Origin of the sequence: Paenibacillus sp. FSL P4-0113 (genome assembly GCF_038009305.1) — a bacterium.
In the GTDB taxonomy this organism is placed as follows: domain Bacteria; phylum Bacillota; class Bacilli; order Paenibacillales; family Paenibacillaceae; genus Paenibacillus; species Paenibacillus polymyxa_D.
This window is the reverse complement of record NZ_JBBPAZ010000001.1, coordinates 1846614-1961956: the sequence shown is the minus strand read 5'-3', so window position 1 is coordinate 1961956 and position 115343 is coordinate 1846614. Positions and strand designations below refer to the sequence as shown.

At 42.9% G+C, this 115343-nt stretch carries 91 protein-coding genes and 3 pseudogenes (2 of these 94 cut by a window edge); 71 read left to right on the top strand and 23 right to left on the bottom strand.

The window, feature by feature from the left end; translation table 11 throughout:
- On the bottom strand, positions 1–1277 hold the 5' portion of the coding sequence (locus MKX46_RS08210) for an MFS transporter (RefSeq protein ID WP_341071123.1). Its footprint begins 25 nt before the window's first position; 1277 of the gene's 1302 nt are visible here — the first part of the coding sequence; its start codon is at positions 1275–1277; its stop codon lies beyond the left edge, outside the window.
- Between the two features lie 279 nt (positions 1278–1556).
- Here MKX46_RS08210 and MKX46_RS08205 point away from each other — a divergent pair, with 279 nt between their 5' ends.
- From MKX46_RS08205 to MKX46_RS08195, 3 genes are all read left to right on the top strand, one after another.
- Entirely contained in the window at positions 1557–2408 is an 852-nt protein-coding gene (locus tag MKX46_RS08205) for an amino acid ABC transporter substrate-binding protein (RefSeq protein ID WP_341071122.1), read from the top strand.
- 73 nt (positions 2409–2481) lie between these two features.
- Positions 2482–3150, top strand: coding sequence for an amino acid ABC transporter permease (locus MKX46_RS08200; RefSeq protein WP_165178660.1), 669 nt, complete (start codon positions 2482–2484; stop codon positions 3148–3150).
- A 14-nt stretch (positions 3151–3164) separates the two neighbouring features.
- Complete coding sequence (locus MKX46_RS08195) at positions 3165–3917, top strand: amino acid ABC transporter ATP-binding protein (protein WP_341071121.1); 753 nt, start codon at positions 3165–3167, stop codon at positions 3915–3917.
- 119 nt (positions 3918–4036) lie between these two features.
- Here MKX46_RS08195 and MKX46_RS08190 read toward each other — a convergent pair whose 3' ends face one another.
- The 3 genes from MKX46_RS08190 to MKX46_RS08180 all read right to left on the bottom strand — a co-directional run bounded on the left by MKX46_RS08190 (position 4037) and on the right by MKX46_RS08180 (position 8191).
- Positions 4037–5191, bottom strand: coding sequence for an MFS transporter (locus tag MKX46_RS08190; protein WP_341071120.1), 1155 nt, complete (start codon positions 5189–5191; stop codon positions 4037–4039).
- A gap of 260 nt (positions 5192–5451) precedes the next feature.
- Positions 5452–6732 (bottom strand): AAA family ATPase, encoded by a 1281-nt coding sequence (locus MKX46_RS08185; protein ID WP_307347649.1) that lies wholly within the window; start codon positions 6730–6732, stop codon positions 5452–5454.
- 1 nt (position 6733) lies between these two features.
- Positions 6734–8191 carry an RtcB family protein gene (locus tag MKX46_RS08180; protein WP_029515647.1) on the bottom strand — a complete coding sequence of 486 codons (1458 nt, stop codon included), beginning with the start codon at positions 8189–8191 and terminating at the stop codon, positions 6734–6736.
- Between the two features lie 546 nt (positions 8192–8737).
- On the opposite strand from MKX46_RS08180, the gene MKX46_RS08175 reads away from it, so the two are divergent.
- The 5 genes and pseudogenes from MKX46_RS08175 (at position 8738) to lpdD (ending at position 19580) form a co-directional block, all read left to right on the top strand.
- Positions 8738–9067: an ArsR/SmtB family transcription factor gene (locus MKX46_RS08175; protein WP_013311437.1), complete on the top strand. Its 330-nt coding sequence runs from the start codon at positions 8738–8740 to the stop codon at positions 9065–9067.
- Between the two features lie 29 nt (positions 9068–9096).
- Positions 9097–10878, top strand: a complete 1782-nt coding sequence (locus MKX46_RS08170; protein ID WP_341071119.1) for a SulP family inorganic anion transporter — start codon at positions 9097–9099, stop codon at positions 10876–10878.
- Between the two features lie 508 nt (positions 10879–11386).
- Positions 11387–13011: pseudogene (locus MKX46_RS08165) on the top strand (S8 family serine peptidase).
- A 524-nt stretch (positions 13012–13535) separates the two neighbouring features.
- Positions 13536–19049, top strand: coding sequence for a S8 family serine peptidase (locus MKX46_RS08160; RefSeq protein ID WP_341071118.1), 5514 nt, complete (start codon positions 13536–13538; stop codon positions 19047–19049).
- Positions 19050–19229: 180 nt separating this feature from the next.
- On the top strand, positions 19230–19580 hold the full coding sequence (gene lpdD / locus MKX46_RS08155; protein WP_341039809.1) for a prenylated flavin chaperone LpdD: 351 nt from the start codon (positions 19230–19232) through the stop codon (positions 19578–19580).
- An 8-nt stretch (positions 19581–19588) separates the two neighbouring features.
- Here lpdD and MKX46_RS08150 read toward each other — a convergent pair whose 3' ends face one another.
- Complete coding sequence (locus tag MKX46_RS08150; RefSeq protein WP_029515643.1) at positions 19589–20176, bottom strand: hypothetical protein; 588 nt, start codon at positions 20174–20176, stop codon at positions 19589–19591.
- Positions 20177–20399: 223 nt separating this feature from the next.
- On the opposite strand from MKX46_RS08150, the gene MKX46_RS08145 reads away from it, so the two are divergent.
- Positions 20400–20771 carry a DUF4190 domain-containing protein gene (locus MKX46_RS08145; RefSeq protein WP_029515642.1) on the top strand — a complete coding sequence of 124 codons (372 nt, stop codon included), beginning with the start codon at positions 20400–20402 and terminating at the stop codon, positions 20769–20771.
- Between the two features lie 93 nt (positions 20772–20864).
- Complete coding sequence (locus tag MKX46_RS08140; RefSeq protein WP_049816899.1) at positions 20865–21068, top strand: hypothetical protein; 204 nt, start codon at positions 20865–20867, stop codon at positions 21066–21068.
- 190 nt (positions 21069–21258) lie between these two features.
- On the opposite strand, the gene MKX46_RS08135 is transcribed toward MKX46_RS08140, so the two are convergent.
- Both MKX46_RS08135 and fabV read right to left on the bottom strand, forming a co-directional pair.
- Positions 21259–21411, bottom strand: a complete 153-nt coding sequence (locus MKX46_RS08135) for a DUF1540 domain-containing protein (RefSeq protein ID WP_013311427.1) — start codon at positions 21409–21411, stop codon at positions 21259–21261.
- Between the two features lie 295 nt (positions 21412–21706).
- The gene (gene fabV / locus MKX46_RS08130) at positions 21707–22894 is read right to left on the bottom strand and encodes an enoyl-ACP reductase FabV (RefSeq protein WP_069012514.1); all 1188 of its coding nucleotides are present in this window, start codon (positions 22892–22894) and stop codon (positions 21707–21709) included.
- 189 nt (positions 22895–23083) lie between these two features.
- On the opposite strand from fabV, the gene MKX46_RS08125 reads away from it, so the two are divergent.
- The 5 genes from MKX46_RS08125 (at position 23084) to MKX46_RS08105 (ending at position 34034) form a co-directional block, all read left to right on the top strand.
- Complete coding sequence (locus MKX46_RS08125) at positions 23084–29836, top strand: WIAG-tail domain (RefSeq protein WP_341071117.1); 6753 nt, start codon at positions 23084–23086, stop codon at positions 29834–29836.
- 157 nt (positions 29837–29993) lie between these two features.
- Positions 29994–30491 carry a hypothetical protein gene (locus MKX46_RS08120; RefSeq protein ID WP_340932893.1) on the top strand — a complete coding sequence of 166 codons (498 nt, stop codon included), beginning with the start codon at positions 29994–29996 and terminating at the stop codon, positions 30489–30491.
- 168 nt (positions 30492–30659) lie between these two features.
- Positions 30660–31370: a response regulator transcription factor gene (locus MKX46_RS08115; RefSeq protein ID WP_039272977.1), complete on the top strand. Its 711-nt coding sequence runs from the start codon at positions 30660–30662 to the stop codon at positions 31368–31370.
- A 2-nt stretch (positions 31371–31372) separates the two neighbouring features.
- Positions 31373–32752, top strand: a complete 1380-nt coding sequence (locus tag MKX46_RS08110) for a HAMP domain-containing sensor histidine kinase (RefSeq protein WP_341071116.1) — start codon at positions 31373–31375, stop codon at positions 32750–32752.
- 214 nt (positions 32753–32966) lie between these two features.
- On the top strand, positions 32967–34034 hold the full coding sequence (locus MKX46_RS08105; protein WP_029515635.1) for an ABC transporter ATP-binding protein: 1068 nt from the start codon (positions 32967–32969) through the stop codon (positions 34032–34034).
- Between the two features lie 147 nt (positions 34035–34181).
- Here the strand turns inward: MKX46_RS08105 and MKX46_RS08100 are convergent, their stop codons facing one another.
- Positions 34182–35465 carry a pectate lyase family protein gene (locus MKX46_RS08100; RefSeq protein WP_029515634.1) on the bottom strand — a complete coding sequence of 428 codons (1284 nt, stop codon included), beginning with the start codon at positions 35463–35465 and terminating at the stop codon, positions 34182–34184.
- A 380-nt stretch (positions 35466–35845) separates the two neighbouring features.
- Here MKX46_RS08100 and MKX46_RS08095 point away from each other — a divergent pair, with 380 nt between their 5' ends.
- Positions 35846–36583 carry a cyclase family protein gene (locus MKX46_RS08095; RefSeq protein WP_069012518.1) on the top strand — a complete coding sequence of 246 codons (738 nt, stop codon included), beginning with the start codon at positions 35846–35848 and terminating at the stop codon, positions 36581–36583.
- A gap of 161 nt (positions 36584–36744) precedes the next feature.
- Here MKX46_RS08095 and MKX46_RS08090 read toward each other — a convergent pair whose 3' ends face one another.
- Positions 36745–37158 (bottom strand): DUF4183 domain-containing protein, encoded by a 414-nt coding sequence (locus tag MKX46_RS08090; protein ID WP_013311418.1) that lies wholly within the window; start codon positions 37156–37158, stop codon positions 36745–36747.
- Positions 37159–37604: 446 nt separating this feature from the next.
- On the opposite strand from MKX46_RS08090, the gene MKX46_RS08085 reads away from it, so the two are divergent.
- Positions 37605–38246, top strand: coding sequence for a DUF4183 domain-containing protein (locus tag MKX46_RS08085; protein WP_080658569.1), 642 nt, complete (start codon positions 37605–37607; stop codon positions 38244–38246).
- Here MKX46_RS08085 and MKX46_RS08080 read toward each other — a convergent pair.
- Entirely contained in the window at positions 38224–38403 is a 180-nt protein-coding gene (locus MKX46_RS08080) for an oxidoreductase (protein WP_238437886.1), read from the bottom strand. The genes MKX46_RS08085 and MKX46_RS08080 overlap by 23 nt on opposite strands.
- 282 nt (positions 38404–38685) lie before the next feature.
- On the opposite strand from MKX46_RS08080, the gene MKX46_RS08075 reads away from it, so the two are divergent.
- Complete coding sequence (locus tag MKX46_RS08075; RefSeq protein WP_029515631.1) at positions 38686–39270, top strand: TetR/AcrR family transcriptional regulator; 585 nt, start codon at positions 38686–38688, stop codon at positions 39268–39270.
- A gap of 74 nt (positions 39271–39344) precedes the next feature.
- Positions 39345–39926, top strand: a complete 582-nt coding sequence (locus tag MKX46_RS08070) for an NAD(P)H-dependent oxidoreductase (RefSeq protein WP_029515630.1) — start codon at positions 39345–39347, stop codon at positions 39924–39926.
- A gap of 145 nt (positions 39927–40071) precedes the next feature.
- Here the strand turns inward: MKX46_RS08070 and MKX46_RS08065 are convergent, their stop codons facing one another.
- Positions 40072–40401, bottom strand: a complete 330-nt coding sequence (locus tag MKX46_RS08065; RefSeq protein WP_029515629.1) for a hypothetical protein — start codon at positions 40399–40401, stop codon at positions 40072–40074.
- A gap of 215 nt (positions 40402–40616) precedes the next feature.
- Entirely contained in the window at positions 40617–41810 is a 1194-nt protein-coding gene (locus MKX46_RS08060) for a glycoside hydrolase family 5 protein (RefSeq protein ID WP_029515628.1), read from the bottom strand.
- A 378-nt stretch (positions 41811–42188) separates the two neighbouring features.
- Here MKX46_RS08060 and MKX46_RS08055 point away from each other — a divergent pair, with 378 nt between their 5' ends.
- From MKX46_RS08055 to MKX46_RS07995, 13 genes are all read left to right on the top strand, one after another.
- The gene (locus tag MKX46_RS08055; RefSeq protein ID WP_029515627.1) at positions 42189–43211 is read left to right on the top strand and encodes a substrate-binding domain-containing protein; all 1023 of its coding nucleotides are present in this window, start codon (positions 42189–42191) and stop codon (positions 43209–43211) included.
- 321 nt (positions 43212–43532) lie between these two features.
- Complete coding sequence (locus MKX46_RS08050) at positions 43533–44783, top strand: PTS ascorbate transporter subunit IIC (RefSeq protein WP_029515625.1); 1251 nt, start codon at positions 43533–43535, stop codon at positions 44781–44783.
- 74 nt (positions 44784–44857) lie between these two features.
- Positions 44858–45199 (top strand): cupin domain-containing protein, encoded by a 342-nt coding sequence (locus MKX46_RS08045; protein WP_029515624.1) that lies wholly within the window; start codon positions 44858–44860, stop codon positions 45197–45199.
- 118 nt (positions 45200–45317) lie between these two features.
- Positions 45318–45761 (top strand): HEAT repeat domain-containing protein, encoded by a 444-nt coding sequence (locus tag MKX46_RS08040; protein WP_029515623.1) that lies wholly within the window; start codon positions 45318–45320, stop codon positions 45759–45761.
- Positions 45762–45929: 168 nt separating this feature from the next.
- On the top strand, positions 45930–46919 hold the full coding sequence (locus MKX46_RS08035; protein ID WP_209949785.1) for a Gfo/Idh/MocA family protein: 990 nt from the start codon (positions 45930–45932) through the stop codon (positions 46917–46919).
- 300 nt (positions 46920–47219) lie between these two features.
- On the top strand, positions 47220–48980 hold the full coding sequence (locus MKX46_RS08030; RefSeq protein ID WP_341071115.1) for a cache domain-containing sensor histidine kinase: 1761 nt from the start codon (positions 47220–47222) through the stop codon (positions 48978–48980).
- Positions 48981–48982: 2 nt separating this feature from the next.
- The gene (locus MKX46_RS08025; protein ID WP_165149581.1) at positions 48983–49783 is read left to right on the top strand and encodes a response regulator transcription factor; all 801 of its coding nucleotides are present in this window, start codon (positions 48983–48985) and stop codon (positions 49781–49783) included.
- A 136-nt stretch (positions 49784–49919) separates the two neighbouring features.
- On the top strand, positions 49920–51263 hold the full coding sequence (locus MKX46_RS08020; RefSeq protein ID WP_341071114.1) for an extracellular solute-binding protein: 1344 nt from the start codon (positions 49920–49922) through the stop codon (positions 51261–51263).
- 26 nt (positions 51264–51289) lie between these two features.
- On the top strand, positions 51290–52171 hold the full coding sequence (locus MKX46_RS08015; RefSeq protein WP_341071113.1) for a carbohydrate ABC transporter permease: 882 nt from the start codon (positions 51290–51292) through the stop codon (positions 52169–52171).
- Positions 52172–52226: 55 nt separating this feature from the next.
- The gene (locus tag MKX46_RS08010) at positions 52227–53108 is read left to right on the top strand and encodes a carbohydrate ABC transporter permease (protein WP_029515617.1); all 882 of its coding nucleotides are present in this window, start codon (positions 52227–52229) and stop codon (positions 53106–53108) included.
- Positions 53109–53645: 537 nt separating this feature from the next.
- The gene (locus MKX46_RS08005) at positions 53646–54608 is read left to right on the top strand and encodes a helix-turn-helix transcriptional regulator (RefSeq protein ID WP_340956454.1); all 963 of its coding nucleotides are present in this window, start codon (positions 53646–53648) and stop codon (positions 54606–54608) included.
- 109 nt (positions 54609–54717) lie between these two features.
- The gene (locus MKX46_RS08000; RefSeq protein ID WP_341071112.1) at positions 54718–55344 is read left to right on the top strand and encodes a type 1 glutamine amidotransferase family protein; all 627 of its coding nucleotides are present in this window, start codon (positions 54718–54720) and stop codon (positions 55342–55344) included.
- A gap of 51 nt (positions 55345–55395) precedes the next feature.
- Positions 55396–55920, top strand: a complete 525-nt coding sequence (locus MKX46_RS07995; RefSeq protein WP_340932868.1) for a VOC family protein — start codon at positions 55396–55398, stop codon at positions 55918–55920.
- 134 nt (positions 55921–56054) lie between these two features.
- Here the strand turns inward: MKX46_RS07995 and MKX46_RS07990 are convergent, their stop codons facing one another.
- From MKX46_RS07990 to MKX46_RS07970, 5 genes and pseudogenes are all read right to left on the bottom strand, one after another.
- Entirely contained in the window at positions 56055–56414 is a 360-nt protein-coding gene (locus tag MKX46_RS07990; RefSeq protein WP_029515604.1) for a putative zinc-binding protein, read from the bottom strand.
- Between the two features lie 267 nt (positions 56415–56681).
- The gene (locus MKX46_RS07985) at positions 56682–57221 is read right to left on the bottom strand and encodes a hypothetical protein (protein WP_341071111.1); all 540 of its coding nucleotides are present in this window, start codon (positions 57219–57221) and stop codon (positions 56682–56684) included.
- A gap of 506 nt (positions 57222–57727) precedes the next feature.
- Positions 57728–58015, bottom strand: a complete 288-nt coding sequence (locus MKX46_RS07980; RefSeq protein WP_340932865.1) for a hypothetical protein — start codon at positions 58013–58015, stop codon at positions 57728–57730.
- A gap of 439 nt (positions 58016–58454) precedes the next feature.
- A complete protein-coding gene (locus MKX46_RS07975) occupies positions 58455–58859 on the bottom strand; it encodes a hypothetical protein (RefSeq protein ID WP_199767821.1) in 405 nt (134 codons plus the stop codon).
- Positions 58860–58871: 12 nt separating this feature from the next.
- A pseudogene (locus MKX46_RS07970) lies at positions 58872–62040 on the bottom strand (contractile injection system protein, VgrG/Pvc8 family).
- 424 nt (positions 62041–62464) lie between these two features.
- On the opposite strand from MKX46_RS07970, the gene MKX46_RS07965 reads away from it, so the two are divergent.
- The 3 genes from MKX46_RS07965 (at position 62465) to MKX46_RS07955 (ending at position 63954) form a co-directional block, all read left to right on the top strand.
- Complete coding sequence (locus MKX46_RS07965) at positions 62465–63031, top strand: GNAT family N-acetyltransferase (protein WP_341071110.1); 567 nt, start codon at positions 62465–62467, stop codon at positions 63029–63031.
- A gap of 403 nt (positions 63032–63434) precedes the next feature.
- Positions 63435–63752, top strand: a complete 318-nt coding sequence (locus MKX46_RS07960) for a hypothetical protein (protein WP_341071928.1) — start codon at positions 63435–63437, stop codon at positions 63750–63752.
- 1 nt (position 63753) lies between these two features.
- A complete protein-coding gene (locus MKX46_RS07955) occupies positions 63754–63954 on the top strand; it encodes a hypothetical protein (protein ID WP_340956438.1) in 201 nt (66 codons plus the stop codon).
- A gap of 137 nt (positions 63955–64091) precedes the next feature.
- Here the strand turns inward: MKX46_RS07955 and MKX46_RS07950 are convergent.
- A pseudogene (locus tag MKX46_RS07950) lies at positions 64092–64343 on the bottom strand (phenolic acid decarboxylase); the annotation flags it as partial.
- Between the two features lie 200 nt (positions 64344–64543).
- Between MKX46_RS07950 and MKX46_RS07945 the strand changes: the two are divergent.
- From MKX46_RS07945 to MKX46_RS07810, 28 genes are all read left to right on the top strand, one after another.
- Positions 64544–66784 (top strand): right-handed parallel beta-helix repeat-containing protein, encoded by a 2241-nt coding sequence (locus tag MKX46_RS07945; RefSeq protein ID WP_341071109.1) that lies wholly within the window; start codon positions 64544–64546, stop codon positions 66782–66784.
- A 653-nt stretch (positions 66785–67437) separates the two neighbouring features.
- Entirely contained in the window at positions 67438–69354 is a 1917-nt protein-coding gene (locus tag MKX46_RS07940; protein WP_341071108.1) for a hypothetical protein, read from the top strand.
- A gap of 1104 nt (positions 69355–70458) precedes the next feature.
- On the top strand, positions 70459–71541 hold the full coding sequence (locus MKX46_RS07935) for an ABC-three component system protein (protein WP_341071107.1): 1083 nt from the start codon (positions 70459–70461) through the stop codon (positions 71539–71541).
- Positions 71541–72029 (top strand): ABC-three component system middle component 2, encoded by a 489-nt coding sequence (locus MKX46_RS07930; protein ID WP_341071106.1) that lies wholly within the window; start codon positions 71541–71543, stop codon positions 72027–72029. Before MKX46_RS07935 ends, MKX46_RS07930 begins: the two co-directional genes overlap by 1 nt.
- Complete coding sequence (locus MKX46_RS07925) at positions 72026–73903, top strand: hypothetical protein (protein ID WP_341071105.1); 1878 nt, start codon at positions 72026–72028, stop codon at positions 73901–73903. Before MKX46_RS07930 ends, MKX46_RS07925 begins: the two co-directional genes overlap by 4 nt.
- Positions 73904–74210: 307 nt before the next feature.
- On the top strand, positions 74211–75491 hold the full coding sequence (locus MKX46_RS07920; RefSeq protein WP_341071104.1) for a hypothetical protein: 1281 nt from the start codon (positions 74211–74213) through the stop codon (positions 75489–75491).
- Between the two features lie 308 nt (positions 75492–75799).
- A complete protein-coding gene (locus MKX46_RS07915) occupies positions 75800–79195 on the top strand; it encodes an RNA dependent RNA polymerase (RefSeq protein ID WP_341071102.1) in 3396 nt (1131 codons plus the stop codon).
- Between the two features lie 104 nt (positions 79196–79299).
- On the top strand, positions 79300–80445 hold the full coding sequence (locus MKX46_RS07910; RefSeq protein WP_341071101.1) for a ParB/RepB/Spo0J family partition protein: 1146 nt from the start codon (positions 79300–79302) through the stop codon (positions 80443–80445).
- Between the two features lie 96 nt (positions 80446–80541).
- Entirely contained in the window at positions 80542–80712 is a 171-nt protein-coding gene (locus MKX46_RS07905) for a hypothetical protein (protein ID WP_341071100.1), read from the top strand.
- Positions 80713–80726: 14 nt separating this feature from the next.
- Positions 80727–82742, top strand: a complete 2016-nt coding sequence (locus tag MKX46_RS07900) for a hypothetical protein (RefSeq protein WP_341071099.1) — start codon at positions 80727–80729, stop codon at positions 82740–82742.
- 905 nt (positions 82743–83647) lie between these two features.
- Positions 83648–84919, top strand: coding sequence for a site-specific DNA-methyltransferase (locus MKX46_RS07895; protein WP_341071098.1), 1272 nt, complete (start codon positions 83648–83650; stop codon positions 84917–84919).
- A gap of 18 nt (positions 84920–84937) precedes the next feature.
- Entirely contained in the window at positions 84938–85099 is a 162-nt protein-coding gene (locus MKX46_RS07890) for a hypothetical protein (protein WP_167438494.1), read from the top strand.
- Positions 85100–85261: 162 nt separating this feature from the next.
- Positions 85262–85915: a hypothetical protein gene (locus tag MKX46_RS07885; protein WP_341071097.1), complete on the top strand. Its 654-nt coding sequence runs from the start codon at positions 85262–85264 to the stop codon at positions 85913–85915.
- A gap of 61 nt (positions 85916–85976) precedes the next feature.
- The gene (locus tag MKX46_RS07880) at positions 85977–86714 is read left to right on the top strand and encodes a transposase (RefSeq protein ID WP_341071095.1); all 738 of its coding nucleotides are present in this window, start codon (positions 85977–85979) and stop codon (positions 86712–86714) included.
- A 166-nt stretch (positions 86715–86880) separates the two neighbouring features.
- Entirely contained in the window at positions 86881–87726 is an 846-nt protein-coding gene (locus MKX46_RS07875) for a tyrosine-type recombinase/integrase (RefSeq protein WP_341071094.1), read from the top strand.
- A 175-nt stretch (positions 87727–87901) separates the two neighbouring features.
- Entirely contained in the window at positions 87902–89452 is a 1551-nt protein-coding gene (gene terL, locus MKX46_RS07870; protein ID WP_341071093.1) for a phage terminase large subunit, read from the top strand.
- Between the two features lie 146 nt (positions 89453–89598).
- Positions 89599–90447: a copper amine oxidase N-terminal domain-containing protein gene (locus tag MKX46_RS07865; RefSeq protein WP_341071092.1), complete on the top strand. Its 849-nt coding sequence runs from the start codon at positions 89599–89601 to the stop codon at positions 90445–90447.
- A 130-nt stretch (positions 90448–90577) separates the two neighbouring features.
- Positions 90578–90865: a hypothetical protein gene (locus MKX46_RS07860; protein WP_336078129.1), complete on the top strand. Its 288-nt coding sequence runs from the start codon at positions 90578–90580 to the stop codon at positions 90863–90865.
- A 133-nt stretch (positions 90866–90998) separates the two neighbouring features.
- Positions 90999–92306 (top strand): phage portal protein, encoded by a 1308-nt coding sequence (locus tag MKX46_RS07855; RefSeq protein ID WP_341071091.1) that lies wholly within the window; start codon positions 90999–91001, stop codon positions 92304–92306.
- Entirely contained in the window at positions 92296–92682 is a 387-nt protein-coding gene (locus MKX46_RS07850; RefSeq protein ID WP_341071090.1) for a hypothetical protein, read from the top strand. The genes MKX46_RS07855 and MKX46_RS07850 overlap by 11 nt, the downstream gene beginning before the upstream one ends.
- Positions 92683–93081: 399 nt before the next feature.
- Positions 93082–93696 (top strand): DUF4355 domain-containing protein, encoded by a 615-nt coding sequence (locus MKX46_RS07845; RefSeq protein WP_341071089.1) that lies wholly within the window; start codon positions 93082–93084, stop codon positions 93694–93696.
- A gap of 31 nt (positions 93697–93727) precedes the next feature.
- The gene (locus MKX46_RS07840) at positions 93728–94558 is read left to right on the top strand and encodes a phage major capsid protein (protein ID WP_341071088.1); all 831 of its coding nucleotides are present in this window, start codon (positions 93728–93730) and stop codon (positions 94556–94558) included.
- A 97-nt stretch (positions 94559–94655) separates the two neighbouring features.
- Positions 94656–94874: a hypothetical protein gene (locus MKX46_RS07835; protein ID WP_341071087.1), complete on the top strand. Its 219-nt coding sequence runs from the start codon at positions 94656–94658 to the stop codon at positions 94872–94874.
- On the top strand, positions 94867–95178 hold the full coding sequence (locus MKX46_RS07830) for a phage head-tail connector protein (protein WP_341071086.1): 312 nt from the start codon (positions 94867–94869) through the stop codon (positions 95176–95178). The genes MKX46_RS07835 and MKX46_RS07830 overlap by 8 nt, the downstream gene beginning before the upstream one ends.
- Positions 95178–95468 (top strand): hypothetical protein, encoded by a 291-nt coding sequence (locus MKX46_RS07825; protein WP_341071085.1) that lies wholly within the window; start codon positions 95178–95180, stop codon positions 95466–95468. Before MKX46_RS07830 ends, MKX46_RS07825 begins: the two co-directional genes overlap by 1 nt.
- A complete protein-coding gene (locus tag MKX46_RS07820; RefSeq protein ID WP_341071084.1) occupies positions 95465–96616 on the top strand; it encodes an Ig-like domain-containing protein in 1152 nt (383 codons plus the stop codon). Before MKX46_RS07825 ends, MKX46_RS07820 begins: the two co-directional genes overlap by 4 nt.
- A 62-nt stretch (positions 96617–96678) precedes the next feature.
- The gene (locus MKX46_RS07815) at positions 96679–96810 is read left to right on the top strand and encodes an SHOCT domain-containing protein (RefSeq protein WP_341071083.1); all 132 of its coding nucleotides are present in this window, start codon (positions 96679–96681) and stop codon (positions 96808–96810) included.
- Between the two features lie 84 nt (positions 96811–96894).
- On the top strand, positions 96895–98514 hold the full coding sequence (locus MKX46_RS07810) for a recombinase family protein (protein WP_341071082.1): 1620 nt from the start codon (positions 96895–96897) through the stop codon (positions 98512–98514).
- A gap of 66 nt (positions 98515–98580) precedes the next feature.
- Here the strand turns inward: MKX46_RS07810 and MKX46_RS07805 are convergent, their stop codons facing one another.
- The 5 genes from MKX46_RS07805 to MKX46_RS07785 form a co-directional block, all read right to left on the bottom strand.
- On the bottom strand, positions 98581–98865 hold the full coding sequence (locus MKX46_RS07805) for a hypothetical protein (protein ID WP_318627467.1): 285 nt from the start codon (positions 98863–98865) through the stop codon (positions 98581–98583).
- A gap of 196 nt (positions 98866–99061) precedes the next feature.
- Positions 99062–99610 (bottom strand): T6SS immunity protein Tdi1 domain-containing protein, encoded by a 549-nt coding sequence (locus MKX46_RS07800; protein ID WP_235307344.1) that lies wholly within the window; start codon positions 99608–99610, stop codon positions 99062–99064.
- Positions 99611–99625: 15 nt separating this feature from the next.
- A complete protein-coding gene (locus tag MKX46_RS07795) occupies positions 99626–102706 on the bottom strand; it encodes a polymorphic toxin type 15 domain-containing protein (protein ID WP_341071081.1) in 3081 nt (1026 codons plus the stop codon).
- Between the two features lie 2442 nt (positions 102707–105148).
- Positions 105149–105814 carry a copper amine oxidase N-terminal domain-containing protein gene (locus MKX46_RS07790; RefSeq protein ID WP_341071080.1) on the bottom strand — a complete coding sequence of 222 codons (666 nt, stop codon included), beginning with the start codon at positions 105812–105814 and terminating at the stop codon, positions 105149–105151.
- Between the two features lie 6 nt (positions 105815–105820).
- On the bottom strand, positions 105821–106021 hold the full coding sequence (locus MKX46_RS07785) for a hypothetical protein (RefSeq protein WP_341071079.1): 201 nt from the start codon (positions 106019–106021) through the stop codon (positions 105821–105823).
- 372 nt (positions 106022–106393) lie between these two features.
- On the opposite strand from MKX46_RS07785, the gene MKX46_RS07780 reads away from it, so the two are divergent.
- The 8 genes from MKX46_RS07780 to MKX46_RS07745 all read left to right on the top strand — a co-directional run.
- Positions 106394–107266: an AraC family transcriptional regulator gene (locus MKX46_RS07780; protein WP_341071078.1), complete on the top strand. Its 873-nt coding sequence runs from the start codon at positions 106394–106396 to the stop codon at positions 107264–107266.
- Between the two features lie 355 nt (positions 107267–107621).
- A complete protein-coding gene (locus MKX46_RS07775) occupies positions 107622–107927 on the top strand; it encodes a hypothetical protein (protein ID WP_080902336.1) in 306 nt (101 codons plus the stop codon).
- Positions 107928–108329: 402 nt separating this feature from the next.
- Complete coding sequence (locus MKX46_RS07770; protein ID WP_341071077.1) at positions 108330–109724, top strand: TldD/PmbA family protein; 1395 nt, start codon at positions 108330–108332, stop codon at positions 109722–109724.
- Positions 109725–109727: 3 nt separating this feature from the next.
- Positions 109728–111071, top strand: a complete 1344-nt coding sequence (locus MKX46_RS07765; RefSeq protein WP_341071076.1) for a TldD/PmbA family protein — start codon at positions 109728–109730, stop codon at positions 111069–111071.
- A gap of 216 nt (positions 111072–111287) precedes the next feature.
- Positions 111288–112679 carry a threonine synthase gene (thrC, locus tag MKX46_RS07760; RefSeq protein ID WP_208332658.1) on the top strand — a complete coding sequence of 464 codons (1392 nt, stop codon included), beginning with the start codon at positions 111288–111290 and terminating at the stop codon, positions 112677–112679.
- 381 nt (positions 112680–113060) lie between these two features.
- Positions 113061–114437 carry an NADP-specific glutamate dehydrogenase gene (gene gdhA / locus MKX46_RS07755; RefSeq protein WP_025718156.1) on the top strand — a complete coding sequence of 459 codons (1377 nt, stop codon included), beginning with the start codon at positions 113061–113063 and terminating at the stop codon, positions 114435–114437.
- Positions 114438–114680: 243 nt separating this feature from the next.
- A complete protein-coding gene (locus tag MKX46_RS07750) occupies positions 114681–115073 on the top strand; it encodes a MarR family winged helix-turn-helix transcriptional regulator (protein WP_029515555.1) in 393 nt (130 codons plus the stop codon).
- Between the two features lie 51 nt (positions 115074–115124).
- Positions 115125–115343 carry the 5' end (the start) of a nitroreductase family protein gene (locus MKX46_RS07745; protein ID WP_069010473.1) on the top strand. Its footprint extends 435 nt past the window's final position, so 219 of the gene's 654 nt are visible here — the first part of the coding sequence; it begins with the start codon at positions 115125–115127; its stop codon lies off the right edge, out of view.

Genomic DNA, 115343 nt, shown 5'->3' with positions numbered 1-115343 from the left:
ACACTCAGAACGCCCAGCACGATACACATGCCGATGGTTGCAAACATGCCAATGGTGAACATACCACCAAGCTTGTCCGCCACAGCACCTACTGCCAGATAGCCGACAGGGAGCAGGGCAAAGGAAAACATTAGATCCAGACTAGCTACACGTCCAAAAGACTCGGCTGGGACTAATTCCTGAAGGCTCGTCTCCCAGATAATCGCAAATATCATAATGCCAAACCCTTCGAGCATCATGCTCATAATCAGTCCTGGCATCCAGGTGACTACAGATAACAGTAGTAAAGCAAGACCGCTGACAAAAGCTCCTAAGTAAGCGAGCAGGCCGCGATGCTTCCAATGCTTGCGTGATCCATACACAAAGGCCCCCAACATGGCGCCAATACCGCTACTTGCCATCGCAATGCCATATACGATTGGATTGTAGCCATGATGAACCTTGAACAGCCATGGAATGAGTACAGCGATAATGCCTGAATAACAAATATTAATGAATGAAAAGGCAAGAATCGTAATCCATAGCCAAGGATGGCTTTTGAGAATGGTAAACCCTGCGATAAAATCCTTGAGAAAATGCTGTCCCCCCTGATCTTGCTGTTCTGGATCTACCTGACCTTTGCCGATGATGGAGGCCAAATGAGCGCTCAGCATCCAAAAACAGGCAAAAGATATCAGATAAGCGATAGAATCCAGCCCAAAGCCGATACCTGGTGAGGAAAAAGATACAATGAAGCCTCCTAACGGAGGACCAAGTAGACGGACGGCTTGTATGCTAATCTGACTAAGCGCATTGGCTGCATTGCGTATGTCCGGTGTGAACACCTGTGCACGTAAGGCAGAATAAGCGGGATTAAAGATACCGTCCATCAATCCGTACAACGCTAGGCCAACGAATAGAAACGGCAATTTCATCCCGCCCGTAAACATCAGCATCGCCGCAATGAACATCAGCCCAAACCGGGCGATATTCGTAAACAGAAGGAGACGGATTCGGTCAATTCTGTCCACAATCATTCCTGCGAAAGGCAGAATAAGTACATTAGGCAGCATATAAACCGTCATCGCCAGTCCCATGATAGTAGTCGAGCCTGTTAGGGAATAGATAACCAGTGGCAAAATGACCGTGGTGACTGAGCTCCCCAACATTGCGATCCAATGTCCAAGCCACAACAAGGTGAACGCTTTGGATTGTTTTAAAGGTGAAGTGAAGGTAGCCCAGGCCGAGGGACTGCCTTCAGGTGAAGTAGAGGATAAGGTTGAATTTTGGGTATCCATGATCACACTCCGGTACATATTTCTAAACTGCATATTAAAACCTATTATACGAAATCTCTAACGTAAGGGTACAGAAAAAGTTGCTGTGAGGGGAGTTATAATGAATAGCCTGCCAATGAAAGAGTCAACCTAGAATAACTATAGGCTGCAAAAGTAAATAGCTTACCTTTTGCATAGGGATTATTGGATAAAAGCATTGACGCGTGAAAATGAATGATGTACTATTCAATGACCAGCCGTGTGCTAGGTTATCAAGAAAAGGGAAAGAGTGTGGATACCATGAAAAAATTTAGTTTTTTGCCGATTGTACTCATCGTGATGGCATTGCTGGTTTCGGCATGCGGTAACAACGATAAAGGCGCCAGTACCAATAATGCATCTACCGGAGAAAACGGATCTAATAATGGAAAAGCAGATACCACCGCTACAGCTACTCTTGAATCTGTAAAAGCAAGTGGCAAGCTGAGAATTGGCACGGAAGGCACCTATGCTCCGTTTACCTATCATGATGCTGCTGGTAAACTGACAGGCTTCGATGTCGATATTGCGACCGAAGTGAGTAAACGTTTGGGGGTACAACCGGAGTTTATCGAAACGCAATGGGACGGCATATTCGCAGGGTTGAACTCCAAGCGGTTTGACACGGTATTCAATGAAGTGTCCATTATAGATGAGCGCAAACAAAAATATGATTTTTCCGATCCGTACATTGTCTCCAAGGCAGTTCTGATCGTAAGCGAAGACAATACAGACATCCATAAATTTGCTGATCTAAAAGGGAAAAAGGCTGGGCAGTCCCTGACCAGCAACCTGACTCAAATCGCGAAAAGTAACGGTGCGGAAATTGTGGCGACAGAGGGATTCAACCAAGCCATTGACCTCCTCACTTCCAAACGGGTGGATGCGACCGTCAATGATGGATTATCCTATCTTGATCTGAAAAAGCAAAAGCCTGACGCACCCATCAAAAAGGTGGACGAATCTTCAGATGCTTCACACAGCGCAGCTGTATTCAATAAAGGCAGCGAAGATTTGATCAAGGAAGTAAACAAAGCGCTGGCAGATATGAAGGCTGACGGTACGTACCTGAAAATCTCCGAGAAATATTTTGGAGCCGACGTATCCAAATAATCAATGAAGACCAAACGTTCGCCAAGTTGAACCGAATCTTCTCAAACCTATCTTTTCAAAGGATGTCTGTACAATGGATGATCGCCAAATACAAATCATTATGGATTCATTATTGCCTCTGCTAAAAGCAGGGGTTTCTTTTACGATTCCGCTCACGCTTATCTCCTTTGCTCTTGGACTCGTGCTGGCGCTGATTACAGCGTTGGCCCGGCTGTCCAAATGGAGAATACTCAAGCTGATTTTTGGCTTCTATGTATGGGTGATTCGAGGAACTCCTTTGCTGGTGCAATTGTATATTATTTTCTATGGTTTACCTTCCGTAGGTATTACACTGGACCCGTTTATTGCTTCAGTGATCGGCTTTACCCTCAGCGTAGGGGCTTATAGCTCTGAAATTATGCGTGCGGCTATCATATCCATTCAGGAAGGCCAATGGGAGGCGGGGTACTCCCTGGGGATGACGCGCTGGCAAGTATTGCGTCGTATCGTGCTCCCGCAAGCATCCCGTGTGTCCGTACCTCCGTTGGCTAATTCATTCATCAGCTTGGTGAAGGATACCTCACTTGCTGCGACCATCACCTATGTGGAAATGTTCAGAACGGCTAACCAGATTGTAGCTACCACATACGAACCGCTATTGGTGTATACCGAGGCGGGGGTTATTTACCTGCTATTTAGCACCATATTGACTGTGCTGCAAAATTACCTGGAGAAGCGACTAGGCCGTTTTTCCGTCAGATAAAGGAGATTGTACCGGTGATCCAAATTCGGAATATACACAAATCGTTCGGCTCGCTGGAAGTGCTTAAGGGTGTTGACGTGACGTTGGGTAAGGGGAAAGTGCTTGTTATCATCGGTCCTTCCGGTTCTGGTAAAACAACGCTTTTACGCTGCTTGAATTTGCTGGAGGTTCCTGACCAAGGAGAGATCCAAGTAGGGGATATTGCACTGAATTTTGCGAAAGGAACGAAGCTCCGGCAAGAAAACATTTTGGCACTGCGCAAGCGGACAGGGATGGTATTTCAATCCTACAACCTCTTCCCGCATATGACAGCAGTACAAAATGTGATGGAGGGACAAGTCACGGTTCAGAAAAAGAGCAAGGACGAGGCGCGCAAACGTGCATTGGAATTGCTTAAAAAAGTGGGGTTGGCTGATAAAGCGGAATCCTATCCGCATCAGTTGTCGGGAGGACAGCAGCAACGTGTCGGTATTGCCCGGGCAATGGCGGTCGAACCTGAGGTACTATTGTTCGACGAGCCGACCTCCGCGCTTGACCCCGAGTTGGTAGGCGAAGTGCTCAAGGTTATAAAACAGCTGGCTGCCGAAGGGATGACGATGGTCATTGTTACCCATGAAATGAAGTTTGCAGCCGAGGTCGCGGACCATGTGATTTTGATGGATCAGGGCATAATCGTTGAGCAGGGTACGCCGCATGAGGTCTTGGAGCAGCCCACCAGTCCACGGGCTATTCAGTTTTTGAATCGTCTAAGCGGGGAAGCAGAATAAAGAGAATTACAGTATTTATTAAAATAAGCGTTTAGACTGAATAAAAGGCAGCTACAGCCGGGCATTGAAAAATAAAGCCTCGCACCCGTAGCTGCCTTTTGCTCATCAGTTGTCCTCTTTTATTTCAATTTTAATGTAAACAAAAAAGTAATCAATAGAATACAACAGCCTACTATGAATGGAGCGAACAGATTTGCATCCAATAAAAATCCCGCTAGAGTAGGGCCTAAAATATTCCCAACACTCATATAGGCATTATTCATACCAGCTACATATCCTTGCTCATTCCCGGCCATCTTCGATAATTGTGTATTAAGGGCTGGACGAAGCATAGCTGTGGCAAAGAAAATAAGAGAAGTGACAATGAAGATACTCCAGAAATCTTTGGCTAAGAGAAATAAAATATAAGCAACCGAGGTGAAAAGAAGCGATCCTTTGATCACCCTTTGTTCACCAAACTGATTGATTATTTTAGCAACAACTAATGCTTGCATACCGACTCCGATCACAGCACCTGCGGTCAGAATGACAGCAATATTTTGCGGCGAGAATTGGAAGCGGTTCGTTACATATAAACCAAGAACAGATTCAAAATTAGCGAGTCCAAAGGTCATCACCAGGACAAGTACAAAGAGCATTGTATATTTTGACTTCAATGATCTCGCGTATTGTTTGTAAATAGATTCCTTCTGAATCATTCTTGCCCGCGCTGCTTTCATTTGCTCTTTTGATAAACTTTCTGGCAAACAAAACACCGAAAAAATAACAGCAGCTATAGCAGCACCTGTTGCTGTATACAGCGGGACTCTCGTTCCATATCCTGCAAGAAGACCACCCAGTCCAGGTCCAATAACAAATCCGAATGACATGGCTGCGGCGAGCAGGCTGTTCCCTTTGGCGCGTTCTTCGGTTGTTGTAATATCCGCTACATATGCCATCATCGGTGGAACAATCAGGGCTGCTGCCATTCCTTCCAGAAGTCTTGAGGTATACAGCATCCATAGCTCATCTCCAATAGCAAAGATAAATTTAGCTATAGCAAAAACAATAACACCTACGACGATAAAAACTTTTCTCCCATATCGATCAGACAGCTGTCCGGTCAGGGGAGAGAGCAGGAATTGCGTTATGCCATAGGCTGCTACCAATAAACCGATTGCTCGCCCACTGGCACCAAATTCAATGATCAATTCCGGCAGAATAGGGGTAATTAAACCAACGCCCACCATAACGATGAAGATATTAATCATTAGAATTCCAAGTATTCTTTTCATGCAAAAAACCTCCTTATCCATTGGTTTCTGGATAGGAGGTAGACATACGAACGAGAAGATACACTGCTCCCGTCATAGAAGCAATGCTCTTACCGTTAATGCCCCAAGCCTACACTAATCCTATCCAGAAAATTCGTAAGATTACGATTTTTTCTATGGTGGAATAGGATTAGTAGATCATTGGCTTAAGGTCACCCTTTCGATACTTTATTGTATATCAACGTAACATAAATTTCTTGATAAGGCAATGAGTGGATAACTCAAAAGAATCCAACGCGTCCTTCGGCCACATTTTTCAACCAGTCCTGCTTGCGGCTCTTATCGAGCTCGCCTCGCATACCTTTAATAATCAGCTCAATATCGGCTTTTCCTTGCTCATGCCACTCCAGAGCAGCGCTGACATACAGTTCTCCGAGCTGTGCCAGCGAAAACCCGTCAGTCATGGCTGCTGCCTTCTGCGTACCTGTTTCCCCTGCGAAAACAAGGAAGTTGCGCAGCTTGAGATACGCCAGTCGCAGCGCTTCGTCAGGCAAACTAATTTCATAGGCACGGTCGAAACGCCCTGCCCGGTTCATCAGACCTGGGTCGATTTTCTCGGGATAATTGGTCGTTCCGATCAGGAAGATGCCCTCCTTGGATGTAGCACCGTCGAGGGTATTCAGGAAAAAAGAACGCACCTCCTGAGGCATGGAATCAATGTCCTCAATGACCAGCACCATCGGAGCCAGGCGAGTAGCCGCCTCGAACACCTCTTTGACCGATTCACTGGTTGTATACTCCGTAATTTGCCAGTAGGCTGCCGGACCCGGTACACTGCTGGCAATTGATTTTACAAGTGTTGTTTTACCATTGCCCGGATGGCCGTATAGCAGAATGCCGCGCTTGTAAGGAATGTTATAAGTCTGATAGAAGGTACGATCCGCTTCAAAAAACTGATCAAGTGATCGGAAAATATCCCGTTTGATTTCCGCTTTCAAAATCACGTCATCTCGCGTAATTGCGCGGGTTATCGGCTCTGCCTGCCGAGAAAGTCCACGGCTTGTGTCGGTAAACACGGTGACACGCTTCATATTCTGCTTACGTTCACGACCGCGTACTCCCGCGAGGAAGCCTTGCAGCTCCTGGTCGCCTATCGCAAATACGTAATCTTCATTGTACACGCCATTATCACGGAAAAAGGGAACTCGCGCCAGCGCGATGCCCCACTTGGGATAGGCGAATACATTATTACGCATCGACAGATGCACGCCGTATTCAGGAGTCGGCCCGTCATCGTCATACTGGATGGTGCGTTCCTCCAAACGATCGAAGACCCGTGCCACATGCTCCAGGTCGGGACTGCCTGAACGAATATCCTCCTCCAGCAGATCCCAATACTCAATATTGGGATCATCGCTGGCATACAGCACGTATTTTACGCCATAGCGGTTATAGAGTGCTTCACTGATACCGTCGATCAGACGGGCATAAGCGGCATAACCGGTAATGCGTCCATCTGTACGTTCATCAAATTCATAAATAGCTGGGATGTCTATACTCAAATTATTTGGCTCCTTTCAGGGCAGCTAGCGGCTTGCATTTGGCTACAACTGCTGCGAGTCCTGCCCCGGTGACACTTTCGATAATATCATCTACATTTTTGTAGGCTTGCGGAGATTCGTCGATAATGCTTTCCAGTGATGCCTGATTGACCACAATTTCGTCGTCTGTCCCTACACCCAGGGCCCCTGCAAAATCGTCCACACTGACGAGTCGTTTGGTCGCAGAACGCGAACGAATACGGCCTGCTCCATGGCAAATGGAGTGGAAGTTATCCTGACCGCCCGGTAAGCCTACCATAATATAAGAGGCTGTTCCCATAGAGCCGGGAATCAGGGCCGGATGCCCTGTCGCCTGATAAGGCCGCGGATTGTCGGGGTGTCCTGCTGGAAGAGCACGCGTAGCACCTTTACGATGCACAAACACACTACCGTGATCCGGATGGGATTCCTCCCAAGCATAATTGTGCATTAGATCGTACAAAGTACGCAACTCGCACTTTGTACCAAAGACATCGCGAAAGGCTTCACGCACGGAGTATGCGATGAGATGTCGGTTCACCACGGCATAATTCAGCGCCGAATACATCATATCGACATAATGTGCAGCTTCGGGATGGTCCAGCGGTGCGAATACCAGTCTCGGGTCAGAGGTACCGAGTCCGAGACGGCTCATCGTCTTGGCAATGGCAGATGAACTAGCCTGGCTGACTGCTCCACCCCAAGCCCGCGATCCAGAATGAATCATCACAGCCACCTGACCGTCGAACATCCCCCAAGCTTCAGCTGTTTCACGGTTTTCCTCCGCGATTTCAATCGCCTGAATTTCGACGAAATGATTGCCTCCACCCAGTGTGCCGAGCTGTCGGTGAGCCCGGTGCCATGTACGGTCTTCGACAAGATTCAGCACCTCCTCGTCAAAGGAGAACTTACTGTGCTCTACATGGGTGAGTGAGGTGGATTTCTTAGGAGTGTAGCTGTCCGGAATATATTTGTTGGGTAAGCCGTGTAGACCCTTGCGTACAATATGCTCCAGTCGGATATCCGAATAATGCCCGCGTTGGTGGGCTTCCATGGGCAAATATTTGTCGATGGTTTTGACCAGCTTACGGCGCAGCTTGGTTTCCTTCAAAGCATCCTTGTGCAGATTGGTCAGGTGTACGCGCATGCCGCAGCCAATATCACTGCCGACGATGGAGGGAGATACGTAACCATCCTCCATTCCCCATACAGCAGTCGTACCGATGCAGGTTCCGACGCCTACATGTACATCTGGTGTGTATCCCATATAGCGGATACCTGGAATTTGTAAATTGTTATTAGCCATCTCGAACACTTTGTAATCCAGTGAGGAGAAAAGTTGCTGAGAAGCATAGACGGTTAGATCACCTGCCGGAAGCTTCATCAGATGGCTGTATGGTCCTTCATGCAAGGATGAGTCGGTTGTATGTTGTATATTCATATAAATGGGTAGTTCCCTTCTTCAAGTAAATTCATAAATACTTGCATAAAAAGATTTAAAAAACAAAAAAAGCCGCAGACTTGTCGTCTACGGCTTCTTGCACCGAAAGTGTTATTACATTTTATGATCAACACATCATAAATACGTAAAATAACTTGTTCTTCCAATAGCATAAAAAAATAAAAAAGCCTGGCTAATCACGCCGTCAGACAGCGTGATATCACCCATCATGTCGCCCGAACGGGGCCGATGAGACGAAAACTCAAATATGTGGTTGTATCATGCTGCCTGTCTGTCGTTATCATGTAAAGCACGGTCATGTCTGTCGGCCCCCTTTTCTTAAAGTTAATTGCTATGTTAATGGAAACCTGTGGAAGCTGTCAACCCCTGAAAGGTAGAAGTGTGGAAAAATGTGACTTTACTCATGGTGAAGTGTGAGTAACATCATAGTTCAATTGGCCCGAAGCTGTTATTGTACTAAATATTCAAATATTCAGATATTGTTGATCGTTTATAGGACAATTCTGTGAGGGGGACGGAGCAGGCATGGAAGGAGATCTCCAGAAATTTAAGGCCGACTTTTTCAAAGCATTGGCTCACCCTCTGCGCATCCGCATTTTGGAGGTGCTGAGTGAAGGGGAACGAAATGTGAACGAGCTGCAGACTGCGCTCGGTTCTGAAGGTTCTGCCGTATCGCAGCAATTGGCCGTTTTACGAGCCAAAAATTTGGTGAACAGCTTCAAGGAAGGTACATCGGTTGTGTATTCACTACGTGATCCGCTTTTGACGGAGCTGCTTGCGGTAGCGCGGCGGATTTTTGACAATCATTTGGTCGAAGCTATCTCGTTGCTGGAGGGTATACGTAACGAGAAGTAATGCTATTACAGAAAAGAAGGGTTACAGGAATGAAGTGGATAGGAAGGTTCGAAGGCTATAACGCAGGGGCTTTGCGAAAGGATCTCATTTCCGGAAGTATTGTAGCGATTGTGGCGATTCCACTCGGTATGGCGTTTGCCATTGCATCAGGAGTAAAGCCGGAGTATGGGCTGTATACGACCATTGTTGCGGGAATTTTGGTTTCGCTGCTGGGAGGATCCAAATTCCAGATCGGAGGACCTACAGGCGCGTTTATTCCGATTTTGCTAGCTATTGTCATGCAATACGGTTATGAGAACTTACTCATAGCCGGTTTTATGGCGGGCATTATGCTCATTTTAATGGGTGTACTCAGGCTGGGGGCATTGATCAAGTTTATTCCCAAGCCAGTAACGATTGGCTTTACGGCCGGAATTGCCGTGACGATATTCAGTGGTCAGATTGCTAACTTTCTCGGCTTGCGCGGGGTAGAGAGGCATGAAACTTTTCTGCCTTCCATGGCAGAGCTCATCCATCGACTTCCTTCACTGAATGTGTATAGTATCCTGACGGCTTGTATCTGTCTTGCCGCGCTTATTTTGGTGCCTAAAAAATGGCCCAAGATACCCGGCTCACTGGTTGGTCTACTCTTGTCAACGCTGGTGGCAGCTTTACTTTTTCCAGGGCAGGTGGCTACGATTGGCTCTGCGTATGGCGCAATTCCAGCATCTTTGCCTGAGCTACATATTCCTGCGGTGACGTGGGATTTGATCGTGAAACTCTTGCCGCCAGCACTTGTTATTGCAATGCTGGGAGCTATTGAATCTCTGCTTTCAGCGGTGGTAGCTGACGGTATGACGGGGGCCCGGCATAGCAGCAATCGTGAACTGGTTGGACAAGGGATTGCTAATTTGCTGACACCGCTGTTCGGCGGTATTCCTGCGACAGGTGCAATTGCCCGCACCGCCACAAATATCCGTAATGGTGCTGTTTCTCCTATGTCAGGCATCGTACATGGGTTCGTGGTGCTCCTCATTCTGGTGCTTTTTGCACCTTACGCATCTAACATTCCGTTGGCCAGTATGGCTCCGGTGCTGATGGTAGTAGCGTGGAATATGAGTGAGCGCAAGCATTTTGCGCACATTCTCAAAACGCGGACAGCGGATTCTATTGTGCTGGTTGTCACCTTTTTGCTAACGGTTTTTACGACGCTGACAACGGCTGTGGAGGTAGGCCTGATTCTAGCGGTTGTATTGTTTGTTAAACGTATGAGCAGTACACTTTCAGTAGACAAGGTACTCCCTGATCCTTCTGTAAAACATGAAAAAGTAGGCGCCCATATGGTCACAGATCAGCATGATTGTCCACAAGTGGCTATTTACAATGTGGAAGGCCCTCTATTTTTCGGTGCAGCCTCGGTATTGGAAAACTCAGGTGTGGGAGGCCGGACGGATCACCTACAAGGGATTTTGTTGTTACGTATGGGAAAGGTTCCTTTTATGGATATGACGGGAGAAGGTAACTTTACTGCATTAATTCAGAAATACCGGAAGTCTGGCGGGACGGTGCTTGTTTCCGGACTCCAGCCTCAACCGCTGGCATTACTACAGAAAACCGGATGCTACGACATGATCGGACAAAAGCATTTTTTTGAGCATACAGGAGAGGCCCTTACGGCTGCCCTTGCTCTGGTGAATCAGGATCAGTGCAGTGGATGCAGGCAAATGGCTTTTCGGGAATGTAAGAGTCTATGTCGCAGACCTCAGCAAAGCAAATCTTCCTTTCCAGATGGAGCCGTTTCGGTTCCCATACCTGTAAATAGCAGCAGATAAAATTTGTTGCTGAATGCCGAAAAATCTCTTCTAATCTCCGAAACCAAGTGCACAATGAAGACTTGCATTTGCTTCGAAAATGGAAGAGATTTTTCTTTTCTTCAAGAAAAAAAGGAATAAAATTCAAAAAAATGCCTGAATATCTGATTTTATGACACTATACTAGATTCAAAAGATACCATATGTTTCATTCTTTTGTTTTAAATTGTATTTTAATACTTGCACATTAACCTCCTCGATTACTTCTAAATTTCTTATCCTACCTTTCTCTTCATTTTTTTCACTTATCATTTTCAAACTTGTCCACCTGTTTCTAACCGATGCTTTTTTTTACGGTCTGCACCAAGGGTTGTTCACCTCAGAATGATGATCTATGGATTTCACCCCGGCGGAATCTATATTTTTTAAAGGAGGTGAGTACCAGAGGCTATTTTGTGAGCTTTTGACGTAGCTGTCCGGAAGGTTGTTCTTGAGAATTAAAAAACCAAGTAAAGGGAGATGGAAAGTATTGATTAAGTCGAAAAATATCAAAAAGACGCTGTCGGTCAGTTTTACCGCTCTTCTTGCCTTTTCTCTAATTTCCCCGGTATATGGGGATTCCAGCACAACCACCTCAGAGGAGGATCAACCATTTCCGCCAAGGTTTCAGCCAAGCTGAACCAACAATTCAGTGCCAGTGAGTATGTCACCTATCTGGTTAAATTGAAGGATCAGGTGGATACGGAGTCCGTTGCCAAGCATGCTTTCCAAAAGGCCTCTGCAGAGCAGATTTCACCCGCTGCTGCTAAGCTTTCTGTACGTACAACAGTTGTGAACTCTCTCATGGATACAGCAGAAAAAACGCAACAATCCGTGGAAGAATACTTAAAGAAAGAAGTTAATAACGGAAGCGTCAAAAAGTACAAGAGTTACTTTATCGTGAACGCTTTTGCGGTCACCAGCACCAAAGAGGTCATGGATAATCTGGCCACACTTCCTGAGATCGACAAAATTTTACCGGATGAAAAGCGGGAACTGCAAAAGGTAGAAATAGATAAGGATGCCCAGCCTGTGGTTGAGGAATCTACAGCTGACCAAGTGGTTGCAGATCAGGCCGCTGTAGATACGGCTGTGACGGAAGAGAATGCGCAAAAATCGGTGGAAGAATCCGTATATAAGGATGCGGTAACGCCAAGCCGTGTCGAGTGGAATATCTCTAAAATCAAAGCACCACAGGTTTGGGCCAAAGGCATTGACGGCAAAGGCATTGTTGTCGCCAATCTGGATACAGGCGTTGAATATACTCACCCGGCGTTGAAAAGAAAATGGCGTGGTCTGAATGCTTCCGGTCAGGTCGTGAATCCAGAACTGAGCTGGTATGATGCGGTTGATGGAGCATCGCTGCCAACTGATTCAAATGGACATGGTACACATACGATGGGTACAAGCGTTGGCTCGGACAGCAACGGTACGAATGAAATCGGTGTTGCTCCTGGCGCCAAATGGATTGCGGTTCGAGTATTCAATCCAGATACCACCGACTCCATCTTACTGGACGGTGGACAATGGATTCTTGCTCCTGTAGATAAAAACGGTAAAAAGCACCCTGAGCTTGCACCGGATGTGGTGAATAACTCTTGGGGCGGTGGACCTGGCCTGGATGAATGGTATCGTCCAGTCACCAAGGCGTGGAGAGCGGCTCAGATTTTCCCTGAGTTCTCCGCAGGCAACACAACACTGTCCAATCCGGGCGGACCTGGGTCTGTAGCCAATCCGGCAAATCTGCCGGAGGCTTATGCGACAGGAGCCACGGACGTTAACAACAAGCTAGCCAGCTTCTCGCTGCGCGGTCCTTCTCCTTATGGCGAAGTGAAGCCTGAAATTTCGGCTCCTGGTGTAAACATCCGTTCTTCTGTACCGGGCGGAGTGTATGAGGGGGGATGGAACGGTACCTCCATGGCAGGCCCGCATACTGCCGGATTAGCAGCATTACTGCTTCAGGCCAAACCATCTTTGACCGTGGACCAACTGGAGGATGTTATTTCAAAAACAGCAACTCCGCTGACAGACAGCCAGTATCGGACTTCACCGAACAATGGTTACGGATATGGTCTGATCGACGCGCTTGCTGCGGTGAACTCCGTACTTAAGTAAAAATAATCAGACAGGATTAAGAAAGTCTTCCGAAAATCCCTTTGAGCGGCTCGTACAGAGATTGCATACACCTGCTAACCGTGTAATGCACTAATTACGTAGCCGCTAAAAAGGGGTTTTCGTACATAAAAGAATATAAAAGTCATAGAATTTCAAGAAAAATGCAAAAAAATGACTTGTATATCTGTTTTGATAACTTTATACTATTCCATAATATATGATTATATATCAATTTTTAATATAAAATGTAATGATATAACATGTTTTTCTTCGAAGTTCTCCTGCTTTTTCTCCTTGGTTTCTACTGAATTTCATCGCTCTTCTATTGGGATTGTAAACTCACCTATGAAGTACTGCCATCTATGAACAGCCAAATATTTTTGTGCCTCTATATTCTATGAAGGAGGTGGTCGCCAACCACATCATGTTGCGCAACCCGTGTGTTTGATGTGCAAGGCATGAGGTCTTACTCTGTACAGGTTATTTCAGAAACATTAAACCTAGTAAAAGGAGTGGAAAAGTAATTGATTAAACCTAAACGATTCAAGAAACCACTGTCTATCGGACTATCTTTACTAATGGCCTTTTCCTTTGTTCAACCTGCTTTGGCGAATAACACACCGGATGGCTCCAAGCTGGAGCTGAAATCAGCCTCTCACAAGGTCACGACCGCGAAGGTATCTCCGAAACTGACCAAACAGTTTGAGGAGAATAACTATGTTACCTATCTGGTCAAATTAAAAGAACAGGTAGACACCAACAAGGTTTCCAAAAATGCTCTCCAAAAGGCCTCACTTGAGAAAATAACACCCTCCGCTGCCAAAATGGCTGCACGCAGCCATGTGATCAGCTCTCTGCGTGAAACCGCTTCAAGAACCCAATATGGGCTTGAAAATTACTTGGACAAGCAATCAGAGAGCGGCGGAGTGAAGGAATATAAAAGCTATTTTATTGTCAATGCATTGGCTGTAACAAGCACCAAGGAGGTGCTGGATCATATTTCGAAACTACCTGAGGTCGATAAAGTCTTACCGAATGAAACGCGTTATCTGCAAAAGGTGACAGTTGACAAGCAAGCAGAGGGAGCAAATGCCAAAACGGCTGAAACAGCTGCAACAGCGACAGCAGCAACGGCGAAGTCTGCATCGGTAGAGAAAGCTGTAGAGCTGGAGAAGGACGATGGCAAAACATCGGCTAAGCCTGGCAATGCAGGTAAGAACGCTGTAGACCCATCTACGGTGGAATGGAACATATCCCATATTAACGCACCACAAGTGTGGGAAAAAGGAATCGACGGAACCGGAATCGTGGTTGCCAATCTGGATACAGGTGTAGATTATACACATCCGGCCCTTCATCGCAAATGGCGGGGTCTGGACGCGGCAGGCAATGTCGTGAATCCCGAGCTGAGCTGGTACGATCCGCATAGTCACGCAACGCTTCCGGTCGATCAGGAAGACGATTCCCATGGTACACATACAATGGGTACCATGGTCGGCTCTGAGGAAAACGGAACGAACCGAGTGGGCGTTGCCCCTGGCGCGAAGTGGATTGCGGTTCGGATTTTTAATCCGGAAACGACGGATGCAATTATACTGGATGGCGGTCAATGGCTGCTTGCGCCAAAAGATGCCCAAGGAAATCTTCATCCCGAGCTTGCTCCAGACGTAGTGAACAACTCGTGGGGAGGCGGACCGGGTCTTGATGAATGGTTCCGGCCTGTGGTTCAGGCATGGCGGGATGCTCAAATTTTCCCCGAATTCTCTGCAGGTAACACCTCTCTTTCCAATCCGGGCGGACCTGCCTCAGTAGCCAATCCGGCGAACTATCCGGAATCCTTCGCTACTGGAGCCACGGATAGCAATGATAATCTGGCCAGCTTCTCATTGTTAGGACCCTCACCCTATGGTGAAGTGAAGCCCGAAGTTTCCGCGCCGGGTGTTAATATCCGGTCATCTGTTGCTGGTGGCGCCTATAAAGGCGGATATAACGGTACTTCTATGGCGGGACCTCATGTTGCGGCCCTTGCAGCGCTGTTGCTGCAAGCGAATCATTCGCTTACCGTAGATCAACTTGAGGAAATTTTGATGAATACGGCTACACCACGAACGGACAGCACATATCCTACTTCACCAAACAATGGCTACGGACATGGTGTCATTAATGCGCTGGATGCGGTCGGTTCGGTCATGCAGGGTCTGGGCTCCGTGTCTGGTAAAGTTGTAACGGGTGGCGACGATCTGGAAGCATCTGTTCTCGAGCATACACCGCCCGCTGCGGCATTCGAGGGTATTGATATACCTCTGACTGCTCATGTAACGGATGATGTCGGCGTGACAGCCGTTGAGGCATTTGCCAAAACAGCGGGTACGTCAAATTATGTATATATTCCGTTGGAACGGACCTCCGGCGACAGCAAAGATGGTACATATCAAGCATCCATCCCGACTTTTTTGGTGGATAGCGCTGGTCTGGAATACTATATTCGTGTAAATGATTACGGTAATAACGGATTTGAAACTGAAGTATATAAGGTGAAAATCTCTAAAGGGGTAAAACCAGGCTACACACAAGACTTTGAAAAAGACATTGCCGGTATTAATATCGGTGGACAGGGCAGTGTTTGGAAATGGGGAACTCCAACAAGCGGCCCTAAAAGCGCACATTCGGGTACAAAGGTCATCGCGACCAATCTCGAAGGCCAATATCAGACCAACTCCAACAGTTATTTTATGGCCCCTCCGATTGATCTGACCGAGAGCTCAAAAGGGGCACTGGTTAGCTTCAAGCATTGGTACGATCTTGAAAACAATTCTGATTTCGGCAAAGTGTACGTAGCAACCACAAACAATCAGAATGCGTTTGAGCAGGTATTATCATTTACCGGCGCCAGCAACGGCTGGAAAACACAATATCTTGATTTGCGGGCATTCGCGGGTCAAAAGGTATACCTCCTGTTCAACTTTACTAGTGACAATACGGTTGTGAAAGATGGCTGGTATATTGACGATCTGTCGATTCAGGAGCCAGACACCGTTGCACCTGCTGCGCCGAGCAATTTGACTGCTGAAGCAGATACTGTAGGCAACGTCACACTGGCCTGGAATGCTTCCTCCGATGAAGATGTGAAGCAGTATAAGGTGTATCGTTCTACCCAATCAGGCAAAAATTATACTTCCATCGGTACAACCTCAGCACTGACACTCACAGATACCATCACGGTCGGTGGAGCGACCTATCATTATGCAGTGGCGGCTGAGGATTATAGTGGTAATGAAGGAATCAAGTCGAATGAGGCTTCTCTGAGAGTAGACGTGCCGGATACGCTGTATAGCGATCATTTTGACGGCAGCTCGGATAATGGCTGGACTCATTCTGGTACTAAGGATGAGTGGGAACGCGGCATTCCCAAGGAAGTAGGACCAGAGAGCGCAGCGTCCAGACCCAATGTGTGGGCAACCGATCTGGATAGCAATTATGAGAACGGAGCTGAATTTTCGCTGGTTTCACCAAAAATTAATTTGCAAGCTGTACGCAACGCAACACTGACCTTCAATCACTGGTTTGAAATTGAGGCTGGCTATGATTACGGTTATGTGGAAGTGTCCAAAAACAATGGTGACACGTGGAGCGAGCTGGGCAAATTCTCTCACAATACGAACGGGAAAAAGTGGGCTCCAGTTTATTACAATCTGGATAGCTACGCCGGCAATGAAATCCAAATTCGCTTCCGTTTGAAATCGGATAACAGTGTGAACAAGAACGGCTGGTATATTGACGATTTCCGTGTGCTTGGCATTCCAGCTACGACAGTGACTAAGGACATCGTACCTGAGTCGAATATCAAGCTGGAAAAAGCGGAAGAACAGTTCCCGCTGTACAAAATTACAAGTACTGAAAAGAGTGAATTCCAGGAGAAAGTGAAGCCGGCAGAAACAACGGTGGAACGTGGACGTGTCGGTCTCGACAGTCTTCCAGCCAGCGCTACGGTTACGGTATTGGAAACCGGACGTTCGGTAAAAACGGATCCGACCACGGGCAAATACAGCTTCACCCATGTAGCCGGCGACTATACGCTGAAGGCTGAAGCCTACGGTTACGTTCCTCAAACGAAAGCAGTCACGATTGAGAATAACAAAGTCATCAGAGCAAACTTTAGTCTTCAGGCCATACCTCACGGTACGATTCACGGGGTCATTACCGACAAGCAATCCGGTGAACCGATCCAAAAAGCGAAAGTGTTGGTGGTGGAGGATGCACGCATTGCTCCGGTAGAAACGAATGAGGCTGGAGAATTTACGCTGGACGTGCTGGAAGGAACATACACGTTGTCCATTGCAGCCGAAAATTATTATAGCGACAGTGTATCCGTTACTGCTCCTCCGAACGGTAGTGTGGAAGCGAATGTCATGTTGAAACCTTTTATCGGGTTCCAAGGAGGCATTGCTTACGATGACGGGACAGGAGAAAATGCTAGAGCCTTTAACGCGGCAGGCAATTCATGGGCAGTCAGAATGACACCTGAGTCGGAAGTGACTCAAGTGACAGGAGCATCGCTTTTGTTCTGGAACTCTGCCTTCCCGAATCCGGGAGGAACGGCATTCCAATATTCTGTCTATGACGCCTCCGGTGCCGCAGGAGCACCTGGACGATTGTTGGCTGGTCCATTCGACGGGACTGCCGTACGGGATGAGACACAATGGACGACGGTACAGCTCCCAGAGCCGGTGACGGTTCAAGGTGACTTCTACATCGTATATACACAGTCTGCTGTAGGCACACAGTCGCCGGGTCTTGCTACAGATGAAAGCAGTCCCAATGCGCTTCGAAGTTGGCAAGGTGTAAGCGGCACATGGAGCCAATCACCTGAGGAGGAGGGTAACTACATGATCCGGGCTATCGTCAGATATCCGGTGAATGCTCCAACGATTACGACTCCTACGAAGGCTACCTATACGCAGGAAGAGACGATTACCGTAACAGGAACTTCTCCGGCAGAAGGAGCCGATATTCAGCTCTTTAACGGTAAGGAGCTGGCTGGCACAACGAAGGTGAAGGATCGCCAGTTCAGTTTGTCGGTTGATCTTCAACCAGGTGCTAATCCGCTAAGTGTCCAAGCAGCGGTATACGGCAAAATAACGGATCGTTCCGAACCGGTGGTCGTGACACTTGACCAGACTAAACCGGGTCTGATCCTGACTTCGCCAGATGAAGGAGCCCGTACGAATGCGGGTGTCGTGAGCGTCACCGGTACGGTGTATGACGAATTCCTCACCGATTTGACGATTAACGGCGAGCCAGCCGAATTTGGAAGTGACGGCACCTTTAACAAGCGATTGCTTATCAACGAAGGTGAAAATCAAATTACGGTGACGGCCAAGGATCTTGCCGAAAACGAAACAACCGTTACGCGCTCGGTGTATGTCGATACAGCTCTGCCGAAGCTTGAAAACATTAACCCTGCTGAGGATGTGCGTATTACTCCAGGGCAGTCAGTACGGGTATCTTTTGACAGTGCATCCGGTTTGGAGGCGTCCTTCCATGTGGAGCTGCCTTTCAACCTGTCCACTTTGGGCCGCAACGATATTCCATTAAATGAGACTTCGTCAGGCCACTATGAAGGTACTTATTTCACTTCATCTTCTCTGAACCTGGAAGGCGGAGTCATCGTGATCCGGGTAAGGGATGCAGCGGGAAATGAAGTGGAGACGGAGGCGCCGGGAAGATTGTATGTAACCAATGGTGGGGGACAGAACCCTGATCCGAATCCACCTACATCCAATGAGAAGCCAGTAGCCATTATTCAGGCTAATGAATCCGCTAAGAAGAACAAAAATGTACAATTTAACGCCAAAGCTTCCCGTGATGTAGACGGTGAGATCGTCAGTTACAGCTGGAATTTTGGGGATGGTGATACGGCGGTCGGTTCCAAGGTGAAGCATAAATTCACCACAGCTGGAACGTATACCGTGGAGCTAACGGTGACGGATAATGACGGCGCAAGCGGTAAGACTGTGCATACGATCACGATCCGTTAACACCCAGTAGGAAATGGAATGCTTGTTTTAGAATAACAATGAAGGCCCACAGCAAGCTACGGTTTATAGGCTGCTGTGGGCCATTTTTAAATTGTCGAACTGTTCAAGAAGCGATACAATGAGTAGAACTCTATAAAGTGAATCGTTTCACAATAATATTTTTTAGCAGGAGAGGATCCTATGATTCATTTGCAAAAAGAAAGCGGACGTATCCGTCTTGTACTGGATGCCTATTTTATGGGGGAAGATATCGTTGTACTCATTTCTGGCGGTGATCAGCCCCATTTGGGAACGATTACAGCAGGGGCCAGACTCGAGCCGATTCAAACTGTGCAATTGCAAAATCACAAGGAGTTTTATATTACCGAAGAAATTGCAGTTCGCTTACGAAAAGAGTTTGCGGGCAATTTTGCCATTTGCTGCGGGACACATTTGGACCATGCATCCAAGGACGAAATCCGAGTGCTGACAGATATGGCCATACAACTGGGAAAAGAGCTCATTGGAGAACTCAAGCAGGCACGCTTGTAGAGACTTTTTTAAGTGAACTCCCGAAAGAGCAGATTGCGATAGGGGTACTTACTAAAGGAATACTTAAAAAGCAATGCAAAGCCATCGTCCTCAATTTGTACGGATTTCAGCGCAGAGGATGGAATCAAACTACGGATCATGACATGAACTGCACGCTGGTCTTGTCTGTTGATCGCTTTGGCTAAGGCAGAAGCAAAACATGGATTACGTGCCAATTCGCGATACAGCGGAAAAACGGCTTTTGCGATGGCGCGATGAACTCTCGGCTCAAATGTAAACTGCACAGTCCCCGGTGGAATCGTTGTTCCATTCGTATAATAGAGCATCGGTGGCTGAGCTAAAAAGGAAATAAAGTAGCCGATGCCGTTCGTGCCTAAGCCTTGTTTGGCGGCAAATGGAGCTACTGAGCAGAGAAGGGATTTCATCCGATCCAAATTCGCCTGAACGACAGCTCGTGACCATTGGACGGCAAAAGCACGTCGGGTTGCAATAGCTTTGTAAAATGGCAGCATAGCAGTGGATATTATCCTAAGTGTGTTTGCATTTAAACGTTTGTGAGGCGAGCGCTTTCTGTGGGATGTTGCACGATATAGCATAGCTCCGACCTCCTTGGCAGGATGCTCTCATGGAGCACAATTGATCTGTAACAGGTAAAATACTGTATGCCCAGTTACCTCAAAAAGTGCTAATATCGCTATGTTTCTTCTTTTTAACGTTCTAATTTAAAAATTCGAAATAAGTACTGTCCTGATTTGTAAGATTGTGGTACCCTAGAACTTATATAATTGCTATTTTTCGTATTGGAGTTGAATTTAACAGATGAGTGATTTGTACAAGGAGCCTCGATCTTCCGATCCTTTTCAGGAGACGAACGATTATAACGCCCCATTTAACCCGCCCCCAGTAGTTCCACCTACCAATAGTAAAGCTGTTGCCTCGATGGTGCTCGGGATTTTATCTGTTGTCATTCCCTATCTTGGGTTGATTATCGGAATTGTGGGTATTATTTTGTCCAGTCTTTCCCTGAAGGAAATTAATCGTCATGGCGAGCAAGGCAGAGGTATGGCCATTGCTGGACTGGTATGTAGTATTATCGGTACACTGATTTATACACTGATCATCATTTTTATAGTTATTGTTTTTATTGTAGCGGCCTCCAGTGGCGATCCGGATATTTTTTCAGACATTTAATGAATTGAAGAATGCTTGAGTCAGACAAACCATTCACGATTTGACTATTGGATGCTATGATAAAAGGAGTCCAATGAAGGAGAGTGAAGCCGTATGGCACGTACTCAAACACAAAAAGCGCTAAGCAAGGCAAAACGCGCTGGAATCTATTGCGCGGCACAGAGCCGCAAAACAAATGACCATTATGGCGAGATTTCACAGCACATACGAATGAAGCCGACCAAGCAGGAACAATTACAAAAGGTCAAGCACAAGAAGCGAATCGTTCAGAGCGACGCTTCTTTTTTTTGTCTTTAGAGAGAACAGCAGTGTCCTTTTCAGCGTGGATTTATAAAGTAGCAGAGAAATGATTGTATACAAGCGAAAAGCGCCTTTCTGTACCGAAAAAGGACTTGATAATAATTATCATTCTTGTTAGAATATCATAAGAAAGAAGGAACCCGGGCATGGGCTCCTTCATTATAAAGCTAGGCTTGAAATCAAAGATTTACTTGGCTTCGAAGGTTTTGCAGTCTGTTTCTTCGGATTTGTGAGTGTCTTCAGGTCTGTTGCTTACGATGTAAATGGAGCTAGCGCTGCATTTATTCTCTTGGGCCCAGTACGTACAAGAGTTGACTTCACACAGAACGTCTTTTGCCATGTTGTACACCTCCTTATATGGGTGTGATGGGCTGAGCAAATAGTATCACGGTCAGTCAAGGTAGGACTTGTCCAACTGTGCTTACCCTCTTGTTAGGAAGAGGGATTTTGCTATGCCTACCTGTACAATATCAAATGAAATTTAAAATTGCAATGTTAGCATCATTTGCAGTTCAAAGCGGACATAAGTGTCCCTTTTAATTAAAAACAAAAGCTGTCCTCCATGCAGAACGAAATGTTTCTCTGCTGGAGAACAGCTTTTTTTGTTTTTTGACATAATGACGATATTAAAAGACTTAGCGCACGTTAGGAATATTTACGATGGGATCAATGTCAGCATCATAGTCTACATCCTCGAACTCAAAGCCAAACAGTTGGAAAAATTCGCGACGATATCCTTCAAGATCGGACAATTCGTAGATATTGTTGGTCGTCAGCGCCTCCCATATTTTTGCAACTTCTGCCTGCACGTCTTCACGTAGTTCCCAATCATCAATACGAATACGTCCTTCTTCATCTACAGGAGTTTCTGGTGCGTACAGACGCTCAGCAAACAGGCGGTAGCTCTGTTCTACGCACCCTTCATGCAGCCCTTTTTCCTTCATTACCTTATATAAAGCAGAAATATACAGAGGAACGACAGGGATAGCGGAGCTAGATTGGGTAACGAGTCCTTTGGTGACTGCGACGAAGGCGCGTCCGCCTGTAACTTTCAGCTGATCGTTCAGCTGATGTGCTGTCTCCTCCAGATGATCCTTTGCACTTCCGATACTGCCTTCTCTGTAGATGGCTTGCGTAATATCCGAACCAATATACGAAAAGGAGAAGGTCGTTGCAGTATCAGCCAATACACCGCCTTCACGCAAGGCGTCAATCCACAATTTCCAGTCCTCACCACCCATAACCTCTACAGTTGCTTGTACTTCTTCTTCTGTTGCGGGTTCGAGCGTCACGCTGCTGACTTCCCCGGTGTGGAAGTTAACGGTCTTGTTTGTGTAAGGCTTACCAATAGGTTTGAGTACGGAATTAAACGTTTCGCCTGTGTGGGGATTTGTACGGCGACCTGAAGCGACACTGTAAACCACCAGATCGACTTGTCCCAGTTCTTCGCGAATGGCTTCCACCGTTTTGGTCTTGACCTCATCCGAGAAGGCATCGCCTGTCACGCTTAAGGATTTAAGCCCAGCTTCCTGAGCAGCTTTTTCAAATGCAGCAGAATTGTACCAGCCTGCCGATGCTGTACGTGTTGCCGTAGCATTGCTAGGACGATACACGCCAATTGTATTGGCACGCGCACCGAAGGCGGCAGTAATGCGAGAAGCCAATCCATATCCGGCAGATGCCCCGATTACAAGTACATTACGGGGGCCTTGGATAGCAGGACGGGCCTGTACATAGTCAATTTGCTCCTGAACATGTTGGGCACAGCCCACCGGATGAGCAGTGGTGCAGATAAAGCCACGTGTTCTTGGTTTGATAATCATGTTATTGTAATTCCTCTCTTCTTGTAGCGATCTTCACCCTTACTATTTTAACTTTTAACTATTTTTTTTCAAACGTGGATTTTAGTAAGTATCCTTTTTACCCAAAAGTGAATCTCTGTACAGGGTGGCAAGTGCCTAAGGGTCTGCATATGATGCTGTAACGATAAACATGAGAAGGGAGAGAGCTGCTTGAAGAACAAGAGCCGAAAAACCAACAGAAACAAAAAGCCGCTCTATCGTGTAATTGACCCGGATATGAATGAGTTAAGTATGATACAACGCTCAAAACCACTGCCTGCGGAGAGGGAGACAGAAGCAAGACTTCATCAAGTTGCTTCTCCGCCTCCCCCAACTACAGAGGAGTCGGAGCTAAAGACAGTTGTCGAGCCTGAAGTCGAGGCTCTGCACGAGAAAGAAATTGAGGTTGCAGATGTAGAGGAGACTCCAGCTTTGATGGAAGAACCCCCACTGCCAGAGCTAGAGCCAGAGCCAGAGATAGAGCTAGAGCCGGAACCAGAACCTGATCCAATTGATGTGGAAGAAATTTTGAACAATAAGAAGGCTCCGCATGTAAACAATGCTTTCATCTATACAGACGATTTGAGTGATTTCGCTGTGACAGGTGAAAAGATCGCTCCCGCTTCCATAGATTCCAGCAAGCTGAAACAAGAGAGTATCCAAACGGAATTTCTAGCAGATTATGCTGTTCATACAATTAAAATAGCTGACGGTGCTGTGACTGCTTCGAAGATTGCTCCCGACTCCATTACGGTCGAGCATCTGTCAGACGCATCAGTGGCAGGCAGTAAATTGCAGGATCGCTCTATTAGTGGTGAAAAACTTCGTGATGGCAGCATCACTCCAGAAAAGCTGGCGGATAAAATTATCAGCGGCGATCATATTGCCAATGGCTCGATTGAAAGCCGTCATTTCAAGCAATGGATCGTGTCTTCAGATATGCTTCAAGATCAGTCGGTCACCTCCGATAAAATTCGCAGCGGTACGATTCAATCGAACAATTTGGCGAATGAAGCTGTTGATAGCTCCAAGCTGGGCGATCAGTCTGTGACCACCTCCAAATTGCGGGATGGGGCTGTGGATGGAACTAAAATCCAGGCAGGCAGCATTGAGAGCGCGCACCTGACCGAGCATGCCGTTCATGCAAGGCATTTGGCCCCCGGTTCGATTAATCGCAAGCAGCTATCCGACGGAATTGTGGGCAGGGAACAATTGGAGGAAGGTGTTGTCAGCGGGCGTCATCTGGAGTCTGAGGCAGTCACCAGTACGCACATTCAGGCAGGAGCGATTGAAAGAAAGCATCTGGGTCCTGGCTCCATCGGGGAAGAGCAGCTTGGAACGGGCCAAGTAACAGCCCGGCATATCGCGGATCGGAGTATTCAATCCAATAAACTGGCAGATCAGTCTGTAGGCTCATTGCAGATTGTTGATCAATCCGTCACTTCATCCAAAATATCGGATCAGAGCATTCTCCCACACAAAATTGCCGATGAGGCAGTACTTACCAGACATATTGCAACAGCAGCCATACAAGGACCTCAGATTTCTCCAGAGGCAGTTTCTTCCGTGCATCTTCAATCCGAAATTATTCGGAAAGATCATATTGCACCAGAGGCGGTTACGGAGCAACATTTGCATTCCGGGGCTGTGACAAGCGAGAAAATAGGGAAGGGTGCAGTTCTGGATTACCATGTGGCGAATCAGGCTATCAAGGAAAATCACATCGCTTCGAGCGCTATTAAGTCTGACAAAATCGCTGACGAGGCGGTTATAGAAACTAAAATTGGTACAGGGGCGGTAACCGGAAATAAAGTTGCGTCTCAAGCCATTACCCACGTACACATTGCAACGGGAGTAATCCGTGAAAACCACCTTGCCGACAACAGTGTGGGCGGAAAGGCGTTACAGGCTCAATCGGTGGATTCAACCCATTTGGCCCAGAGCTCTGTACAGAGCAAGCATCTTGGGGAAGAAAGTGTCGGAACCGCGGCGTTGCAAGAACAGTCCGTTACCGCAGACATACTAGGCGAAGGCGCTGTTCATACCGCGCATTTGGCCAGTGGTGCGGTATACTCCCACCATTTACAGGATCATGCCGTTACTTCGTTGAAACTATCGCCGGAAAGTGTGGCTACGGATAAAATTAATGATTTGGCGATTACTGCGCCTAAGCTAGCTGAGGGCAGTGTCACTTCCTCCAAGCTGTCTGCTCGTTCGGTGCAGCCATGGCATATTACGGATAAAGCAGTACTGAGCAACCATCTGGCTGTTGAAGCAGTGGAGGCGAATCATCTGGCGCCGGAATCCGTCACCTCCAACCATTTGCAGTCTGCTTCGGTCCAAACCAAACATCTCGCCCCAGATAGTGTGTCCGGCCATGCACTTCAGTCGGAAAGCGTCACTTCCGAGAAGTTAGCGGCTCGGGCTGTGCAGGCTTCCAACCTGGCGGAAAACAGCGTGGGACCCGGGCATTTGGCTGCACAGGCCGTACAAACCAGACATTTGGCCGCAGGATCAGTAGAGGACACGATATTAGCCCAGAATGCTGTGAAGTCTGAGCATCTTGCAGCAGAATCCATCCAATCCGAGCATTTGCAAAGCGGGATCATTCAGGGAGAGCATATTGCATTGCAGGCTATAGCGACTCAAGCCATACAGGATGAAGCGGTTACCTCTGCCAAACTATCAGAGGAAAGTGTAACCTCCACCAAGTTGTCACCCCATGCAGTGCAGTCCGGGCATATTATGGATGAAGCTGTACAAAGCAACCATTTGGCCGTGGCGGTTGTGGACTCGACCCATCTGGCATCTGGAGCAATCACCTCGGTGCACCTACAGGCCTCCTCGGTGCTAACGAGACATTTGGCTCCGGATAGTGTGTCCGGTCGTGCACTTCAAGCGGAAAGTGTAACCTCGGAAAAGCTGGCAGCCCGCTCGGTACAAGGAATGAACCTTGCAGAAGGCAGTATCGGCCCTTCACATCTATCTGTGCAGTCCGTACACACGCGGCATTTGGCAGCTGGAGCGGTACAGGATAGAGTGCTGGCAGAGGGAGCGGTGAAGTCCGTGCACATTGCCCCGGAATCGATCCAACCACACCATCTGCATACTGAAATCATTCAGGGCGAGCATATTGCATCCCAGGCCATTTCGACCGATGCTTTACAAGATGAGTCTGTGACATCTGACAAACTGGCAGATGAGGGCGTGACTGCCGCCAAGCTGTCGGCCCATTCCGTACAGTCGTGGCACATTACAGACGAAGCAGTGCAAGGAAATCATTTGGCAGCAGAATCCATCCAGTCGAACCATCTGGCACCGGAAAGTGTCACTTCAGCCCACTTGCAGTCTTCGTCAGTGCTCACGAGCCATCTGGCCCCGGATAGTGTGTCCGGCCGTGCGCTACAAGCGGAAAGCGTCACCTCGGAAAAGCTGGCAGCCCACTCGGTGCAAGGAACGAATCTTGCGGAAGACAGCGTCGGCCCGTCACATTTGTCTGCACAGTCGGTACACGCCCGGCATTTGGCAACTGGCGCAGTACAGGATACAACGCTGGCAAAGGGAGCAGTGAAGTCGGTACACATTACCGCGGGGTCAATCCAGCCACATCACCTGCACACAGGAAGCATTCAGGGCGAGCATATCGCATCCCAGGCCATATCGACCGATGCTTTGCAGGATGCGTCTGTTACCTCCGATAAATTGGTGGATGAGGGTGTGACTTCCGCCAAGCTGGCGGTCAACTCGGTACAGCCGTGGCACATTACAGACGAAGCAGTGCAAGGAAATCATTTGGCAGCAGAATCCATCCAGTCAAGCCATCTGGCTTCCGAATCCGTTACCTCTCGCCATTTGCAGGCTTCCTCAGTGCTTACGAGTCATCTGGCGCCAGATAGTGTATCCGGTCGTGCACTACAGGCGGAAAGCGTCACCTCGGAAAAGCTGGCAGCGCGCTCGGTACAAGGGACGAATCTTGCGGAAGGCAGCATCGGACCGTCACATCTGTCTGCACATTCCGTACACAGCCGGCATCTGGTAGCCGGAGCGGTACAGGATAGAGCGTTGGCAGAGGGAGCAGTGAAATCCGTGCATATCGCTCCAGAATCAATCCAATCACACCATTTGCACCCTGGAACCATTCAGGGCGAGCATCTGGTATCTCAGTCGATATCGACTGATGTTTTACAGGATGAGTCTGTGACATCTGATAAATTGGCCGATGAGGGTGTGACTGCCACTAAGTTGTCGGCTCACTCGGTACAGCCGTGGCACATTACAGATGAAGCAGTGCAAGCTAATCATTTGGCAGAAGAGGCCGTTCAATCGAGTCATCTGGCGCCGGAATCTGTCACCTCAGCCCACTTACAGTCTTCGGTGATACTTGCGAGTCATTTGGCGCCGGATAGTGTATCCGGTCTTGCGCTACAAGCGGAAAGCGTCACTTCGGAAAAGCTGGCAGCACGCTCGGTACAAGGGACGAATCTTGCGGAAGACAGCGTCGGTCCTTCGCATTTATCTGCACAGTCGGTACACACTCAGCATTTGGCAGTCGGCGCTGTGCAGGATACAGCGCTAGCTGAGGGGGCAGTGAAGTCAGTACACATTGCCCCGGAATCCATCCAGCCGCATCACCTGCACCCTGGAACTATTCAGAGCGAGCATCTGGCATCCCTGTCGATATCGACCGATGTATTACAGGATGAGTCCGTTACGTCTGATAAATTAGCGAATGAGGGTGTGACTGCTGCCAAACTGTCGACTCACTCGGTACAACCGTGGCACATTGCGGACGAAGCAGTGCAAGCCAATCATTTGGCAGAAGAGACCATCCAGTCGAGCCATCTGTCACCGGAATCTGTCACTTCAGCCCACTTGCAGTCTTCGGTGGTACTTGCGAGCCATCTGGCCCCGGATAGTGTGTCTAGCCGTGCGTTACAAGCAGAAAGCGTCACCTCGGAAAAGCTGGCGGCACGCTCGGTGCAAGCGACGAATCTCGCGGAAGGAAGCGTCGGCCCTTCACAATTGTCTGAGCATGCCGTACACCCCCGGCATTTGGCACCTGGTGCAGTACAGGACAGAGCGCTGGCAGAAGGGGCAGTGAAATCCGTGCATATCGCTTCGGAGTCCGTCCAGTCGCATCATCTGCAAATGGGAACCATTCAGGGTGTGCATATCGCCTCACAAGCAATACCGACCGATGCTTTGCAGAATGAGTCCGTTACGTCCGACAAACTGGCGGATGAGGGCGTGACTGCCGCCAAGCTGTCTGCTCACTCAGTCCAGCCATGGCACATTACAGACGAAGCGGTGCAAGCCAATCATTTGGCAGAAGAGGCCGTCCAGTCGAGCCATCTGGCTCCTGAATCCGTCACCTCTGATCATTTGCAGGCTTCCTCGGTATTTGCGAGACATCTGGCCCAGGACAGTGTGTCAGGTCGTGCGCTTCAAGCAGAAAGCATCACCTCGGAAAAACTGGCGGCACGCTCGGTGCACGCGACGAATCTCGCGGAAGGAAGTGTTGGTCCTTCACAGCTGTCTGAGCATGCCGTACACCCTCGGCATTTGGCACCCGGTGTTGTACAGGACAGAGCGCTGGCAGAGGGGGCGGTGAAGTCCGTGCATATCGCACCGGAGTCTATTCAACCGCACCATCTGCACCTTGGAACTATTCAAGGTGTGCATATCGCCTCACAAGCAATATCGACCGATGCTTTGCAGAATGAGTCCGTTACGTCCGACAAACTAGCGGATGATGGCGTAACTGCCGCTAAAATATCTCCTCATTCGGTCCAGCCGTGGCACATTACAGACGAAGCGGTGCAAGCCAATCATTTGGCAGAAGAGGCCGTCCAGTCGAGCCACCTGGCTCCTGAATCGGTCACCTCTGATCATTTGCAGGCTTCGGCAGTGATGACTCGGCATATTGCGCCGGGGAGTATATCGGTTCACGCGCTCCAGGCAGGCAGCGTGAACGCTGAGAAGCTTGCACTTCGGGCGGTGCGTGCTTCGAATTTGGCAGAAGCCAGCATAAACTCCGTGCATTTAACGGAGCATGCCGTACACGCTCAGCATTTGGCCGAGGGGGCGATCCAAGGGTCCGCACTGGCAGAAGGCGTGGTGCAGTCCAGGCATATCGCGCTGGATTCAGTCCAGTCGGAGCATCTGCAAGCAGGGGCTATTCAACCACAGCATGTAGGCTGGCAGGCGGTGGTTGAGGATGCTATACAAGAAGGAGCGGTAACATCCAGCAAGCTGGCAGATGGAACGGTACAGTCCCGTCATGTGGCTGAGGAGGCTATTGAGAGCCACCACATTGGAGAGGAAGTTATTGATTCGCATCACCTAAAGGCAGGCTCAGTGACACGGGCTCAGCTGTCCACAGATATTCATCTCTCGGGACTTTTGCCAGAGGAAGGTATCAGTGGCGACAGACTTCAGGCAAACAGTATATCTCGAAACCATCTGCAAGCTCAGGCCGTCGACAGCGAGGTGCTGAGCCCGGGAGCTGTGGGAGCAGAGCATCTGCAGGCCGCTGCGGTACAAAGCCATCATGTGGCAGAGCAGAGCATTGAAGGCCATCATCTGGTGGAAGGCACTGTAGGCTCACGTGAGTTGGAGCTGAACGCAGTGAAGCCGGAGCATTTGAGCATCACTCCGGTTCGTACGTGTGCGAATCAGCCCGCATTGCAGCAGTTCGGCAGAGCGCCGTTTCTTTTGAAAGGCAGTGAAGGAGAGACGGAAGTGACCATTGTATTCGGGGAGCCTTTTGTAAACCCGGACTACACATTAGTAGCGATGACGAACCACCCTCTCTTTCATGCGACGCTGAAATCTCAGACGCCGAATGGAGCAGTGATCGTCGTAACCAAGTGGAACGAAACCGCGCATAACTACGGTATTATTTCCTGGATCGCCATTGGCTAGTGAAGACGGTTATTGTAAAACTCATAGCGTGCAGACTCATGTATTTTCTAAATACAGAGCTGCACGCTTTTTCATATACTTTTCACACATTTGCTCCACAATTATGCCGAATTCTCCTGATAAGCTAAAGATACTTTAAAGGAGAGGTGATTCAATCATGAAAAAATGGACTAAAAATGCAGCAGCCGTATTGACCGTAGTAAGTGTACTGGGAGGAGCAAGCAGCGCATTCGCCGCTACAGCAACAACGACTCCAGCGAGCACTGCACCAGTAACCAAAGCTCCTGCGGTTATGACACCAGCTACCAAAACACCGGCAAAAGCACCTGTGACGAAAACACCTGTGGTAAAAACACCGGTTAAAAAAGCTGTAACAGCTCATAAAACAACAACCAAAGCGAAGAAAGCCCCTGCCAAAAAATCCGTTGCGAAAAAAGTGGCAAGCCACAAAACAAAAGCAGTGAAGGGGCAGCACCGTACAGTTAAACATCATGCCAAAAAACATAATGTTGTTAAACACAAAGCAACATCTCATAAAACTCGTACACATCATGTCGTAGCTAAAAAAGTGACCCACAAAACTCCAGTTAAAAAAGCAGTCCCAGCAAAAACAACTCCAAAAACAGCAGCCAAAGTAGTAACAACCAAGAAATAAGTTTGATGCGTAGTTAGCACTCAGCTCACCTGGCATATACAGCAGCGATTCATGATAAGAAAGACGGGACCGGGAACGGTATACCCGTCTTTTGTCTATTCTGCTAGGCTTCTGTTAAGCTTAAAGAGAGGATGGAAGCATCCAGAACAACGGCAAGGGGTTAAGGCCATGACAAAAATAGTAGTAGTGGATGACGATGTGTTCATTCTGCAATTAATATCTGAATATTTGAAAAAAGAATCCTACGAGGTGACTTCCTTTTCCAGCGGTAAAACACTGGTAGAGCATATCCGTATGAACCGTCCGGATTGTCTCGTTCTTGATATTATGATGCCTGGCATTGATGGGCTTTCTCTACTGACTCAGCTTCGTGAGTTTACGGAAATGCCGATCATTATGATCTCTGCCCGTGGAGAAGAGAACGACCGTATTCACGGGCTGGAGCTGGGCTGCAGCGATTTTTTGACCAAGCCCTTTAATCCAAGGGAGTTGGTAGGAAGGGTCAAAGCGATGCTGAGACTGAGCAAGGCCGGAATGTCTGCATCGGACGATAGGCAAGCGGCAGAAAACGCAGATCTATGCCATGCGGGCAATCTGTGTATTTTTGCTGACTTTCGTAAAGTCACAGTGGACGGACAAGAGCTGAATTTAACCTCACGTGAATTCGATCTGTTGCTGTTTCTTGCGAATCATCTGGAAAGACCTTTTGGCAGGGAACATCTGATTCAGCAGGTGTGGAGCTATGATTTTATAGGTGATGTGAGAGTCGTGGATGATCTGGTCAAACGGATTCGTAAAAAGTTAGCTGAATATCACTCTACGCTCGTCATTAACACCGTATGGGGTTTCGGATATAAAGCAACGGTTCAGGAGTTGTAATCATGCGTACGATGAGAGCTAAAATACTGCTTTCCCTGTCCATCGCCATGCTTATTACCGTCTGTATTACGGTGGTTTTATTCGTTAGGCTTATCGACGACATTCTGGTGAATCAAGCCAAATCCAAACTTCATGAGCAGGCACGCAAAGCCGTCCATATTATGAGCGATGGAGGCTTTGATCGACTGGATAATGCTGAATTTAACTATGTTATCAAGGGCGTGCTTTTATCTACCGATTACTTTATTTTAAGCACGGATAACCACATCATCGACTCAAGCGTTTCTGGAATGGAAGGCAAAAAGATCGAACATTTGCTTTTGATCCGCCAGGGATTTTTTGCATCGGTTCATCCGTCTGCCCAGGATCTGACCGCTACACATGAAGGGGTGGCTGTGCTTCAAGGTAAAAAGGTACTGTTTACGAATGAAGAATTGCCCGGACAACCTTTTCGTATTTTTGTATACTCACCTTTATCTTCTTTGAGAGCCCTGTATGTACCGTTAATGAGAACCACATTACTGTCTATCATCGCGGGTTTTTTAGTGATTCTCGTCATTGGTCTGATGGTGGTCTCACGTCTGGTGCGTCCGCTCAAACGATTGAAGGAGGCGGTTGGCAACTATGAGCCGAATCAGCCGCAGGATAGTGATTTTCCGCAGGCGGATAAAAGTGAGATTGGCGAGCTGATCGGCACCTTTCACTCCATGTCCGCCCGTATTCAGCAGCACCATCACGGTCAAATTGAATTTCTACAAAATGTATCTCACGAGCTAAGGACACCGTTAATGTCGATTCAAGGCTATGTATATGCCATACAGGATCAAGTGGTATCCCAGGACGAGGGACTGAGTATCATCAAAGTGCAGTCCCAGCGGTTAATTGACATGGTGGAAAAGCTGCTGCAGCTATCGAGGCTGGAGGCGCTGAATGAAGAGTGGCCTGTCTCTCTGGTTGATCTTAGAAGCATGGCGGAGGATGCTGTTCATCTATTGATGCCGGTGGCTGCTGAACGTTCTATCTCGCTCCGAGTGGAGGGAGAGGGTCTGCATGTGGCCGTTCCGGCCGAGCAATTGTTCCGCATGATATTGAATTTGCTGCAAAATGCAGTTCGGCATACCTCTACGGAGGTTGTCATTCATTTGGAGACAGGGACAACACCGGAGGTTGTATGGGTTATGCATGTGGATGATGATGGGGAAGGGCTGACCGAACAAGAGGCAACCGAGGTGTTCGGAAGATTCTATGCGGGCTCGAATGGTGTCACAGGTCTTGGATTGGCTATTTGTCGTCAAATTGCTACCCGGTTGAATGGAGAACTACTCTGCACACGTTCGCCATTGGGTGGAGCACGCTTCAGCTATATCCAGCGCATGTTATAAATGAGTACAAAAATGGTTAAAAATGATCGTTTTTTCGGAGAAACATTTCATTTATCTAACATCGAATGGAAGTTTTTCGGTGATATTTGAGATATAGCTTGACTGGTAGGTACTAAACTGAGTAAAATTAATCGTATATACCTTGACTCATGGACGTCGTTTTTTTAGATAGTGGTCAATAATAGTGATGAATAATAAATGAAAGAGTGATGAGATGAACCGCCTTTTGGAAGTGAAGGACTTAACGATATCTTTCAAGACCCGCCAGGGACTAGTGCAGGCCATTCGTGGCGTAAACTTTCATGTCAATAAAGGAGAGACGCTGGCGATTGTGGGCGAATCCGGCTCAGGTAAAAGCGTAACCTCACAAGCTGTTATGAAGTTGATTCCGACCCCTCCGGGCATTTATCAAAAGGGTCAAATTATGTTTGACGGACAAGAGCTGATTAATAAAACGGAAAAGCAGATGCAAAAAATTCGTGGTAAGGAAATTGGCCTGATTTCTCAGGACCCAATGACTTCGCTTAACCCGACGATGAAAGTGGGCAAGCAGATCACGGAAGTGCTTTTCAAGCATGAAAAAATATCCAAGGATGCTGCTCGCAAGCGGGGTATTGAGTTGCTGAATCTAGTAGGTATTCCACATCCTGAACAGCGTTTTAACCAATATCCGCATGAATTTAGTGGTGGTATGCGTCAACGTGTCGTCATTGCGATGGCATTGGCTGCTAATCCGAAACTTCTGATTGCCGATGAGCCGACGACTGCGTTGGACGTAACGATTCAAGCTCAAATTTTGGAGCTGATGAAGGATCTTCAGAAAAAGATCGATACTTCCATCATCTTTATTACTCATGACCTCGGTGTTGTGGCGAAGATGGCTGATCGCGTTGCTGTTATGTACGCAGGACAAATCGTGGAAACAGGTACGGTTAATGAAATTTTCTACAACCCGAAACATCCATATACATGGGGCCTTCTCGCCTCTATGCCAAGTTTGGACAGCCATGGTCAGAAGCTGGCAGCTATCCCGGGAACACCTCCGGATCTGCTTCACCCACCTGTAGGGGATGCTTTTGCAGCCCGCAGTTCTTATGCTATGAAAATTGACTTTGAGAAAGAGCCTCCACTCTTTCAATTATCCGATACGCACTTTGTGAAATCATGGTTGCTGCATCCAGATGCGCCAGCGGTTGAGCCACCAGATGCGGTAAAGGCTAAGCTTCGCAAGCTGGATAACGCATTTGAAAAGCCGGTTTTGGTAGAACAATACGGTAGTTAATGTGCGCTATAATTTGTAATTAAACAAATGAAAAATAAAAAAAGGGCTGTTCTCTCCGTGTGGAATCATTCTACGGAGGAAACAGCCTTTTTGGTGTAAAATCGCAGGTTGTATGCGTCTGCGGTTATTTGTGTTAATGGGCAGTGTTTACAGCTTACCAGAGCCAGCTTGGGAAGTGACTTCTGCCTTCACACTGGCGGATGGGGAAATTTTATCGTTCAGCGATGGTTTCCAGCCTACAGAGGAGCTAAGACCCGCACTGGAGCCTGCATTAACAGCTTGTCCATTCAGGATTGTGCCCGTATCTGACAGGGCAGTTCCACCAAAGACAGTCACGATTTTAGCTGCAGATAAACCGGCAACGTCAATAACATTGTTTTCGGCGAAGATTTTGGAGGATTTACCTGCGCCCCATATATACAGTGAAGGATATTCGGAGCGTTTTACATCACCTGTATAGTAATTGTTGTACAGATGGACTTGTCCATACCGCACGCGTGGTGTGCGTTGTACCGTGTTTTCATAATAATTGTGATGCAGGGTTACACGTAAAGTCCCTTCATCTGCTGTTTTACTGTCGCTGTTGCCAATAATCGATGATTTATCATGATCGTAAAAATGATTGTAAGAAACCGTAACCAGATCGCCCTGGTTAATCACATCGAGAAGCCCATCATGATGCTGGTATTCTTGACCGTAAAAGGAGCCGTTTTGGCTATCTGGGTGAGATCCATCATTGAAGGTATTGTGGTCTACCCATACATGTGTGGCGCCGTTAATTGTAATGCTGTCATATTCCGAATTCCAATTGCCTGTGCTGCCGTCCGTTGGGTCCCATTGAGGAAAATAATCGTAGGCATCCTGGAACTCAATATTACGGATAATGACATTATCTGTCCCTTTTTTTAGTTGAAGGTTCGCGCCGTTAATGACGGCATTGCTACCCTGACCGACAATCGTTGTATTAGAAGGAATCTCAATGACGACACGACTGGCCTGATTTTTTTGTGAAGCCTCACGTGCCTTTTCCAATGTGCCGGACGGAGCCTTTTTACCCCAAGTGGATGGGTCATAAGCTTTGAGGTAGGCGTCAAAATCATATTTAGAGTCCTTGTAATCGTTCAATCCCAACGGCTTGTTATTGTCATCGACGTTGGCGTTGATCGTGCCTTTGACATAAATGATTTTAGGCGTACTATTGCTGTTTTTGCCCAAAGCATCGACTAATTGCTTGCGATTCGTTACGGTGAAAATATTAGAAGAAGAGGCTGCAGCTCCGCCTGTTGTGCCTGTAGAAAAGGCTGCCCAACCGTTTTTGTTACCAAGCGTTTCTTTACCAATATCGCTGGCTGCATGAGCAGGTGAACCAAGAGGGGACAGGGTAGTGAATAGCAGAGCTGCTGCAATTCCGAGTGAAAATCTCTTTTTCATAAAATACCTCCGTATATTGGATGAATAGAGTAGACAAACGAAGGGAGTCCCGGGTGCTCCTGTGGTTTCTACATTTTCTATCATACTTCGTGTTCCAGTATTTGTTAATATAATAAAAGTTACATACTAAAATTTTTGTCGAATTTTTTATATAATTCAATAGACCCCTACTTTTTCCAATCAAGACGTATATGTAATAATGAAAACGTTAACAATCACACGGAATAGGAAATGTATATATGAATATATGGAATTGTTTTTGTGTTTTTTCTCAAAATGTTAACGATTTCAATCTATACATTCTGGAAGGTCGATTTATAGATTTTTGCAGAATCCTCAGGTAAAATGGCTTGTAATAAAGCTGAGGAGGAATGGGCATCATGGCAGAGCATTTAGCAGATATCTTGAAGTTGTTGAAGCAAAAAGACTGGGTAGATTTGTCCCACGCTTTTTATCCTGAAATCCCTCATTTTCCAGTATTCGATAATGTTCAGGTGGATACCCTGTTTACCCACGACGATGGCTTTTTTGTAAAACAATACTGCTTTCCAGGTCAGTATGGGACTCATATTGACGCACCCGTTCATTTTGTGAAGGGCAAACGTTACTTGCATGAGCTTTCGTTGAAGGAGCTGGTTTTGCCGCTCGTTGTCATTGACCGTTCAGCAGCCGTTGAAGCCAATTCTGACTATGAACTTACGGTTGCGGATATTTTGGACTTTGAGAAAGAGCATGGACGCATTGCTGATCAGTCCTTTGTCGCTTTTCGCAGTGATTGGAGCAAACGTTGGCCTGATTCAGATGCCTTCTCGAACAAGGATGACGCCGGAGATGCACACTGTCCGGGCTGGTCGCTAGAGGCGCTACGCTTTTTGGTAGAAGAACGGAATGTGGCTGCCATTGGACATGAAACGCTAGATACGGATTCTTCTGTAGCTTATCGCAAAGCTGGCAAGCTGGTAGGGGAATATTACATATTGGAGCAGGATCGGTATCAAGTTGAGGTGCTGACGAATTTGGACAAGTTGCCCCCGACGGGGGCGGTCATATATAATATCGTTCCGAGCATTCAAGATTCCCCCGGATTTCCAGTGCGCTCCTTTGCTATTTTGCCTTAATCATACAGTACCCAGTCATTTGAAAACGATTGTATATTCATCTTGAGCTTAAAAGACCGATTCAGATATCGACATCTGAATCGGTCTTTTCTAGCTTATACGGGGAATGTACAGCCTGAATGACCGTTCAGTCCATCTTTGAATCAACATGATGAAACATCTTAAGTGATAATCGTTACGGTAGGGGCAGAGATGGTGGGCTGAGTTGATATGGTGGAGGTTGTGCCGCTAAAATCAGATATTTCTATGACAGCGGGGACACCTGGTGTAATATCTACAGAGGCAATGACCAGACTTGCCGTGGTCAGGGTGAATAAGGAGCTCTGCTGAATAACTCCATTAATATAATAATTAGCAGAATCAGTAGCCGTTAATGTTGGTAAAGCAACAACGGGAGCGTCGGCGTCATCTACGAAGCTTGCAGCAGGAATAGTTGTTGTTGTTGCTCCGATCATCCCGGCTGTAATTGTTGCAAAAAAACGAGTCACGGCTGGGGTTACAGTCGTGCTTATGGCACCACCAGTTGCTACGGGAGCAGTAGCTACTGCTGTGTACACAGGTTTTATGATGGGCATAGTTTTCATCTCCTTTCTTTACTGGTATGAGCCATTCGGTGGCTCTTAATCAATAAATGATTTCTCAACCTATTCGGAAACGGCATATTAACCTTTCTATTAATAATAGGGTGAATGGAGAAGGCCTATTTTGCTACAAATACAGATGGAAGCGAATACTTGGAATCGGCATCCTACAAATGCCTAAAACCCTAAAGAGGGATATGCATACAATACATAAATAAGCATGTGAGAAGGAGGTGTATACGACTGGTATGAGGAGACGCGATTCATCACTAAGAAGGCAAGGAAAAAGAACCGTACATTGCAAGATCAACAAACGTAAAAAGTGTAAAACAAGTTATTCACTCAAAGGTAGAACAAAAACGGGGTTCCATACCAAAAAGCATCCAAAGCTAATCATGCAACGGAGATGTAGAAATACTCCTACCAAGCGGAGGCGGAGAATGGGCAAGACGGGAAAGCCGGGTGTTCCAGGTTCGGCAGGAGCACAGGGTATTCCTGGTTTGACAGGGAAGCAAGGCGAAGCCGGGTTAACAGGGGTACAAGGTATTCCAGGTTTAGCAGGAGCACAAGGCATACCGGGAACTGCGGGAACACCGGGAGTCCAAGGAATACCAGGAATACAGGGTCCAGCAGGAACACGGGGAGCGCCAGGTCCGGCTGGCGTCCAAGGTAGTTCAGGTGCAACAGGTGCACCCGGCCCTACTGGAGCACAGGGCATAGCGGGCCCAACCGGAGCCCAAGGAATAACAGGCCCAACCGGTCCGGCAGCTGACATTTCAAATATTGAAATTATACCCATAGCCGAGCGATATTTTTATTTTGCACCTGCTACAATTGAGTCTTCAATCACGATTATGGCGGATCAATTTTCTGTAGATGGTGTACAGGAGCCCTTTCAGCGGTTTAATGTCGGAAGCAACAGTTATGCCAATCTATACATTAATGGAATGATACAAGAAAGCACATTGTATAGACTGACACCTGAATCGCTGACGATTCGCCTTAACGAAGGGGAGGCAATTTCCTCCGGCACACCTATTATTGTGGAAATTGTTCAATTTAGTGTGCGAGCCAGTGGATGATACTGTTCGCGGTGAGGCAACCCAGAGGCAGATACAGCTGTTTTTGGGGCAACGAGCCTTTGCGTCCGACATGCCAAAGCTGAAGACCGGCCTTGGAGCTTTGGTTATGGATGGCGTGCACGACTTTTTGCAGCGGGGAAATGTGCTCGTCGCTCATATGCCAAGACTGCCTGAGTCTTTTCCCTGCTGGGTGACTGCATGCACCTTAAGCATAATGAGTCCCGCCTGCCCGAGCGCCCGTTTTATTCGATTACATATCTATTTTATATGAATAAAATGTGGCGATACACGTATCATTAATTGTATTTATGATCATTCACTTATAAAAACATGGTATTTAGGTTTAATACAATATATTTCAAATGAAAGTATGAAGATAGAATGAGCCTGCATAAAAATATAATTTGCATTTTAGTTAGTTATCACTTACTATAATTTTATGAACAAGAAAACACATATAGACAGCAAAAAGAAAGATATTCTGCAGGCAGCGATGTGCTTATTTGCAACCAAAGGAATTGACGGGATTTCAGTCAAAGAAATTGGAGAGGCTGCCGGTGTGACGGATGCCGCGATTTATAAGCATTTTAAGAGCAAAGATGCGATGGCCTTGGAAGTATTTGGGCAGTATTGCAATAGCTACACCACCTTAATTGACTTCTATCGCAAGCAGAGTGGGAACTTCGTTAGTCGTTTCCATCAACTGGTGGATGAAGTGCTGAATATGCATGATGAGGACCAGTATGGTTTGCTTCTACTATCCCAGCATCATGAGCTGTATGTTGAAGCAAGCCAGAGCCAGAATGTGCGTCAGCCGCTGGAGGCGTTGACTGAATTCATCGAACAGGGGATTCAACAAGGTGAACTGCCGAAGCAGGATGCTCAGCTATCCGGTGTGCTCATCATTGGAGCTATTACACGCTTGTCCGTATCCAGCCTGGAAGGTGAACTTCCACAGCAGTTGGTTCCATTTGCAACAGAGGTCAAACAACGTTTAACAGCTTTATTAAGTAAAGGTCAGTAGTGACCTTTTCTTTTTAAATATAAAGTTAGTGTTTTCTAACTAAAATCATAATGTGAAGATAGGAAGTGGCTTATATGTCTAAAAAAATATTGGTGATTCAAGGGAATCCAGTCGCTGGCAGTTATGGAGAAGCGTTGGCTCAATCCTATGTAAAAGGAGCGAAGGCTGCAGGAGCAGAGGTTCGTTTGTTGCAGTTATCCGCGTTGGATTTTAACCCAAATCTATTAGGTGGATATCGTAATAAATTGCCGCTGGAACCTGATTTGATCCAAGCACAGGAGTCGATTAAATGGGCAGAACATCTTGTTTTTGTCTTTCCAATCTGGTGGGGCAGCTTGCCTGCATTAATGAAAGGCTTCATTGACCGTACCATTATGCCGGGGTTTGCGTTTAAGTATCAAAAAGGAAAATCCTTGCCTGACAAGCTTCTAAAAGGAAGAACAGCTCGCCTCATTACAACGATGGACGGTCCGCACTGGTACTACCGATTTTTCCAGGGACAGCCTGGGCATCGGATGATGAAGGATTCCACGCTGCATCTATGTGGTGTCAAACCAGTGCGTTCTACGACCATTGATCTTATGAATAAGTTATCGGATCAGCAGCGCAACGATTGGCTGAGCAAGGTGGAGCAGCTAGGTCGAAGCATGAGCTAGGTGTTCCCCTGACCCAAACCCATTGGCCTACAGGTAAACCATAGCGGTATCTGAGCATAATCGACCTGCGAGAAGGAAAAAGACCGCAATGGGAGCAACTAGCTCGCATTGCGGTGTTCGGAATAGCTTATGTTTGCAATCAACGTTAAATAAATATCGATGCAACGATTAAAATAAATCCGATCGCTAGACCTGCAGGGCCCCAATAATGCATAGGGATAAAAAACAGACTGTGCTGGGTTCCCATTCGATAGCGTTGTCCCGTTTCCATATCAACTAGCACTTTGTCCGAGTCGGAGTTGAGTGCTTTCCCCAAATACCAGATAATAACTCCCGACACAATGAACACAAAAGCCATTGGCAGCCGGGAATCTATGGAGTCAAGCCCTAGAGCGGATACTAAACTACCGACAATAACAAATAAAATCCCTGGAATAATAATATTTAAAATACCAAAACCCTTCCAAATAATCACATGAATACTTCCTTTCTAAATTAAAATCCAACATATGTATTTATCGGTTGAAAGAGAGATTTAGTTTACAAAATGACCCATTCAATGGGGAATTTACAATGTGTAAAACTGGAAGAACAAAAAAAGCCGTTTCTCCACATCTTCATAGCCCAGCATAATCTGGCCTGAAGGAGGAAAATCGGCTTTTTTAATTAAGTGAAGTTGAAGGCCTGTGCCTATTCGGCTGCTGCTTCCGCTTGCTGGGCTACGGAAACAACAGGCTTCATAATTCGACCCAGCATATCTTGCTTCGGACGATTCCAGGTAGTCCAGTCATCCAGCAGCAGACCGCCTGTGTCGCCGCTATTCGGATTCAGGGACCAGTACGTAAAGTACAGGTTGTTGGCACCAATATAGTCTACGAGTGCATTTTGCCATTTCCCCTCAGGAGTAGACAAATCAACATTACGACCGCCGAATTCACCGACCAGTACCGGAGCTATGTTTTGCTTGCTGATGTAGCCCCAGGTTTGATCCCAGATCGCAGGCAGGTTGGACGGGAAGGCCGGGTCGTTGAACCATGGCTGCGAAGACACACCGGGGCCGTAATCGTGTGGAGAATATACGACACGGTTCGGTACGTCCAGAACGACAGGATAGTTGGCTACACCTGTCAGGTTGCCACCCCACCAGTATTGGCTATTGTTGCCTTGTACATTGTGGTCTACACCTTCTACGAGAATCAGCCAATTCGGATTCACGGACAGAATCGCATTCCCTGCACGTTGTGCCGCCAGACGCCAGTCTGTGGAGGCATTGCCTGTACCCCAGCTTGCTTGACCGTGTGGCTCGTTGTGCAAATCCGCACCAATGACGGTGGGGTTGTTTTTATAACGGTCAGCCAACATTTTCCAGTCGCTAATCCAGCGAGACTCAGGGTACTGGGATGTGTACCACAGCTCGGATTGCCCGCCTGAGCCTGGACGGTGACGGTCAAGGATAATCTGAATACCGCGTTGTCCAGCTTTTTCGATCAGCTTGTCCATAATTTGAATCGGGTTTAATCCGACCAGATCAGGGTTTTTGTGATAATCAATACTGTCTGGACGGGAACTGGAATCGAACAACTGATTGCTGTAAGGCAGACGAATCAGATTGTAGCCTTCTTTCTTCACCTGATCCAGCATGTCGTCCATTGAGCGGCTCCACAGTCCATGCAAGGTGTAATTAGGAGTTTCCAGACCGAACCAGTTCAGGCCGTTAAATGCCGCTTCTTTCCCGGATTCGTCTACAATCTTGTTTCCTTGGGTGTGATAATATCCTTTCACACTGGCTGCATCTGCAGAAGCGGGTGTATAGCCATACAGTGTGAAGCCCATTACGAGGGAGGCAATGACGAAAAATGTTTTTTTTAATCCTTTTTTCTTCATAATTCTGCTTCCTCCTTTATTTAAAAGAATTTGTAACCGATTACATTTTTATTTTATGTTCAAATCTTCCATCAAACAAGTTCATAAAATTCGTATATTTCTAAGATTTCGTTCGAAATCAATAGATTTATAACAACGGATTATCAAGCTAAGTAGGAAAGTTCCTCTTGTAAAAGATTCGTGAAGGAGTTTCCACCCCGTATTTTTGGCCGCGCTTGTATATGAGGTAGAGGCACGCTCTAACTCTTCATTTATTATATTTTCCTGCTGTAAAAGAAGGTATATAATAAAGTGAAATTCACTTTACATACAGGTTGCAGAATATATATATTTGAAAATTAACATGCCTGACATGCAGAAAAAGAAAGGAGGGTAATTATGGTAACAACGATGAAGGAAGTTGCAGAACGTGCCGGGGTGTCGAAGAGTACAGTTTCGCAGTTTCTGCAAAAGAGATACAACTATATGAGTGAAAACACCAAGAAGAAGATCGAGCAAGCGATTGAGGATCTCAGTTATATACCCAATGAGGTGGCACGTAGTCTCAAGCAGAAGAAGACCTTCATTGTGGGGGTTATTTCTTCAACCATTTTATCGAGATTTACAACAGAAGTCGTGCGTGCCATTGAAGATGAATGCCAACTGGAAAATGTCCAGGTCATTGTCTGCAATACCGATGATGATTCGCTAAAAGAGAAAAAGTATGTCCAGTCGATGATTGCTCGGCAAGTGGATGGACTTATCATTTTCCCGACGGAAGAGAACAAGAAATTATATGTTTCCCTTGTCAAAAATGGCTATCCCTTCGTGTTTGTGGACCGAAAAATCGATGAACTCAGCGTAGATACGGTGCTACTGAATAATGAAAAGGCCAGCGAGCTTGCGGTTGAAGCACTCATTGAGCATGGTCATAACAACATTGGGATTATCACGTTCCCCTTAGGCAAAAAAGCGATCACCACACGAAGTGAGCGACTGTCAGGTTACCGAAATACGCTGGGTAAACATGACATACCCGTGAATGAAAACTATATCAAAAGCGGCAGGTTGGATGAAATGCCTAATCTGATTGGACAACTATTCCACATGGAGAACCCGCCCACCGCAATCATTGCTACGAATGACATGATTTTGGAGCAGGTGCTGATCTTTGCCAAAAATAATCATCTGACCATACCTAATGACTTTTCCTTGATTGGCATAGATGATGTATCCTTTGCGTCTTTTTATAATCCGCCGATCACAACCGTTTCCCAGCCGAGTTTTGAAATGGGGAAAAGGAGTGCCAGGCTACTGCTGGAGAAAATTGATCAAAAAGAACAGGATCATGAGGAGCTGTCAGAAATCATCCGTATGAATCCGGTCATCAACCACAGAGAATCGGTCCTAAAGCTGAACTGAATGTTTGAATAAGTCCTTTTCTTTTTTTTGAAAACGTTTTTATGAATTCTATTGTAAAAAGAAAATAAAGAGCTATAATGATCTTATGATTCGAGTCATGAATACCCTTTCATTTATGGTTGTCCTGAATTTAGTGATGATGGTGATTGAAGAGAGGGGAGGAATGGAGCTTAAGCGAATAATGTATGGAGTAATTTGTGATTTAATTCACAAGGAAATGATTCTGCTTCTTTTTACATTCCCGGAAGGGAAATTTTTTTCGAGTATTACTAAATCGATTTAGTAAGAATGGAAAATAATAAAAGAAAGTCGGAGATCACTATGGAAATGTTTATGAGCATTATCAGGGAGCCATCCATCATTATCGCGATTGTGACATTACTCGGCCTTATATTCCAGAGGAAGAAAGTATCAGAAATCATTACGGGAACTACCCTTTCTTTCATGGGCTTCACCATGATCAAGGTCGGCGGCGGCATTTTAGGAGGCGTTCTCACTAACTTCAGCCAAATTTTTTCTTATGCGTTCAACCTTAAAGGTGTCGTACCCAGCAATGAAGCCATTATGGCACTGACCATTGATCAGATCGGGGCGGATGCTGCGCTCATTCTGCTCTTTTCCATGATCCTTAACATCGTGCTTGCACGTCTGACCAAGTTCAAGTACATTTATTTGTCTCTTCACTTGATTTTGTTTATGAGCTTTGCCGCTACAGCCGTTATGAAAGGTCTAGGTCTCAGTTCGCTGACTACGATCATCGTCGGTTCATTGGTCATTGGGAGCTATATGGCGGTGTTTCCTTACCTACTCCGGAATGCTAGCAAAAACATTATTAAATCGGATGATTATACGATTGCTCATGCTTCCATGACCTCTTACATTCTGGGCACCTATTTAGGGAAAGTGTTCGGTAACCGTGAAAATGACACCGAAAATGTAAAAATTAATGACCGCATCAGTTTTTTGCGCGACCCCAATGTTGCAACGACCTTGACGATGCTTGTGCTTTTGCTGGTATCCGGACTGGTTGCTGGTTCTGATTATGTCAGCAAATTATCGGATGGCAAAGAATATATCGTCTTTATCCTCGAACAGTCAGCTATTTTTGCTGCCGGCTTGTATATCGCAAAAGCAGGTGTTAAGCTGTTCACAACTGAAATTGTACCCGCTTTCAAAGGATTCTCCCAAGTGTTCGCACCTGGAGCAATCCCTGGTGTGGATGTTCTGGTACTGTTCGATAAATCACCCAATTCCGCGTTGGTAGGCTTCTTGGTCAGCTTCTTCACAGGCGTTGCCTGCGTCTTTCTTTTCCCGTTTGTCGGATTGCCTGTCATTGTGCCAGGGATCATGGCCTGCTTCCTCGCTGGTGGTGCAGCCGCGATATTCGGCAATTCCAGCGGTGGTTTTAGAGGAGCTGTTATTTCCAGTTGTCTTAATGGATTCTTGCTCTGTCTGCTGCCAGCTCTCACCTTGCCGCTCTTTTCTTTTTTGGGTGCCGAAGGGGTAACGTTCGCCGATCCCGACTTTACTACCCTTTCCGGAGTACTTTGGCTTATTTTTCGCTGGTTTTAAACTAAACCGATTTATGAATTTTTTCAAAATAACTCATCTAAATCAATTGTGCTTAAAAAGAGGAGGAATGATCCATGTTTTTTAATGACCAAGATATTCAAATTGATATCGTTGACAGTAATACCACCCGGAAAGTGCTGGCCCACAGCGACCAGCTTATGTATGTCAAAGTGATGTTTGCCAAAGCCCAAACAGGGGAAATCCTGTTGCATAAGCATGTCCATGAACAAGTCACTTATGTAATAAAGGGAAGTTTTAAGTTCATGATTGATGATGGCGAAACCAAGGAAGTCCAGACCGTCAAAGAAGGAGACAGCATCCATTTTCCATCCGATACTCTTCATGGCTGTATCCCACTGGAGGATGGCGGCATTCTGCTAGATGCATTTACACCAGCACGTGCAGATTTCCTGTAACGTCCGATCATTTCATTTTTATCTTTTTTAGAAGAAGACCGGCAAGTATGTTATATTTAACAAACGGCAATCGTGATGAACAGTAATATAGTGATTTTTAGAAAAGGATGAGACAATTTTGGAAAACAACGAAACTCAGCAGGAATTTGCAGAAGTATATGAGCAGCTTAAAGTAGCTGCAAACCGAACCTCCGATTGGAAAACACGCCTAGCTGCGGTAAATGATCTGGGTGCATGGAAGAACCAGCAGACGATTGACTTGCTGACACACCGTTTGAATCATGATACGGTATATGCCGTTCAGGAAGCCGCTTACCGCAGACTTCAGGAATGGGGCGAGAATGTACAGCCGCCTGTGCGCAAAGAGGGTGAGCTTGTTAAGGGCCTGACGAAGATTCTGGTGCGGATTAAAAAAAGCTTGCCAGCCGACCATACCTACAACGATTTTCGCGAGAAGCTGCACAAGATGAGAGTCGATATTTATGACATCTATGAAGGCGACAAGGGCGCTGAATTTGACCAGTGGCTGGAGCAAAAATGGGCTTCATTATCCACAAGGTAATTTCTGAACCCTGTAATTGTATGTATTTTAAGGATGGTTGCAGGTGATACAGACAGAGCCTTAACAAGGATAAGGGATTATCTTTGTTAAGGTTTTTTTGTATATATACTTCGGCAATAGGGTACGATGGGATCGGATTATTTTAGTGTGTACATGGGAGGGACTAACATGAGCAAGGCGAAGCTGTGTTTTATCGGGGCTGGCTTTCACGCTTCAACGAATATATATCCTGCTGTTATTGGGGCAGGTGCTGAAATTCAGGCGATTGCGACTAGAGATTTAAGCAGATCGAAGACAGCACTTCAGCGGTTTGGAAGTAGTGGCACACCTTATGACAATTACAAGGCTATGCTGGAGCAGGAAGACTGTGATGGAGTTGTCGTGATAGCACAAGCGGCAGATCATCCTTCGCTCGTACTAGACTGCATTAAGGCTGGAAAACATGTCTTTGTAGACAAGCCACTGGGTTGGAATGCCGAGGAAGCGGCCCAAATTGCAGATGCGGCAGAAGCAGCAGGCGTTGTGCTGATGGTCGGTTTCATGAAGCGCTACGCACCTGTATACATAAAGTTAAAAGAATGGATTGAGGGTGGCTCGCTTGGAGCCGCACGCTCATTTCAGGCAAAATTTCTCGTGGACAGTACCCAGTTTTGTAAAACTGGCGAAGACTTCATGAAGCTGGCGGCGGTTCATATGGTCGACCTGGTACGTTATTTGTTCGGGGAAGTGGTACAGGTTACCGGATTTGCGAACGATAACGGTGAGTGTATTTCCCATACGATTGCCTTGAAATTTGAAAATGGTGTAGTGGGCAGCCTATACTTCGCAGGTATGACAGCATGGACACGCGAGAGTGAAGGTATTACGGTAACCTTTGACCACGGTTTTGCGAACGCGGATGAGGTGAATACACTGATCATTCACAAGTCGGAGAGTCATACAGAGCTTCCTTGGAAATCCCTTGCGGAAAATGATACGGTTCTGACACCATCAGCTTCCGCGATGTCGGGCGGATACCGTGATTTGTACTTGCGCGGTTTTGTCGGTGAAATCGCACATTTCATAAACTGCTGCCAAGAAGGACGTACGCCTGATTCAAGTGGACGGGACAACGTGAAAACGATGGAGCTGTGCGACCGCATTTTGGCTGCCCTCTAATAGGATATCTATTTTATATCCAAGCTTCGGAGCCTGGACGGTACCTTAGTTTGGGTGATTTTAAAGAAGCTTCGGTTTAACTGGTCAGTAGATGGCTCCTGCATGTGTCGGGAGTCATTTTTTTTAATAAGTATCGTTATTACGTGTTATTGTCGAACATAATGATTCCAGAGATTGCTGTCCATTTTGATATAATCTCTGCTGAAAATATGCCAACAAAGGAGAATGATGCGCTAGAATAGAAAATAGAAAGCGTTCTCATTATCTACTTTTCTGCGATGGCTCAGGGGGAGATGGCATATGCGTTTAAGGTACCAACCATTAAACACATTACGTAATCAGATTTTTATCGGATTTATACTGGTGATGCTTATTATGATGAGTGTAGCGGGGGCGTTCATTTATCTCAATGTGTCTCACCTGTTAAAAGACAGTGCCGAGCGACATATTGGTCAAACTGCGGTACAAGCAAGCGGTAGGCTGGATGCATTAATCGGCCAGATGGACAGTTTGACGGAGCAGGTCGCGAATCACCCGTCTGTTCAGCATATTTTGCTGGAGGAGCGCAACGGGGGCAAGGTGAATTTTGGACAGCGTCAATCCCTACTGCAAGTAATGCATAGCTATCAGGCATATATGCCGAGTGTCGGCTCACTGGAACTGTATACTGCTGAAGGGAAGATGTTGTTTCCGATTAGAGAGGGCAGTCTGGAGGAACGTATTGGACAGGCAGACATCCGTGAGGCGAATCAGATGAAAGGAAGACTGGTCTGGATCGGGATTGATCCCGAAGATTCCCGGTCACTGCTGGCAATTCGGCAGGTGAGCCTGGTGGATCGCTGGTTCTCACGTGGAGGGTACCTGATTACCCGTATGGAGCGAAGTTATTTTGGACTGAATGGTGCGTCAGCAGTCAATGAAGAAGCGGATGAAACCATGTTGCTTGTAGATCGTCAAGGCCAGCTGCTGTCGGGTGAACCAATGAACCAGACGGATTTGTCAGGTGTACTGCACAGCAAAACACAGACGGTTCATATTGGGGAACGGGAATATGTGAAGGCGGTTCAGCAGTCGGAGCGGACGGGCTGGTCGCTGCTGATCCTGATTCCGGTTAGCGTCGTCACAGACGGAATTACGGTTTTACGGACTACGCTTATCATTTCCGCGTGCCTTGGTGCCGTGCTATTTCTGTTCATGTCCTTTATGTTGTCTACGTTGATTACAAGACCGATAGGTCACTTGATTCAGGCGATGCGTCGTTCACGGGAAGGGGCATTGGCCCTGAATCCAGAACCGGCAGCAGCCGTCGAGTTGCGAGAATTGAACGCAGAGTACAATACGATGATTGTCGATATCAATGAATTGATCCATGTCATTTACGAGAAGGAGGTTTTACAAAGCCAGACCGAGCTTAAAGCTCTGCAGGCGCAGATCAATCCGCATTTCCTTTTTAATACGCTGGATGCTTTCAACTGGTCGCTACAGGAGAAGGGAGAGGAGGAGCTTGCCGGGCTGATGGTGTCCATGTCGCGGCTGTTTCGTTATGTTATCGAACCGGCTCACCATGACTCTTGGGTGACCCTCGGGGAAGAAATGGCGCAAATCCGTCGTTATCTGGAACTGATGGAGATGCGTCTGGGGGAGCGTCTGAGCTGGCAAATTCATATGCCTTCAGAGGCAGCCAGAATTCCGCTTCCTAAACTGCTGATCCAGCCTATTCTAGAGAATGCTATTTTGCATGGTGTGGAAAATCGCATCGGCAACGGCCGTGTTGAAATCAGTGTCACTCCTTCGACCAGACCGGGGTGGACCAGGATCGCGGTCATAGATAACGGACCTGGAATGACAATGGAAGAACTTGCAGCTGTGCGTACAGCGTTGATGGGGGGAGCAGCCTGCGAGAGCAAGGGAACCGGTATGGGACTGGTTAATGTGCAGCGCAGGCTCGCTCTCTATTATGACAGCGCATCTTATCCAACGGACGGTGTGCTGATACATAGTGCTGAGCAGGAAGGAACGGTGGTCGCTTTTGAAATTCCTGATGAATATGGAGGGCGGTAGGAATGAGTGTTTCATCCAAAACCATTGTCATTGTAGACGATGAACAGCGAACACGTCAGGGGATACACCAGACACTGGAGCAATGGGCAGCCGGGAAATACCGGATTGTGACATTCGGTAATGGTTTGGAAGCACTAAATATACTGCGTGCAGAGACGGTTCATCTGTTGATTACGGATGTCCGGTTGCCGGAATTCAGTGGGCTGGATTTAATCCGCTCTCTGGAACGGGATTCACGACGACCAGCGACCATTGTCATCTCAGGCTATGCGGAGTTTGATTATGTCCAGCAGGCTCTTCGTCTGGGAGCCGTCAATTATTTGCTCAAACCGATTGATAAACAAGAGCTGCTGAATGCGGTCAATGAAGCGCTTCGGCTGGAAGAGGAGCGGCAGCGATACGAGAAGCTGGACAAGCTGGCTGACCCTGTTCTCCTAGAGCTTGATCTCCAGGCGGCTACCCTTAGTGATCCGGTACGACGTGCCTTCACCTTTATGGCGGAGCATCTTCACGAATCCATTACGATGGCGCAGACTGCCGCGCATTCACACCTGAATGCGAGCTATTTTAGTGTTTTATTCAAGGAGCAAAGTGGTTTGTCCTTCAGCGAATATCTGCATCGGCTGCGGATGCAACGGGCCAAGGAGCTACTGCTGCATACCCAATTGACGATTGCCCAAATCGGCGAACGATCAGGCTACCGAACAGATAAATATTTTATTAAAGTATTCAAAGCGACCGAGGGGATAAGTCCCAGCCGCTACAGGCAGCAGATGCGTACAGGGCCGGAGAATATCGACTGACAGTAGGCAGATCAAACCCAATAAAAGTGGAATTATACCCAATGAGCGTACCCTGTTGAAAGCAGGAATAGAGTGCTAAACTTACAAATGATAACGGTTACAAAAAAATATAAATACAACAAACGGAGGTCTAACGATGTCCAACGAGTATGGTTTACGTAAGCGCTCACATCAAAAATGGTTTGCTGGGTTGACCCTGCTGCTGTCATTCATGCTGGTGTTATCCGGTTGCGGTGTTGGTAAAGATGGTCAAGGCGGTTCCAGTGGAGACGGGGGAAAGGTTACACTCAAAATGATGCACCTGTGGCCCGAGGGAAGTTCGGCACAGCAGAGCAAGCTAGTGACTCAGATTATAGATCAATACCAAAAGGATCATCCGAATGTCGTCATTCAGCAGGAAGTGCTGGAAAATGAACAATATAAAAACAAACTCAAAGTGCTGTCAGCTTCCAATGAATTGCCGGATATCGGCATCACCTGGGCAGCAGGCTTTATGGAGCCTTACGTTAAAGGTGGATTATTTACGCCGATGGATGACCTGCTGCAAGGTTCCAAGCTGAAGGACAAATTCGTACCGGGAACGACCGAAGCTTATGCGCTGAATGGCAAAACGTATGCGCTTCCGATTGAATTAAATATTACACCCATTTATTACAACAAAGCCATATTCCAAAAATACAATTTGAAGGTACCTGCGACATTTGACGAATTTAAGCAGGTTGTGAAAACACTTACGGATCATGGAGTAGCACCGATTGCATTGGGCAATAAAGACCGCTGGACCGGCTCGCTCTGGTATATGTATTTGGCGGACCGTATAGCAGGTAACGAAACGCTGAAAAAAGCGATTGACGGCTCAGGATCGTTCGATGACCCTGGTTTAATTCAGGCGGCCTCCGAAGTTCAGACGCTTGTGGATATGAATGCCTTTAACAAAGGATTTAACGGCTTGTCCAATGATGAGGGAAAATCCGAATTTATGAACAACAAAGCGGCTATGTATTTAATGGCTACTTGGGAATTGCCGAATTTTACGACCAATCCCGCAATCCCGCAAGCATTTAAAGATCAAATTGGCTTCTTTAAATTTCCGATGGTTGCAGGCGGTAAGGGCAACGAGAACAGTTGGGTAGGAGGTCCGGGAGTAGGTTTGTTTGTTTCTGAGAATTCCAAGGTGAAAGAAGAGGCCAAAGCGTTCGTTGAATACTTTTTAGTCAAATGGGGAGAACAATCGGTCACACAGGCGGGCGTTATTCCGGCGACGAAAGTGGACACCTCCAAAGAAAAATTGCCCAAGCTGTATGTCGATTTGCTGAACGGACTGAATCAAGCCAGCAGTATTACGTTGTTCGCCGATGTACAGATGAAGCCGAATGCAGCGCAGGTACATTTGAATATGATTCAGGCGTTGTTTGGTAAAGCGGTGACACCGCAACAATTTGCCGACCAGCATAAGGCTGCCATCGAGAAAGGAAATTGAAATTGACCACCTAAGGAGGTCCAACCGTGGAAAAGGTCATGTCCAATAAGCTTGTCATTGCTCTCTATGTATTGCCTTCTCTGCTGCTGTTATTAGCCGTAATATATGTACCCATCGTACTGACCGGCTATTACGGCCTGAATCAGTGGAATGGAATCGGTTCTATGACTTTTGTGGGGCTGGACAATTATCAACATTTGCTCACAGACAGTGCATTCTGGCAAAGTGCCTGGCATTCGCTGCTGCTGGCCTTGTTTTCAGGCATCAGTCTGATCGGTTATCTGGTCATTGCGATGATTTTGTCAGGAAAAATCAAGGGAGCGAATCTGCTGCGGAAAATTTATCTGATTCCCATGCTGTTGTCATCTGTAGCGATCGCACAGCTGTGGCTCAAAATGTATCATCCAACAAACGGAGTGTTCAATTCCATACTGGCGTCGGTCGGAGTTCACAACCCGCCTGAATGGTTAGCTAATCCGTCCTTGGTGCTGTTTGCTTTGTTCATCCCGATTATTTGGCAATATGCAGGCTTTTATATCTTGATCTATTATGCCGGGCTGAAAAACATTCCCGAAACGCTGATGGAGGCTGCCCGGATTGACGGGGCCAGTGCCTGGCAGATTGCGACTCGTATCAAATTGCCCCTGTTGCGCGAGGTGATTAACGTTACGATCATATTGTCCATTGTCGGCTCGCTCAAATATTTTGACCTCATCTACGTCATGACGGATGGTGGGCCGAATGGAGCCAGTGAAGTGATGGCTTCGTACATGTACCACCAGGCATTCCGCAGCTTTGATTTTGGATACGGTAGCGCTACAGCCTTTGCCCTGTTGCTCATCTGTCTGATCGCTACGTGGCTGATCCGCAAGGTTACGGCTCCTAGTGACACCATCCAGTATTCATAATACGGTCATGCAAATAGATGAGGGTAACAAAGGACAGGAAGAGGGAGGAACGGATATGAAAACCCAGGCAGCCGCCAACTATCCGCTTGGAGTCGCTACCCGCGGCAAAATGTTAAACCGGGTCGGTTATGCCGCTTTGTATATCATTTTAATCATCTTGGCGGTGACGCAGCTTTTACCGCTGGTGTGGCTGATGCTGTTCTCACTTAAAAATAATCAGGAAGTGTTTAACCTTCCGCCGTTTGCACTCCCGTCCCAGCCACATTGGGAGAACTATATGAATGTGTGGACCAGCGGCAATATCGGGCGGTATTTCTTCAATAGTGTGTGGATTACGGTCATATCCGTGGCGTTAACGGTGCTGCTCGCCAGCTTTGTAACGTTTGCCATTACGCGTATGCGGTGGAAAGGAAGCCAGCTGGTTCTCGGGCTCTTTATGGTCGGACTGATGATTCCAGTCCATTCCACCTTGATTCCGTTGTTCAGTATGTTTCTCAAACTGCATTTAACAGACACTTCACTCTCTATCATCCTGTCGTATGTTGCTTTTAATCTGCCGACAACGATGATGATCTTGCTGGGATTCTATTACGCCCTGCCCCGTGAAGTGGAAGAAGCGGCCGTTATGGACGGATGTTCCGTCAACCGAATGTTCTTCCGGATTGTGCTGCCCATGACAACCCCCGTTATGGCAACGACGTCTATTATTAATATGATCTATAACTGGAATGAGTTTATTTTCGTGAATACGTTTATTAGTTCGGACGAAAACAAAACACTGACCGTTGGTGTTCAAAACTTTATCGGACAATATACGACCGACTGGGGAGCTATCGGAGCAACGCTGATGATCAGCATTTTGCCCATTTTGCTCGTGTTCCTCATCATGAGTGACCGGATTGTGGAAGGGATCGCAGCCGGGTCGGTTAAGGGGTAAAACAAATTCCCCTGGTTAGAAGAGCACCCCCTAGTGTAGACATTGGATCAAACCTCTTGGTTTGTCCGATGAATGCTAGGGGGGCTTTTTTGCGTGAGTTTAGTTTGAGTTGAGGATGATGCCATGACCCTTAATTCAAACGTATACAAGCCTAGCATGCAGCGTACGGACATACGCGTAACCATTACGTGAAATAAACTTCTCAGCGATTGTCCCTGATCATTCAACTGACGAATCACAATAGGCTCCTGCTTCATACCCTGTTCGATTAAGGCAACTCTTTATTCTGCGGAGAATATGCCCCTGATATATACATAGGCATAATCGTTAACGATACTTGTTATTTGAAATTGTAACTGTAACTGTGAGTCAAATTAGATTTATTTTACAGAATGACCCATTTACTATGTGTAAATCTGGAATTGGAAGATATGAGAGGGACGTATAAAATGGAAAAAAGCATATAATAGGTGGTAAGAGGAGTATAAAGAGATATTTATAAAAGATTGAGTTTAATGAGAGAGGAGGGTTCATGTTATGCCAAAAAATGATAATATGCTGGCCATTCTATGGATGTTGAATTCGGGTGTAAAAATGACCGCAAAACAAATATCCGAAAAGTTAGAAATAAATATAAGGACAGTTTATCGGTATATTGATGCTTTATGCGCCAGTGGAGTGCCTATAATATCCGACACGGGCCATAATGGCGGGTATAGCTTGCTGAATAATTTTATTAGAGCACCTTTACTATTTGATATGGAGGAGAAAAAGGCACTCCTTCATGCTGCTGTTTTTGCAAAAGAAGCTGGATACCCTTTGAGTGAGGCATTAAGCAGTGCGACATCAAAATTGAAAATGTATTCGAATCAAGAGCAGGAAAGTATACTTAGCCGTCATTTAGCCGGATTTGAAGTGATAAATCGCATGGGAGAACCTTCTCTTCAGCCGATATTGGCAGAATTGGAGCAGGCTGTAGCCAACGAATTCTCTGTAGAAATGGATTATCGCACAAGCCATGAAGAACAACCCAAGAATAGGGTGATAGACCCCTATGGAATGGTTTACTGGAACAGTAAATGGTATACTGTTGCTTTTTGTCACCTACGGAATGAGATCCGTAGCTTTCGGGCAGATCGGATTCTACAAATCAAGCGTACTCCAATCCTATTTAAGCGTCCTGAGGCTTTTTCGGCTCGTGAATTTTTTATGCAAAATCTGTTGCCTGATTTAGTAGGCAAGGACGGTTTAATTTCTTTAATGATCGAAGGCAGGTCGGAGGCATTGGATGACTTATGTCTGCATTGGTTTTTGGGGCATCATCTGAAAGAGCGCACATCCAATCAAGCCATCTTTTTGCTTGAGGAAAAATCACTTCATACATATGTCCCTTATTTGCTCCTAACCTACGGGAAATCTATTCAAGTCATCGAACCACAGAGTTTGAAGAAAAAACTTGTTGCTGTTGCGTCGGAGTTAATGGAATATTATCAACGTTAAAAGCTTCACTGACAGCAGATGTCAGTGAAGCTTTTTTATAATGAGGATAATCACGGATTACCGAGGGTTGGTATCACTTGATAAATTATAAAATAAGGAGAACCTGTGAATGAATAGTACGGTATATCTGTATGTGTTTGACACTATGGCAGACTGGGAGATTGGTTACTTAACTGCCGAACTGAACTCGGGGAGATATTATAAAAAGGGGCTGTCCCCATCCAAAATTGTTACCGTGGGACTGGAAAAGACTCCTGTAACTACCATGGGCGGATTGACAATACTGCCTGACATCAAACTGGATGAGTGCAGTATTGAAAGCACAGATGCATTGATTTTACCCGGTGGAAATACATGGACAGAAACCATTCATCAACCGATTTTAAAAATCGCTGAGAGGTGCTTAGAGGAAGGGATATGGGTTGCTGCGATTTGTGGTGGGACCATGGGACTTGCCCAGGCAGGATTACTGAATTCACGTTGGCATACAAGCAATGATCTGGAATACCTCAAAATGATCTGTCCCACCTACACGGGCGAAAAGTATTACAAAATGGAGTCTGCTGTAACCGATGGAAAACTAATCACTGCATCTGGAACAGCTCCTTTGGAATTTTCCGTACACGTCTTGAAAGCTCTGGGTGTGTTTTCTTCTAAGACATTAGAAGCCTGGTATAGTCTAAATAAGACTCGTGCATCCAAATATTACTATGAGTTGATGAATTCAATCCAATAAAGGAATAAGCATAAAACTGAACTGTTACGATCATTTAAAGGAGGAGTCAAAATGACTGAAAGCAGAGAATATACGGGAGTGTCAGGTAAATATACAAAGAAGGGGATACCCAACGGCTTTACATCTATTACCCCTTTTATTACAGTGAAGAATCCTTCTGAAGCAATAGAGTTTTATAAAAGTGTTTTCAATGCAAGGGTTAAGGATATTACTGAATTTCCTGATGAGAATGGCAATAAAATCATTGTTCATGCTGAATTAGATTTTGGAAATGGTTTTTTGCAGCTGGGGGCAGCGAATCCGACATATCAATTGGTCTTGCCGCCAGATGGAGACAATGCGTGTTATTCTTTCGGAATTTACGTAATGAATGTGGATCAGGTCATTGAAAATGCGGTAGCAAGAGGAGCGAAAGTAAGGGAACCCGTTACAAACTTTGTTTCAGGTGATCGATTCGGAAGTATACTGGATCCTTGTGGAGTAAGATGGTCTATTATGACCAGAATCGAGGATTTGTCAGAAGAAGAAAGTAGTCGTAGGGTTGCTGAATGGGCCAAAAGCTTTAGTGGAGAATAAATGTAATCACTTTTAATAAAAAGTATTAAGAGTGACAGTTTGCTGAAATGTGTAATAGAAATACTGGTGACCCTTAAAGATGTGTTAGGAGCCACCAGTAAAAATTCGATACACACTTTTATTTTGATTAAGAATTATTGTCCAATTTGTTCTAAGATTTGTGTGTAAGCATTCCTATAATGATCGGGGTTAGGATCTTCTCCTATTATCTTGGGTACGTCAAAGTCAGACAGCAGGAAATGGTGTTTGGCTTGAACCTCATGTCTTGCTAAGCAGCTCTTGCAACAGGACAAGGGACAGCCGTCAATTGCAATGATGTCACGTCCCGATTTTGCTGTTCTGACAAGCGGTTTGACATCACCACCAACACCAGCAATACAGGACATTTCAGCAACCTTTTCTCGATCCATTTGTATAGCGATCATGTTAGCGGTTTGTGCTGCAGAGGAACATCCAGAACATGAATAGACAAGAGGTAAATCAGTTCTTTTCATCTTTGTACACTTCCTTGTTTTTTCTTTGTGATCGATCACGGTATCTTTGGTTTCAGCTGAAATAAATTTAAAATTGTTTGTATTTTAACTTAAATTTACAGTCTAAACCGTGATCGTGATCACGACATTATTTTTGTGAAATCTGCTATAAGGCTAACTGTGTGTATGTAAATCAGCTAGATCTTTAGAAAAAAAGCTTATCCCAACTCATAGATTTAAGTTGGAATAAGCTTTTGAAATTTTAATATTTAGGTGCAATTAAACTTATCAATTTCCTGGTTGAAGAATTTTAGATAATTTTGTACCATCAAACTTATCACCCCATCCTCTATTTTCTTCTATAGAAAATTTTAGAAATGGGTCGATACTTGGCAATGGAAAATTGTAATCTATCATGAGCTTTATAATTCTCTCTAAAGATTTCAAACTGCTTTCGCCGTATCCTTCGATTACAGTGTACGCATGACTGATACCAAGGTCATAAATACCTCGTAGTAAGGCGTCGACTGATCCATCAATATTTTGATATAAGCTATACAAGTATATGAATTCATCTTTACTCAACTTCTCAAACTCTTCCTCCTCGTATGTTTTGAATTCTTTTAAATTCTCAGGAATTAATTCAACGACTATATCGTTCCAATCATCCAAGTATTGTATATTAGTGAATTCCCATAAATAATTTAAAACGATCTTCCAATCATTAACATTATATTTCAAGGCTATAATAGCGTTCTCAAAACAGCTAATACCATATGCAACTCTACCCCTCATTGAAATATGTCTGAATTTTTCCATGTGCATCATCGCTGGTCTCCTTTATACCATCCGGTTAGTGCGTCAGCAATATTTCTTTTTAAAGTAAATGTGCAGTTTTCGCAGGCTATTTTTGCTGCTCCAAATTCGATGTGGAGTTGTTTTAATAGTATATATATAAATCATTCACATTAGCCTTTGATTTAGTGCTTGATTCACTGCATCTATTTCTGTGCAATTTCCCACTGCATATTCATTAAGAGAATCTTTTGGCAATAATCCTGCTTTGTCTTTGCTTCCAGATAACACTGCATTCTTTTTGTTATTAGAGGAGGAAGAGGATCAGAAAGAAAAATCAAGGAGCGAGTCGATGAAATCATTCAAGTACTAAGCTCACGGCAAGATATACTGGAACAATTTGATGATAACCTATTTAATGCGTTGGTGGAGAAGATCACGATTCTCTCACCAGCGCATTTTGTTTTTACCTTGAAAAGTGGAATGAGCATAGATGAAATATTGGACTAACAGAATCATAGGCTAATGCGATAAAAAGACTAACGAGTAACTGTGGGGTGTATGAGGAGGAGAATCAGTCGAATCCCGTCTTTTACTCCTTCCATATACATGGATTGTTTGTCCTGGCTTAACTGGTAGCCAATTGCTTCTTCCCATTCGGATAGTGGTTGCTGAATATCCTCGTTTTGGTTAATTTTGAATTGATCCATTTGAGTGAATAGATTGTTGTCCTCTGATGAACATGAAGCCTTTTGTTCATTAGCGAGTTCTAAATGATAAAATCGTTGGCGTAATGCTTCGAGAAACCAATCTGGCCAATTTGACATAGCACATTTTCCTTCCCGTTGTTTGAGTGTGTGTATGTTAACTCTGATGGGGAGGAATGGCAAGTCATTATATTGTGTGGAGGGATGTTGAATTATCTTTAAAAATATATTTTTCATTAAGAGAATTTGGGTTTATATGTAGATTGAAATATTGGGTGAAATACCTATTTAAGTAATAAGGATAACAAAAAAAGGTCAATCATAGTAGTATCTGACCATAATCGACCTGTTCAATGTAACGCAGTAGCGTTATTTAGGTTATAAAATTAAAGCATTTGATGTGCGTACAACCGAAATGAAGAATTTTTTTTATACGGGTATTACATGGGTTATATGTGTTATTGGTTGAGTGATAGGTTCATTCGTCACCCACCTCCTCCAAATAAACCTTGAAAAGTATTTAACAAATCAAGATTATGACAGTATTCGAGTAGATAGATTAAGATTTTGGAAAAGGATTATCATTTAGGATTTTGCATGATATTTTTTTTGCCACTATGATAATCGGCGGGCTATCAAAACCCTCTACACTTATTTTGAAAATGTAATTCCCAAATTCCACATTGTATTTTTGATTCATTTCCATTGCTTCTTCATCATTTGCCAATTCAATAAATATTTTAGATGTATCCCCATGCCATAAAAACAAAGTAGAAACAAAATACGGTTGTTCAAACTCAATATCAATTGCATACTCATCACTACTTTGATCTATGCTACCTGACAACACAATTTGTCCTGCGTTCATACGACAAAACTCAAAATCCATCCATAAGCATCTACTTAAATAAGTATTAATTTTGTCAATCTCTACATTTACCTCATCTAAATTCATAATAAACACTAGAATCATCTCCTATGGTAAATTTATATGTGTATTTTTTGCTCCAGTGGCATTAAAATTAGGGTTTTTCGTTCCATCCTTAAAGAATTCTTTAAGTTCACTTTCCTTATACCACTTACCATCCGTCCCCAAATACTCAGTACCACTTCCTTGAATTTTAGGATCAGGATTTGGAGCTGACTTTCTTGATACTCTATAAATACTATTCGCATTCGTATGTTGACTATTACCGGGATGTATTCTTACCTCAAATACAAATCCATCTGCTGTCCAAGGATGCTTAAGTCCCTTTGGTATACTCGTCAGACCCTGTTGTTCCAAAGCCTCATCAAGGAAATCCTTAGGATTTGTAGTGTTAAGGAGATTCCTACCACCATTACCCATCCCCTCAAGAGCATTCTTCTTCTCTATTTCTTTAAGTAATTCCTTCTCTTTTCTTAAATATTCATCGTAATTTGAAGTTTCTCGGGCGGCTTTACTTTTCTCAATATTCTCCAATACACGCTTTTTGGTATTCTCTTCTTCTCTCTTTTTATTAGGTTTACCCGTCCCCTCATTTTTAGGAGTTTTCTCCTTGGGTTTACCTGCTTTTGAAGGCATAACTTCTGATGTGTTCTCAATAGGTTCGGATGCATTTTTTGTGGTGATGCTCTTCTGATCTATTCGCTGTTGGATTCCCCTCACATTTTCTCTTGCGAGCCTAGCGTTCTCAGATGCCCCTTCTTTGCTCATTTTGGAGAATTCATTTTTAAAGGCTCTACCTTCACCACCTCGACCGTCGAGTGCAAACGGCTCTGCTGTTAGGTTTGCATAGCTCATCCATCGTTGTTCTTCCGGTGTGATGCCCTCTTGATTAGATAGAACCAAAAAATCTCCTGGATAGTTTTGTTTCCAGTCATCGTAGTATTTAAAATCTGGATCTCCATTCGCCATACGAACCACCCCGTCCTCAGCACGGTAGCTTCCTAGCGGAATTTCAGGTCTGCGATCACCTTCTAATGAAGCCCAATAGACATAATCACTATAAATTCTCTCATACTCTTCATCTGTAAGCTCTGGTGGCGCAGCTTCTTTTTTCGCTTTAAGGGCTTTAGCTCTAGCTTCTTTTTCTGCTTTAAGAGCAGCTTCAGCCCTAGCTTTTTCTTGTTCTTTATATTCCCTCAGCATTCTATCTTTAACACTTTTAGGTACCTGTTGATAGGCATGAACCATGGTTTTCGATGTTGTCAGCAAGTTTTGGATCAGCTCTAATCGGCTGCCGGAATGTACTATTTGACGTGCGCTTGTATACACTTTCCCCAGAATCCATTTGCTATAGTAGGCATGTCTCGCTTGCTCATGTTCATACTGAGTAATTAACCCTTGTAATGCTAGACCAGCCAAGTGTTTCAAAGGATGAATGCCGTTCCCCTTACTGCCTCCAACGGTAGGGGTTCCTTTGCTCCGAACAGGGATCGCTGCGGTTGCTTTCATAATGACACCCGTTACAGGCCCACCTAAAGCTCCCGCAACAACGCCAGCCACTTTTCCCATCACAGGAATGGAGCCTAATAGCTTGGATACTGTCCCCATCATGGCATTCGCCTGTTGAAGCTCTGCTGGACTGGTGACTTTTGCTTTAGGGGTAGAGGCTTGGCTGCTAGATGAATCCTTGGCTGCTAGATGAATCCTTGGCTGCTGACTGGGCTGCTTCATAGGCTTTTATGCTCATGAGTGGCGGCTCAGGCACAGGAGGAAGGTCAGCTACGAAAACTGGAGCTTTTACCGTACCTTCTTGATAAATCACTGGGGCTTTGGTGTCTGTCTCACCATCCAATATCATGCTGCTGGCTCCACCTTTTAAGTATAGCGCCGTGCCAGCTTCCAGTGATAGTTCCTCGCCTGCACCCAGTTTCACATGACCACCCTGAATCTGCACATTCCCCGGACTGTTGATGGTAATGCCGCTACTTTCATGCAGTGTAATGGAAAATTCACCGGAGGTGGATAGGGTCAGTTCATGTTCAGACATTTCTACGCCGCTACCTTGGATATGTTGCCATACCTTCACATTCGGCTGTCCATGGGTGTGGCGTTGTTGTCGCAGCGAATCCGTTACATAGGCATCCTGTTCGCGGTGTGTTGGCAGATACAATTCCACCTGTTCCCCGATCTCAGGCATATCGTACCAGCCGCTATGTTCTTCGGCAACATAACGGGTGGCTACAGGGAACCAGCAGGCTTTAGCCGGGTCTTGCTTGGGATCAATGTCGAGTTGAAGCTGGACGAAATCCTGCTGTACCTTCAGTACCGTTCCTATCAGCGAAATTCCAGTAGCCTGATCGTTTTCATACCGCGCATAGCGGATATCTTGTTCAGCTTGAAGATCATAACGGGTGCGCAGTAGGCCGTCCGCTAGCGTAGTCACTGCTCGAACCACGACCAACTCTTTACCTTGTCCAATGGGTAACGTAATGAGGTCGCCAAGCGCATAGTATTGCAGGCTTTCAATCATATAGGTGACATACGAGCCAGCACGTTCTCCCGGCTTTTCCGCATCCAACTCATGAAACGTTTTCCGTACTCGATAAAATACATCCCGCTCTACCTTATGCTGCTTGCCTTCAGGCATCCCGAAGAAAACCTTGGGCGAAGCTGCGGTTACCTCTGGCACAAGTACGGAACCAAAGCGAGAAGCGAGGCGTTTTAAAAACGCCCAATCCGTCTCATCATATTGTAAAACAAATGTCTCTAGTTTGGCATAGTGGCTTACCGTATCAATGGCATCTCCGTACTGATATTTTCGAACCAGCGCAGTGACCAAATCATCATAGGTACGATGAATATCTTGGTAGGAGCGTCTTTTACGTTTGATATCCATCTGGTGCGAATGGGAAGCGGCCTCCAGTTCAAACGTATACACGCCTCGCACACAGTGTACGGACATACGTGTAACAATCCCATGGAACAGCCTTCTCAGCGATTGTCCCTGCTCATCCAACTGACGAATCACAATCGGCTCTTGCTCCATATTTTGACCGATACAAGCTGCTCCCTGTTCTTCGGAGAGCATGCCATTGATATGTAAAAAGGCATGATCATTAATGGCGCGTGTTATTTGAAGTTGTTCGATGTGTAATGGCTGAAAGGGACCATAAAAGCGTAGGCTTTCATATCCGATCCCATCTGATAATACGCTCAAGTGAGTTCATGTCTCCTTTCTAGATGCGATGGGTATTTCTAAGTAAAGGACGTCTTCTTGAAATTGCTTTTGATTAAAGAAGCCGCAGATGAGTATAACAGTGAGTCAATATAAATATGTATAACAAGGTTTGTACGCTAAAAAGGGACGAGAGGCGATATTTAACAAACAACCCAACATATGTATTTATCGGTTAAAAGAGAGATTTAGTTTACAGAATGACCCATCGGTTGGGGGATTTGCTATGTTTATTTTTGGAAGTAGGAGGATGAGAGGGAAGTGTAACAAGAGTTAATATAGGAATATGGTAATACGCCACATGGTTTGCTATTTCGATGCTTTTCCATGCTGCCAAAATAGATACTTAAAACCAAAATGATACCCTATCCAAACGATCTAAATTTAAAAATAATGGAGTGATAGAATGATAAGAGGACTTGTACTTTTAACTGGTGGGAATATTGAAGATTACTTACCAGACTTATATGATTGGAGTCTTACTGAAAGCGAAAAAGAGCAACATACTTGCCGACCCATAATCGAACTTCCTCCATATAACAATTATAAAGAGAATGTACTGAAAAGGCTTGCAAATGGGCAATTAATATATATCTTGGTTGATAAAAGTAACGGTAATAAGCGGATAGGAAAGATACAGCTTTTTGACTATAATTCTCGAAATAAAAGTGCCGAGATCGGATACTATTTGCCTCTAAAACATAGAAAACAAGGATATGCGAATGTATTGTTAGAGCTATTTATAGATACCATTTTTGAACGTAAGGATTTGGAGTTGAACAAAATTTATGCAACGGTTGCAGCATGTAATCAAGCTTCTATAAAATTATTAGAAAAATTCCATTTTAAGCTGGAGGGAACTTATCGAGAGCATTATTGGTTTAGTGATGGTTCGATATGCGATCAATACCATTATTCTTTGCTAAAAAGAGAGTATGCTAGCTTAGCTGAAAAAGAAATAGAAGGAAATTGAACTATTATTTTTAAAATGGAACGAGTTAATTTCAAGTAAATCCGTTCCATCCTCTCGACACACGTGGAGGCCGTAGTAAAGCTATGTCGAGTCGATATATAGAGGTGCTTAATTGTAGCTTCCTATGTCCTTTACGAGCTGGGGAAAAGCTTATAGAAATAAGGTATGGCACAACAAAATAAATGTTTTGATTTTTTTGGATTTAAAGTGGTTGGACACATCCGGATGTATTTAACTGAAAATGTGAGTATTCAAGAGAGCGTCCTTAGTTTGGCGTTCTTTTCTTTGTACGCTACCTGTAAGAATTCCTTAAGCAATAAGGTTATTCCCTTCTGTGACGTGCAATCAACTTGCTGTGGTTCAATTACTTTAAATAAATACAGATGCAGGGAAGGTGAACCCTTTGGATAAATTTAAAGATCTGGAGAAATTGATTAAGCTTACAGGAGATCGCGCCAAGTTGGATGCGAAAGCGAACGATACCTATATTGTATATAAAACGCCGGATGGCCAAATTGTAAAAGAATACAACAATGGAGACATTGTTCCTGTTGCGGATACGGATGTTCTCATGCATAAACATATACCAATGATGTATGTATTTGCGGGGAATAATGGAAGCGGTAAAAGTACGATTCAGAACCTGGTTGTTGACCGACTGGGAATTAGCGTAAATATTGATCCTGATGCCTTACCCAGAGGAATCGAAGAGACTTTCTGAGATGGATATTGTGAACAGACCTGAATTCTCGGAATGGGAGGATAAGCATCATTACAAGCAAGCATTGGAGAATGAAGCTTTGTACTGGCAGGGCATGAAGGACGGAGCACAGTTTGTATATGTTGTATTAGAGATGATGTTCATGATGAAAAAGAGAAAGAAGAATAGCCAATGGAGATTAGATGATTATAGAGAATATTAAAAAAGATGCTGGGCACCTACCAATCTGGTCATACCCCTGTCAAGTAGACAGGGTATGACCAGGTTGGTAGGTGTTTTAATTTGTCTTACGTTATGAGACACAGGCTCAGGCTTTTCAGTTCAATTCGTCTTGATTGACTATGCTTGCAACTTACCCGCACGAATATCATCTGTCATGCCCGCGTAAGGTGCCTGGGCAATCAACTTCTCGTTGTTCACACCTGCATTTTCAATGAAAGTAATATATGCGAATTCAGGAACTACATGCTTCGGATAAGTCTCATACTTTTCACGCGATTCTTCCATCAGAGGGATGAAATCATTTTGATAGCGTACTTTAATGTCTGGATGCTCATGCACCCATTTCGGAAAGAAAATAATACCATGCATGGTCAATGAAATGGCTGGATGGGTTCAGTATCGGAGAAGCTTCGCCGAAAGAATCATAAACTTTAAGGCGGTATAAGTCGATTAAATAATTAAGGGCTTATATATACACAAATTTCTATATTAGAACATACCTAGCAGTGAACTTAAGCCCAGGCATAGAAGCCGTATCTAAAAATAGAATTCATTCCAGGAGGTAAGCTATGAATAAGAGAACAGGCTTTAGATTTTTAGTTGTAATTATGATGATTTATGTATTTACTTTTAATCTGGGTGTGGAAACTGTAAAGGCAAATTCCGTATATTATGTTTCTACAACGGGGAATGACATCACTGGAACCGGTACACTATCAAATCCATGGAAAACCATACAAAAGGCAGCAGATACCATGAAAACCGGAGATACCTGCATCATACGAGGTGGTACATACCGAGAAACAGTAACACTTCATACTTCCGGAACTTCTGCAAAACCCATAAAATTTGAGGCTTATACAGGAGAGAACGTAACGGTATCCGGTGCCGATCCGGTTACTGGCTGGAAAAATTACTCCGGATCCATCTATTATGCGGAAATGAAGGGTTCCCTTGGAACAAAAAATCAGATATTTGTTAATAAGCAAATGCAATTTGAAGCCAGATGGCCCAATTCACCAACACTTGATCCCTTAAATTTAACATATGCAACAGTTGATTCCGGTTCTACTACAACCATCAAGGATGGGGACTTAACTCAGCCACCTGGATACTGGGTTGGCAAAACGGTTTGGAGTGTTCCGGGAACGGGCTACAAATCTTATAAAAGTACCATTACCAGCTCAAGTGACGGCTCCATTACCTTTGATCAAATAGATACTGCAGCGACAGGCGGTAACAGCTATTATATTACTGGTAATCTTGAAGATCTTGACAGTGCGGGAGAATGGTATTATGACAGCATTACTGGCAGACTTTATTTATGGGCACCTGGTGGAGTTGATCCGAATACTTTGACAGTAGAAGCAAAGAAGCGGACTTATGCATTTGATTTAAGTTCCCGATCTTACATAAATATTACCGGAATTAATATCTTTGCCTCCAGCATTAAAATGTCGAATTCTAATTACTGTAAAGTTTATAATATGATTGCGGAATATGTCAGTCATGATTCGGATGTTACCAGACAATACAGTACAGGGATATTTATGTCCGGTACCAATAATGAGCTTAGAGACAGTACTTTGACCTACAGTTCCGGTAATCTGGTGAGTATAGAGGGAACAGGAAATAAGGTAATTAATAATCTTATTCATGAAGCAAATTATTCGGCAGCGGATATTCCGGCAATCTATCTATTGGGGGCAAACCATCTAATCAGTCATAATACGGTATATAACGCTGGGCGTCATCTGATATTTATGCCTACCCAAAACAGCCAGATACAATATAATAATCTGTACAATGCAGGAAAGCTGACAAAAGACTGCGGAATACTCTATGAATTTGCCTGGGATGGGCAAGGGACGGTAATTCATCATAATTACATCCATGATAATCTGGCAAAGAATTATTCCGGCACTGGTATCTATCTGGATAACGGTAGCAAGGGCTATATTGTGCATCATAATGTTGTATGGGGAAACTATACAGGGATAAGATTGAACACACCCAGTAATTTTAACCTGATTTATAACAATACCACCTACAGTAACGGAAATGTAGGATATTGGGGAAGTAATTTTCAGTCAGATATGTACGGCGACAGAATTTTCAACAATATCTTTACTACAGCCTTTACACTGCCTGGTACTCATATAGAGGGAAATAATATTACCTCAGAAACCAATCCGTTATTTGTGAATCCCACAGCATATGATTTCAGGTTGCAGTCTACTTCTCCAGCTATTAATGCAGGGGTTGTAATATCTGGAATCACGAATGATTATGTTGGTGCGGCACCGGATATTGGAGCATATGAGTTCGGTGGAACTGACTGGACTGCCGGGCATGATTTTTCTTCATCTCCGGACCCGGTTTTTGAGAGTGTCAGCTTACTTTATGATAATAACGTAAGGCAATCTGATTTCGAGAAAGGGATAATCTCACCATGGGCAGCAACATATTCAGATACTGCTGCAAGTGTATCGGTACCAAGAAGCGGCTCTAAGAGTGTTAGATTGGGACCCGGAGAAGATGGTATCGAGCAGGTACTTACGGGGCTAAGTCCTAATACCAGCTATATGTGTACCGCCTGGGTTAAGGCAGACATAGGAGAGCGGATTCAGATTGGCGTTAATGGCTTTGAAGGAACGGATGCATCCGCAACATCTGACAGTACATCCTGGACAATGGTAAACATTCCTTTTACAACCGGAGCAGGCGCTACCAGGGCAACAGTGTATGCTTACAAGAATCCTGGTACAGGATATGTTTATGTGGATGATTTTGGGGTAGTTGAGCAATAAATTATTTTACTGGTTTTATGTTTGACAGGATTGTCAGAAAGTCAGAAAAACCAAGACTGCCTTGGGGCAGATGGATCAGGAGGGACACTTTCAGTAGAAAATAAAAAAAGAAAGACATAAGACTCTGATCTAAAAACGATAGATTTTCCGCCAAGGGGCGACCAGGCCTTAGGGTCATCATTTTTGTACACTCAAGGCATGTGGAGTGCGTGGTAGTAATATATCGAGATAAGAAGCATTGATGCACGAGGGTTTGAAGACAATATGAATATGTTCCTGCATTCAGAAAATCGCTTTAGGACTGAGTGCGGGAACATATTTTATTTACATTCATAGGCATGTGAAGACGATAATATTGATGGTTCGAAAATGAGATGTGCAGTATCGCTTAAGAATATTGGGTTTTTATAGCACGTTACGTATAGATTTCAGTATGTTGTAGCTGAGAATAGGAAAGCCACGGTTACCATAAACTTAAACAAATAGTATGAAAACTCAAGTTGAAAATGGCTTGAGTTTTTTTATTTAATCATTACTGAGCTTGACTTATAATTATTGCTGAATAAAGGATTTTGGAGAATTTTGTAGAAAATTAAAAAGAGAAGTAGTAACACAGATATACAAATCTTCAAATAGTAGACAAGGGGACTATAATGTCAATATCAGTGGTTAATATGGGCTTCATTCTTCCCATACTGTTGCTTCCATTTTTTATCTTAATTAATCGTCATCCTAATAGAATTATTCGTAAGTGCTCAAAGATGCTTCTTTTATTGTCAGCTATTGTGGCAATTATTGTTATTCCTCTAGTCAGTATTTTTCAGTTGGGAATAAAGGTTCTCGTTATTCCGCTAGTCCCCTTTTTAAGTCGAGGGGTTACTTGGATACTCGAAAAAACAAATTTATTTAATGCTAACTATATGGTAATTGTCGATAAATTACTTAAGCTATCTATTGCTTCTGTTGGTCTGGGGTTACTTGCGATAGCATATGAACAACCGTTAAAGCCAATTGTTGCAACCATTGTAGTAGTGGCGTTTATTCTATTCGTTAATATTGGAAAATATATAATATCGGGTTATTTGTTTGGCATTGTACTAGCAGTATTTATGATCTCGCAATCAACGGATGCGATGTACACAGTAGTATTCATTTTTATTGTTGTTATGCTTATTCTTAGATTTTTCGATAAAGTATTTTCTTTTAGTGATAAAGTAAGATCAAGTACAGAAAGTACAGCGGCGATTATTATTCTTCTTGCATCATATCCGTTAATAATAAAGGGAGGGCTTCAGTTTCACTTTGAAGACTTCTTTATCCAGATAGTCGTATTTGTAGGCCTTTTTTTTATTTATCTAGGGACAACGCTTTTAATTGATAAAATTAGGATGCCAGGTACGTTGCAGCACTATATTCCCACAGGAATTTCGTTAGCACTTGTATTTTTAATTTTAGGATCTATTAAAAACTCAAATATTGCGAATAGTTTCGGAGTAATATTCTACTTTTTAATTTTTATTTTTTTAGGGTTAACATTTCTACGAATATTGTCCCCACTAGATAAACTATTACATGTTACAAGTTTACTTAATTCAGCCAATATGCTAGAGGCGTTACATTTTTACTTTGGAAAAAAGTTCGGTCAGATACTATTTATATTTCTGTACGGAAAAAGTCCTCATTCAGTAAAGCCAATCTTTTCTTTTATTATGTTGGGAGTCCATATAGTAGGGATGTTCTTGATCTATAAACAATTATCTCTTGCAGCAAGCAGTTCTAGTTCACTAAATAATGACTATTTTTACTACACAGTGTTATCGGTTTTATCATCTTTTAGCTTTGTCTTTTCAATTTCAAGGGCAATTGATAAAGAAAAATTAAATGCAGGAATGGGCAATGAAGAAGCAATGAAGTGTAGCACAGCCATTGCACTTAATTATTTTTTTACTCTTGTTCCATTCTTGCTAATCGGATACAAGTACCTAAACGAAATAGGGCTAGTGGGCATTATCTTTGGAATAATCTATATCTTTATGATTATTATTAATACTAACATCGCGTTATGGATAGATTTTTCAAAGCCTCAGTATAATAATTTTGCAATATCAAGAGGGTACCTGTCAGTCGCTATTTTAGTACTTCCTCATCTTGCTCTAGTAGGTGCTTTTTATTATTTCTTTGACGCAATAAATCCATTAGAAAGTCTTAAAGGAATAGTGGGAGTATTTCTTGTGGTTAGTCTAGTTTCCGCAATTGTTGCTAGAGCGATGTCTTATGATAAATTTTTAGGAAGCAAAAAGTTCCGAAAAATATCATTCTGGATTTTAGTTCTATTAATTATTGGGCTAAAACCACTAACTATAGCTAATGTTGTGCTTTTTCTTTTGATGGGGTTCAGCCGCGAACTAGCTATGCAACTTACATTTTATTTTGAAGTTTCTTTCTTAATGGATATAGTCACTCTGATAATAATTGTTTTGTTACCGTCTTCAAATGATAATTATAAAGGAAATATAACGACTCTTGTAAAACAGTGGAGAAATGAATTGAGGAATCTTAAGAACGTTTAGTAGGAGTTGAGAGCTATGAGAATAATAGATTTAATTTATCAAGAAGAGCAAGTATTTATAGAATCTCAACGAAGCAATGAGGATATTCTTACAAATACTGAATCTTTAGTAATGATTCTTTCCTAATCTTGTAGTTTCGGAGGACAAAAGGGATGTCAGTTTTTACTTTCTTAGTAGTCAGGTAAGAAATGATCTGATATTAAAGTCCGTGGCTGTCCCGCCAGAGGTTGTACGGAAGAAATAAACGCTCAACGCTGAATCTCGTTACGGGATTTTAAATACGTGATGGTTTAAATACAAGATCACCCCTGAAAAACTAGTAGCCCTAATACAAATATTTCATCGGTAATGGGGATTTACTAAGCTGAATGTTCAAAATCACAGGAACGTCAGAAATACGTATACTTTGATTTACTTTTGGCTTATAAGGATTAGGTCCTTGGTATTATTCAAGGGCTTTTTTTGTTCCATATATCCCCATGAATATGCTATAGTGTAAGAAATAAAGAAGAATAATGCAATATTTAGTAGGGAAATGGTTTGCGGTATTTCGTTAGTCTTGGGTACATAGTCCTTTTGTATAAGTTGAGATATTCCAATGAGGTGAAAACGGTTGGCAAGAACATACTATGCAGAAGGCAGACAAGTCGCTTACGTATTGCGAGGGCTATTTATTATAATCGGACTTACTATTTATTTTAAAATACCTGGTCTACACTGGGGGATACCTCTTTGGTATCTTACTTGGCTCTTTGATTCTTGGAGGAATTTTTGGATCGGTATGGACACGAAAGCGACGACAGAAAAAGAAAGATATCACTGTCTCGTTTTAATAGTTGTTCTTAAAATCGTCCTCATGAAATTAAATTGGAATAAAAACCCATGTGAGTTTGATTGTATCCGGCGCATGCATGATTAGCCTCATTTGAGGATTGTCTATATGTATAAGTATCAGGGATATATTAAGTTTCCAATACTTATGAGGGCATACAGAAGGTGCTAAATAATATCAAATAATTTAAAAATAACAATAAAGCTTGTTATCTATAAAAGAAAAATTAAGTGTCGAATAAATTCTTAAAGACGATTGGAGGAGAAGCTAAAATGATTGTTTCCTCATTTGGTATAACCCAGCTAGATGCAATAGAGCCATTAAATGAACCTAGTGTACACGCGTTTCCCATTCCTCCACTACAAAGAGTGAAAAATTTTTCTCCTGAAGAATTTGAAGCATTTATCGGCGAATGGGCAATTTCTTGTGCAAAACAACTGTATAAAGATGTATATAGAATTGGAAGTTCTGGGGATATGGGGCGTGATGTAATCGGAGAATACGCCGATGGATCGTGCGACTATTATCAGTGTAAGAGATATGAAGGTAAATTGACTCCCAGTGAATATTGGTTAGAATTCGGTAAATTGTGCTATTACACATTTAATAAAGACATTCCAATGCCTAAAAAGTATTATATTATATCTTCACAGGGAATTGGTGCTAAGCTTTTGAGGATTATTAAAAATCCAGAGGAAATAAGAAAAGGTCTCATTGAACAATGGGATACAAAATGCTGTAAGGGCATAATAAGTGGTCAGAAAATAGATTTGAAAGGTTCTCTTCTTGATTATGTGAAAAACTTTGATTTTAATGTTGTGGATACTTATTCAATTGAAAAAATTATAGAAGAACACAGAAAAACAAATTACTTTTATTTTAGATTTGGGGGAACAATTAAGCCTCAAAGGGGGAGGAAAGTGCTTCCTCCGAACATACCTGAACAAAATGAATTCAATTATGTCAATAAAGTACTAGCTGCATATTCTCAATACAAGAGAATAGCTGTTGACTTAAATATGCTTCAGACGATACCGGAATTATTAACAGACTTTAACGACAATCGAATTAATTTTTATAGTGCCGAATCCCTAAAACGATCCATAAGGGATATTTTTGCAAATGAAGATCATTTTGGAGTTTTAAAAAGCGAAATGCATAGTGGCATTAAAGATTTCATGAAGAGCGATTTTAAAGATGGTTATAAAAAGCTAATTAAGACAATGCATGAGTCAACGAGAGTAAATTTATCTGTAAGTATTATAGATCGAGAATTACATTTTATTACAAATGAAGATAGAAAAGGTATTTGTCACCATTTGGCTAATGAAGATCAAATAAACTGGGTGATATAATGAGTGAATTACTATTATTTAATACTCCTTTAGAACTGGGCTTAAGAAGTTTATATCTGCTGCAAGTATCCTCCCCATCAAAATGCAGTTTGGATAGATTAATTTTTCTTGACTATTTAACGATTTATACAAAAGATTCAAATGCGTCTTTTGACAGTCTTCACCCTGAATACCCTTTAAGGGCTATCGAATTATTTAGTCGAAGAGAAGCAATAAAAAAAGGGATACTGTTAATGGCTTCAAGGGGATTATTGAACATTGATTGTGAAGAAGATGGATTTTTTTACTCGGCAAACGTTAATACCAATTGGTTTATAGAAGGATTATTAGATGAATATTCAGAGAAGTTATTAAACAAAGCTTCTTTAGTGGAAGAGAGATTTAGAGAGATGTCAGATGCTGATCTTAAAGAATTTATAAATTTAAATATCGGGTCTTGGGGAAGAGAATATTCAGATTTTTTTCCTTATAAGAATGAGGTGTTATGATGTATGGATTCTATATTAAGGAACTTAGAATAACGGGAACTGGAATGGAGGATGCTGCTGTTGTTTTGGAAAAAGGGCTAAATGTAATTAACGGTCCTTCGAACACAGGTAAGTCCTACATTTTTAAATGTATTGACTATATGTTTGGGGCTGACAAACTTAAAGAAATTGAAGAGAGTAAAGGCTATGAGAATATTTTTTTGGAAATAAGAGACTTTGAAAAAGATAATCCAATCACTTTGCTTAGATTTTTAAATAAAAAATCCGTATTTTATGCATTAACAGATATTGATAGTTTTTATTCCGTAGAAAACTACAAATTAAAAGCAGATCATGATCCTAATGGTGATGATAACATCTCTAAATTTCTCCTTAACCTTATAGGGATATCAGAAAATAAATTTATGTTAAGTAACAAAAGTGGGCATAAGAAGACACTAGGATTTCGCGCAGTAGCAAATTTGTCAATGATAAGTGAAACAAAAATAATCTCGGATACGGATACGGATTCCCCTATTTACAATAAAATAAAAACAGATGAAACATATTGTAAATCAGCTTTTAAGTTTTTATTAACAACTATAGACGATGTAAACTGTGAAGAGATTGAAAAAGCGGAAATCAGAAAGGTTAGAATTGAATCTAAAATTGAGTATATCAATAATGAAATTAATAATCTAACTGATGAGCACAGAGTATTAGAGGAACAATTAAAGGATGCTACCTTTGAGAAAATAGTTGATATTAATGAATACACAGAAGAAATTATTAAAATTGAAAAATTAATCGAGGACAAGCGTAGAGATATTATTGATAAACAAAACTTACAAAATAAATTGAATTTGCAGAGAAACCAACTATCATTATTACTAGATAAATTTAAAATATTGGATAAACAATATAAAAGTGATTTGGAGAGACTATCTTTTTTACAAACTGGTGATGATTGTCTAAATCAAATTCATATTAATCATTGTCCAATTTGTAATAGTGAAATTAATGATGACACATTTAATGAGGAATTCTCATTAGAAATAATAGACTCTTCTCATCAAGAGGAAGTAAAAATAAACTTACATCTTATAGAACTTATTGAAACAATTGAATCAACTACTTCTGAAATTAAAAAAATTGATTTAGTAAACAAAGAATATGAGCTTGAGATAAACAACGGTAAGAAAGATGTTGAAGAACTGGTATTGAGAGAACTGACTCCCTTAAGAAGCGTTTTAACTTCATATTTAGAGGTAATCAATGTACAAAATAAATTAAAAAGTCTTGAAGAGAGAGTTTCCTCAAAGAACGGAGAATTAATAGTTTTAGAAGAAGCGATAAAACAGAAACAGCCTAAACTGAATTACAAAAGTACTGTGCCAGTAGAATTACTAAAAGAGTTTACAACTGAAATATTTAACACATTGTCTGAATGGGGATATGAAGATTTAGAAAGTGTAACTTTTGATGAAAAATTGCAGGATATTATGGTAAACGGTCAAGAAAGGAAAAGCAATGGCAAAGGTTTTAGAGCTTTTTTCTATGCTGCATTCTCTGTATCTCTAATGGATTATTTACTCTCCCAAAATCATCCTTTTACTCGCGTATTATTATTAGATTCTCCAGTTACAACTTTAAAAGAAAATGAATTAAGAGATGGAACTAACCAAGATGATATGATTGATGTATCTATGCAAGATTCATTGTTTATAGCATTGTCTAAAAATAGTACCAATAAGCAGGTGATTATTATGGAGAACAAAGAGCTACCTCAACAAGTCGAGGAATGCAATCATATCGAATTCACCAAAGGTAAGAGTATAGGCAGATATGGTTTTTTTCCATCTAAAAACCCAATTAATGTCGATGAAATAATATAATTAATAATATCCTTTTTCAGAAAGATTGAGTCAAAGGTTAGAGATTTCTATGTTAAAGCAAGGAAATTGATTAGTGCTGCTTATTTTTAACAATAGTATTGAGATATATTTACTTCAAAACCAAGTAGCTGTTATGAAGACTTTTTGAGGTTAACTCAAGGTAAGTTGACTCAATTTTGGAGTAACTCATGTACTAAGCTATTTCATTATTCAGAATAAAATCAAATAGGATTGGAGAAAGAAAAAGAATTTGTGTCGTATACTGATAAATTTATGTTCCTACTTTTGGCGATAGGAGAAGTTAGCAATGGATGCTGAAATGGAGAAAAAACTAAATTTAGCGCTAGATTCTGCAATGGAAGAATTTCTTGAACCTAATGAAGAAGTTTTTCAGAGTAGCAGTCAAAGAAAGAAATTCTTTTTTGAATATACTCACAAGTATGATGCCATGTTTGATTCCTCCCAAAAGTGCATGTTTCTTGGATGTGGAAAACAGAGTATCCCGCACTCACACACTTTGCAAAAAAACGGAACTTTAAAATTCATCTCCCAAGACAATCACGTTCTTCATCCTTCCTTCAATAACAGAAAAGGGAAGATGGACATTGAACGAATGGGAATTAACACAGCATCATCCTTCCCCGGGTTTTGCTCAGATCACGAAAGTATTTTTCATACTTTTGAAAATACTAAAGAAATTCATAAGGATAAAGATATCCGTTTACAATTATTCCGGACTATTTGTAGAGAGTTACAAGTAAAAAAAATGATATTGTATCACCTTATCCTGCAAAAGAATGAGTACCACAGCCATCAACAAAGTCGATTTAAAGAAATCCTTCTTAAGCATTTGGGAGAATTAGATCTCGAGGAAAATGCTATTCAGAAGATAAACTTTCATCGCGTAGATGACAAATTATATTATTACAAAAATGAAATTAATGATTTAGAGAATTTTATAAGGTTCATTAGAGACAAATATTATAAGCCTTTTTCAATAGATATTCAAAAAGGTAAAGATAAGATATACTACCGAGCCTTAAACATACAGGACCTAAACATCCCTGTATGTTTAGCAGGTATCGGAGTATTTAACAAAGTTGAAATAAATAAGACAAAAAAAATAATATTTGTATTAAATGTAATACCTCAAAATAAAGGTACACTTGTCATTTTGGGGACAACAAAATCAAATAAGAAATATCTAGATAAGTATGCCAGATATTATTTTCAGGACGCATTGCTTACTTTAGTAATGATTGAAAGTTGGATGATCTATGTTTCAGATCATTGGTTTATTAAACAGAGTATATGGGAAGTAATCCCTAAAGAAAGAAGAGAAAAGATTCTAAGTGATATACTCAATTTAAACTATGGGCTCTTTGATAAATATACCCTTTCCATATTTGATGATATTAGGAGAGAGATTCTAAAAAAAATTGATCAAGAGAATAACTGGCACGATTTTAATAAAGAGACTATTGAATTTATTCAAAAAGAAAAAAATAAACTTAATCATGATCCCCAAATTTATGACCTTTATCCGGTAGAAGATTTATTAAAAACTAAAGGTTATGTTAATAACTAGAATACCAGTTGCTATTGAACTGATGCAAATCAGAGAGAGCACAATATGTCTGAAAATGGGACTTTGGATATAACACTAAATATGAGAGTTGATTAAAGAGAATAAGCTGTTAACCACTAAAGCTCTACAAAAGGCTTTAAAGGAGTTATTCGTTAAGACCTAGTAACCTATGCTAGGTCTTTTCATCATGCCCTTCTATATAAAAAAATTCTTAGAATTCAACTCTTGACATACGAACGTACGTTCTATACAATGAATAAGAACGTTCATAACGATATCACACAAACTAACAAACAGGAGGCTAAAATTTGACCACTGATCCAACGCGCAATCAATACCAAATCAAACTGTTCCATTTTAATGAGATCACAGTTATAGGTAACCAACTTTGCACACCACAATCCAGCACTCGTCTCATCACCGTATCGAACAGCATCTATCTCGATCAACTCAAACGAGTCGTTGCAGAACATGATCCTTTCGCTGATGTTACCGATGTTATCTTTATGCTCAAAGCTGATCAAATTGACGAAGATGATCCATCTCAACTTGCCTTGTTTGAAAGTATGTTACGAGAGGGAATCTACTATAATGGAAGAAAATATGTCCGTTCGATCAAGTCACCTGCGATGGGACGTACACAGCGAACAGAGTTCATCCAAGAAAAGTATATTGCTGATCTCTATCGACGCATTACACTAGGCAAAATGCCACCACTCACCAACATCCACAAGTGGGAAGCAGCACTTGGTGTGAGTCGTTCAGCAGCTCAGCCAGTCCCGTATATTCCACGTATCGTCGTTATTCCAGATTATGAAAAGGAAACAATCATCGAGGATGTATGGAAAGTAGAAAAGTGTGCTGAAGATTTGGAGCAGCAGAAGTTAATATTCAATGAAAAGACGAAGCAACGTGAATATTTCAAAGCGAAGAAAGAATTGAAACCATCTAAGGAACAATTACATAAGTTAGAACATATACCGAATAAAACGATCTCGTGGAATGGCCGCACAAAGTCTGTTCCTGATCAAAATGAATATAAAACTTTCATTGGATGGGATAAACAGAATCGTCGTGTGAAGCTAGAGGAGATTCCTATTCCTGCTCGTTCGGTTATGTACGATGAGTTGTACCCTTGCTATTCCATCGAGCAGACAGAAGAAATGCCAATCATCGCGATCAATGAAGAGTCCATCGGATTTAAGCGAGTGGAGTATCCAAACTACAAAAATAAGAATGTTCAGTTTTTCGATGGTCAAGGTTTAATGAGCTTTCAGTTTGCAGAGCGTATCGGACAGCACCTGAATCTATCCTATTCACCTAATGCAGTTCAGGGAAGACTTCCATATATTAAAGGTAACTTTATTCGATTCGATCTGTTGAATTGGTTCAAGGAAAACAACGTAACACAAATAATAGATGTTTTTGGTGAATCACAGCCGATCATCGATAAACAGGGTCGTCCTATTGATCTCATCCTCACCAAATCCTGCTTCAAAGCATGGCATCAATACATTGAAGGACAAGCTAAGCCGAATTGTTTGTTCGAGAGTATAACGGAATATGAAGCATTACTGAAAGTATATAATCATAATCACTTTTGGGTCGCCAATTATGCGAAGCCAGCATACCAGATGAACGCCTACACACCACTGACATACCAATATATTCATGCGCTGAATCTCACTTTGAACGATTTATTTCAATTAGCTACGCCTCTAATGGAAGTTATCAAACAAGTATTACATGGACAAAAGAATGACACCCATGGAAAATGGCTTCGAGATATTGCTTATACGAAAGCATTCCTACATATGTTAGTCCAAGAAGATGATGAACCCAAAGATGTAGATGAAGAATCCGATGAACAGGAAGATGAAATAGAACGGGGTCAGAAGAAACAATTTATCAATGAAATCATCCAAGCTATAGATTTGAATGAACTAATGCTGTATGACGGAAACGTCCGGAAATTTATCGTGAAGCAAGCCATGCTGAAATTACAGGATATGTTGAAAGGTCGCATCCCGATTCGAGGTAGCTACTTTTATCTAACCAATGATCCGATTGCGTTTATGGAGCATGCCAGCGGAAAACTAGTAACAGGTGTGCTGAAGAAGAACCAGGCTTTTATGAATCGGAAACAAGGAACTCACGCTTTATTCCGGTCACCGCTAACCATATTTAATGAAGTTGGCAAGTTAGATTTTGTACAAGTACATAACCGATATATACGTCATTTAGATAACATGATTGTGCTTAACTGTCATGATCTGAGTCTGATGAGACTTGGAGGAGCAGATGTCGATGGGGACACGGCTCTCTGTACGAATGATCTGACCATACTCAAGGCAGTGATTGATGCGCCTACGATCATAAATGAAGATGATAAAAAAGTAGCTGCTCCTGTACCAAATAATATGGACAGCATCGTCAATATGGAGCTAAAAAGTCTACATAATCTGACGGGTAGATGTACGAATGTGAATACGTATTTTCAGAATCTGGCTTTGGAGGAAGGTAGCCTTCAAGGACGCGTTTTGGAAAACTCAGTTTTAAAATTTCTCCAAGGTCAAATTATTGATGCAACGAAAAATGGACTGGAAGTAGAGATTCCATATGTGCTGGATCGTCTGGCTATCCGAATGCCGTATTTCTTCCGTTTTGTGAATGGTGGCAAAGCCGAGGATTATCAGAACTCGATGAAATCGCCGTTTAATCAATTTTGTGTCAAGGCGGAGAAGTACATAGATGACACGTTCAACATGAAAGATGGCAAACTGGATCAGTCGATTTTGGGCATCGAGAGTACGAGACAATTGTTACAGGATATGAAGAAGGTTAGCCAGCCCAAGTTTCTGAGCTATCTAGCGCTCATTGAGCCACTTTATACAGAATACAACGAGCAGAAAAGTCCCATTAATCATCGTCGAAAGCAATTTAATGAACTAAAAAAATGGGAACGAGATAATGATACTCGAAAAGCGATCAGTGCTGAATACACCAAGCTAAGAGAAAAATACAAAGCTCAGTGTGAAGAGATCTGTCCTTACCCTTCAATACTTGCCAGTGTTGCTGTCGAGATCGCGTACCAATCCTACAGAACCTACTCCTTTGGATGGCTGTTTGCAGATGGACTATTGGAAAATCTAAAGCAGCATGAAAATGTGATGAAGAGGGAAGTACGAAGAGTGAACCGGCTCACGAACCGTAATGTAGAAGGCAAGGAGCTTATCGTTCAAGCTGGCATCGCTACCATAGATAATGCGGAGTTTCCATTCCATATGCCGGACGGTGTTTATTCGTTATTTGAGATCATGGGACAATTCTTTATTGGATATGAAGCTGAAAGGGAAAGCGTAGTACAAACCAGTCATACGCCTTTTATGCTGAACGAGAAAAGTACAAGACGAACATTGAGGAATTATTCGCTCGGCTTCAGCACATTGAAAAAGTCGGAGGAAGAATCGCAGTCGGTAGCTGACCAGGTATTGGGCAAAAAATTACAGATTCAGGTGGTCGAGCATTGCTATGTTCATATTGTAGATGAGCAGGGGAAAGTGAAGTGTATCATTCCGAGAGATCAGGTCATTCGTCGAGATGAAGGGTTATCCTTATTAGATTTTGACGGAGCGACAATTGAATTTATCAGGATTGAGAAAGTCACGAAATCAAGCTTTAAGGCTATAGTCCATATCGAATAAATTGAATCATAGGTCTGTCATAATAGGCGCCTGTTAACACGGGCGCTTGGGTGACTACTAGAACGTTATTTATACGAATCCAAAAATAAAGGAGATATCATTATTTGAACATCACATTAAAATTAAGCCAGATTGTTACCAACCCAAATCAGCCACGCAAGCATTTTAACGAGGAGTCTTTGCAGGAGCTGGCAGCATCCATTGTAAGCGATGGTTTACAAGAAGCAATATTGGTCAGACCACAGGGAGATCAATATGAGATTGTTCAGGGGGAACGAAGATATCGAGCAAGTCAAATGGCTGGACTGGATACGATTGCAGTGAAAGTAAAGGAATTGAGCGATGAAGATGCTTTTCATTTATCTGTCATTGAAAATATCCAACGGGAACAAATGACTCCTATTGAAGAAGCTCATGCATTTTATGAGTATGTACAAAGAGGATACACACATGATCAAATTGCAAAAAAAGTAAGCAAAAACAGAGCCTTTGTTACAAGCCGCTTAAGACTATTAAAACTATTACCTTTTATTCACGATTGGATTGCAGAGGGGTATATTTCAGATGGTCATGCCAAGCAATTATTGAAAATGGAATCGTTTTTGAATAGATTGCTAAAAAACAAACCGACATCAAAATTCATTCATGAAGACGGTTCACAGAAAGAAGAATGTCATTTTGAAAACTATCAGTTGAAATTTCACAGTTCATTTTGGGAGAAGCATGATATAAAAAAAGAAAAACTAACCGTAAACGAAGTCAAGAGTTGGGTGGATGGTTGGCATTACGATTTAATTATCTCACCAATTTTGAATTATAAGGGACTTGGCTCTGTGGTTGTTTCTAAAAATAGAGGATTCGCTTTAACCGCTCAAATGGATTGTATTGTCAATCATCTTCATATCTCCAACATAACAGAAGAAGATATTGATTTTGCAGTTGTTTATGATTTGGAAAAAAATAAAGAACATTTTGATTCCGAATTCAGACCGTGGATGGTTGAAAAATTTTGGGATGAGATGCGAAATGAACTCTTTCACTCTGATATCAACATCGAAGAAAAATGGAATTTACATAGCTTTCAAGATGAATTGAAAAAATGTAAAAATTATAGCGATTCTTTAGAGGACAAGTCATTGGAAACGTTAACGGAAGAAATCAAATTTTATAAGCAACAATTAGATCATATTGCCAAAGAGAATCATGTTTCAATGGATGACATACTGGATGAATTGCTGGCCATGGAGTAAATGGTGTCACGTGACACATATAGCGCCTGTTAACACGGGCGCTTGGGTGACACTTGCTATAAAGGTGCGATCCACAAATGAGAGGAGTGAATCTGAGTGAGCTATTTTTATTGTTACGATGGTCAGATGATGCGGAAATTGCAGGGTAAAAATATCCGGTACATTACTCGCGCTTTGACGATTGAGAAGCATCAAAAATTTTGGCTGTACGCTATTAATGAAGAATTTCAACAGGCTTTAGAGGAAATCAAGAACCCGAAAATATAAGGAGTGAATCTAATTTGGCAGTGAATCAATGGAGCGATCTGGAAGCTTATATTTCTCATTCGCATATGAACAGTCTCCACGAAGAGGCGTTTATGGAAACATATCATGCATCATCAAGTTTTATACATAAGGGATTTCAAATGAATATGGATGAATCTGAACGTGAAGAATCCTATTTGTCATGGGTAGTTAATTCTGCTCCCGGTACAGGGAAAAGTACAGCATTAAATGTTCTATGCAAGAGTCTATTACAGAAAAATGCTTCAAATCAACTTGAAAATAAGTATCCGCTATTGCTTGTGTTTAATAATAACGACACGATGAAGAATAATGTATATAAGGATGTCTCTGAATTTGCCAAGCAACATGAAATACCAGACGCTATTGCATATGTCAATTCGGATGAGATTCATAAAGTGATAGATACCATGAGGAAATATCAAATTTTATGTATTCCTCAGCAGAGACTTCGAGATTTGATGTTAGATGATGAGCACATAAATAACTATTTATTATATTACCCGCAGCGAGCTAAGAATACGAAAGATGATGCCCGACAAAAAGAAGTACATAAGTGGAAACGATTGGTGATCATAGACGAGATGCCTATTTACTACGATAGTTGTGTCTGGGATATTGGCAGTAAAGACAATTCATTTGACTGGTTTGAGCATTTGGCAGATCGTATTCATTTAAGTAATCGCGAATTTAAGGAAGCTAGAGATATCCTGAGTGAGTTGATCAACTTGGAATTAAAGGACAATGTAACTTCCCACTCAACGTTACGATTGAATCGGTTTATTGAAGGCTCAGAAAGAGAACGGTTCTTCAATACCATCCTGGCTAAATTGGCTGATGCTAAAGGTGAACTTGAGGATATGAGAAGATACACGTGGTTTATGAAGATGTATTCAAAGGATCATGTTGGATGTATAGAACGAACGAATAAGCAAGCTATTATTTGCTCAGAGTGGCTAGACTATGGCCGTTTACATACCCATATACTGATTTTGGATGGGACAGCACATATCAGCCAAAGTATATATGAACGTTCTGGATTTGAACTGATCCCCATGACAAATGTTCATCGATATGCTGAGCGGTTGAATATTCGATGGAAAAATATAAATACATCCACAACATTATCTTACCGTGAACTAAAAGAAGTCAAGGAAGCAATAGCAGGAGATTTCTTGGAGATACAAAGTAAACTACAAGAAAAACGCCCAAGTTTCAAAATGATTGCATTACCTAAACAGGATGATATCGCATTTTATCACGCTGAGGGTGTAATTACGGACGAACAGCTCAAGCAATTTTTCACAATCAAGCAGAAGTCAGATGATGATATGAGGAAACATCTTTTTAATGTGGTAGGTAATAATGATTTTTCTAGCTTTAATGCGATGGCCTTGTTTGGTGTTCCCATTCGCCCACCTAGGCATTATAGGGAAATTGCTGTAGCCATGTATGGTGTAGACATCGATATATCCTTAAATGAGAATCGAAATAAAGGAAACTGGTTTACGGATGAGAGAATACAAAAACTATATATAGAAGATGTGCTGGCTAATCTCTCGCAAATTATTCATAGGACATCCTTACGCAATGTAAATTTAACCGAAGAAGTGGATATTGTAATGTACTCGAAACGGACAGAATGGTTAACACTGATGCAACAGGAATTTAGATTGCCGGATGAACGAGTCCATATGCATCAACTACATAATGAACTTCGATTTAAGAAAGCTTGTTCCAAGAAAATGATCGAAATGGTTAAGCTCATGGTGGGCAAGAAGAATATCAAGCTTACCGCTAAGGAAATAGGTGGAAAAGCACTATATCAGTGGTTTAGAGATAATTGGAAGGGAAATAGAAAGCAATTCATTTTGAGTGAGTTAAAGAATCATAATATATTGCTATTTGTAAAAACCTCAAAAGTTGGACGACAATATTGGTTATTTATGCTAGTGGATCAAGATGCATTCACCGATCACGTGGTTAGCGAGCATTATCGTAAACTATTGTAACAGTTCCAAAGGAAGATTTTCTCCCTAATAATAAGGGAAGATTTCTTCCTCTTATGATAAATTTGCAAATAAAGTGTCCAAAATGAGCCGCGAAGGGTGAATTGCCGAAGGCAAGAGGGAAACGGCGGCAGGTCGATGAATACCGTTTACGAAGCGTAGCGAAGTGGTTTTTATCGAGATGGTGAGAGAGTTTCCCCTTATATGGGTACAAACGTTAAGGTCAAAAGAAACCGTCAACAAAAATTTGTAAACAAATTATTTCTTTCCGTAGCCATCCAACAATAGTTGGCTGTCTTCATTTTATTTTTTTTAACATGACAGGTTGACGTGACCCTACTTTTCTATCTATAGGGGAAACTGGGGTCAGTCCATTGATATAGCCTAAACTTAGAAAGAATGAAATGAGAAATGGAGAAATGATGTTTACCTCATACCCAAGACACTTATTCATTTGTAGTCATGTTGCCTATTTTTAAAATTTGGCTGTTTTATACTGAAATTGATCTTGCTGAATATGGATTGGTATTTGCGAAATTTTAAACCACACAGATTAGTTGCTTAAGCTTACAAATTTGAAATGTGTCACGTGACACAATGAGCAGATTTACAATTATAGAATCATAACACGGGAACTCTGGCTACGAGCTAGGGTTCCTTTTTCATTTAGAGAGGAGAAATATAAATGCTATTAATGTTACAAGCATTAGTCATAGAAATCATACGCGCTTTCGCTTCGGTAAGTATGCTTTGTGGCTTGATTTGGACGATTCAGTTTTCAAAAGTCAGTGTGGAAAGGGGAATGAGCTGGATCGGAAAGCAAATTCGAAAACGTAGAAATGCTGATACCTTCCATAAATAGGAGTATTGAGAATTATGGATTTACAGAAAAGGAGCAAATTCTATAAATGAAATGGATGAAATTGAAGATTGATCAACTGGTACATGCCGAATATAATCCAAGGAAGGATTTAAAAGCGGGTGATCCAGAGTTTGAAAAGATCAGGAATAGTGTCGTCGAATTCGGTTATTGTGAACCAATTATTTGTAATAGTGATTATACCATTGTAGGAGGCCACCAACGTGCCAAAGTGTTGAAGGCACTCGGATACGATGAAGTCGATTGCGTCATAGTCGATGTGAATAAGTCGAAAGAGAAAGCCCTGAACATAGCGCTTAACAAAATTACAGGGGAGTGGGACTTTGAAGCATTGGCTGCATTATTAGATGAGTTGAAAGAAGCAGATTATAATATTGAGCTAACCGGCTTTGATTGGTCTGAAGCGGAGAAGTTGTTGGATACGCTACATGAAGAAACAGCCGATGATGAGGATGATTTTGATTTAGAAGAAGCATTACCTGAACATCCAATAACTCGAAAAGGCGACATTTGGCTACTTGGGAAGCATAGGCTCATATGCGGTGACTCGACTAATCCGCAGGATATCGTTTCAATGTTGATGGATGGGAAGAAGGCTCAGCTCATTGTGACTGATCCACCTTATAATGTGGACTATACAGGTAAGACCAAGGATGCTTTGAAAATTGAGAACGACAAGATGGATGACGACCAGTTTTATGATTTCCTATTGGCAGCCTATACTCAAATGTTTGAAGTAGCTGATGATGGAGCAAGTATTTATGTGTTCCACGCAGATAGTGAAGGTTTGAATTTTAGGAAGGCATTTATCGAAGCTGGATTCAAACTAGCACAATGCTGTATATGGGCCAAACAAGCGATGGTAATGGGTAGACAAGATTATCACTGGATGCACGAACCTGTATTGTACGGTTGGAAGCCAACAGGAGGACACTATTGGAACAGTGATCGTAAGCAAACGACATTGTGGCAATTTGATCGCCCCTTTCGGAATGAATATCATCCCACGATGAAGCCGATTCCCCTGATTAGCTACCCGATTAAAAATTCGAGCAAGTTTGGTGATATTGTGTTTGATCCATTTGGTGGTTCAGGTTCAACGTTGATTGCTTGTGAGGAAACGGATCGGATTTGCTATACGAGTGAGCTTGATCCTAAATATGTTGATGTGATTGTGAAGCGATATATTGCCCATGTTGGCGATTATAGCGGCGTGTATCTGGTTCGAGATGGTAATCAGTATGGTTATCATGAAGTTGTTGCTGAGTCGGCAAGGTCAGAGGTATCATGTGCTGACTAAACCGAAAGGGTGATTGAATTGGGTAAGGCAAAAGTGAATATGGTGATTCGGTTCCTAAAGGGCATGCAAGCCGAAAAGGTAAATGTGCTAGGGGCTGAGGAGGCTCAAGAGGATAACGAGTTGATTCAAAAGGTGATTGAGGATATCGAGTTGTTTTACGAGGCTGAATTGGAAGGGTAAGCTGATACATATGGGGAATGGGCTATCATAGTCTGTTCTCTTTTTTTGATGTCGGCGATATAGTTACTACTTATAGGGAAAAGAAGGAATTACATTCAAATTTGTTGAATTAAATCTGATAAGATAAATCAACATGTTCAACAGCATGAAAAGGGGAGCTAGATGATCTGGAATATAAGAAATCTTGTCACATTTGTATTTGTCATTGTCATGTGGATGATTGTGGATCGTTTACACATCAATAATGCGTTAGCTTTTATAATCATTTTCATCCTGATGTTTTTGATACTATATATGCCTATTCTTTTTACTGTATTATGGGATTCTAATTTGAAGAGAATTGAAAAGTTTTTACTGTCGCGAAAGAGTAAGCCAGAATACCATCTATTTTATGCTCTAGCCCATGAAATCGATGAAGAAGTAGAAGACTCAATCCGACTATTGCTCCATAAGTATAAGGGAATTCACAAACAAGCGTTATATAAAACCGTTTTTGCTTTCTATAAAAAAGAAATTCTGACGGTTAAAGAAGAAATCGAATTGATCAAACCACCTGCATATAAAAATTACTATCGAGCTATCGTGTGTATAGAAGAAGGAAATAATACGGAAGCTCTCAAAATCATTCATGAGATTCCAACGCCATGGATGAAAAACGCGCTTCTTTCCGAATTGGAGTTGAAATCAAATCATTATGCAGATGCCATTGAACTAGCACAACAAGCCTTGCATCAATCCAAAGGTTTACAAAAGTATGTGTTATTTAAAACGTATCAACGGAAATTCCCAGAGATGCAGCCTGCTAAGGAATGGTAACCTTAAAAACAGAAGTCTATGCACATTCGCATAGGCTTTTTTTCGTGATGGAGGTGAGTTAATGAGTAAGAATAGTAACAATCCAAAAAGAAATAAACCTAAAATACTGACCAAATATGATCAATTTGTTGTGCCAAGGCTCAGGGATATTCCTGTTTGGGTACGTGAAGGAGCAACAGATGAGGAGATTGCTAAGCGATTAAATATTCATATTTGGACATTAGGCGATTACCGAAGGAAGCATCCTAAATTTGCGGAAGCATTGGAACGTCCAACCAAGTGGGAAACACATGTATATCCTAGACTTGCGGAAATCCAAGTATGGTTTGAAGAAGGTATGAACGCGGAGGACATTATCAGGAAACTCGATATAGGTAAAACGACTTGGTACGAGTATATTGATAAACATCCGATGCTGGCTGAACTAGTCAAATGGAGCAAATCTGTCCCCATATCCCACGTGGAAAATTCACTTTTAAAAGCAGCTACAGGATATGAATATGAAGAAATAAAAACGATTATTGAAGAGGACAAAAATGGAAAAAAGAAGACGCGCATTGAGAAAGTGAAACGATATCAGCCTCCCAATCCGACAGCGATGATCTTCTACTTAAAGAACCGCGCACCAAATGAGTGGAATGATCGACGTGAGCTGGTGGTGAATACGAAGGCATTGGAACAGGAGCGGAAGCAGCTATTTCTAGATATGATCGAAGCCGATGTAGTGGATGCCGATTATGAAGCTATTGAGGAATCAGTGGATATTGAGGAAGGATACGTAGAGTCAGATGACTTGTAGCCATAACGTTATGCAGTCAGTATTTGTATAGATAAACGCCAGTTTCAGCCCTGATATAGCCTGTAAATGGCCCAAATTCAGTGCATAAGATAAGTTATGTAATCAGTGGACTTTGCCCCACATCAACGGTATGATGTGACACACGAGCGGAAAGGTGGGGGCAAAGATGGAGTATATTCAAGGGTTTGAAGCATATCTACGGAGCAAGGATCGAAGCAAGAACACAGTTTCGTGCTACATCCGGGACGTGTTGCAGTTCACAGCTTGGTATCAAAGGAAAACGGAATATGGACTGGATCAGTGGATTGAACTGGATGGCGTAGAATACAAGAAATATCTGCAAAGCACCAACCAAGCGATACTGACCATCAATCGTAAGATCGCTAGTATCAACGTATTTTCCCGGTGGATGTACCAGCAAGGAAATATTAAGGAAGAAATACATATCGAAGCGGTCAGGAACAAGGTTGTTCACCAATACAAAGGGTTAGCGGAAAAGGATTTGTGGAAGCTGCGGAATGAAATTCACCGGATGGGCAATCGAATCCATATCTGTATGATTGAATTGTTGCTGGGAACAGGGATACGAGTAAGCGAATTGGTTGGCATCAAGCTGAAGGATATTGAAATAAGTGAACGCAAAGGATTATTGAAGGTATTTGGCAAAGGAAACTCCTTCCGCACCATTCCATTAAATAAGGAAGTGCGAAAAGCCATTACCCGATATCTCGAAGTCAGGCCACAAGTGGAATCAGAATATCTATGTATTGGTCAGCGTGGAGCATTGGAACGAAATGCGATTAACCTGATCCTGAACAAATACGGAGATAGAATCAACGTGAAGGTCACGCCACATATGCTCAGACATACACTTGGCTATAAGCTGGTAAAAACGACTCCATTGACGACCATCCAGCAAATCCTTGGACATGACCACGTAGCAACTACCAATATCTATACCTTAACAACGCAGCAGGATATGGCTGAAGCCTTAGCAAATATCGAGTGGTGAGAAGCCACTCTTTTTGTCGTGGATGGAGGGGTTCTTCTATGTAGATAAACGGAGCCGCCAGCAAAGGGAGCAGAAATTTTTGTGATGATTTTATAGTGAATATGAGAAAGGAGCCACAACAATTGAAACGATAAACCAAGAACAACAACGCCAAACCGAATTGCTTAAGCAGTATATGGAGAAGCATTTCAAGCCGCCCAAAATGAAACAACTGATCGAAACGTTCTCTTTCTCTGAACTAAGAAAGCTTATCGGTGAGATGGACATTGAATTTTTTGCATTGGCCTATTTTCCTAAATATTTTGATCGAGCGTTTGGACAGTTTCACAAAGAGTTATTTTCGGAATTAAGACATATGCTTGCGAATACAGGACTGATTACGGCTTTCGGCCTCCCTAGAGAGCATGGAAAGTCCACGATCAGTTCCTTTTTATTTCCGTTGTATGCTACTTTATATGATAAATCACAGTTTACATTGATTATATCTGCCACAGAACAAATTGCTCTTCCATTCCTCGATATGATCAAAGATGAGCTGGAAACCAATCAGATGCTGATTGAGGATTTTGGGATTCGTAAAGGGAGCCGCTGGAACAACAATGAAATATGGCTCAAGAGTAAAGGTGGACTGGATTCTTGCATTATGATTCGTGGGATTGACGGTAGCTTGAGAGGAATTCACTATAAGCATCATCGTCCTACCTTGGTTCTAATGGATGATTTGCTCAAGGAGGATACGGCTCGATCCGAAGCTAAACGAGAACAAATTAAAAATACGTTTACGGATGTCATTCTGCCTATTGGGACAAGGAATACGAATATTCTGATCTGCGGAACGATTTTGAATGAAGAAGATATTATGGCCGATCTGCTCAAAGGTAAAATCCCAGGTGTGCGAAGTGTCCGTAAAGCAGCCGTGCTTCAATTTTCAGAACGAGATGATCTGTGGTCAGAGTGGGAACGAATGTATAATAACTTGCAAGACGAGGACAGGATCAATACTGCCTTGTCTTTTTTTATGGCGAATGAGGAGGAAATGCTGGAGGGTACGAAAATTCTATGGAACGAGTATTTGGACTATTATTATTTGATGTGCAAAAAGCAAGCGATGGGTGAAAAGAGTTTCTATAAAGAGTTACAAAATGATCCGCGCTCGACCGATGAGTACATATTTCAGAATCTCATGAATTGGGACAGGTTGCCTGAGTTTGAGGATATGGAAATGGCGATGTATATTGATCCAGCGATTAAAGCCGGAAAGAAGAATGACTATTCGGCCATTTCGATTATTGGACAGCATCGCAAAACAAAGCAGATGTATGTGATCGATGGCAATATCTATAAACTGTTGCCGGATGATTTGTTTCAAGTAGCCATTGAAAAATTGAAGCTTTACCCTGTAGATAAACTGGGTTTTGAAGTGAATCAAGCACAAAGCTATATGAAGCAGAAATTTGAAGAAGAGTTATGGAAAGCGAAGATACATACACCTGTAGAAAGTGTGCATTCAAAAGGGCAGAAGCATGAACGTATTATTAGCTTGGAACCGGAAATCAAGAAGGGACATATTCTGTTCAATGAAGATAACCTCAGATACAATCATCAGGTGAAGGACTACAATCGCAATTGTACATATGATGACGCGCCAGACAGTTTATATGGGGCTGTCCAATTGATTCAGTCGGTCAAGAGTCTAAAATTTTATGATCGCAGCTTGTTATTTTGAAGCTTCTGCTAGATATTCATTCATTATTTTGATCCGACCTCGGTAAGCTAACGAGTAGGAAAACGCAACAAATTTTATCCAATAGCGTCTAAATATGGAGGGGAGTTACTGTGCAACAAATTTAACCAAAAAGGGAGCTATCATTTATGAAAAAAGCATTCTTTGGGTTTTTTCTTGTAATCTTTTTATTTATTCCATCGTCAACTACTTATGCAGCAGAAAGTCAAATCAAAGTTGATGGTGTTGCTATTGCATCCGATGTGAAGCCCGAAATTAAGAACAAACGTACAATGATACCTCTACGTGTCATTAGTGAAAATTTGGGAGCTAGGGTCGAATGGTCCAATTCAAAGGTTATTCTCACTAAAAGCGATATGAAAGTAATGTTAACACTGAACAGTAGTACAGCGGAGAAGAACGGTAAAAAGATGCTGCTTGATGTAAAACCATACATGAAAAATAAGCGCATATTTGTTCCACTTCGTTTTATTGCAGAGACGTTTGGATGCAATGTCAATTACAGCAACTTTGCAGTAGCTGTTAATACTGAGCCATTGTTTATAGATGGTGTACAAGTAAAAGCATTACAACATGAATACCATATGACTTTGGGCGGCGTAGTTCAGCAGATTAATGGAAATGCATATAACAAAACGATCTATAATATTTTTGTAAAAAACAAAGGTAAAAAGGTCGAAGCACCTGCAGACTACTCTTGGAGAGGTACTAGTGACACACTTGGGTCCTATTATAAAAATGCACAATATGATTTTCTAGACCCAAAAGGGAACAGCTTAGTTCGTTTTGATGTTTATTCTTTATTTCGTTCTTTTCCATCTGAACCTTTAACAGGATACCCAGAGATTTTGATTCATGACGTATCTAAAGATGAGTGGTACTTATTTAGCGATACCGCAAATCGATCCATTGAAGAGTTAATTTATACCGCTGAAAAGAACGGTTTTATGAAGGTTATAAGTAATACAGTTGTATAAAGTGATTTTTTCTTATTACACTAATTGGAAACGATAGTTGACGAGCTTGTAATAGTATATCGATGCCAATAGATGCTTGTTATAGTCCCCGTTTGGCTTAATCACGGGTATGTAAGGAGGTTAATATTCTATGGACGGCTGGAATGAGGAGAAGGCTCTGGAACAGAGTGATATTCATCAATTGAGTGGTGAGATCTATCAGATCCTACACGAGAGGATTGACAAGCTAGGTGTAGCATATGGCATCGTTAGTGAATTTAGTTATAACCCTGAGGAACCACCGTTCTGGACTATTACTATCGAGGACTATGAAACTGTCCTTACCTTGGCCATCTTGTTCCAATATAAGAAACAGCATAGAAATTTGAAGGATGCGTTAACTCATTTTATGCGCGATCACTTCCCATACTTCACTTAAGCAGAGTATCAACGGTGAAAGGAAATTCAACTAACGGGGACACGTTAATTCAACAAGGAACTACCCAGTAAAGGTGGTTCTTTTCTTTATTCAAGCAACAATTACTTAACCTATTTTGAAAGGAAGCATGTATTTGCAAATTACGGAACAAATCGTATTAAAGTGTCTAAATGAACTCCACTCGATTACATTAGTTAAACAGAAATATGCAGATTACTATAATGGTCAGCATGCTATTCTCAAGAACTATGCGATGCAAGAAAGCCGAAGCAATCAAAAGCTCATTTTCAATTTCCCACGTAAGTTCGTGGATAATGAAGTTGGCTACCTGCTCGGTAAGCCAGTGAACTATGTGTCCAAGTCAGATCAGGATGAAGCCATACATAATATCGATGTACATATGAGTCATTGGGATAAGGAGCATAATCTACAGCTTCGAAAACAATCCGAAATCTTTGGAGAGAGCTTTGAGTTGAATTATATTGATTCGGATGGCCAGTTTTCAGCGACGGTGCTATCCCCTTTGAATGCCTATGTACTGGAAGATGGAACAGCAGAACAAAATGTATTACTTGGTCTACATAAATTTACCCGGCGATTTAATAAGGAAGTGTACTTGGACGTGTATACTGATCATGAAATTCTACACTATACAATCGGCAACGACGACAAACACAATCGGAGTAGGTCGAACCAAATATCTGAATTAAAATATATCGGCAAACATAATCACATCTTTGGAAGAGTACCGCTCATCTCCTGTCTAGCCAATACGGAGAGAAAAAGTGGCTTCCATGATGTGATTTCTTTATTTGATGCCTATAACGCATTGAATTCCGATTTGGTCAATGAAATTGCAGATCACCGCAATGCCTACCTGGTGATTGAGAATGCCAAACTGGAAGCAGAGGACTTATTGAATATGAAGAAGATGGGTATTATTCAGGTTCCCGCTGGTGGGAAGGTAAGTTGGCTTACGAAAGAGATTAACGATTCCTTTGTGAAGAATGAATTGGATAACATCGAACGCAAAATTTTCGACATGATGGATCAGGTTAATTTCAATGAAAACTGGGCCAGTAATACATCTTCCTTAGCTCTACGAAATAAGTTGCTGAATTTAGAGAATCGAGTAGCAATGCGTGAAGCCTTAATGGAAAAGACAATCAAGCAGCGATTACGGAATTTCTTCACGTTCCTGCAAATTAAAGAAGGCGTTCAATATGATTACCGGGATATTGCGGTTAAGTTTACTCGCAACTTGCCGACAGATTTGGTTGGGATGGCAGATGTGATTGTGAAACTGAAAGAAGTGGTCTCACAGGAAACATTGCTGACGTTGCTTCCGTTTGTAGAGAATCCGAAACTGGAATTCAATAAATTTCATTCGGAGCAGCAACGATTAATTGCTACGGATAAGGAGATCTCAAATGCAGAATAAAAATAGCATCAAGCGACTGGTGAAGAATAATTGTGCTTGTTATCTCGGAGCAAAGCACGGTATTCAAAACTATTGCTGTTTACAGGATGGCCCATGTGTATTTTTTGCTCAAGATGATGGTCTGCCCCGTTGTACATATTTTGAAAATGGAGTGCTGCCAATGGATGAGAAGCTGGAGCGAGAATATAAGTCTGATCGGAATGTAGAGGTTGGGTTTAATACAGCAAAACCGAGGGTGAACTGTACACGTTGTGGAGGAACATTTTCGGCAAATTCGAATCGGCAGAAATACTGTGACAAGTGTAGAGGTAGGGCGAGAAAAGAAAGTATCAGGATGCGTGTTCGGAAGTTCAGACAAAAAGACAGCTCGATGTAACGCTTTAGAGGTTGAAAAAGTCATATAAACAAAGGGTTAAAAATAGGCGGAAATGAGGAGTTGGTATGCTTGTACCTTTTCGTCACTTTTGCGTTTTCTAATGCGTTACATGATTGTCTTGAACATGATATTCAATATGATACAGTTTCAGCATACATATACGTTTCTGAGGTTTAGGTAAGCAATAGGGTGGATGTAACGCTTTAGGCTATCCAAAATACGCATAAACAAAGGATGAAAAACAGGCAAAAGTGGGGAGTTGGTATGTTTGTACCTTTTCCTCGTTTTTGTTATTTCTAAAGCGTTACATTGCTGTCCTGAGCATGACATTAAAAGGCTCCATACATAAGCGTGTTTGGTTCTGAGGAGTCGGATGGGCAATAAAGGAGATTAACGAAAATGAAATTAGAACAAGTGAAGCAGTTGATCGAAGAAAACCAAACGAATGAGGAATGGAAAACGTTTCTTCAGAGTTTGAATCCGTATAGTGTAGAAGGGATAGAGCGATATATCCAATCCAACAAGGAAGCAAAAAGTTGGCTCGATAACACGGTAGACAAGCGATCCGCTAAATCGCTGGAAACGTGGAGAGCCAATCATCTGGAAAGTGCAGTGGACGCTGAGATCAAGAAGCGATTCCCAGCTAAGGATGAGAAAGAAATTGAAGTCGAGAAGCTGCGAGCCGAAGTGGAGAATATGAAGCTAGAGAAGCAGCGTGAACGGTTAACCAGCCAAGCGATTAAAATTGCATCCGAAAAGAAACTTCCACTCCCGTTAGTGGATTTTTTTATTGGTACAGATGAAGACGCAACGACAGCGAATTTAGATATGTTGGAACAATCGTTACAACTGGCAATTCAACAGCAAGTCGAGCAACGACTCAAAGGAGATGGCTATACACCTCCGGCTGGTTCAACAGGTAGCACATTTACATTGGATTCGATCAAAGGAATGTCCCAAAACGAGATTAATCAGCATTGGGATCAAGTCAAACAAGCATTACAAAACAAATAATAATCAATAGAAAAGGACAGGGTGATTAGATATGTCAGTACAAAATTTTATTCCTACCATTTGGAGCGCACGTTTAAATGAAAGCTTGAAGAAGAATCTGGTGTATGGGAAAGTGGTCAACACCGATTACGAAGGGGAAATTCAAGGTCAAGGTTCCACCGTGAAAATAAATTCGATTGGGGCAATAACGATTGGCAACTATGACAAAGTTGCAGGAATCGGGAATCCACAGGAACTGGATGCTACGCAAAAGACGCTGGTGATCGATCAGGCGAAGTATTTCAATTTTCAAGTGGATGATGTGGATGCTGCTCAAGCGAATGTGAATCTACTGGATGGTGGGATCGTAGAAGCTTCGTATGGGCTTGCTAATGTGGTGGATCAGTATCTCGCTGGATTTTATACTGAGGTTAGAGCTGAGAATACAATCGGTAATGATACAACACCTATAACTCCAACGAAAGATACGGCCTATGATTTACTGATTGATCTAGGCGTACTATTGGACGAAAATAATGTACCTGAAACGGAACGATTTGTGGTGGTTCCCGCATGGTACTATGGCTTGCTGCTGAAAGATGCACGTTTTACCAAAGACCCAAATATCATCCGCACAGGCTATGTAGGAGATATTGATGGCATGACCGTTTATAAATCAAACAATGTGCCGAACACAGCAGGAGCCAAGTATAAAATTATTGCAGGTCATAAGAGTGCCATTTCGTTTGCCGGACAAGTGGATTCGGTGGAAGCCTTCAGACCAGAGAAACAATTTTCAGATGCAGTGAAAGGATTACAAGTATTCGGAGCTAAATGTATCAAGCCGGAAGCTCTCGCTGTACTCACAGCCAATAAGTCTTAATTGAAAGTGGATGATATGCAAACACATTATAATAGAAGAAACACGTTTAGGGTGTCTGCTTTGGATGCCCTTATTTTCATTTTTGGAGGGTGATAAGATGTGGTTTTTGAATCAGGAAACAGACTGCACATGGGAAGTAACAGATCAGGAGTTAATGCTGCGGTTACAGGCTAGTGGGCATTATGAGCAAGTGGAGGAATCTCAACCAGATGAGACTAAGCAAGAAGCAGCCCAAACGAAAGTACAAGCTACCAAGAGCATGAAGCGTACCGAGAAGGCACAGGTAAAGGAGGAACAGGAGATAGCAAATGAGTGAGCTAATGGATTTGATGAAACGATTATTAGGCATGGAACCAACAGACATATCTAAGGATGATATCCTGATCCATTATTTGAATAAAGCGAGGAGTAACATTTATGGCTATTGTAATGTTTCAACACTACCAGTGGAATATGATGATGTTATGGTCGATTATGCGGTGTATCTCTATAAAAATCGGGATTCGGTTGGTCTAATAGATAAACAGGAGGGAGAGCGATCTGCTACCTATGAAACAGGCATTCCGACAAGTATTCGATTGGCTCTTCCTCTACCTAAAATCAAGGTCGGAACAGATTAATGTTCTATGATACAAAGCTGGAGATTTTGGATGTTACTCATTTCAACTCTGTTATGTTAGTAACGGCAGATGTACAACCAAATCGTAAAAGCTTTTCATTTGAAGATGGTTACATACTAGAGACGACATATCGAGCTTTCTGTCCAATGGAATCCTTATTGCAATTAAACGGCTATGTTCGAATTGGCAAGGATATTTTTATTATTTTGGATAAGAAAGAATGGAGCGATTATATGGAGTTATATCTGTATCGCTGTAAGCAGGATTTTGCAATGGAGGTGAAGGAGTGACACGGAGCTTAGAACCCATGCTGGATTTCTTTCTACGAGAGAAGGGAGAGCTTGTACATATCAAGGATATGCGACAGCTTGCTCTAATTCAGGATGCGACAAATACCATTCAAATGACCGATGAAAAAATTATTCGTGCAGCAACACCTTTACATACAGGAGATATCGTGGATTATGGTTATGAACGGTATCTGATCACCAGTCAGGTGGATCGAAATGAACAGTCTTGTCGAGGCAGAATGAAAAAGTGTAACCAACGGCTGGCTCTAAACTGGAATGGAGAGGTGAAATGGTTTGATGCTGTGGTGGAAGCCAGAACATTTTCAACGGAAACAGGTAAAGTTATCTCCATGCCAGAGGGAAATATTATGGTTAGTCTACAGGACAATGCAGATACGAGGGGCATTACATTAAGCCAACGGTTTTATATGACTCATCAGCCATTTAAAATAGTCGGAATGGATTGCACGATGAATGGCATCATCCAATTAAGCTGCACATTAGATAGCATAAATACAGCTTACGATGATGTAGGACATAACATAGCTGACCGTTGGAAATATGAGATTGCTCATACATACGCATTACAAATCAATCAGGAGACGATAGCTCATGTGCTGATCAACAAAACAATACAGTTGAATGTGACTGCTACGGATAATGGGAGTGAGATGGTGAATCCAGCGATTACCTATATATCTAGTGATCCAAGTGTAATTAGTGTAGACCAGCAAGGTCAGGTGATGGGTATCGCTTTGGGACAAGCAAGCATTACCGCAAAATTAACGTATCACCCAACAGTACTAAGTACCATTGAAATGAGAGTTGTCGAAACAGGAACACATTTCTATACGATAACCATTACCGGCAATTCATTTCTAAAAACAGGCCAAAGCGCCTCATACGTTAGTCATATTTATGATCATGGAATAGAAGTGTTTGACCAGTCTGTAGGGTGGAGTCTACAAAATCAGGATCATTCAACTCCGATCATGGGGAGCATAACAGCCAATACAGGAAATAGTGTAACCATAAAAGCTGGAAGTAGTAGTGGGGCGAATAACAAAGCCCTTGTACTGACTGCCACCTTAGTAAGCGATCCTAGCATGACAATAGAAAAGACCATTAGCCTTAAGAATTTATTCTAAGTTTTATATCTATCGGCTTGCCTTTGTGGTGAGCCATTTTTATTTCAAAGGAGCACATACATATGCAACGAAAATCTATTGATTATCTACTGAGTCTAAGCCTGTTAAAACAATTGAGATCACAACATGTCATTACAGAAGAAGAGTTCATAGCGATTGATGAGCTTAATAAAAAGTCTTTCAAGTGCCTATAACATGGGCAGAAATGGACTTGATGATGTGCCGCACGCATTATAACATGTGACCGTATAAAGAAGATATCGAAGGGAGAAACGTCTATGGCACAAGCCGCAACCGCAAAAAAAGTCGTGATCGTTCCCATTAAAACGATGGACATCGTAGAGGGAATTCAATCTATTCAAAAGAAGAAAGTCGCTGCCTATTGCCGGGTCAGTACCGATTCCGAGGAGCAAAAGGAGAGCTATACCAATCAGGTGAATCACTATACTCAACACATTCAAAACAACTTGGAATGGGAAATGGCTGATATTTACGCAGATGAGGGCATCAGTGGAACCAACACCAAAAATAGAACGCACTTTAATCGGATGATACAGGATGCCCGAAATGGTAAACTGGATCTCATTCTGGTCAAGTCGATTTCGAGATTTGCGAGGAATACACTGGATTTATTGAAATATGTACGGGAACTGAAAAGTCTCGGAGTGGCTGTATTCTTTGAACGAGAGAACATTAATACACTCGATACAACTGGTGAAGTATTACTGACCATCCTGAGTTCTCTTGCCCAAGACGAGAGTCGAAACATTTCGGAAAATAGTCGATGGGGAATATTACGTGGCTTCCAAAACGGCAAAGTCTTTTGCAACACGAATCGCTTCCTTGGCTATGATAAGGATGAACAGGGTGAATTGGTCATTAATGAGAAGGAAGCCGAGATTGTACGGCGAATTTACGAAGAGTATTTGGATGGCAAAAGCTATCAGGCGATTGCTAGAGGATTGATGCGAGATCACATCAAAACGGCTGCGGGAGGCAGTAGATGGTGGGATTCCTCGATTACATTAATATTAACGAATGAGAAATATTACGGAGCCTTGCTTCAGCAAAAGACGGTGACTGTAGATTTTTTGACTCACAAACGAATCAGGAATAAAGGACAGGAGCAGCAATATTTAATTGAGGATAACCACGAGCCGATTGTATCCAAGGAAATATTTGAAGCGGTACAAAAAGAGAAGGCACGACGCGCCAAGCTAAAAGGTAATGTCATGGGGGAGAGTAAAAGATACTCCAGCAAATACGCACTGAGCAGTAAAGTATATTGTGGATGCTGCGGGACCATTTTTAAACGGCGAACCTGGAACAGCAATAACCCATCCAAGAAGGTCGTATGGCAATGCAAAACGTATGTCAATGAAGGGAAAGCAGCATGTGATACCAAATCGGTTGATGAACAAGTTTTACATTCCGCGTTTGTACGATTGTTTAACCGGATGTATGAGAACAAGGAAAGATTCATGAAGACGCTGAAAGGAAATATTGTATCGGTACTTTCCAGCAAAGTAGGGCAAGAACAGTTATTAGACATTGAAGGAAAGATGCAACAATTGAAATCCGACTTGAAGGAATTAGTGAATCTCAAGCTACGGAATCAGATTGATGAGATTGTATATGGTGAAGAAACGAATAGACTTTCTAGTGAGCTAAACGAGCTACGGCAACAGATGCTGATATTAGAGGAGGAAGAGGATCAGAAGGAAAAAATTAAGGAACGAGTCGATGAGATTATTCAGCTTTTAAGCTCACAGCAAGATATACTGGAACAATTTGATGATAACCTATTTAATGCGTTGGTGGAGAAGATCACGATCCTCTCACCAGCGCATTTTGTTTTTACCTTGAAAAGTGGAATGAGCATGGATGAAATCATTTAAGGTTAATAGAACATTGTTAAATGAATTTATGGACTAGAGAAAGCATAGGCTGAAACGATTAATGAGCTAACGAATAGTTGTGGGTTGTATGACGGGAAGGATCAATCGAATCCCGTCTTTAACTCCTTCCATATAGATGGATTGCTTGTCCTGACTTAGCTGATAACCTATAGCTTCTTCCCATTCGGATAGCAGTTGCTGAACATCCTCATTTTGATTCATTTTGAATTGATCCATTTGCGTAAATAAGTTTTTTTCCTCAGATGAACATGAAGCTTGTTCACTGGCAAGCTCTAATTGATAAAAACGTTGGCGTAACGCTTCGAGAAACCAATCTGGCCAATTTGACATAGCATATTTCCCTCCCGTGGTTGAAGTGTGTGTATGTTAACTCTGATAGGGAGGGATGGCAAGTCATTGTTTTAGTGCAGTAAGTGGCTTGCTATGTTACTTAGTTACTAATCTTGAACAGATAAAAGACTTATCCACCTTATAAATCAAGTTGGAATGAGCCTTTAGGAGTATAATAATTTTGAAAGCAATTTTCTTACTCAACAAGACCCGTGAATTGGGTAATCAAATATATGTGCTCAATTAGTTTGACTTTTTCTAGATTTTCTACCTTTTCGGAACCGCCTAATCCTAGAAGTGGAACATAACCAAAGCATTCATCAAATGCTGGTTTTCCGTATTTTTCAATGGCATCAGGATATGGTAGCCAATCTAGATCGTTTTGTAGGGATGAATCATCCTCTAGGTCAGAGAAAAAAAATTCAAACCCAGATGATATGCCATGCATCTTTCCTCTTCTAAAATTAAGTAAAAGTAAATATTTATTATCTTCCCAAATAAGTAGATCTCCCATGGAAGTAGTAAATAAAACCAGAGCCTCTTTGCTTCTCACATACACCTCTTCTAGCAAAGAATGAAATTCATCTGGGTTTACTATTTTTAAATATCCATTTAGGATACTACCAAAGCCATACTGTTTCCAAACTTCTATTAATTGCTCAGGTACTTTACCTTCAAATTTATTAATCAGTTTTTCAGAAGCCTTTTCATGTAGCTCAAAATCATTAAAAATTCCAATATCCATCCTGATCTCCCTCTGTTAATTTGTTAGTTTAATATTTAAATGAGTTGACTTTCTTTCTGCCTCGGTCATAGATTCAGCAGCTGATCTTACATGTTCATCTATTTTACCCGCCCTTTTTTTCCATTGGGAGCCAAGAGAAGAGTTAATCCTTCTATCCCCCACTCCACTGACATGTTCTGGTATACCTCCAGCAATTTGATCAGGATTATGTAATGCCGCCTGACCATCTAGCCATTTACTAGCTTGTTTTTTTGCTTCTTCTTTATCTACTCCTTCTTTTCTTAACTCAGTAACCTTATCCAGGTATGCTTTTTCTCTCGCAGCTTTTTGCGCAGTATCACCTTCGGGTGCTCGTCCTTCTTTTAAATATCTATCTCTATTTTTGATAAACTCATCAACGGTTAAGGAATTAAGTCCTTCCTCTTGAGCCTTTAGCTGTCTTTCAAATTCTACTTTATCATGTTTTGGATTCCTTTTGAAATTGACTTCAACTTCAGAGATTCGGGGAATTTTTTTTAGATTAGCTTTACCCGTCCCCTCAGTTTTAGTTTGACTCGATTTCGGCTCATTCGTTGGCTTCAAGGGTTTTGGTTCTGGAGCATCTTTGGAATTATGATGTTTCCCTTTTCCACCTTTTATTTTTCCCTTACCCAGAAGAGAGCTAATTAGCATCCCAGCTAATGTCTCACCCTCCATGTAACTTTGGCCCTTCTCTAACATCCGTTTATCGTCTTCTTTTAAACCTTTGAGATACTCTTCTCTGGCATTTTCCTGATCCAAAACATAATTTTTAGCAAATACCAAATCTCCCTTTGCCTCTTCATATTGGCCCGACACTATAGTACTTATAGTATCCACAGGATGCTCGATAAGAGCATCTTTTAACTGTTTCAAGCCTTCAACGTTCGCTTGAACTGTTTCCTCCATGCCCTGGAAAAAGAGTGTGGTTTCCTCGCCAAAGCTTTTTTTAGGGGGTTCGGGACGATTAGCTTCCCAGTCACGAATACTTTGCTCATACTTTCTTGCTCTCTGTAATTTTTCTTCTTCTGGGGAAAGCGGCTTAGGAGGAGGTTGTTGCTTCATATAATCCCTAATCCATTTTTCACGAACACTTTTAGGAACCTGCTGATACGCATGAACCATCATCTTAGAATCTTGCAGCAAGTTTTGAACCAGCTCCAATGTTCCACCGGAATGAGCCATATGACGAGCACTTGTATACACTTTCCCCAAAATCCACTTGTTATAATAGGCTTCCTGAGCTCGCTCATACTCGTATTGACTGACCAGTCCCTGCATTGTTAAACCAGCCAAGTATTTTAACGGATGAATTCTGGTTCCCTTACCGCCTCCTCCAACGATAGGGGTCCCTTTGCTCCGAACAGGGATCGCTGCGGTTGCTTTCAGAATGACACCCGAAGCAGGCCCACTTAGTGCTCCTATAACAGCACCAGCCACTTTTCCCATCACCGGAATGGAGCCTAAAAGCTTAGATACCGTACCCATCAAGGCTTTGGCTTGTTGAAGCGCTGCTGGGGTCGTAACTTTTGCTTTAGGGGTAGGGGCTTGGCTACTAGATGAATCCTTTGTCGCTGATTGGGCTGCTTCATAGGCTTTTATACTCATCAATGGCGGCTCCGGTACAGGAGGGAGGTCAGCCACGAAAACAGGAGCTTTCACCGTACCTTCCTGATAAATTACTGGAGCGTGGGTATCCGTCTCACCATCCAGTACCATGCTGCTGGCTCCGCCTTTCAGATATAGCGCCGTTCCAGCTTCCAGCGACAGTTCCTCACCTGCACCCAGCTTCACATGACCACCCTGAATCTGTACATCCCCCGGACTGTTGATGGTGATGCCAGTATCCTCGTGCAGTGTAATAGAAAATCCATCCGAGGTGGACAGGTTCAATTCTTGCTCAGACATTTCGACGGAGCTACCTTGCACATGTTGCCATACCTTCACATTTGGCTGTCCATTGGTGTGGCGTTGTTGTCGCAGTGAATCCGTGACATAGGCATCTTGTTCGTGGTGGGTAGGCAGATACAACTCTACCTGTTCCCCGATTTCAGGCATATCGTACCAGCCACTATGTTCTTCGGCGACATAACGGGTGGCTACGGGAAACCAGCACGCTTTAGCAGGATCTTGCTTCGGATCGATGTCCAGTTGTAGCTGTACAAAATCTCGCAGTACCTTGAGCACCGTTCCTGTCAGCGAAATCCCGGTGGTTTGATCGTTTTCATACCGGGCATAGCGAATATTCTGTTCGGCTTGAAGATCGTAACGGGTACGCAGCAATCCATCCGTTAATGTGGTCACTGCTCGAACCACGACCAACTCTTTACCTTGTCCAATGGGTAACGTAATGAGGTCGCCAAGCGCATAGTATTGCAGACTTTCAATCATATAGGTGACATACGAGCTAGCACGTTCTCCCGGCTTTTCCGCATCCAATTCATGAAACGTTTTCCGTACCCGATAAAATACATCCCGTTCCACCTTGTACTGTTTGCCTTCAGGCATCCCGAAAAAAACTTTGGGCGAGGCAGCGGTTACCTCTGGCACAAGTACGGAACCAAAGCGAGAAGCGAGACGTTTTAAAAACGCCCAATCGGTCTCCTCATATTGTAAAACAAATGCCTCCAGTTTGGCATAGTTCGTGACGGTATCAATGGCATCTCCGTACTGATATTTTCGAACCAGCGCAGTGACCAGATCATCATAGGTACGATGAATATCTTGATAGGAACGTTTTTTCAGCTTGATATCCATTTGATAGGAATGGGAAGCGGCTTCCAATTCAAAGGTGTATACTCCCCGTGTGCAATTCACAGACATTTGCGTAATGATCCCGTGAAACAGTCTTCTCAGCGATTGTCCCTGATCATCCAACTGACGAATCACAATCGGCTCTTGCTCCATATTTTGACCGATACAAGCGGCTCCCTGTTCTTCGGAGAGCAACCCACTGATATGTAAAAAGGCATGATCATTAATGGTACGTGTTATTTGAAGTTGTTCGATGTGTTGTGGCTGAAAGGGACCATACAAGCGTAGGCTTTCATATCCGATCCCATCTGATAATATGCTCAAGTGAGTTCATGACTCCTTTCTAGATTTAATGGCTGATTACAAAAGTAAAGTGCAGTATTTTTAATTCGAGTCTGACTAATAGAAGAAATGGATGAATACAACTTTGAGTCAAGACCTATATGTATCACTGAGTTTGTTGGGTATAAAGTTACGAGATGTGATATTTAAATAACAGTCCAGCATATGTATTTATCGGTTAAAAGAGAGATTTAGTTTACAGAATGACCCATTGATTGGTGTATTTACTATGTGTATTTTTGGAAGTAGGAGAAATGAGAGGGGTTTAAGTTGTGTACAGTGACGGTTATTATCAATACTTTCATTACTTACCTGGTCGAATAGCTGTGTAAACAAAAAAACGCATTTAGTTTACTCGACTAAATACGTTTTTTCGATTTAAAAATGCATATTTATGTTTTATTAACGACCTCTGAATGAACCCACATGTGTAAGATCGTTGCTGTTAATGACTTGAGCTGGAGTTACAAAAGCCTCTTTATTTGGAGTACAGTAACCTATAATATAGTCTGTGTCATAGTTTCCATAATAGAATGCTTGCCAAATAAATTTAGAGCAGTAATTAGGGTTTATAGTTTTAAGTTGAAAGTTATCCCAAGAATAAACAGGTATATGGTAACTTGTTACCGAAGAGTAATTGTTTTTTGCCCAATTAGCTGCGTTACGACCGTGAGTCGCTCTATAGACAGCGATTAGTTCATTAGGATTATGCCTCATTTGGTAATAAGAAATGGTATCCCTTTTTCCGCCTTCTCCTTGATTATCATTAACTGGATTTACATGATAAACATATAATCAGGTCCAATGATATCAACATGTCCAACAATCATTGCGCTTCCGCCTAATGCTTTTGATGAATAAAGTACATCTCCTACCTTAACTCTGATATTGGTTCCTGGGTAGGTTGAATCTGGCTCTAACGCTGATGGAGAAAAGTCATACGTGGCCTCTGGAGCACTTATAGAAGGATCAACCTCAGAAGCACTTACAGACGTTATACCAAAAAAAGAGGTAAAGAAGAGAAGCATTAGTAGAGCAGGTAAAAAAACTTTGATTTTTTTTCATAATAAACCTCCATTTTCCATAAATTTAAATGCAATACTAATTATACACAGAATGTTCTGGAAGTAAATAGAATAATAAGGTATGATTATCCTAAAAGAAGATTTGTATGTATGAATAAGATGAGGGAGATGAAAAATTGAATTTTTATAATCATAGATGGGTTCAGATATTAAGCGTAATACTCTATCCCATTTCGGCATTCATCATATTAAGTAATGGTGATAAGATAGTTTCATGGGGGACACCAGCAGTCATTGCAATTTTGTTTTGTTTTCTTTGGAAGAATGTTCAACATCTAATGATTTCCAATGCATTGTTATGGATTTTATCAGTACCAATTTGGTTGTTTTTGATTGAGGGAGGGCAGGGAGCAGAAGTTTTCATTGCATCTTTACCATTCATCATACCCCTATATATATTTATTGTGTTTCTACCAGAAATTATAATTGTTTTGATTAGGAATTTCCTTCTCAATAAGTTTAGACGGTAGCGTCAAGAACTATGTGTAAATGAAAATAACCTTTCTTGTAGAAGTTGGTATTCATCTTTGCTGGTGAACATGATGAGTCCGCTACAGAAGGGCAACCAATGGATTTATGCTCGCTTGTCAGAGACTCACGTTATCTGATTGCCTCGGATTGTAGTCATAGACTATGTTTAGAGAACAGCCCCGATTAATCAATGATTCTATTCTTTTCGATAGACATGCTATTTCTGATCATAAGTATATTCTTTCCATCGTCTCGACACATGTGGAGTGCGTGGTAGTATTATATCGAGATGAGATTAGTGGCTAGACTATAACATTACATGTTGACATTAAGAAATAATGCTTGATAGTTTAATGGGTAATTAATCAATTGCTCTTGAAGTATTGTTGTAGGGTTTGAGGAACATTTAATGTCTGGTAAAAAAGTTTGGAACAGAGGGGGAACTCCCCACGTCTCTATACTGAAACCCGCTCATTGAGCGGGTTTTTGTTTTTAATCACTTTTATTGTAGACCAAATGTAGACATGAAATATTTAAGACATTGAGTTAAGTGAGAGCTTTTAGTTGTAGAATTTTGCTACGTTAGTACAACTGCTGTAATCCTTCGAGAAACCAATCTGGCCAATTGGCGTGGGATTTCACCCTTCCGCGATTTAAGTGTGTATGTTAACTCTGATAGGAGGATGGAAAGTCATAGTTATTTATAGTGTTAAAAATGGAGATGCGTTTTATAATTTCTTATATAGGCATAAGAAAAGCCATGGTGCAAGACATAATCTTATCAGTTAAACGAGATTATCCAGTAGATATTAAAACAAAGCTTCCTTGGTCCTGGCAAAACTAAAAGGCTCAGTCCAACGGAATATTACTATTTTCGTTCATTCTTCGTTTGTAATGTTCTTCCGGCAGCTAGTATGTACTGCAAAGGGTCACTTATTTTAAGATACGACAGACTTTGAGACACGTGACCTTCCTGATTAACTTTTAGACGTTTTCGATCCGGGATATCTACAGACGCGAAATCTGCATCCATTTCTACCGTTTGATTAAAGAAGCCAATGATGTGCAAATCTTCTTTCCCTTCACTAATCGTAGGGCCTGTCCCATTTAACCCACTCACCGTGATACTCCCTCTGGTTTCGCTTGCTGAGTTTTTCTCTTCCACAAGTTTGAAATTTTGAATACTCAGTGCAGAAGGATTGTCAACAATGGATCTTCCTCGATCCAGTTCTATTACTCTTTGAAAAATCTTGCTTTGGTCAAAAGCTGGATCTTTTACAATCACTTTGTTGTTCATATACTCAAACGGGATATTCATACTTCTCAGCAATACCCCAAGCGGAATGACAAAGGCATCCTGAATCACTTCGGGCTGAATGTCCATCTGTGCTGAAGTATCGTTCAGTTTATATGTTTTTGCTCCCTTTTGAAACACAATTTCGTTTGACCTCCACCTGATTTTTGCTTCCTGAAGTTTACCGTTGTAATCAACTTTTGCACCAAGAAGCTCGGTAACGGAACGAAGCGGAACCATGAGACGTTATTCTTCATTAACGTAGGGACCAATCGGTGTGCAGTACAAAACGTCATAATCATTCACTTTGAGCAAAGAGGTTCCATTGATATGAATAGAGTGATTAATCGGTGCTACATTAGCGTTAAAAGAAGAGGTTCCAAATATAGCACTCACAAAAACCACAAGAGATAATACGGCCGTTCTATAAAAATATTTTCGTTTCATTTTTCAACCTCCGTGAATTGAGATAGGTTGTGTTAGGTCGCATGTTTGCTTCGGAGCAGTGATAGTTTGTCCTTCTTTAGTTTTAAATAAATTTTCTCCAACTTGCTCTGCATTAGACCACTGCTCCAATAATTCGGACTTGTTTGCAAGAATCTCTCCATCATCTCGAATGTATACGACTTTAAAATTCCATGACAGTCAAACGCTTGCTGGAGCTTGTACCATCTATTCCTGATAAGTACCTCAAACGCGCTCTATTATAATGTATTCGCACTAAATTTATGAATAAGAATAGACCCTACATAATTGCGCAGGAATTGTCGGATGGATACATTCAACTACTGTTATTCTATTGATGAAGGAGGTCATATAGTGGATTTGCTTAAGAGCATGAATGAAGCGATAAGGTATATTGAAGAGAACCTGATTAACGAAATTGATTTTAAAGAGGTAGCAAGGTTGGCTTACTGCTCTGAATTTCATTTTAAAAGAATGTTTTCTTTTCTTGCAGGTGTTACGTTATCAGAATACATCCGCCGCAGACGCCTCACTCTTGCAGCATTCGAGCTTAAAGATAACAAACTAAAGGTTATTGATATCGCGATTAAATACGGGTACAATGCACCAGATTCTTTTACAAGAGCTTTTCAAAATTTACATGGATTAACGCCGTCTGAAGCCAGAATTAATGGCCGTTCACTTAAAGCATATCCACGAATGACCTTCCAGTTATCCATTAAAGGGGGAAGTGAAATGAACTATCGAATTGAAGAAAAAGGGGCATTTTGCATCGTTGGTATCAAGAAAAGAGTTCCCATTATTTTCAACGGAGTCAATCCAGAGATTGCTGCGATGTGGGAAAGTTTAGAGAGTGAAACGATCAATAATCTTAAAAGTATTTCTAATGTCGAGCCTATGGGGTTGCTTAGCGCATCCACAAACTTTTCTGAAGGTAGAATGGAGGAAAAAGGGGAGCTTGATCACTATATTGGCGTTGCAACAACAAAGGAGTGTCCAGATAACCTAACACAACTTGAAGTTGCAGCCTCAACATGGGCAGTATTTGAAGCAATCGGATCATTTCCTGATACTTTACAAGATGTGTGGGGGCGTATTTATTCCGAATGGTTTCCATCCTCAAACTATGAACAAATAGAAGGTCCGGAAATCCTGTGGAATGAGAGTAAAGATATAACCTCACCGACTTTCAAAAGTGAAATATGGATACCCATCTTGAAAAAGTAAAATATGCGTGTGATCATGAGGTATTTCTTGAGCTGTTTCGGCAGCTCTTTTTACAATTGCGCTCATTTTGTGAAGAAGGTATTTCTTTTAAGGTACAGCCATTTGGCGTGAAAGAAAGGATAATTTATTTCACGAGACTAATGATTTGAATAGAAATAATATCTATTCATTTAGTTGTACTTTTAAAACTTCTAAGTTTGATATAATCCTTATCTTGGAATGTCAAAGAGTCTTATTTTATCTTGCACACTAAATTGTCATAATAATCTTATCTATTATTCTCCCATTGCTACGTATCTACGTACCACATCCGACATCATCCTTTGCTACACTTTCTTTAAAGGAGATGATAACTTTGGATACTCAACCCAAGATACCAAAGAACGTGGAACATACAAACTCATCTAAAAATACAGCTAAAGAATACGAAAGTTTGGTACAGCAGGAAGACGAACACATAGAGAGACTTAAAACATGCACAAAGCTCATTTGGGATGCGCTGGCTATTATTTCACAAAAGGCAAGTGTACTGCACATGGAAACCGTCAAAGAAGCAGCAGACCATCTTCATATCATGGAACTGGATTTACGAAGAGAACTGTTTAAAGTTCGTTTGAAAAAAAGTATTTTGGCAAACAAAATGAAGCAAACCCAAGCATAGCAGCGGAGGGGGCGGAATCGTTCTGAAGAAGTGGAGCGTTCGCCTTTGAACCCGGATTTTAACCGTTAAAATATAATCAAAAAAATCAGGAGGCAACAGCGATCGGAAGAATGATCCGTCCACGTAGCGGCCTCATATGCACGTACTTGCTCAATCCACCCAGTAATCAATTTTCTCAATAACCCGACATGACCTTTCACGGTCTAATCGGGTTTTCTCATTTCAATCCCTCTATCCCCGCCCATAAATCTTCACCCTCCCCCAAACCACTTGCCACCCAGATAGTTACACCCACTCCCACATCATGTATAGTAAAGTTATGGGAAATAAACATGAACCCGCATATGTTCTTGATCGCTTAGACGTACAATATGAAACATGGCAAAAACGAGGAGGAACGTGATGATACATCCAATACAGATTCAGGATATGCTGCAAGCCGCGCTGGAGACGGGCGGAGATTTTGCAGAGGTATTCGTCGAGGACCGCACCAATGGACAATTGGGCATGACTGGGGGCGTCGTGGATACGGCGCTGTCAGGCCGGGATTTTGGGATTGGCATTCGGATCATGAAGGAGCATTTTTCGGTGTATGCCTATACCAGTGATATGAGCGAGCAGAGCCTGATTCGACTGGCCAAATCGGCCGCCAAGGCTATTCGCGGAGGTGGAGTGCCAGGTACACACACCCTTACACTCCATCCTCATGCTATCCCTAACCAACATCCGATTGCGATCATTCCTGACGGTTCACAGAAACGCGCCAAGATCGACATGATGAGACGGGCGCATGAGGCAGCAAGCCAATACGATCCTTCCATCACGCAAACCTCTGTTGGGATTAGCAACTCGATCCAGAACGTCTTGATCGCCAATAGTAACGGACTGCTGGTGGAGGATACCCGTACGTATACACGCATGAGAATAAGTGCGATTGCGACTCATGGGGAGCATAGACAATCCGGGTTCCGTGGACCGGGAGCGTATGCTGGGACTGAATTTCTGGAGAATCTGAATATCGAAGAAAATGCCAGACACGCCGCTCGGATTGCGTCCACAATGGTCAAAGCGGGATATGCGCCTAGTGGCAGACTGCCTGTCGTAATTGAGAACGGCTTCGGCGGCGTTCTTTTCCACGAGGCGTGTGGGCATGGGCTGGAATCTACGGCAGTGGCCCATGGAACCTCCGTGTTTGCCAATAAGATCGGGCAGCAGGTGGCTTCACCGCTCGTTACAGCTATAGATGATGGAACGATTCCAAATGCGTGGGGCTCGCTCAATATCGATGATGAAGGAGCGTCGACACAGCGCAACGTACTGATCGAGAACGGCATTTTAAAAGGATATCTGATTGATCGCATGGGCTCGCGCCAGATGGGTGTACCTGCGACAGGGTCAGGACGAAGACAGTCCTATAAATTCGCGCCTGCATCTCGTATGAACAATACGTTCATTGCGAATGGCGAGTCTACCCGTGAAGAGATCATTGCCAATACAGAGTACGGGATCTATGCCAAATCGCTGGGCGGTGGTTCGGTGAATACCTCGACGAGCGAGTTTAATTTTGCAGTCGAAGAGGCTTATATGATTCGCAATGGTAAAATTGCCGAGCCGGTCAAAGGCGCAACGTTGATCGGCAAAGGGATTGAAACCCTGCAAAATATTGATATGGTCGGCAACAATCTGGATCATGGTCAGGGGATGTGCGGCTCGGTTAGTGGAAGTCTTCCGGTCAACTGCGGACAGCCGACAATTCGCGTGTCCGAGATGACCGTCGGCGGACGGAAGGGGGAATAGGCGATGAATATTCAGCAGTTTCAGGAAGCATTGTTCGCCATAGGCCGGGAAATGGGCTACGCGGATATGGAAATCTACTATGTAAATGGACGTTCTACCTCGGTAAAGGTGCTAAAGGGAGAGATTGACCAATATACCATCGTTGAAAACGGTGGACTTTCCTTCCGTGGTGTCATTAACGGCAAAATGGGCTACGCCTCTACGGAAAAGCTTGAACTGGATGTGATCGACTTTTTATTGGAGGAAGCACGTAGTAACGCGGACATATTGGAGAGCGAGGAGCAGGATGAGCTGTTTGCAGGCTCAGAGAGCTATCCTGAGCAGCCTGCCTATGCCTCAACGCTTGCTGACACAGTTCCTGAGATTCTGATCGAAGCGGCGCTGGAAATGGAGCGTACAGCGCTTGTCGCAGACCCACGGATTGTGATGGCTCGGCATTGCTCGGTCAGCATTCGTGAGAATGAAGTCCTGATTGTGAATACCAAAGGACTGCACTGCCATCGTCGTAAAAGTCTGGCGACCGCATATGTGTATGTGATTGCAGCGGACCATGGCGAGACGGTTACCGGGGGCTGGCATGATTATTCGCTGCGGAGTGTGGAGGAAATCGATATTGTGGATGTGGCGCATAAAGCCGTACAAGAGGCCGTTTCCAAGCTGGGGGCGCACACGATTCAATCGGATAACTATCCGGTCATTTTCCGTCATGATGCAGCAGCGCAATTGCTGGCTGCGTATACGTCGGTATTTTCAGCGGAATCGGTGGATAAAGGCTTTTCGCGATTAGCTGGGAAACTAGGGCAAAAGGTGGCTAGCGAGCGTATTACGCTGATTGATGATCCGCTAATGGAGAACGTTCCGGCAGGCAGCACATTTGATGCGGAAGGCAGTGCGACATGCCGCAACGAGATTATCAAGGATGGCGAACTGCGGACGTATTTCCATAACCGCAAGACGGCCCGTAAGGCTGGGGTGGAAAGTACCTCTCATGCTTCCAAGGGCAGCTATAACGGTAAAATTGGTGTGTCGTATCATAATCTGTATGTGGAACCAGGCACGTCTACGTTGGAAGAAATGATTCGCAAGACGGATCGCGGGTTGATGATCGTTGAGCTGCAAGGGCTGCATGCAGGTACGAATACGGCGTCCGGTAATTTTTCGCTGGCTTGTCTGGGCTACTGGATTGAGCAGGGGCAAGTGGTCAGAGCGGTTAATCAAATTACCGTATCGGGCAACTTCTTTGACGTACTACAGCAGGTAGAGGAAGTGGGCAACGATTTGCGTTTTACAGGAAGCTGCACATCTCCTTCGCTCAAGCTGGCTGCACTCTCGATTTCAGGCTCCTAATGGCTGAAGCAGCCTGCTTTTTTTCAGACTTACGACCTGTTCCTGACGTTCTGATTGTCTAGCAATGATAGATGCCTGATGCATCGGGGTATGGTAAAGTAGGAGAAAGTCTTTAAAATATGAAAAAAAGGCTTGGTTACAGCACCGCGACAGGGTATTATAGACAATAATATATTCGAAAAAAGGTTCGAATTGAATTTTTATTGGGGGATGTATATGAGATATATAAGCACTAGAGGTCGAGTAGAAGCCAAGGGATTTATTGATACTGTGCTCATGGGGTTAGCTGACGATGGAGGTCTAATGGTACCGGAGCAGATTCCGACCGTGTCGGCAGCTACTTTGGAGCAATGGGCGACATTGAGCTACAGAGAGCTGCTGCTGGAAGTTTTTGCGCTGTATATCAATGATGAGATTCCTCGTGAAGATTTGGAGCAGCTGGTAGAGCGCAGTTATGCAAGCTTCCGCCATCCAGAAGTTACGCCAGTGAAGAAGATCAACGATTCCCTATCTATTTTGGAGCTGTTCCACGGGCCTACGTTCGCGTTCAAGGATGTGGCGCTACAATTCATGGGGGAATTTTATTCCTACGTGTCCAAAAAGCAGAATGAAATCATTCACATTTTGGGTGCAACCTCGGGCGATACCGGGGCAGCAGCGATTCAGGGCGTGCGCGGCAAGGAAGGAATTAAAATCTGTATTTTGCACCCACACCAAAAGGTGAGCAAGGTACAAGAGCTGCAAATGACGACGGTAGACGATGAGAATGTACTGAATCTGTCCGTAAAAGGGAACTTTGATGATTGTCAAAAGGTCATTAAGGACCTGTTTGCCGATCTGGATTTCAAAGCCAAACATCATTTGCGGGCGATTAACTCAATTAACTTTGTGCGCATTTTGGCGCAAACCGTATATTACTTCTATGCTTATTTCCGGGCACAGGAGTCTGCGGGTACGAAGAAGATCAATGTCAGCGTGCCATCCGGCAACTTTGGCAATATCTTTTCCGGCTTTCTTGCGAAGAAAATGGGTCTGCCCATCCATAAGCTGATCATTGCCACGAACGAAAATAATATTTTGGAGCGCTTCGTGAAGACTGGCGAATACCAACCGGGCGATTTCAAAAGCACATACAGTCCTTCCATGGACATTCAGGTGGCAAGCAATTTCGAAAGATACCTGTACTACTTCCTCGGGGAGGATGCGGCCAAGGTATCTGAATACATGGATAAGCTCAAAACCGAGGGACGGATTGTGATCGGTGCAGAGGATTTGAAGCGTGTCCAGCAGGATTTTGAAGCGCTGGGTGCTTCGAATGAGCAGTGTCTGGAGCTGATCAAAAAATACAAAGCCGAGTACGATTATTTGCTGGATCCGCATACAGCTTGCGGTATTGCCGCGTATGAGGCGTATAATAGCGCGGACGAAGTATGTGTGACCTTTGCGACAGCGCATCCAGCCAAATTTGATGAGGCCATTCGTCTGGTAGATATCAAGCAGGAGTTCCCGGCACAAATTGAACAATTGTTCTCGAAATCGCAGCATCAGCAGGTGGTAGAGCATGACGAAGCAGAAATTGTGCGTCAGCTTGAAGCCTTTTATGTGTAACAGAATGGGAAAAGAGGCTACGCCCTGTGCGCAGCCTCCTTTTTTATATCCATATTTTCCAGATATGATGTATGTATTAGTTTGAATTTGTTCACATTATAATGCCATATAGAGTAAGGTGTTGGGGCCTTAGAAATCGTGGAAAAAGCCCGTAAATCAAGGGATTTAGCTTCAGGAAACTAACAGGCAATGAGAGGTTCATAGAGTTATTTAATGAAGGATACAAAAATCTTTTATAGGCGAATTTGCTGTATTATTATAAAAAATCATGTATAGTTAACTAAATTTTATGAATACATAAGGTTCCACTCTCGAAGGTGCAGAATCAAGTCGTTCCGTCATTTAACAGAGGGGCTAATTATAAAAGGGGTGTATTAAGTAATGACCATGATCCGTCCAGAGCAGAGTCAACAAGCAGCAGCCGAATATGTGCAGTCCGTTTTTGAGAAGGTTATCGCGCGCAATCCTCATGAGAATGAATTCCATCAGGCCGTCAAGGAAATATTGGATTCACTAATTCCGGTATTGGCTAAGCATCCTAAGTATATGCAGCAGGGGCTTCTGGAACGGCTAGTGGAGCCGGAGCGAGTCATTACCTTCCGTGTACCTTGGGTGGATGATGCGGGGGTTGTACAGGTCAACCGTGGCTTCCGTGTGCAGTTTAACAGTGCGATAGGGCCTTATAAAGGTGGACTTCGCTTCCATCCGTCTGTCTATCTGGGAATCGTCAAGTTTTTGGGTTTTGAGCAGATTTTCAAAAATGCATTGACGGGTCTTCCCATTGGTGGTGGTAAAGGCGGCTCAGATTTTGATCCCAAAGGGAAATCAGATAACGAAGTGATGCGTTTTACACAAAGCTTCATGACGGAATTGTATAAATATATTGGTCCGGATGCCGACGTTCCGGCAGGGGATATTGGTGTAGGCGGACGTGAGATTGGCTATATGTTCGGGCAGTACAAGCGGATTCGCGGAGGACATGAAGGCGGCGTCCTAACGGGCAAAGGAATTCATTACGGAGGCAGTCTCACACGTACGGAAGCGACCGGCTACGGTTGTGTGTATTTTGTAAACGAGATGCTGCAGGCTCAGGGATCGTCCTTTGAAGGAAAGCGCGTCGTCGTGTCGGGATCGGGGAATGTATCCATTTATGCGATTGAAAAAGCACAGCAGCTCGGTGCTACAGTCGTGGCATGTAGTGACTCGAATGGCTACATCTATGATCCAGACGGTATCGATCTGAAGCTGGTGAAGCAGCTGAAAGAAGTGAACCGCCTGCGGATTAGCGAGTATACTCAAGAGCGTCCAGGTGCAATCTATACAGAGGGCTGTTCGGGGATCTGGTCGATCCCATGCGACATCGCACTGCCATGCGCCACACAAAATGAAATTGACGAGCAAGCAGCCCAATTGCTGGTAAGCAATGGCGTAAAAGCTATAGGCGAAGGTGCCAATATGCCATCCTCGTTACAGGCCATTGAAGTGTTTTTGGACAATGGAGTTCTGTTTGGGCCAGCCAAGGCTGCCAATGCAGGCGGAGTAGCCGTGTCGGCGCTCGAAATGTCACAAAACAGCATGCGTCTGTCTTGGACCTTTGAGGAAGTGGATGCCAAGCTGCATGATATTATGAAAAATATCTATGCTAACAGCGTAAAGGCGGCTGAGGAATACGGTGTGCCGGGCAATCTGGTTGTCGGAGCCAATATCGCAGGATTTGTGCGTGTGGCTGACGCAATGCTGTCTCACGGGATTATTTAGCACAACGGAACATAATAAAGTTGAATTGAAGCTGAGCGGCTCTTGTGCGAGTCGCTCAGCTTTTATTTGCAAAGAGCACTTTATTTTTCTCAGGGACTTGATTTATTTTTAATGAGGATGTATATTACTTGATAGATCAATAATTGATAGATCAAAGGTCGGATCATGAAGCCCAGCGATATGCTTAAGGGAGGAGAGATTGATATCACCCAGACACCATCCGAGCCTGAGTATATTTTTGACATGCTGTTGTTGCTGAACAAGCAGATTAGCTCCAAATTTGAGCGTTGTGCAGGAGTCAGCGCATCCAGATTGCAACTATTGTGCAAGTTGTATCAAGTGAAGGAAATCAGTCAAACTCTGCTGCAAAAAGAGGTTGGCATTGACGCTGCAGCCGTAACACGCCATTTGAAACAACTGGAAGCGACAGAAATGGTCACTCGACGCACAAAGCCAGAGGACAACAGGGTTACCTTGGTAAGCCTGACCGATTATGGGCGTGCACGCATTGTCATCTTTAAGCAGGAGCGTTCACAGTTTGTAGCTCAGATGCTACAGAGCTTCGACGAGACCCAGCGGCACCAGCTAGCTGATATGCTGCAAGTGATGAATAGTCATATATCCGATATGGACTGACAACATTTTTTTAACATTACTATACCCACAGAGGGATAAGGAGAGATTGGAATGAATAATACGAATACATCCAGTACTGTAAAAACGAATGATTTTAAAGAAATCGCCCTGGGACGCCGTTCGGTAAAAGTATACGATCCGTCCGTGAAGATCAGCCGTGAGGAAATGACTGAGATTTTGACAGAAGCTACACGCGCACCATCTTCCATTAACCTGCAACCTTGGCGTTTCCTCGTCATTGACAGCCCTGAAGGTAAAGCCACACTGGCA

What these genes read in the sequence shown, in the direction of transcription:
- MKX46_RS08205 (WP_341071122.1), top strand. Translation starts at nt 1,557, where the DNA reads ATGAAAAAATTTAGTTTTTTGCCGATTGTACTCATCGTGATGGCATTG.
- MKX46_RS08200 (WP_165178660.1), top strand. Translation starts at nt 2,482, where the DNA reads ATGGATGATCGCCAAATACAAATCATTATGGATTCATTATTGCCTCTG.
- MKX46_RS08190 (WP_341071120.1), bottom strand. Translation starts at nt 5,191, where the DNA reads ATGAAAAGAATACTTGGAATTCTAATGATTAATATCTTCATCGTTATG.
- MKX46_RS08180 (WP_029515647.1), bottom strand. Translation starts at nt 8,191, where the DNA reads ATGAATATACAACATACAACCGACTCATCCTTGCATGAAGGACCATAC.
- MKX46_RS08175 (WP_013311437.1), top strand. Translation starts at nt 8,738, where the DNA reads ATGGAAGGAGATCTCCAGAAATTTAAGGCCGACTTTTTCAAAGCATTG.
- MKX46_RS08170 (WP_341071119.1), top strand. Translation starts at nt 9,097, where the DNA reads ATGAAGTGGATAGGAAGGTTCGAAGGCTATAACGCAGGGGCTTTGCGA.
- lpdD (WP_341039809.1), top strand. Translation starts at nt 19,230, where the DNA reads ATGATTCATTTGCAAAAAGAAAGCGGACGTATCCGTCTTGTACTGGAT.
- MKX46_RS08150 (WP_029515643.1), bottom strand. Translation starts at nt 20,176, where the DNA reads ATGCTATATCGTGCAACATCCCACAGAAAGCGCTCGCCTCACAAACGT.
- MKX46_RS08145 (WP_029515642.1), top strand. Translation starts at nt 20,400, where the DNA reads ATGAGTGATTTGTACAAGGAGCCTCGATCTTCCGATCCTTTTCAGGAG.
- MKX46_RS08140 (WP_049816899.1), top strand. Translation starts at nt 20,865, where the DNA reads ATGGCACGTACTCAAACACAAAAAGCGCTAAGCAAGGCAAAACGCGCT.
- MKX46_RS08135 (WP_013311427.1), bottom strand. Translation starts at nt 21,411, where the DNA reads ATGGCAAAAGACGTTCTGTGTGAAGTCAACTCTTGTACGTACTGGGCC.
- fabV (WP_069012514.1), bottom strand. Translation starts at nt 22,894, where the DNA reads ATGATTATCAAACCAAGAACACGTGGCTTTATCTGCACCACTGCTCAT.
- MKX46_RS08120 (WP_340932893.1), top strand. Translation starts at nt 29,994, where the DNA reads ATGAAAAAATGGACTAAAAATGCAGCAGCCGTATTGACCGTAGTAAGT.
- MKX46_RS08115 (WP_039272977.1), top strand. Translation starts at nt 30,660, where the DNA reads ATGACAAAAATAGTAGTAGTGGATGACGATGTGTTCATTCTGCAATTA.
- MKX46_RS08110 (WP_341071116.1), top strand. Translation starts at nt 31,373, where the DNA reads ATGCGTACGATGAGAGCTAAAATACTGCTTTCCCTGTCCATCGCCATG.
- MKX46_RS08105 (WP_029515635.1), top strand. Translation starts at nt 32,967, where the DNA reads ATGAACCGCCTTTTGGAAGTGAAGGACTTAACGATATCTTTCAAGACC.
- MKX46_RS08100 (WP_029515634.1), bottom strand. Translation starts at nt 35,465, where the DNA reads ATGAAAAAGAGATTTTCACTCGGAATTGCAGCAGCTCTGCTATTCACT.
- MKX46_RS08095 (WP_069012518.1), top strand. Translation starts at nt 35,846, where the DNA reads ATGGCAGAGCATTTAGCAGATATCTTGAAGTTGTTGAAGCAAAAAGAC.
- MKX46_RS08090 (WP_013311418.1), bottom strand. Translation starts at nt 37,158, where the DNA reads ATGCCCATCATAAAACCTGTGTACACAGCAGTAGCTACTGCTCCCGTA.
- MKX46_RS08085 (WP_080658569.1), top strand. Translation starts at nt 37,605, where the DNA reads ATGGGCAAGACGGGAAAGCCGGGTGTTCCAGGTTCGGCAGGAGCACAG.
- MKX46_RS08080 (WP_238437886.1), bottom strand. Translation starts at nt 38,403, where the DNA reads ATGAGCGACGAGCACATTTCCCCGCTGCAAAAAGTCGTGCACGCCATC.
- MKX46_RS08075 (WP_029515631.1), top strand. Translation starts at nt 38,686, where the DNA reads ATGAACAAGAAAACACATATAGACAGCAAAAAGAAAGATATTCTGCAG.
- MKX46_RS08070 (WP_029515630.1), top strand. Translation starts at nt 39,345, where the DNA reads ATGTCTAAAAAAATATTGGTGATTCAAGGGAATCCAGTCGCTGGCAGT.
- MKX46_RS08060 (WP_029515628.1), bottom strand. Translation starts at nt 41,810, where the DNA reads ATGAAGAAAAAAGGATTAAAAAAAACATTTTTCGTCATTGCCTCCCTC.
- MKX46_RS08055 (WP_029515627.1), top strand. Translation starts at nt 42,189, where the DNA reads ATGGTAACAACGATGAAGGAAGTTGCAGAACGTGCCGGGGTGTCGAAG.
- MKX46_RS08050 (WP_029515625.1), top strand. Translation starts at nt 43,533, where the DNA reads ATGGAAATGTTTATGAGCATTATCAGGGAGCCATCCATCATTATCGCG.
- MKX46_RS08045 (WP_029515624.1), top strand. Translation starts at nt 44,858, where the DNA reads ATGTTTTTTAATGACCAAGATATTCAAATTGATATCGTTGACAGTAAT.
- MKX46_RS08035 (WP_209949785.1), top strand. Translation starts at nt 45,930, where the DNA reads ATGAGCAAGGCGAAGCTGTGTTTTATCGGGGCTGGCTTTCACGCTTCA.
- MKX46_RS08030 (WP_341071115.1), top strand. Translation starts at nt 47,220, where the DNA reads ATGCGTTTAAGGTACCAACCATTAAACACATTACGTAATCAGATTTTT.
- MKX46_RS08025 (WP_165149581.1), top strand. Translation starts at nt 48,983, where the DNA reads ATGAGTGTTTCATCCAAAACCATTGTCATTGTAGACGATGAACAGCGA.
- MKX46_RS08020 (WP_341071114.1), top strand. Translation starts at nt 49,920, where the DNA reads ATGTCCAACGAGTATGGTTTACGTAAGCGCTCACATCAAAAATGGTTT.
- MKX46_RS08010 (WP_029515617.1), top strand. Translation starts at nt 52,227, where the DNA reads ATGAAAACCCAGGCAGCCGCCAACTATCCGCTTGGAGTCGCTACCCGC.
- MKX46_RS08005 (WP_340956454.1), top strand. Translation starts at nt 53,646, where the DNA reads ATGCCAAAAAATGATAATATGCTGGCCATTCTATGGATGTTGAATTCG.
- MKX46_RS08000 (WP_341071112.1), top strand. Translation starts at nt 54,718, where the DNA reads ATGAATAGTACGGTATATCTGTATGTGTTTGACACTATGGCAGACTGG.
- MKX46_RS07995 (WP_340932868.1), top strand. Translation starts at nt 55,396, where the DNA reads ATGACTGAAAGCAGAGAATATACGGGAGTGTCAGGTAAATATACAAAG.
- MKX46_RS07990 (WP_029515604.1), bottom strand. Translation starts at nt 56,414, where the DNA reads ATGAAAAGAACTGATTTACCTCTTGTCTATTCATGTTCTGGATGTTCC.
- MKX46_RS07985 (WP_341071111.1), bottom strand. Translation starts at nt 57,221, where the DNA reads ATGATGCACATGGAAAAATTCAGACATATTTCAATGAGGGGTAGAGTT.
- MKX46_RS07980 (WP_340932865.1), bottom strand. Translation starts at nt 58,015, where the DNA reads ATGTCAAATTGGCCAGATTGGTTTCTCGAAGCATTACGCCAACGATTT.
- MKX46_RS07965 (WP_341071110.1), top strand. Translation starts at nt 62,465, where the DNA reads ATGATAAGAGGACTTGTACTTTTAACTGGTGGGAATATTGAAGATTAC.
- MKX46_RS07955 (WP_340956438.1), top strand. Translation starts at nt 63,754, where the DNA reads ATGGATATTGTGAACAGACCTGAATTCTCGGAATGGGAGGATAAGCAT.
- MKX46_RS07945 (WP_341071109.1), top strand. Translation starts at nt 64,544, where the DNA reads ATGAATAAGAGAACAGGCTTTAGATTTTTAGTTGTAATTATGATGATT.
- MKX46_RS07940 (WP_341071108.1), top strand. Translation starts at nt 67,438, where the DNA reads ATGTCAATATCAGTGGTTAATATGGGCTTCATTCTTCCCATACTGTTG.
- MKX46_RS07935 (WP_341071107.1), top strand. Translation starts at nt 70,459, where the DNA reads ATGATTGTTTCCTCATTTGGTATAACCCAGCTAGATGCAATAGAGCCA.
- MKX46_RS07930 (WP_341071106.1), top strand. Translation starts at nt 71,541, where the DNA reads ATGAGTGAATTACTATTATTTAATACTCCTTTAGAACTGGGCTTAAGA.
- MKX46_RS07925 (WP_341071105.1), top strand. Translation starts at nt 72,026, where the DNA reads ATGATGTATGGATTCTATATTAAGGAACTTAGAATAACGGGAACTGGA.
- MKX46_RS07920 (WP_341071104.1), top strand. Translation starts at nt 74,211, where the DNA reads ATGGATGCTGAAATGGAGAAAAAACTAAATTTAGCGCTAGATTCTGCA.
- MKX46_RS07895 (WP_341071098.1), top strand. Translation starts at nt 83,648, where the DNA reads ATGAAATGGATGAAATTGAAGATTGATCAACTGGTACATGCCGAATAT.
- MKX46_RS07885 (WP_341071097.1), top strand. Translation starts at nt 85,262, where the DNA reads ATGATCTGGAATATAAGAAATCTTGTCACATTTGTATTTGTCATTGTC.
- MKX46_RS07880 (WP_341071095.1), top strand. Translation starts at nt 85,977, where the DNA reads ATGAGTAAGAATAGTAACAATCCAAAAAGAAATAAACCTAAAATACTG.
- MKX46_RS07875 (WP_341071094.1), top strand. Translation starts at nt 86,881, where the DNA reads ATGGAGTATATTCAAGGGTTTGAAGCATATCTACGGAGCAAGGATCGA.
- terL (WP_341071093.1), top strand. Translation starts at nt 87,902, where the DNA reads ATGGAGAAGCATTTCAAGCCGCCCAAAATGAAACAACTGATCGAAACG.
- MKX46_RS07865 (WP_341071092.1), top strand. Translation starts at nt 89,599, where the DNA reads ATGAAAAAAGCATTCTTTGGGTTTTTTCTTGTAATCTTTTTATTTATT.
- MKX46_RS07860 (WP_336078129.1), top strand. Translation starts at nt 90,578, where the DNA reads ATGGACGGCTGGAATGAGGAGAAGGCTCTGGAACAGAGTGATATTCAT.
- MKX46_RS07850 (WP_341071090.1), top strand. Translation starts at nt 92,296, where the DNA reads ATGCAGAATAAAAATAGCATCAAGCGACTGGTGAAGAATAATTGTGCT.
- MKX46_RS07845 (WP_341071089.1), top strand. Translation starts at nt 93,082, where the DNA reads ATGAAATTAGAACAAGTGAAGCAGTTGATCGAAGAAAACCAAACGAAT.
- MKX46_RS07840 (WP_341071088.1), top strand. Translation starts at nt 93,728, where the DNA reads ATGTCAGTACAAAATTTTATTCCTACCATTTGGAGCGCACGTTTAAAT.
- MKX46_RS07835 (WP_341071087.1), top strand. Translation starts at nt 94,656, where the DNA reads ATGTGGTTTTTGAATCAGGAAACAGACTGCACATGGGAAGTAACAGAT.
- MKX46_RS07830 (WP_341071086.1), top strand. Translation starts at nt 94,867, where the DNA reads ATGAGTGAGCTAATGGATTTGATGAAACGATTATTAGGCATGGAACCA.
- MKX46_RS07825 (WP_341071085.1), top strand. Translation starts at nt 95,178, where the DNA reads ATGTTCTATGATACAAAGCTGGAGATTTTGGATGTTACTCATTTCAAC.
- MKX46_RS07815 (WP_341071083.1), top strand. Translation starts at nt 96,679, where the DNA reads ATGCAACGAAAATCTATTGATTATCTACTGAGTCTAAGCCTGTTAAAA.
- MKX46_RS07810 (WP_341071082.1), top strand. Translation starts at nt 96,895, where the DNA reads ATGGCACAAGCCGCAACCGCAAAAAAAGTCGTGATCGTTCCCATTAAA.
- MKX46_RS07805 (WP_318627467.1), bottom strand. Translation starts at nt 98,865, where the DNA reads ATGTCAAATTGGCCAGATTGGTTTCTCGAAGCGTTACGCCAACGTTTT.
- MKX46_RS07800 (WP_235307344.1), bottom strand. Translation starts at nt 99,610, where the DNA reads ATGGATATTGGAATTTTTAATGATTTTGAGCTACATGAAAAGGCTTCT.
- MKX46_RS07790 (WP_341071080.1), bottom strand. Translation starts at nt 105,814, where the DNA reads ATGGTTCCGCTTCGTTCCGTTACCGAGCTTCTTGGTGCAAAAGTTGAT.
- MKX46_RS07785 (WP_341071079.1), bottom strand. Translation starts at nt 106,021, where the DNA reads ATGAAACGAAAATATTTTTATAGAACGGCCGTATTATCTCTTGTGGTT.
- MKX46_RS07770 (WP_341071077.1), top strand. Translation starts at nt 108,330, where the DNA reads ATGATACATCCAATACAGATTCAGGATATGCTGCAAGCCGCGCTGGAG.
- MKX46_RS07765 (WP_341071076.1), top strand. Translation starts at nt 109,728, where the DNA reads ATGAATATTCAGCAGTTTCAGGAAGCATTGTTCGCCATAGGCCGGGAA.
- thrC (WP_208332658.1), top strand. Translation starts at nt 111,288, where the DNA reads ATGAGATATATAAGCACTAGAGGTCGAGTAGAAGCCAAGGGATTTATT.
- gdhA (WP_025718156.1), top strand. Translation starts at nt 113,061, where the DNA reads ATGACCATGATCCGTCCAGAGCAGAGTCAACAAGCAGCAGCCGAATAT.
- MKX46_RS07750 (WP_029515555.1), top strand. Translation starts at nt 114,681, where the DNA reads ATGCTGTTGTTGCTGAACAAGCAGATTAGCTCCAAATTTGAGCGTTGT.